Source organism: Alteromonas sp. ABH4_457, assembly GCF_056160625.1.
In genome coordinates, this window is record NZ_JBSWXN010000006.1 from 403,700 (window position 1) to 519,042 (window position 115,343).

Consider the following 115,343-nt stretch of genomic DNA (forward strand, 5'->3'; position numbering starts at 1 on the left):
CCACCACGAACACCGCCCTGAGAGCAGCTTTTTACCGCAGTCTGGAAGTACTTGTAGAAAGGAATACAACCTGTGTGGAAAGCTTCACCACCACGGATTGGACTACCCAGTGCACGAATGCGACCAGCATTTACACCAATACCGGCACGCTGACTCACGTATTTTACGATGGCGCTGGCGGTGGCGTTGATAGAATCCAGACTATCACCGGTTTCAATCAGTACGCATGAGCTGAACTGACGGGTAGGGGTGCGCACACCGGACATAATTGGTGTTGGCAGAGAAATCTTGAATGTCGATGTTGCATCGTAAAAACGGCGGACATAATCAAGACGGGTTTCTTTCGGGTAGTCAGCGAACAGGCAGGCGGCTACCAGAACATACAGGAACTGGGCACTTTCATAGATGTCGCCGGTAACACGGTTTTGTACCAGATACTTACCTTCAAGCTGCTTAACAGCAGCATAACTGAAGGTCATATCACGCCAGTGATCGATGAAATCATCCATCGCCTCAAATTCAGCTTGCGTGTAGTCAGACAACAGGTGCTCGTCATACTTACCCTGTTCAACCATCTTTTTAACATGATCAAACAATTTAGGCGGCTCAAACTGACCATATGCTTTTTTACGCAGGTGGAAGATAGCCAGACGGGCTGCAAGATACTGATAATCAGGCGCATCTGTTGAAATAAGATCGGCTGCAGACTTGATCAATGTCTCGTGGATTTCGCCGGTCTTGATACCATCGTAAAATTGGATCTGAGCTTTGATTTCTACCTGAGAAACAGAAACGTTATTTAACCCTTCTGCTGCCCACGTGATCACTTTATGGATCTTATCTAACTCAATGACTTCTTTTTCGCCATTGCGTTTAGTGACATACAAGTTGTTGTTCATTTGTACTGGCCGTTAGTTTGTTAGCGCATGAAGCAAGGGGTTGGCACCCTTTTCATCTTTATAAAATTGAATTTGCTAAGCCTTGAAAGCTTGATCCAGCAGAGATCCCTTACTGCCTGGCGGGATCCCGTGTTTTTGTACTACTTTATTGTTCTAAAACACCCGTCGGACAAGACACAAGATAGTGAGGTTTGCGTGGTTTTGCAACCCAATATCTGGTGGTTTATCCAGCGATCAAAACGGTGCCTGAAAAAGGTTAGTGGTAACTCACCTATGAGCGGCATGATTAAGCCAAATCAGACAGATGCAACCATTTTTTACTTTTTTTGATCGCCGGTTAAAAAGTTTTAATCGCTCAAAGCGGGTTGGTTACAAATACGACATATAGCGTAATATTTATTCTTAAATACTATATATAGTGTTTACTGTAGGGTTTTTTGCGTATGGACGATATAGTTCACATCGATGTTTTTGTCCGATAAGTAGAACTGGCGGCTTAGCGGATCCATATGCAGACCTGTGGTGTTTCTGGCAAACAGATCAACCTTATCGGTCATTGCCATTAATTCTGAAGGCTTAATGAAACGGGCATGCTGATGCGTGCCTTTTGGTACCAGCTTGAGGATATATTCGGCACCAACGATGCCCATCAGCCAGGATTTCACATTTCTGTTTAAAGTAGACAGAAATACATGACCACCGGGCTTAACCAGCCTGGCGCAGGCAGCGATGATCGATGCCGGATCGGGAACGTGCTCGAGCATTTCCATACACGTCACCACATCGAACTCTCCGGGTCTTTGTTCTGCAAAGTCTTCTGCAGAAACACACTGATAATCGACTTTTACACCGGATTCGAGACCATGAAGTTTAGCAACCTCTAAAGAAGCAGACGCCAAATCAATACCGGTAACATCAGCACCCAGTTTAGCCATGGATTCTGCAAGAATGCCGCCGCCACAACCAATATCCAGCACTTTCTTTTCAAACAGACCATCACAGTGCTGCTGCACAAAATCAAGTCTTAACGGGTTGATTAAGTGCAGGGGTTTGAATTCACTTTCGGTATCCCACCAACGGGAGGCCAGTTCACTGAATTTGGCAATTTCTTGTTCATCGACATTCGACATACTGGTGCTCGTATTATCAGATAGAGGAGATTGATTTTGATAAATACGATACATGATCAAAGCAGTAAAAGGGACGATTTGTGTATTAAAGTGGATTAATTGCGTGAAAAGTAATCGGTTGGTAATAACAGCCCCATTTGCGGGTATTAAGCGCTACATAAATCTGTCATCCGGTGATACACTCAATGATTACTTGTAAAACCCATAATAAGAAAGCGCTGTTCTTAGCTGCATTTAAAAGTGCGTGACATTGGATACGCTTGAACTTGAATCAAGGGACATAGCAGTTTATGACTGATAACGCTAAAGAAATTCTCCCCATAAATATCGAGGAAGAGCTTAAAAACTCCTACCTTGATTATGCGATGAGCGTTATTGTCGGGCGAGCATTGCCTGACGTAAGGGACGGCCTCAAGCCGGTTCACCGCCGCGTACTCTTCGCGATGAACGAACTCAAAAACGACTTCAATAAACCGTATAAGAAATCTGCCCGTGTGGTGGGTGATGTTATCGGTAAATATCACCCTCATGGTGACAGTGCGGTGTACGACACCATCGTACGTATGGCGCAGCCATTCTCTTTACGCTACATGCTGGTAGACGGGCAGGGGAACTTCGGTTCTGTAGACGGCGACTCTGCCGCGGCAATGCGTTATACCGAAGTACGTATGGCTAAAATTGCCCATGAGTTACTGGCGGATCTTGATAAAGAAACCGTAGATTTCGTACCTAACTATGACGGTACAGAGCAAATTCCTGAGGTTTTACCTACGAAGGTACCAAACCTGCTGGTAAACGGCTCCTCCGGTATTGCCGTTGGTATGGCAACAAACATTCCGCCCCACAACCTCACTGAAGTGGTCAACGGCTGTATCGCAATGATAGAGAATCCTGCCGTTACCATTGAAGAGCTGATGCAGCATATTCCGGGTCCGGATTTCCCTACTGCGGCGATGATCAGTGGTCGTAAGGGTATTGATGATGCTTACCGTACCGGTCGTGGCAAAATCTATCTGCGTGCCAAAGCAGAAATAGAAACCGACAGTAATGGTAAAGAAACCATCATTGTTAATGAGATCCCTTATCAGGTAAACAAAGCCCGCCTGATTGAAAAGATCGCTGAACTGGTAAAAGAAAAACGTATCGAAGGTATTTCTGCCCTGCGTGATGAGTCTGACAAAGACGGTATGCGCATTGTTATTGAAGTAAAACGCAACGAGTCGGCGGAAGTACTGCTTAACCACCTGTATGCCAATACCCAGTTACAAACAGTATTCGGTATTAATATGGTGGCTCTGGATAACGGTCAGCCTAAAGTATTTAATCTCAAGGAAATGCTAGAGGCGTTTATCCTTCACCGTCGTGAAGTGGTTACCCGCCGTACGGTATATGAACTACGTAAAGCGCGGGACCGTGCCCATATCCTTGAAGGTCTTGCCATCGCACTGACCAATATCGATCCTATAATTGAGCTTATCAAAGCTTCGCCGAGTCCGTCTGAAGCAAAGAAAGCTTTGGTTGCGCAGGGCTGGAACCTGGGTGATGTTGCTGACATGCTTGAGCGTGCCGGTGATGATGCAGCCCGTCCGGACTGGCTGACGCCGGAATTTGGTATCCGTGACGGCAAGTACTACCTGACAGAACAACAGGCACAGGCCATCCTTGATCTGCGTCTTCACAAACTGACTGGTCTTGAGCACGAAAAGATCCTTGATGAGTACAAAGAGTTACTCGCTATCATCGCTGAATTGCTGCACATTCTGCGTAGCCCTGAGCGTCTGATGGAAGTGATTCGCGAAGAGCTCGAAAAAGTTCGTGATGAGTTTGGTGATGAACGTCGCACAGAGATCACGGCTGCAAGTCATGACATTGATATTGAAGATTTGATTGAGCAGGAAGACGTTGTTGTGACGCTGTCCCGTGAAGGCTATGTGAAATATCAGAAACTGACTGAATATGAAGCACAGCGTCGTGGTGGTAAAGGTAAGTCAGCGACGAAGATGAAAGATGAAGATTTCATTGAGCGTCTGCTGGTTGCGAATACCCACGACCACATCCTGTGTTTCTCTACCCGTGGCCGTCTGTACTGGTTGAAGGTTTATCAGTTACCATTTGCCAGCCGGAACGCCCGTGGTAAACCGATTGTGAATATTCTGCCGCTGGAAAATGACGAGCGGATCACTGCCATTCTGCCTATCAAAGAATTTGAAGAAGGCAAGTTTGTACTCATGGCGACAGCCAACGGTACGGTGAAAAAGACTGATTTGAGTCTGTACTCCAGACCGCGCTCCAGTGGTATTATTGCCGTTAACCTTAATGAAGGCGATGAACTGATTGGCGTATCAATCACCCACGGTGATGACGACATCATGCTGTTCTCTGACGAAGGTAAAGTGGTTCGTTTTAACGAAAAACTGCGCGACTCAGAAACAGGTGAAGTAAAACGTGATCCGGAAACCGGTGAAGAGTTGCAGGCTCTGCGTCCTATGGGCAGAACAGCAACGGGTGTTCGCGGTATTAAACTGCAGGAAGGTCAGCGTGTGGTATCTCTGATTGTTCCCCGCGGTGACGGCGCCATCCTTACTGCAACTGAAAACGGTTATGGTAAACGTACGCCCCTTGAAGATTACCCGGCTAAGAGTCGTGCGACTCAGGGCGTGGTGTCTATCAAAGTGTCAGAACGTAACGGTAAAGTTGTCGGCGCTGTACAGGTTGATGAAACCGACGAAATCATGCTTATCAGCAACATGGGCACACTGGTACGTACCCGTGTCGGTGAAGTGTCTACGGTTGGCCGTAACACCCAGGGTGTACGTCTGATCAGAACTGCTGATGATGAGAAAGTAGTAGGTCTTCAACGTATCGAAGAAGTGATCGACGAAGAACTTGAACTGGAAGAAGGCGGGGAAAACACCGCTGAAGAAGCATCTGCTAACAATGATGCCGCTGTCTCAGACAGCGATAAGCCAACGACAGAAGAATAAGCCGGCGCGCTGTTAACTGCAGCGCGTTTTAACTCTTATTCAACAAGCGGCTTTTGCCGCTTGTTGTGTTTACAGGTGTTGAAATAATCTATGAGTAATGTATTTAACTTCAGTGCTGGACCCGCAATGTTACCTGCAGAGGTCATGCAGCAGGCACAGGCGGAATTTCTGAACTGGCGTGATTCAGGCTGTTCTGTCATGGAAGTCAGCCATCGAGGCAAAGATTTTATTGAAGTTGCCGCTACAGCAGAGCAGGACCTGCGCGACTTACTGGCCGTACCGGACAATTACAAAGTACTTTTTGCCCATGGTGGCGGCCGCGGACAGTTTGCCTCTGTGCCGCTGAACATCTCTCAAACCGGTGACACATCTTTGCACATGGTTACCGGCTCCTGGTCGAAAGGGGCCGTTGCTGAGGCATCTAAATACAACAATGCCAAAGTGATTGGTGAAACCATCGAGATTGACGGACTGAAATCAGTCGCAAGAGTCAATGCCGGCGATGTTGACCAGAATGCGGCTTACCTGCATTTTTGCCCCAATGAAACCGTTGATGGTATTGCTTTTGACTGGTTACCTGAGGCAGGTAAGGTACCGCTGGTATCTGATATGTCTTCTTGTATTTTGTCGCAACCACTGGATGTGGCTGCACACGGTATTATTTATGCCGGCGCACAAAAAAATATCGGTCCTTCCGGTTTATCGGTATTAATTGTTCGCGACGACCTTATCGGTAAAGCGCGTAAAGAAACCCCGTCCATTTTCGATTTTGAATTGATGGCTAATCACGATTCAATGTATAACACACCGCCCACTTTCTCATGGTATCTGGCGGGTCTCGTGTTCAAATGGTTGAAGAACAATGGTGGCCTGAGTGCCATGCAAAAACGCAACGATGAGAAAGCAGCGTTACTTTACAGTGCTATCGATAACAGTGATTTCTACTCAAACCCGGTGCATCCTGACAACCGTTCTAAAATGAATGTGCCTTTCCATCTGGCAGATGACGGCTTGAATCAGGCATTTTTAGAACAAGCTGAAGCTGCCGGACTGAAAGCGTTGAAAGGGCACCGCTCTGTGGGCGGGATGCGCGCCAGTATCTACAACGCAATGCCGGTTGAAGGTGTTGTGGCACTGGTTGAATTTATGCAGCAATTTGAAAAGCAAAACGGGTGAGTCAGTGGAGCAGTTAACATTACAACCAATTTCCCGTGTAGACGGAGAAGTCAACGTACCGGGGTCTAAGAGTTTATCTAACCGTGCTCTGTTACTTGCAGCGCTGGCAAAAGGTGAGACAACACTGACTAATTTGCTGGACAGTGATGATATCCGCCACATGCTGGTCGCCCTGGAAAAGCTGGGTGTGACTTACACACTGAGTGAAGATAAGACTGAATGTACGGTTACCGGTATTGGCGGAAAATTCAACGTTGCCGGTGAAACCGAATTATTTCTTGGCAATGCAGGAACGGCAATGCGCCCGTTGTGTGCTGTCCTTGCTGCCAGTGATGTGCTGGTTACACTGACCGGCGAACCACGTATGGAAGAGCGTCCAATCGGCGATCTGGTTGATGCCTTGCTGGAAGCCGGTGCTGATGTCACATATCTTAAAAATACCGGTTATCCGCCGCTTAAAATTGCCGGTAAACCGTTGTCGGCAAAAGAAGTTAGCGTGGATGGAAGCGTATCCAGTCAGTTCCTGACCGCAATATTAATGGCTGCGCCGTTATTCGTTTCTGATACGCTGATAAAAATTAAGGGTGAGCTGGTTTCTAAACCCTATATCGATATTACGCTGGATACCATGGCCAAATTCGGTATTGTCGTCACTAACAATGACTACACCTGCTTCGAGGTTAAGGGAAATCAAACTTACACTTCTCCGGGTCGTTTCATGGTTGAGGGTGATGCATCATCGGCCTCTTACTTCCTGGCTGCTGCTGCAATTAAAGGCGGTACGGTGAAAGTTACCGGCATTGGTCGTAAAAGTATCCAGGGTGACGTACGTTTTGCTGATGTACTTGAAGCGATGGGAGCGAAAGTTGAATGGGCGGATGAGTCAGTGACTGTCACCGGTGCACCGTTAAAAGGTGTGGATATGGATATGAATCATATTCCTGATGCAGCCATGACTATTGCTACCACAGCGCTGTTTGCTGAAGGGCCGACGTCTATCCGTAATATCTACAACTGGCGGGTTAAAGAAACGGATCGCCTGCATGCAATGGCTACTGAGTTACGTAAATTGGGCGCCGAAGTGGACGAAGGACACGATTACATTACCGTGCAACCTTTGAAATCATTGAAGCATGCTGAAATCGATACGTATAATGATCACCGTGTGGCAATGTGCTTCTCTCTTGTAGCACTTAGCGATACGCCGGTCACTATTAACGATCCGCGCTGTACAGCCAAAACCTTCCCAGACTACTTCACCCGATTCGCGACAATTTGTCACTAATTTGTCGCTAACTGTCAGGAAAATGACAGCTTTCTAAGTTAAAACAATGCTGCCTGTTCTTACAGGCAGCATTGCTTATCATGCCAAGGTGCGTATAATTGCGCGCGATTTAATAACCTTTTAACAAGTGGAGCAGGTATGCAACTGATCCCCGTCGTCACGGTTGACGGACCAAGTGGAGCTGGTAAAGGAACCCTGAGCAGTTTACTTGCAAAAGAACTTCAATGGCATTTTCTGGATAGTGGCGCAATATACCGCGTTCTGGCTGTTGCAGCATTACACCACGATTTACCCGTGGATGATGAAGCTTCTGTTGTGCCGCTGGCAACCGGTCTGGATGTCAGCTTTGAAACAAACGGCGAAGCTAACCGCATTATTCTGGAAGGCGAAGATGTGACTGATGACATCCGCACTGAACAGGTAGGCGCTGTAGCATCACAGGTAGCCGCGTTACCCAGGGTCCGTGAAGCATTATTGCGTCGCCAGCGTGCCTTTCAGCAGGCGCCCGGCCTGGTTGCTGACGGCCGTGACATGGGCACGGTGGTGTTTCCTGATGCGGTTGTAAAACTGTTTTTAACAGCCAGCGCTGAAGCCAGAGCTGAACGGCGATATGCCCAGTTGAAAGAGAAGGGCATGGATGTTAATATTGCGCGCCTTTTAACCGATATCAAAGCACGTGATGAACGTGATACGCAGCGGGCAGTTGCCCCTCTGGTACCGGCTGAAGATGCGGTAGTAATAGATTCTACTCACCTGGATATTACGCAGGTGTTTGAAAAAGCGATGGAAGTTGTGAGATCGAAGGTTCGCTGATTTAAGCGCAGCCTCTTTTTTTCGTTCCATTATTTTGATATGTCGACACAGGACGTGACGACTTTTGTTAGCAACCCCACGTTAGCCGGACTGTAATGTGGATGTCAACTTTTAAAATTTACTGAACTTATGACTGAAAATTTTGCACAACTTTTTGAAGAAAGCTTACAAGAACTGGAAACACGCCCTGGTTCAATTGTAAAAGGTACCGTTGTTTCTATCGACAAAGACATCGTTCTTGTTGATGCAGGCTTGAAATCAGAAAGTGCTATCCCAGCTGATCAATTCAAAAATGCTGAAGGCGAATTAGAAATCGCTGTTGGCGACTCTGTAGACGTAGCACTTGACGCTGTTGAAGATGGTTTCGGTGAAACTATCCTGTCACGTGAAAAAGCTAAGCGCCACGAAGCATGGGTTGAGCTGGAAAAAGCTTACGAAGATAAAGTCACTATCAAAGGCGTTATCAACGGTAAAGTTAAAGGCGGTTTCACTGTTGAAGTTAACAGTGTACGCGCGTTCCTGCCAGGTTCTCTGGTTGACGTACGTCCAGTACGCGACACTACTCACCTGGAAGGCAAAGAGCTTGAGTTTAAAGTAATCAAGCTGGATGCTAAGCGTAACAACGTTGTTGTTTCACGTCGTGCGGTTATCGAAGCAGAAAGCAGTGCAGAACGTGAAACTCTGCTGGCTAACCTGGAAGAAGGTCACGAAATCAAGGGTATCGTTAAGAACCTGACTGATTACGGTGCGTTCGTTGATCTGGGTGGCGTAGACGGTCTTCTGCACATCACTGATATGGCCTGGAAGCGCGTTAAGCACCCAAGCGAAATCGTTAATGTTGGTGACGAAATCAACGTTAAAGTTCTGAAGTTCGACAAAGACAAGCAGCGTGTTTCTCTGGGCATGAAGCAAATGGGCAACGATCCATGGCATGACATTTCCCAGCGTTACCCTGAAGGTACTAAGATCTCTGGTCAGGTAACTAACCTGACAGACTACGGTTGCTTCGTTGAAATCGAAGACGGCGTTGAAGGTCTGGTACACGTTTCTGAAATGGACTGGACTAACAAGAACATCCACCCATCTAAAGTTGTTAGCTTAGGTGACACTGTTGAAGTTATGGTTCTGGAAATCGACGAAGAACGTCGTCGTATTTCTCTGGGTCTGAAGCAGTGCATTGCTAATCCTTGGGAAGAGTTCGCGAAGTCACACGAAAAAGGCGACAAAGTATCAGGTAAGATCAAGTCAATCACTGACTTCGGTATCTTCATCGGCCTTGACGGTGGCATCGACGGTCTGGTTCACCTGTCTGACATCAGCTGGAACAAAACTGGCGAAGACGCAGTTCGTGACTACAAAAAAGGTGACGAAATCTCTGCCGTTGTTCTGCAAGTCGACCCAGAGCGTGAGCGTATCTCTCTTGGCGTTAAGCAAATCGAAGAAGATCCTTTCAACAAGTATCTGACAGATAACAAGAAAGGTGCTATCGTTAACGGTACAGTTACTGCTGTTGACGCAAAAGGCGTTACTGTTAACCTGGCTGAAGAAGTTGAAGGCTACATCCGCGTTGCTGACTTGTCACGTGACCGCGTAGAAGACGCTTCTGAAGTTGTTAACGTTGGCGAAAGCATCGAAGCGAAATTTATGGGCGTAGACCGTAAGAATCGCACTGTTAACCTGTCTGTTAAAGCGAAAGATCAGGCTGACGAAAAAGAAGCTATCGACAAAGTTAACCAGCAGGAAGACGCTGGCTTCGCTAACGCGATGGCAGAAGCATTTAAAGCTGCTAAAGGCGAATAATGCAAATACGGGTGTGCTAAACCCACACCCGCTCCGTAGTAGCTGTAAAATAACGTTTTTACGAGAGAGGTTTTAAATGACCAAGTCGGAACTAATTGAACGGCTCGCGGATCAGGCGCGACATATCCCGGCAAAAGATCTTGAGCTGGCGATAAAGGAAATCCTGGAACAGATGGCGCAAACCCTTCAAAAGGGCGAGCGTATTGAAATCCGGGGTTTTGGTAGCTTTTCTCTGCATTACCGTGCACCACGTGTCGGGCGTAATCCCAAGACAGGTGATACTGTGAAGCTGGACGGTAAATACGTCCCTCACTTTAAACCCGGTAAAGAATTACGGGAAAGGGTAGACAGCGCCGTAAACTAATCGTAAAAAGCCGCATCAGCGGCTTTTTTTCTGCCCGCATTTACTACCTTTTCATCCTCAAATTTGCACCCCGTAGACCATATTTCCTGAGAAGTCCAATCACTGAGATTAATTCTTGACCATCTTTACATATCCTATATATTAGTGAAGCGCTAACTAATACTATGTGCTGAGATCATGTCAGCCTCGACAGAACAACAAATAATAAAACAATATCAACCATTGATACGGGCTTTGATACCTTACGAGCAGGATAACCGCTTGCTTGAAGGGTTAAATAAGTTCACGGGCAGGGTGCCCGGCAATGTCAGGAAGATCATCAAGGACGAAGTCATGAGGCTTACGTGCATCACTGATGCGCCCGCTGATAACTCCGCCTTCGCAGAATTCCCTGTATTCAAATTTTCTCATTTCGGTGTTGAAATGCGTCTGGATAAAGTTGGCGCACGTATTCTGCAAACCGAATCCCAACTCTATCAGGACAGGTATACTGTTGGTGTATTTGAAACCATCACGAATTCTGATTTCTACCAGGCCCATTTAAAGAAAGAAAACTATAAAAAGATTGTTGATGCATTTACGGTAGAAACCCAGTCTCTTGACGATATTCATTTTGGTAATGATTTAGCTATCGCACCCAATTTCCCTGTATCGTCTCTGGAGTTCGAAAAGGGCAAAACCTGTACTATTTCTTCTTTGGGTTATAAGTCAATGTCGCTGGAAAGTAAGCGGCCCCCAAAAGTCTCAGCAAAAGAAGTGTTTAATTTTCAGTTTCCGGAAGTGCCCGGGCTACCCAAAGGCATGGCAATCAAATACGTTGTCAGCGGCATCAAATTTAACAAGCAAACTGAAAAATACGAAACACAATTCAGGCTCCATCCTTCTACCGATCCCCGTTTAGCGAAAATCCTGCAGAAATACATCGATATGGCATCTTTCCAGCAGCCTTTACAGCGGGAACTGGAAAGTGAAAGAGCCATGCAGGATCTTGAACGGGACAGGGTCCTTGATAACAGCCCCTGGGTACCTTTGTTTATTCAGAAGGTTGATAACGGCGTTAAACCACTTTCAGCTCTGTTCACCGCTGTAAATGAATCAAACTCAGGCGGTATTGCCAATATCCGTCAGTTGACCAGCATGAAGCTGTTTCCGCGCATATTAAAAGAATTGTTTAAATATAAAGAAACCTTTGTTGTTTCGGGCGTTATTGAAACGAAAAAGGGCGAGTTCAGAATTCTGGCCACGTTAAGAGAGCTTGAATCAGCCGATTTACTGGCACCGGTCATTCATTTGCTCAATAAAAACGAAAGTTTGCATTGTCTGCAATGCCGATTGTCAGAAGTCGTCCGCGATGACAGGCAAAAGGCCTATGCCATTCACGACCTCATCCAGACTGATTACGAAGAACTCGATGCCATTTCTCACATTCTTTTTTGTAAGAATGTGTCCGCCTCACTGCATGGTCTTGCCGTGACGGAAAGACGTCCGATGCCTGCAATTCCTGAAGAATTACTTGAAGATACTGCTCAATACCCCTTTAGTTTGGTATTTGATGAAGACATGAACCGCAGAAGCGAGGCACGGTATATTATCGACAAAGAAGGGGCGGTAAAAAGTGGCTTGCTGAGTTCAAGTCCCGTGCTGGTGAAAGATATTTCTTCCAGGGGGATGCGTATAGTTTTGTCTGAGCCATTCAGTAAGCCGGAAAAAGAAATTAAAGTTTCCGTCCCCGAGCTGAAGATTAAAAATCAGAAATATGACATCGTGGGATATTCTGCTGCGACCAGAGAGGTAAGACTGCGGTTGCCTTCAAAACGGGATGCGATTGCGGCGGGTATTTTGCAATTTGTGCATAAAAATTATGCCTGGTTCAAAAACAAAGACACCAACCTTTTACACCGTAATACCCACCGGTTCTTATGGGAACTCGCGGTGCGACATCATCCGTCAGCGAGTATTTTGTGTGTTACTAACCGTTATTTACTTAACCGGTTAAAGACAGTTTATCAGACCCCGGCCTGTGATGATCTTTACCCATTTTCAGCCATTGAAAATGTGGTCCCGATGCATGGGTTCTTTGCCGACAAAGATGCGCAAAAACCTAAGTCGAAATTGCTGGTTGATATGTTTCATGGTGCAGTTACCGGTGTATCGGTTGTCCATTGTGTGCGTAAGTCAGACAATAAACTGGTTTACCTTCCGGAAACGGATTTTTTATACGGATCAATGCGTAAGCACGTGCATAACCATATTCAGGAAGATAAAGTTGAGTTATGCGTAACCAAAATTGATGTTGTCCGCTGTCAGTCAGAGTCATCACCAATGACGAAAAAGCGTCTGGCACAACTATCGCGCATTGATAAACCCATGTATGACCGTTTTAATGTCATGCAATCATCGTATTCTCATGTGTTATATCTCACCAGTGAGTCTGTCCTGCAACAGGCAGTGCTGAGAGCCCGGCTCAGGCCGGTAAAACCACAAACAGCAAAGGCCAGCCAGGCCGAATCAGCCTGATAAGGCTTTTTTGCTGATTCTGATGTCATGTTTTCACACAATTTGCTATCCTCTCAGAGAGTTAAAGAACAAAGGTCTTTGTGTTGAAAGGAATAGTTACCTTACTTGTTATTGTGTTTCTCCTCGTACTGGCATTTGCTATCGGGTCGCAGAATGATGCATCAGTGACAGTAAATTACCTGATTGCACAGGCAGAAATACGCATGTCTACGCTGATTGCTGTTACGCTCTGTATCGGTATTATCATCGGATTGCTCATCATGTTGTTGAGCTGGTTAAGTCTGCGCGTGCAGCTGGTTGCAACCCGCAGTCGTTTACGCAAAGCCATCAAAGAATAATTTATGCTCGAACTGTTGTTTCTACTTTTGCCTGTCGCAGCCGGGTACGGCTGGATAATGGGCCGTAACAGTGTGCGTCAGGCACAGCGGAAACAATCGAGTATTCTGTCCAGGCACTATTATCGTGGCCTTAACTTCCTGTTAAGCGATCAACCTGATAAAGCCGTTGATACACTGATTAAGATGATTAATCTGAACAGTGATACGGTGGAAACCCATATTGCCATGGGGAATTTTTTCCGCCACCGGGGAGAAATTGACCGCGCTATCAAGATTCACCAAAACCTGGTATCCAGAGAGGAAATTCAATCTAACCAGCAGGAAAACGCTTTAAAGGAACTCGGGCGCGATTATATGCAGGCAGGGTTTCTGGAGCGGGCTGAAGGTGCCTATTTGCAATTGATGAACAGTGACAGGCATTATCTCGTTGCCCAGCAACAGTTGTTCAGCATCTATCAAACTACGAAAGAGTGGGAACGGGCCATCGAACTGGCTGAAAAGATGGTTGAATGTCATGGTGACAGTGATGATGTTAGCGAGCGTCTGGCCCATTTTTATTGTGAACAGGCACAACTGGAACAGGATAACGGACAGCAGGGTGAAGCACTTATTCTGTTGCAGAAAGCGGTTAATGCAGATGAGCATGCTGTCCGCCCGTGGTTAATGCTTGGACATATTGCTTTTGACCAGAAGCGCTTCGGTGATGCGAAAGCGTATTTTGTACAGGTGGCAGAGCACGACCTCAACTGGTTCAGTGAAGCGGTCCCCGCACTTGAAGCAATTGCACAGGAAACCGGAGACTGGGACGGCTTTGAAGAAGCGTTGTCTTCTCACTGGCAGGAGTGCGCCACATCGTATCTCGCCATGGTAGATATAAAAATTCATCAGGGAAAGACCTCGGAAGCTGCCGATTACCTGCTCGATCAGTTACGCAAACGCCCGACCATGAAAGGCTTTAAAACGCTCATGGGCTTGTACATTGACCAGCTTAACGATGAAGCATCTGCAAACAGTCTGCGGTTACTGAAAGGACTTGTTGAAGAGCAAATGAAGCAGCGTCCGAAATACCGTTGTACCAGTTGCGGGTTTTCCGGAAGAAAACTGTACTGGCTATGTCCATCCTGTAAAAAATGGAATGTTGTTAAACCCATTAAAGGCTTAGACGGAGAATAAATTCCTCATGCAAGATCCTAAAGTCATTGTTGCCCTGGATTATGATAACAAAGACACCGCCCTGGCGTTTGTTTCGCAGTTAGACCCTGCAATATGCCGCCTGAAAGTCGGAAAAGAAATGTTCACCCTGTTCGGGCCTGAGTTCGTTAAGACACTGGTTAATATGGGGTTTGATATTTTTCTCGACCTCAAGTTTCACGATATACCCAATACCGTAGCGAAAGCCTGTAAAGCTGCTGCTGAGCTGGGTGTGTGGATGGTGAACGTTCATGCTTCCGGCGGCGCAGAAATGATGAAAGCAGCGAAACTGGCTATTGAGTCCAGTTCACATCCCGAAACAAAGCTGATTGCCGTCACCGTGCTGACCAGTATGGACGAAGCTCAGTTACAACGGGTTGTTCCCGGTGTGACGCCGGCACAACAGGTAGAGAAGCTCGCTGCACTGACTTTTGAAGCTGGTCTGGACGGTATTGTGTGTTCAGCGCAGGAAGCGGTATTGCTTCGTAAAACTATGAAGGCGCCATTCTTGCTGGTAACGCCTGGTATTCGTCCGGCAGGCAGTGACGTTGGCGATCAGAAGCGTGTGATGACACCGGTTGATGCGATGAACGCCGGCGTCAGCTACCTGGTAATGGGGCGCCCCATTACGCAGGCTGCTGATCCGCTCAGCGTCCTCAAAGAAGTGAATGCCTCTCTGTGAGGTAAGTTATACAAAAAAGCCCCGTCCTGTATGAACAGAACGGGGCTTTTTAATATCTTTACTGATTACTTCAGCGCTTCTTCAGCCGGTGTATACGTCAGACCCAGTTTTTCACCAAGTGCATCGACTACCGCTTTATACGTTACTTTTCCTTCGTGAACGTTAAGACCGTTCAGCAGGTGTTTGTCATCAAGCATAGCCTGTTTCGGGCCTTTATTAGCCAGCGCCAGACCAAATGGTAATGTCGCATTGTTCAGTGCCATGGTAGAGGTGCGTGCAACACCGCCCGGCATATTGGCAACGCAGTAGTGAACCACGTCGTCAATAATATAAACAGGATCCTGGTGTGTTGTCGCTTTTGAAGTAGCAAAACAACCGCCCTGGTCAATGGCCACATCCACCACAACTGAACCCGGCTTCATCGCTTTAATATGGTCTTCGTTCAACAGTTTCGGCGCTGCCGCACCTGGAATAAGGACTGCACCGACAACCAGATCTGCTTTTGATGAATATTGTTCAATGGCATCTACCGTTGAGAATACTGTTTTAACCTGACCGTTGAAGATATCATCAATCTGACGGAGTCGTGGCAGAGAGCGATCCAGAATGGTTACATCAGCACCCATACCAACAGCCATTTTTGCCGCGTTGATACCTACAACACCGCCACCAATTACCAGTACTTTACCCGGTGCTACACCCGGTACGCCACCAAGCAGAGTACCGCTGCCGCCGTGGGCTTTTTCAAGGTAGTGTGCGCCGGCCTGAACTGACATGCGTCCGGCAACTTCGCTCATCGGTGCCAGCAGGGGTAATCCACCACGGTCGTCTGTTACTGTTTCATAGGCAATACAAGTGGCGCCGGATGCGATAAGTAATTCAGTCTGAACAGGGTCCGGAGCAAGGTGCAGATACGTGTACAGTGTCTGACCCTTTCTCAGCATTTTGCATTCATTGGGCTGAGGCTCTTTTACTTTAACAATCATGTCCGCTTCAGCAAAAATCTGCTCAGCCGTCTGTGAGATGCGGGCTCCTGCAGACACATACATGTCGTCAGTGAAGCCAATGGCAGTACCTGCATGAGTTTCCACAACCACATCGTGACCATGGGTAACAAATTCTTTAACTGCTGCAGGCGTCAGACCAACGCGGTATTCATGGTTTTTAATCTCTTTTGGTACACCAACTAACATAGAACCCTCAAAAATTGTTGTTTTTTGTTTGTTTCAGATGGCGGCAGTATACGTGAGAAAAAAACGAAGTATGTGCTGAAGATTTTCAGGATGCCGTGCTATATTTTGTAAAACAAAGTAAGTGCAGAATTTAATATGCTGGTAAAAACACCAAAACACCTTGACCGGATAGACAGAAATATCCTTACACAGCTACAAAAAGACGGGCGGATATCGAATGTTGAATTGGCTAAAGCAGTGGGGCTGAGTCCCAGTCCCTGTCTTGAAAGAGTTAAGCGCCTTGAGGCTCAGGGTTATGTTACCGGATATCATGCTACACTTGACCCCGAGAAACTGGGCGCTGCCATGCTGGTTTTCGTTGAAATCACTTTAACGAAAACATCGGTGGATATCTTCGCAGAATTTTCTGCTGCAGTGCAGGATCAGGAAGATATTCAGGAATGTCACCTTGTGTCCGGAGATTTCGATTTTCTGCTGAAGGCAAGGGTAGCGGATATGTCCAGTTACCGGAAATTACTGGGAGATACCTTACTTCGTTTACCCGGTGTGAGTGAATCGAGAACCTACGTGGTGATGGAAGAAGTAAAAAGTACCACTGCAGTACGCATCAATATGAAATGACGGTTAAAAGTGGCGTGGTTGCCAGTGCTGCAGAAGGGTGGAAACGGTTAAAACCACTGTATATTAAACTAGGTATCCTTTTTCCCTTTGTGATAGTCTGTAATATTACAGTTACTGTAGTTTCAGTCGCTGTTCAGCCAGTATTCATCACGGCTGAAGAAATATTAAAATAATAAAAGTGTGTTAAAACAAGTCACCGTTGTTTTCTGTGTGCATGGAAAGGCTTCTGCACTTACGGTGACGGATAAAGATGATTAAGGGTTTATGGCGCGTTTAACAGGTATCCAGCGATTACTTGAAGCAGGCATGATGGTCGCCTGCGTTTTCGCATTCTTTATTTTACTGGCACTGGCTTCTTTTCATCCCGGCGATCCGGGATGGAGTCAGGCAGGCTTACAACTTGATGTGCATAACTGGGTGGGGGCAACAGGCGCCTGGGTCGCAGACTTATTACTTTTCAGTTTCGGCTGGCTGGCATATCTTTTACCGTTTTGCTTTGCCTTTATTGGCTGGTTCTTATTTCAGCACGTCAAAGATCTCGATGAATTTGATTATCTGACTATCGGCCTGAGAATCATTGGCGGATTACTGATTGCGCTGGGTGTTACCGGCATCGCAAGTATCAATTTTAACGATTTGTATAACTTTTCGGCTGGCGGTTTTGTCGGTGATGTAATCAGTTCTGCACTCATTCCTTATTTTAATACTGCCGGCACAATTCTGTTGTTGCTCTGTTTTTCCTGCACCGGTTTTACATTACTTACCGGTATCAGCTGGCTGGATATTATCGACAGTATGGGCAGTGCAACCATCTGGTTCGGCCGAAAGACCATTTCGGTCCCGCAACAGCTTATCGGTCTTGATATGCCAAAGCTGGCTTTATCTTCAGAAAAATCTGCAGGGCAGGGGAGTGGCGATACTGTCGAGGTAACAACACTGAGAGCTGCGCCACTACCTGAGGATGCACCGCGCAAGAGTGATAAAACAACGTCTTCTCCCTGGTCAGGGAGTCAGCGGGACGAGCCTTCATTTGGTATTCCTGATGAAGTATTCGCCAATGACGATGATGAACCACCTTTTGAAGTTGATGAACCGGTAACCATCGAAGCGGACAAGAAGTCCGGGTTCTCTTTCAGTAGTTTTAAAGAAAAAGTGATGCCGTCTAAAGACAAAGATACGGCTCCGGCTGAAAAATCTGAACCGGTGTTCAGTACGGATGATGCATCAGATGTTTCGGATGACAAACCACAAAACATTGAAACTTCAACGGTTACAGAACAGCCTGTGGCTGCGAAGCCGCTATCACAACCCGCTGCAAAACCAAAAACGCCGACAACTCTGGCTGAAGCGGTGGCTGCAAAAGAGGCTGAGAAGGCCGAAATTGCAGCATTAGGCCCAATGCCGTCCTTTGACTTGCTGGAACGCCCCGACCGTAAAGAAAACCCCATCACTCAGGAAGAGATGGATATGGTGTCCCGCCTGGTGGAAGACAAACTGGCAGATTTTAACATTGAGGCCAGTGTGGTAGGCGTCTATCCCGGTCCTGTTATCACCCGTTTCGAGCTTGATCTGGCGCCCGGTGTGAAGGTAAGCAAAATTACCGGTCTGTCAAAAGATTTAGCCCGTGCTATGTCTGCTATGTCAGTGCGTGTTGTGGAAGTTATTCCCGGAAAGTCTGTGATAGGTCTTGAGCTGCCTAACAAAAAACGTGAAATGGTTCGTCTGAGTGAAGTGATCACCTGTGACGCCTTCCAGAGCAATAAGTCTGCTCTGACCATGGTGTTAGGAGCGGATATCAGCGGTAAACCGGTTGTGGTCGATCTTGCCAAAATGCCTCACTTACTGGTGGCCGGTACAACCGGTGCCGGTAAATCCGTCGGGGTGAATGTCATGATTTTGAGCTTGCTGTATAAGTCCAAGCCGGAAGATGTCCGCATGATCATGATCGATCCGAAAATGCTGGAACTTTCAGTATATGAAGGGATCCCTCATTTGCTGGCAGAAGTGGTCACCGATATGAAGGAAGCCGCTAACGCGTTGCGTTGGTGTGTAGGTGAAATGGAACGCCGCTATAAATTAATGTCTGCTCTCGGGGTCAGAAACCTGAAAGGCTATAATGCCAAGGTGTTACAGGCCATCCAAGACGGCGAGCCGATTAAAGATCCGTTGTGGCGCACTGAAGACAGCATGGAAGAAGAAGCGCCGGACTTACAAAAATTACCGGCCATCGTTGTGGTTGTTGACGAATTTGCCGACATGATGATGATTGTGGGTAAGAAAGTAGAAGAATTGATAGCACGGATCGCGCAAAAGGCCCGTGCCGCCGGTATCCATCTTATTCTGGCCACGCAGCGCCCGTCTGTAGATGTTATCACCGGTCTGATCAAAGCCAACATACCCACCCGTATCGCTTTCCAGGTATCCAGTAAAATCGATTCCAGAACAATATTGGATCAACAGGGTGCAGAAGCGCTGCTTGGTATGGGTGACATGCTGTATTTACCGCCCGGCAGCCCGGTACCAACGCGTGTACACGGTGCCTTTGTGGATGACCATGAAGTGCATGCGGTAGTCAGTGACTGGCAGAAACGGGGCAAGCCTGATTACATTGATGAAATTCTTAACGGTGAAGCCACTGCGGAAGTCTTACTGCCGGGAGAAGCAGCAGAAAACGGTGACGAGGAATATGATGCCTTCTTCGATGAGGCTGTAGCATTTGTAACTGAAACGCGGCGGGCCAGTGTGTCTTCCGTGCAGCGTAAATTCAGAATTGGTTACAATCGTGCGGCCAGACTGGTAGAACAAATGGAAGCAAACGGTGTCGTATCTTCACCAGGTCATAACGGTAACAGGGAAGTGCTTGCGCCCCCTGTACCCAAGGAGTAGTACATTGAACCGTTTTATTTACACCATCGTTTTATCCGGTATTTTCGCATTTTCCGCGCAGGCGGATGACGCCGCCGGTGCAAAGTTAAAATCTTTGTTGTCCGGTATTAATCAGTTCAAAGCGCAGTATGCGCAGGTTATTACTGATAGCGGTAATAATATCGTTCATGAAACCAAAGGCGAAGTGGTGTTGGCACGTCCGGACAAGCTGCGCTGGGAAACTTACGCACCGGATGACAACGTGCTTATTGCTGATGGCGAAACGGTCTGGAATATCGACCCCTTTGCCATGCAGGTTACCGTGATGGATCAGAAAGGTCAGGTAAAAGATAATCCGTTCATGTTACTAACCTCTGATGATGATACTGTCTGGTCGAAATTCGTTATCCGTGCTGCTGACGACAATGCATCTGAATATATCGTTACCCCTAAAAACGGTGAAGGTCAGATCCGTGAACTGACCCTGTTGTTTGATGGCAACAGCCTTACAGGTTTGTCTACACTGGATGCACAGGAACAAACCAGCACCATTCTGTTCTCTCAAAGCAGTACCCGCTTTCCTATGGCTGCTGATACATTTCAGGCAGATATTTCTGATCAATTTATGGTAGACGATCAGCGGTGAGTTTGTTTTCGCAGGACGACTACGCCCCGCTGGCTGCCCGTATGCGGCCGGCCGGCATCGATGATTATGCCGGTCAGACTCATTTACTGGGCGAAGGGAAACCCTTAAGAAAAATGCTGGAAGCCGGTCATTGCCATTCAATGATTTTGTGGGGACCTCCCGGTACAGGCAAAACCACACTGGCAGAAATGATTGCTGCGTATACACAGGCAAAGGTAGTGCGTCTGTCAGCAGTCACCGCCGGTGTAAAAGACGTCCGGGCTGCGATGGAGCAGGCTGAAATAGATCAGCGTCATGGTCAGCGTACATTATTGTTTGTTGATGAGGTTCACCGGTTTAATAAAAGTCAGCAGGATGCATTCTTGCCCTTTGTGGAATCCGGTACGGTTACCTTTATCGGTGCCACCACAGAAAACCCCTCTTTTGAGCTGAATAATGCATTGCTGTCACGGGTCAGGGTTTATGTGTTGCAGTCGCTGGACGACAATGCGCTTAACGGGGTGCTGAACAGGGCGTTATCAGATAAAGATAAAGGGCTCGGCAAACGGGGATTTGAGCTGAAAGATGATGCCAGAAAGGCGCTTCTTGGCCTGTGTGCCGGTGATGCCCGCAGATTACTGACTTATCTTGAACTGGCCGGGGATTTCGCTGAGGGCGATGTCATCACACTCAGCGATGTTGAGCAGGCAACCGGCGAAAAAGTGGCTGCTTATGACAAACGTGGCGATACGTTTTACGATTTAATTTCCGCTTTTCACAAGTCAGTACGTGGCTCAGATCCTGACGCGGCGCTTTATTGGTATGCGAGAATACTGAACGGCGGTGGTGATGCGCTGTACGTAGCCAGACGTCTGCTGGCCATCGCGTCTGAAGACATTGGCAATGCAGATCCCAGAGCCATGCAACTGAGTGTGAACGCCTGGGATTGTTATCATCGTGTCGGACCGGCAGAAGGGGAAAGGGCCATTGCCCAAGCGGCTGTATATTGTGCACTTGCGCCAAAAAGTAATGCCGTTTATATGGCCTTCAGTCAGGCAAAACAGATGGCAGCTAAAGCGCCGGATTATCCCGTTCCGGTGCATTTAAGGAACGCCCCGACGGCACTGCTTAAAGAGCTCGGGCACGGCGATGAATACCGTTATGCGCATAACGAGCCCCATGCTTTTGCAGCGGGCGAGGTCTATCTGCCGCCAGAGATTGCCGGTACCCGTTTCTATGAGCCCACAGAACGCGGACTGGAGCAGAAACTCAAAGCAAAACGGGATTTTCTCGACACACTGAATCAACAGGCTACGGATAAAAAGGGATAGTCATGCCAACAGGAATTGTCTTGTACTGTTATATCGCAGCAGGCGGCGCAATAGGCGCGTGTCTGCGCTTTTTTGTCACATCTAATATCGATTCCTGGTTTGGAAAAGCGCTGCCCTTTGGTACACTGACGGTGAACGTATTAGGCTCGTTCAGCCTTGCACTGTTATACGGATTCATAGAGCGGCATGAACTGATGGATTCTCCCTATCGTGCTCTGATAGGTGTCGGCCTTTTAGGGGCTTTTACCACCTTTTCCACGTTCTCTATCGAAACACTGACATTACTGGAAAATGGCCTGATAATGAAAGCCATAGCCAATGTGTTATTAAATGTGTGCCTGTGCCTGCTGGCAGGATGGGCAGCAATAGCAATGATGAAAGGATAAAAAGAATTACATGTTAGATCCAAAGTTACTTCGGGCAGACATTGAGAACACTGCTAAACGCCTTGCCGACCGGGGCTTTACACTGGATGCAGACGCTTTTAATGCGCTGGAAGAAAAGCGCAAATCCCTGCAGACAAAAACGCAGGAATTACAGAATGAACGTAATGTCCGTAGTAAGTCCATTGGTAAAGCAAAAGCGCAGGGCCAGGACATTGCGCCATTACTGGCCGAGGTTGGCCAGCTGGGCGACGATCTTGACACAGCAAAAAATGAACTTGATGCATTGCTGGCTGAAATCACTGCACTGACTCAGGGGATCCCGAATCTTCCCCACGAATCTGTGCCGGTGGGTGAAGACGAAAACCAGAATGTGGAAATCAGTAAGTGGGGCACACCTGCTGAATTTGATTTCGAAGTAAAAGATCACGTAGATGTAGCTGAAGCTTTAAATAAAGGGCTGGATTTCGCTGCTGCGACGAAGTTAACCGGTAGTCGTTTCGTTGTAATGCGCGGCCACATTGCCCGCATGCACCGTGCACTCGCTCAGTTCATGCTGGATGTGCATACTGCAGAACACGGTTACCAGGAAATGTACGTACCCTATCTGGTCAATCATGACAGCCTGTATGGTACCGGTCAGTTGCCTAAGTTCGGTGAAGATCTGTTCCATACTCAGCCTGCCACCGAAGAAGGTCAGGGGTTATCGCTGATCCCAACTGCTGAAGTTCCGCTGACCAACCTGGCACGTGACGAGATTTTTGATGCCAAATCCCTGCCGGTGAAGATGACTGCCCATACACCTTGCTTCCGGAGTGAAGCGGGTTCTTACGGTCGTGATACACGAGGTCTTATCCGTCAGCATCAGTTTGATAAAGTTGAGCTGGTTCAGCTGGTTAAACCCGAAGATTCCTTTGATGCGCTGGAAGCACTGACTGGTCATGCGGAAGTGATTTTACAGAAGCTGAACTTGCCTTACCGCAAAATGTTGCTGTGTACCGGTGATATGGGTTTTGGTTCCTGTAAAACGTACGATTTGGAAGTCTGGTTACCGGCGCAAAATACTTACCGGGAAATTTCTTCATGTTCTAACATGCTTGATTTCCAGGCGCGCCGGATGCAGGCCCGTTACCGTAACCCGGAAACGAATAAGCCTGAATTATTACACACGCTGAATGGCTCAGGTCTGGCTGTAGGCCGTACTTTAGTGGCTATTCTTGAAAATTATCAGCAGGCTGATGGCAGCGTAAAAGTGCCGGAAGCACTGGTAAGTTACATGGGTGGTGTGACTGAAATTAAACCGGCTTAATCACACCGGTAAACACTAAAATGGCGTCTTCATAAGACGCCATTTTTGTATTACAGACACTTGGCGGGTTTAGGCAAGCCCGCCAGTTTTGTTGCCTGTTTGGCCGGCCCTTTTTTAAATAACCGCTGAAGATAACGGCTGTTACCTTTTTCCGGACCGTATTCGGCCGCCATTGCTTTCACCAGTGCGCGTACCGCAGGACTAGTTTCAAATTCCAGATAAAAATTCCGGACAAAACGAACCACTTCCCAATGTTCTTCTGTCAGCGAAATGTTTTCCTGCTCCGCCAGTACAGGCACCATGCTCTCGTCCCACTGCGTGTAATCCAGCAGGTAACCGTTCTTATCAGTTTCTATCTTTTTGCCTTGCCATTCAAAGCTTGTATTACCGGCCATTATAGTACTATCCACTTGCCATATTGTTGTGTGAAACGAATAACGTCGCTGTGTGAGATAAGGTCACTCTCTTCACAGTTCACGCCGCGGCATACAGCATCGTCAGCGAGTAGGTAAAGCGGAAAGTCACCACTCTGCAGTTCACTATATTGATAGACGCCGTTTCCCCGAAGAATAACAGGTATGTTCAAGGTTTCAGCATTCCGGAGATAACGTTGCTGCACATCATTACTCTTTGAGCCAGTAATAAATATTATCATCAGAACGTCACCACATGATCAACCCGTTCAATCAGCGCCGGCACCTCATCATCAGTTAACGCCTTAACAGTTTTTAATATATCCCGCCCTCTAATTCTTCTGGTAGCATAATCGGACTGCACGTAGTAACAGTCTTCAATGTCAAAGAATGGCAGCGCTTTAAGCCTTTTAAAGTGATTTTTCACCCCTTGCTGTTGCGGGGCCTGCTCTGTTAACTGGTAGATGCCGTCACCTTCAAACAGTATTGATACTTCGTGGCCGTAGTTCGTTGCTGCCATGGCAAAGTCCAGCCCGTCGGATGCCTGACTGACAGAGTAGGGGGCGGTAGTAAAACGAATAAGTAAATGTGCCATCAGAATTGTACCAGGTGTTCACACTGATGAAGCGAAGTGAAAAAATCACTGAGGCCGGTATGTTCGAAAACCTCTTCTTCGCCGGTGTCGTTTACACCCCGCTTGTCTCCCGCGGTCATGCAAACCCGTAATGAAGTTTGTGCTTTTAATTTCAAATCACACCATGCCTGATAGACATTCATTTCGTCATTAGGCGGGTTCATTTGTGGCAGCGCATTGTAAATGCCAGCCTGATAGAAAAATATCTGTTCAATTTCCTGACCGTCAGCAACTAACTGATGGCAGAAGGCCAGAGCGCGTGAGGCTCCGTCGTTGTCGTAGGGTGATGATGTGACAAGTACAGAATAACGGGACATAGAAATAAAAAAACACCCCTTACGGGGTGTTTTCCTCAGGCAGTAAGCCTTTTAATTAATCATCACCACCAAACGCACCCAGTAAGTGCAGGATAGAAGTGAACAGGTTATAGATGTTCAGGTACATTGAAACGGTTGCACGGATGTAGTTTGTCTCACCACCGTTAACAATACGGCTGGTATCAAACAGGATGAAACCTGACATGATGAACACGATGGCAGCACTGATTGCCAGTGATACCGCAGGTACCATGAAGAAGATATTCGCGATACCGGCGACTACAGCAACTACCAGACCTACCAGCAGGAATCCTCCAAGGAAAGAGAAATCTTTCTTAGTGGTAAGTGCATAACCTGACAATGCAAAGAATACCAGGGCTGTCGCACCTAATGCCTGCATAATAAGGCCGGGACCAGCTACACCTAAATAAAAGTTAAGGGTATAACCCAGTGATGCACCCATCAAACCGGTGAATGCAAACACCCAGTAGATACCGGATGCAGATTCAGCCTTACGCTGAACCACGAATAAGGTAATAAACGCACCGATGGTCATGACTAACGACATCATAGGAGAGATGCCAACCGCCATAGCGATACCGGCACACACTGCACTAAATGCCAGTGTCATAGCCAGCAACATATAAGTATTGCGCAATACCTTATTTGTTTGCAGTACTGACTGTTGAGATGCACCTGCATACATCGAACGTTGATCCATTGTTTCCTCCAATAGGACTATAAACACCAGAAAAGCCTGGTAACATTATCTTAGGTCATTTGTATGGGTTTTGGTTCCATTTTTCAAGTGCTATCAAACCCAAACTGTAAATAGACATGTCACTGTGCTGCATTAATCATCAACTGCCTGTTATTTATTAATACGTTGATTAAAAGCTAACCGGTTAAAGGCTTTTTTAAAATTAACGCTTTACAGGCAAAAAAATATCATTAAGATACGCATCACTTCTCGGAGAGATGGCAGAGTCCGGCTGAATGCACCTGACTTGAAATCAGGCGAAGGGTCAAACCTTCCGGGGGTTCGAATCCCTCTCTCTCCGCCACATTCCAAAAAGGCCCGCTTATTTTAAGCGGGCCTTTTTACTTTTCGCACCGTGTAAACGGTTGAAACTTTCCGGTCACACAATTCCATTACATTTAATTCATTGATCTCAGTGGTGCTCTTTCCGTATTCCCACGGTAAGGTCTGGAATTCTGCTACTGTTTTCTGTACAAAAGATCAGATGGCTCCCGCCAGTGTTGTCAGGTACCGGCCTCGATTCGTAACAAAGATATCCATAACAGAGAAACACCTAATAAAAATTCACCATCCGGGGTTTTCATGAACGCTCTTCACACACCACATCTGAAACAGGGAACTGTTGAAGAAAAAAGAAAAGAAATCTTGGCTTATTTTCAACAGTCTTTTGACCGTTACGAAAGTCTTTTCTCGTTATTAAAATCAGATGACGGTTACTATCAGCGGCCGGAAAAATTACGTCATCCGCTTATTTTTTATTACGGTCACACTGCCACTTTTTTTATTAATAAACTGGTACTGGCGAAACTTATTAATGACCGTATCAATCCTGATTTTGAATCTTTGTTTGCCATCGGTGTAGATGAGATGAGTTGGGATGACCTCAATGACGCTCACTATGACTGGCCTGCCGTTGAAGAAGTCACTGCCTACCGTGCTCAGGTAAGACGCCTGGTCAGCGACTTGATTCTGACAATGGATTTTTCATTACCCATAGACTGGGAAAGCCCTATGTGGCCTGTTCTGATGGGCATTGAGCATGAAGGCATTCACCTTGAAACGTCTTCTGTTCTCATCCGCCAGTTACCTCTGCGATTTGTACAACCCCAACCAGAATGGGCACCGTATCCGGAGTCCGGTGAAGCCCCTGAGAATACTTTGCTTCCCGTGCCCGGCGGAAAAGTCTCAGCAGGTAAACCATTTAACGCAGACTACTATGGCTGGGACAACGAATACGGTGAGCACAGTGCAGAAGTAAAATCTTTTTCTGCGTCACAGTACCTGGTCAGTAACGGTGAGTTTCTGGCGTTTGTGAAAGATGGTGGTTACGCTCAGCCTCGTTTGTGGGAGGAAGAGGGCAGACAATGGTTGTCCTATACCGGCGCCAGGCACCCTGTTTTCTGGCGGGAGCAGGGAAATAGCTATGTTTACCGCACGCTGGCAACAGAAATTCCGCTGCCGGAAGACTGGCCTGTGGACGTCAATTACCATGAAGCAAAGGCCTTTTGTAACTGGCTGTCAAAGCGCAGTGGCAAGCATATTCAGTTACCGGTAGAAGATGAGTGGTTGCGTTTGTGTGAACACGCAGGGATGAAAGAGTCACTATGGCGCGAAGAGTGGAACACGGGTCTGCATCATGGTGCATCATCAGCACCGGTGAACCTGTTCTCAATGGGGGGCTTTTACGATGTGGCGGGTAATGTGTGGCAGTGGACAGAAACGCCCATCTATCCCTTCGACGGTTTCAAGGTGCATCCTCTGTATGATGATTTCACCACGCCGACTTTTGACAATAAGCACAATTTATTTAAAGGTGGTTCATGGATTTCGACGGGAAATGAAGCCATGGCGCACAGTCGTTATGCCTTCCGTCGTCATTTTTTCCAGCATGCGGGTTTCCGTTATGTTGAATCTACCGAGGTAATTAAAGTGAACGATCTCGATTACGAGAGTGACACGCAGGTATCACAGTACAGTGAATTCCACTATGGCAGTACATATTACGGTGTGCCAAATTTTGGTGCCGCATCTGTAGCTTTTGCCATGCAGTTTACCGGTGCTAAACCCAAAGCCAGGGCGTTAGATTTGGGCTGTGCAACAGGCCGCGCTTCATTTGAGCTGGCTAAATACTTCGATCACGTTGACGGCATTGATTTTTCTGCACGCTTTATTAAGACCGCTTTTGCCATGCAGGAACACGGTGAGATCCGTTACAACCTGATTGAAGAAGGGGAGCTGACCGAATTTAAAGTGGCAAAACTGGCAGATCTTGGCCTGAGCGAAAATAAAGACAGAGTGCATTTTGCCCAGGGCGATGCCTGTAACCTGAAGCCCCAGTTTACTGGTTATGATCTTATCCTTATGAGCAATCTGATTGACCGTGTTTACGAACCCGCCCGGTTACTCGAAAGCATTCGTGAACGGTTAAATCCGGGAGGATTGCTGATCATTGCATCGCCGTTTACCTGGTTAGAAGAATATACTGCCAGAGAAAACTGGCTCGGTGGCTATAAAGACGCGAATGGTGAAACACTCACGTCGACGATGGCACTGGAGCAAGCCTTAGGTGATGATTTCCGTCGTGTGGCTGCCCCACAGGATATTCCCTTTGTGATAAGAGAAACGAAGAGAAAATTCCAGCATTCACTATCTGAATTTAATGTCTTTGAACGGATAAAATAGTGCAGGAATTTCAGCAGCGTTTTAACAGTGGTTCACTTAAATTTGATGATGTGACAAACCGTTATGGCGCATCCGAAAAACCGGTATTTCCCATGTGGGTGGCGGATACGGATTTTCCGCCACCGGAAATGGTCAATCATGGTCTTTCCCGCTTCCTGTCTTCTCATTTTGGTTATCAGCAACTGGCTGTTACTGCCGCTGTCAGTCAGTGGCATTGGCGGAGAGGGGAATATATAGATGAATCTTCCATTGTAGATTGCTGCAGTATTATCGCTGCAATGGGCATTGCCCTGGAAAGTCTGACGCGGCCCGGCGATAAGGTGGGGATATTCATACCTTCTTACGGGCCGTTTTTCGCCGTGACAGAAAAAACACGACGCAAAGTTTGCCCGCTGACGTTGGATATCAGCGATGGCAATGTTCACATAGATTTATCGTCACTGCCGGATGACTTATCTGCGGTATTGCTCTGTAATCCTCATAATCCAACCGGCCGGCTCTGGCAACGGGACGAACTGGAGGCGCTGGCTGAGTGGTGTACTCGGAGAAACATTCCGTTAATTTGTGACGAAGTTCACCGCGGTTTTATTGCTGAGGGAAACGAATTTGTTTCTCTGGTCAGTATCGGGGAAGCATATCAAAGCAATATCATTGTGCTGCAATCGCCATCTAAATCTTACAATCTCACCCATGTTCCGGCGGCAGCCTACGCCATCATTTTTAATCAGCAATGGCGGGATGCAGTCCGCGCAGCGATCACGCGTTCCCACTTGTTTGCAGGCGCACTGGCAAGACAGGCATTAATTCTGGCATACGACGAGCTTAACGATTTATGGCTGCAGACTATGGGGGAAAAGATCAGTGAAAACCGTGCTCTTCTCACCGGACTACTGCACAACTCATCGTTACTCGCCTGTATACCTCAGTCGACCTTTTTTCTCTGGCTGGATCTTCGCGATTATCTGAATCATGTTGCTCCGGGCGTTGCCGCTGACTACCTGTTCAAATGTACCGGCATTGCTGCCAATGACGGAGCCGACTTTCGTTCTCCCGGTTTTGTCCGGCTTAATTTTGCCACCTCAAGCGAGGTGATAAAGCATGTTGGCGAATTGCTGCTCACTATTAGTTCTAATAAATAGAACATTTCGTTGTAGATAATGGAGTATTAATCCCGGTTAACAGGACTACACTAGGCCTGTCCAATTTTTCCGGAGTATTAGTATGCGTTACATTCGCAGAGCAGATGCCAGAGGCAAAGCTGATTTTGGCTGGCTGCAATCAAAACATACCTTTTCCTTTGGCCGTTACTATGATGCTGAGCACATGGGAATTTCGGTACTCAGAGTCATAAATGACGATAACGTCGCGCCGGGACGTGGTTTCGATACGCATGGTCACCGCGATATGGAAATTATTTCTTATGTAACCCGTGGTGCGCTGGCACATAAAGACAGCACAGGGAACAGTGATACGATTCCGGCCGGAGACATTCAACGCATGTCTGCAGGTACAGGGATACGGCATTCCGAATACAATACGTCGCAAACTGACCCGGTACACTTTTTACAAATTTGGGTGCTGCCTGCAGAAACAGGTATCGCGCCGGGTTATGAACAGAAAACCATCGCTCAGGTAGGGGCGCTCACAGCTCTGGTGACACCGGACGGTGCTGACGGTACAGTAAAGGTACATCAGGACATGTCGTTACACCGCTTAATATTAAAAGAAGGTGAGGGCATTACATTGTCAACAGGCAGCCGGCTTGGCTATCTGCATCTGATTAAAGGTGACCTGACACTGGAAGGTGATGAATTTTTAGCCGGTGACGGCATCGGCGTCTATCAGGATGACATGCTTAAACTCACTGCCGGGACTGACACAGAAGCATTGTGGTTTGATTTACCACAGCTTTGATCGCCTTTCTGACGGCAGCATGTTCACAGCCGCAGATATCATGTTATTATGCCCGTGGTGGTAAACAGACCGCTAATCAAATCAATAATAACGATGATTCAGTGAGCAAAAAACGTGATTAAGATTATCCTGGCAGATGACCATGAACTGGTCAGAACAGGGATTCGACGTATTCTGGACGATGTATCCGACTTCAAAGTCGTAGCCGAGTCGAAAAACGGGGAAGACGCTGTTAAACATTGCAGAACTGATGCGCCCGACATTGTCCTGATGGACGTCAATATGCCCGGCATGGGCGGACTGGAAGCCACTAAAAAAATTGTACGAATGTCTGAGAATACGCGGGTGATTTGTTTGTCTATGCATACAGAACACCCCATTCCCACGCAGGTTATGCAACTTGGTGCATTCGGATTTTTAACCAAAGACGCTGATCCGGAAGAGATGATCCGGGCTATCTACAAGGTACATTCCGGTCAGAAGTATCTGCCTGCGGACATCGCTGAAAGTATTGCTATGCGGCGTATTACTCCGGAAAGCGACAATCCTTTCGATTCGCTTTCTACCCGTGAGCTGAATATTGCTATGCGTCTGACCAAAGGTCAGAAGGTACCTGAAATCGCCAGCGAACTTTGTATTAACCCAAAAACTGTTAACAGTTACCGCTACCGGATGTTTGAAAAGCTGGGGGTATCCACTGATGTGGAACTGACTCACCTGGCGCTACGACACAAACTCATCGATTCTAATTTGCTTTAATTTCAATGCCGGCATTTGATCACAACGCGTTTCTTAAAAACCTGACCAGTCAGCCCGGTGTCTACCGGATGTACAACGAGCAGGGCGATGTGATTTATGTCGGTAAAGCAAAGAACCTTAAAAACCGCGTATCCAGTTATTTCCGCATAAACGTAGATAACGCTAAAACCCGTTCTCTGGTGGCAAACATTGCCTCAATGGACGTCACTGTGGTGAACAGTGAAACCGAAGCGTTTCTGCTGGAAAATAACTTCATTAAGAAGTACAAACCCCGTTATAACGTGGTCATGCGGGATGATAAGTCTTACCCGTTTATTTTCCTCTCTGCCCACGAGCATCCCAGGTTGTCTTTTCACCGGGGCCCGCAAAAAAAGAAAGGTGAATATTTCGGCCCTTATCCCAGTGCATGGGCTGTACGCGAAAGCCTGCGTACCATGCAAAAGATTTTCCCGGTAAGACAGTGCGAAGACAGTTATTACCGTGCCCGCAGCCGTCCCTGCCTGCAATATCAAATGAAGCGTTGCAGCGCCCCTTGTGTGGAAGGCTATGTCAGTGATGAGGAATATCAGGAGCAGGTCCAGCTTGCGCGCTTATTTCTGAACGGGAAAAATCAGCAGGTCATCGGCACGTTGGTTGATAAAATGGAAAAGGCCAGTGAGCAACTGAATTTCGAAGCTGCTGCACGTTACCGTGACCAGATAAATGTACTGCGTAAAGTGCAGGAACAGCAATGGGTGTCCGGTACACAGGATGAAATGGATGTTTTCGGCTTCGCAGTGCGGGGGAATATGGCGTGCATTCAGGTTATGTTTATCCGCGACAGTCAGTTGCTGGGCTCGAAAGCCTATTTCCCTAAAGTGCCTGCATCTGCCAGTGAAGATGAAATCTTTGAGTCCTTCTTTCTGCAGTTTTATCTTTCAGGCAATAAAATTATTCCGAAACAAATTGTGTTGCCACGCGCATTAACCGAAGAAGACAGTATTCTTGATGTGTTATGCGAAGAAGCAAAACGCAAAGTTAAGATATTTAAAGGTGCACGGGAAGAAAAGCGCCGGTATCTGAAGCTGGCTCAAACCAATGCAGAAAACGCACTGGATGCCCAGTACAGTCAGCAGAAGTCTGTGCATGCCAGATACCTCGATCTGGAAGATATTCTTGAACTTGATACGCCGGTACAGCGTATGGAATGTTTCGACATCAGTCATACATCCGGTCAGCAAACCGTGGCGTCCTGTGTGGTGTTTAACCGTGAAGGGCCCCATAAAAGCGACTATCGCCGGTACAATATCGAAGGTATAACGCCGGGTGACGACTACGCCGCGATGGCTCAGGCGCTGAGACGCCGCTATAAGAACGTTAAAGAAGTCAGTAAAATTCCTGACATCCTTTTTATTGATGGCGGTAAAGGGCAACTGGCACAGGCTGAGTCATTTTTTGAAGACTGGCCGGAAGATAAAAAGCCCATGCTTATCGGTGTGGCGAAAGGCACGACCCGGAAACCCGGACTGGAGACGCTTATCCTGGCCGGTTCTCATGAAACCATTCCTATGGAAAGTCACTCACCTGCGCTGCATCTTATACAGCATATCAGGGATGAGTCTCACCGGTTTGCCATTACCGGGCACAGAAACCGCCGGCAAAAAGTTAAAACGACCTCCAGTCTTGAATCGATTCCCGGTATCGGAGCAAGGCGCAGACAAAGCCTGCTTAAATACATGGGCGGTTTGCAGGGTTTGAAAAAAGCCAGCAAAGACGAGATTGCAAACGTCCCCGGGATCAGTGCTGAGCTGGCGGAAACCATTTACGATCATCTGCATCTTTAAGCAGGTGAATAATCAGGGACGTGTTACCATGCTTACCTGTGTGATGTCATTGATGAAAATTGAGAAGTAATAATATGTGGACGGTACCAAATATCATCACGCTTTTTCGTGTTGTGCTTATTCCTGTATTCGTGGTGGTGTATTTTCTTGACTGGCGCTGGGCAAAAGAAGCCGGTGCATTTGTATTCTGGCTCGCAGCCATAACTGACTGGTTTGACGGTTATCTGGCAAGGAAGCTGAAACAGTCAACACCGTTCGGTGCTTTCCTTGACCCTGTGGCAGATAAGCTCATTGTTGCAACGGCATTGATCATGATTACCCATACCTATGGTTCTTTGTGGATCACGTTGCCGGCTATCGCTTTGATGGTGCGCGAAATTTATATTTCTGCATTACGTGAATGGATGGCACAGCGGGGTTACAGCGATACGGTAAAAGTCAGCTTTATCGGTAAAGCGAAAACCATGGCGCAGATGCTGGCATTAATCGGATTGTTATCAGGCCTGGAAACGTTTATGGGCTTCCCCATTTATTGGGTAACGCTGGGGCATATTCTGCTTTATATAGCGGCAGTTTTGTCAGTCTGGTCCATGCTTGTGTATACCGGCGCGGCCTGGAAGCATCTCTCCGGACGTCATAAGCCATAAGGGTTGGCTGGTTGTTGTGCAATACGAATAAAAAAAAGGCAAACAGACAGCAAATTAGGTATTTAGGTGTATTTTGATGGTTTTTGCTGTTGACAGTTTTGTCCGTGCAGGTAGAATGCACCCCACGTTTCAGAGAGCAGCAGCGAACTGAAACGGTAGCAAAAATGCGGGAATAGCTCAGTTGGTAGAGCACGACCTTGCCAAGGTCGGGGTCGCGAGTTCGAATCTCGTTTCCCGCTCCAAATTGGCGGAATGGCAGAATGGCTATGCAGCGGATTGCAAATCCGTGGATCTCGGTTCGACTCCGGGTTCCGCCTCCATCATCGCAACAGCGATAACAGGTTCCAACCTGTACCAGTCGAAAGACAACCCAAGCCCGGGTGGTGAAATTGGTAGACACAAGGGATTTAAAATCCCTCGCTGGTAACAGCGTGCCGGTTCAAGTCCGGCCCCGGGCACCATTTCTTAATGACTTCATATTCTTAGCATCCTTAGTTTAAATCCGTAAATTTTCAAATTTGTGACGATAATTGGCTGTATTTTTAGGATGAATCTTCGTATAGTGATTGAATCGTGCAGTTTTATTTACAGCCGTTCTAAGCAGGGACGTAATGAATCGATTCTTAATCTCAGCCGGTACACTTCGGCAAACTCTTGATGAAAATGCCATTTGCGTACTCCGTGCCATTATGTCGGATCCTGTAAACGGTACTGCTGATATTACCGGTTCACAAATTATACCCGGCGCCCTTGATATTAATCTTGATGAAGAAGGCAGTGACCATTCAGGAGATTTGCCGCATACAAATCTCTCTCCTGATGCGCTGGCGGTATTACTGGGAAGCTTAGGCATTACCGAAAATAGTGATGTTGTGATTTATGATAATCGTGGCATGTTTACGGCACCAAGGCTTTGGTGGATGCTAAAAGCAGCAGGCCATGATAAAGTAGCTGTATTAGACGGCGGCTGGCCAGCCTGGCAAGCGGCGGGCTATCCTGATTCCGGAGCGGTCCCGCAAAGCGGGAATGCACTTTACAATCCGTCTTCGCCTGCCCGCAAATGGTTTGTTAATGCTGAAGAAGTCAGCAACGCACTTTCACAAGATATCCAGATTATCGACGCCAGAAGCGAAGCCCGCTTTTATGGCGAAGTAGAAGAGCCCAGACAAGGACTACGTCGGGGTCACATGCCCGGCGCGTTTAATTTGCCTTTTCAATGTGTCTTAGACAACGGATGTTTTAAATCACCGGAAGCACTCAAACAGATTTTTGCAGACAAAGGGATAGACCTTGATAAACCAATCATCTGCAGTTGTGGCTCCGGTGTTACAGCATGTATTACCGGCATGGCCGCTCTGTTATGTGGTGCCACAGACGTATCCGTTTATGATGGCGCATGGGCAGAGTGGGGAGCTAATTCACACTTTCCTGTGGAGGTTAAATGATGAGCAATAAACCACGTGTCGTCGTGTTAACCGGGGCAGGTATTTCAGCGGAATCCGGCTTGAAGACATTCCGCGACAGCAATGGCTTATGGGAAAACCATAAAGTTGAGGATGTTGCGACACCTGAGGCGTTTGCCACAAATCCTGAACTGGTTTACCGCTTTTATAATGCACGGCGGGCACAATTACAGGAACCCGGTGTGTTACCTAATGCTGCACACAGTGCACTGGCCAGACTTGAAAAGCAGCTTGGTAAAGACTTTCTGCTTGTAACCCAGAACGTGGACGACCTTCACGAACGAGCCGGCAGTCAGCGCATGATTCACATGCACGGAAAGTTACTCTCAGCCCGTTGTACTGGTTCCGGCCAGTCTCACTCATGGGATGAGTCTTTTGATGATCAAACCCCTTGCCCGTGTTGCACACCTTCTGCAGGTCTTCGTCCTGACATTGTGTGGTTTGGTGAGATGCCGCTGCAAATGGACGATATAATCCTGGCTTTGACTAAAGCGGATTTGTTTATCTCAGTGGGGACATCAGGTCAGGTTTATCCGGCAGCCGGCTTTGTGCAGGTTGCGAAGGACAGCGGAGCCAGAACTGTGGAGCTGAATCTTCAACCCAGTGATCGCTGCGACATGTTCGATGAGTCATACCACGGCCCGGCGTCTAAAGTTGTTCCTAACTTTGTCGACAGTCTGCTTGAAGAGTTATCATTGACCGCCACGTTGTAAATGTCGCCGTATCTCGATGAATTTATTACTATCGCTCTGGTACACCTTCTGGCAGTAGCCAGCCCGGGGCCTGATTTTGCTGTAGTAGTGCGTAACAGTGTTGCTTATGGTCGCAGGACAGCCATGTTCACCAGTGTGGGTATTGGCCTGGCAATTCTGGTCCATGTGGCTTATTCACTCGTCGGAATTAGCGTACTACTTAAAACCACACCCTGGCTTTATACTGCGTTTACCTATATTGCAGCTGCCTACCTGTTATATCTCGCTTCGGGAGCGTTGAGAAGCGGCCCTGCACAGGCAAACAATGAAGCAGGTGCTGAAATCGCCGCTAAACAGCCGGCTATCAGTGCTAAAAAAGCGTTCATTCAGGGATTTCTTACCAATGGCCTTAACCCTAAGGCCACTTTATTTTTCCTGTCACTGTTCACTGTCATCATTGACTCACAAACGCCTTCAGATATCCGGTTAATGTACGGGCTTTATCTGTCGTTCGCGACGGGGGCGTGGTTTTGTCTGCTTTCCTATTTGCTCAGCACCAGTCGTGTTGCAGGTGCTATCCGGTCAAAAGGCTACTGGCTCGACCGGGCCATGGGCGTTTTACTCATCGGGCTGGCTGTGAAGTTAGTCTTAGCGTAGTAGGCAATCTGGCCCATTGGGGTATAATCGCCACAACTTATTGAATTAAAGAAGTATCTGAGTGCCTGATATGCAACCTGACAACAAAAAAGCCTTGTACAATGACCGTTTTAACCTGTTGAACGGCAAAGGGTTATTTGATTTCAGAAAACTGGCCTCCACATCAGTAAACCTGCTGAAAAGTAACTTCTGGCCGATTTTTCAGGCGTGCGCGCTTATCATACTGGTCGTGTTTGCGTTTGCCATGGTGATCTCCGGTATTTATCCCATAGAGCAACTTACTGCAATGCCCGCTGAACAACAGGGTATTCTTGATATCGCGATGATCCTGATTGTTGCGCCGTTGTCAGCCGGGTTGTCACTGATGGGAGTTAATATCGCCAGGGGTAACAGAATTAAAACCAGTGATGTATTTCGTTATTTGTCCTGGGTTTTACCGCTGGCTCTGGCACAACTGCTGGTTACAATTCTGGTACAAATAGGGCTGACTGTGCTCATCCTGCCCGGTTTATACCTCTTCGTAGCCACCACCTTTACCTTACCTCTGATTGCAGATAAGAAGCTGGGGGTATTGCAGGCCATCATCACATCCTGCAAAGCAGTGAATCAATTTATACTATCGTTTATTGTTCTTTTTGTTATTTTTCTCGTACTGTTCCTGTTAAGTATTTTTACATTCGGGTTAGCCTTTTTAGTGATTATGCCGCTATATTTTGTGGTGACTGGTATGCTGTATACCACACTGTTTGATACTGCGGAAAATCATCAGGTTAACGAATCAGCGGGACAGGAGTCGACGTTCGATGCATAAAAGAGAAACGATGAAAATTGTACTGATCACAGTTGCCGTATTACTGGTAATTGTTATCAATGCCTGGATCATGTCCTCAAGGGAGCCGGATATTCTGGATATTCCGGTGACAGAACAGGCAAGAAAGCCGGTACCGGACTTCAAAGAGATTGAAAATGTGCAGGAGAAAAAGGAAGCTTTCTTCTCGTATCTCAAGCCTGAAGTCGAGAAACAAAACGAATATCTCCTGTCTCTGCGTCATTATATTCAAACATTGCAGCGACAGTTATCGTTAGGTGAAACGTTAAGTGAAGACGACACCAACCGCATAGCGTGGCTGGTCAATGAGTACAAAGTGGACGAAGGCGCAGATTTAACAGATCAACTTCAGGTACTGATGCGCCGTGTAGATATTTTACCGGTATCACTGGTTCTTGCTCAGGCAGCAAATGAATCTGCATGGGGAACCAGCCGCTTTGCAACTGAAGGATATAACTTCTTCGGACTATGGTGTTTCAGAAAAGGATGCGGTTTTGTCCCGTCACGGCGAAGTGACGGACTCGATCATGAAGTGGCCAGGTTCCCGAATCTGTCGAAAGCCACTTATACCTATATGCGAAACATAAACCGCCACTATGCCTACAAAGAACTGCGCGATATTCGAAATACACTGCGCAGCAATCAGCTTCCTGTTACCGGCGTTGCGCTGGCTGAAGGACTGATGAATTACTCGGAACGCGGGGTAGCTTATGTTGAGGAATTACAGGCGATGATCCGTTATAACAAGGATTATATGTAGTGAAAAAGGCTTTACTGGCAGCAAGCTTTCTTTGTCTGAACATGTTTCAGGTGTCGGCTGAAACCATTCAGGTTGAGTACAGCCGTTTCTATAGTCATGTTAAAAAGCTCGATGGTGAAGATACTCAAGCTCTGCAGTTTGCATTTGGTTTTGTACGTGTAGGGGAAGGGTATCTGTGTGGTATTAACGATGCGAAAATCATCACAGAAAAACAGGTGATGCCACTCACTGTTTCGCCGGAAAACCGGTTCACCGTCCCTGATGACAAGATCCTGAAAATGGCAGAAGCAGTGGTTGAAATTGATTTGGCGGAAGCGGCGAACCTGTGTGATATGTCCGTTCAGCTCGAGACAAAGCCGGCTTATCTTTCCAAAACCTACACGAAAGAAGAACTGGTATTTCTGCTCGGGCAATACAAATCATTCTTCAATGCTATGGGCAGCTTTTTGTCATTCATGATGCCTACTGTCGACGGGCTGAATATACAGTTTGCCGATGATAACATCAGTATGCCTCTTAAAGATGCGCCTTCTATCAATATGGGCATCGTGACGTTACCTGCTGACTGGATAGAACAAAGTAAAGGCCTGACTTTGCCGGATGTGCCGATGAGGATAACGGCAAAAGCCGTGCGCTGAGCCGGTAAGCAGAAAAAGTAAAGGAACCGCTTCCTATGAAGCGGTGCCGATTGTCGTATTTTCTTCGATATTATCTTCAATGACTAACTGATATTTAATTTCTTCCGCCAGCCGGTTTACTGTTTTTTCCCCTTCCAGACATAATTCACCAGCACGGTGAAACTCCATCAGTCCTACATCTGAAAGATGAGGCTCTATCAGTACGTCAGGCGGATCTCCGGCCAGTCTGGAGCGGGTCACGCGGGCTTGCAGTATTTCAAGAGAACTGCTCATGACACTCAGGATCCCCGGCGGTTCCGGTTTATCTGACCTGGATTCCGGTGAAAACCACTGCCTGACAATATTTGAACCTTTAGAGAAAAAGTCATCGGTTTTTTTCTGGATTTTTTCATGTTCTGCGGCTGGTCTTTCCAGGCGCTGAGGCTTGAAATCAGCGTTGAGATTCACCGCAATCACAAAATCTGCGCCCAGTTGACGGCAAAGGTTTACAGGTACAGGATTGACGACAGCACCATCCACCAGCCACCGGCCATTATATTCAACCGGACTGAACAAGGCAGGAATTGCGCAGGATGCCTGAATACAATTATCAACGGGCCCCTGGTTGAACATGACTTCGCGGCCGGAGTATAAATCCGTGGCAACCACAGCAAAGGGTTTATTCATCTCTTCAAAAGACGGGGCGCAAAATTCTTCCGCCAGTTTGGTAAACACTTTTTGTCCGCTGGCAATGCCACCTTTGCGGATGCCAACACCCATTAAAGACAGGATTTGCCATTCTGTTAACGAGCAAGCCCACTCTTTGAGGTGCTCAAGCTTACCACTTGCATAGGCTGCGCCCACATAAGCACCTATCGAGCAACCCGCAACCACATCTATCTTAACGCCCAGCCGTTCAAGTGCTTCAATGATGCCAATATGTGTCCAGCCCCTTGCAGCGCCGGCACCGAGTGCGAGTCCGATTTTCATGGTTTATTCCGTCAGATTAACAATTTGAACAGGGGATTGTGCATCATCACTGACCGCACTGGTAAAATCCGGCTTGTCGAAGGCTGTATCACCGTCTTCTACCGGTGCGCCTGTGGCCTTGATCCCTTTAAAATCATACAAATTGCCATCAGCGAGGTGTGATGGGGCAACGTTCTGAATTGCACGGAACATAGACTCAATGCGACCCGGAAAACGCTTATTCCAGTCCTGCAGCATCATTTTAATATTCTGTCTTTGCAGATTCTCCTGAGAACCGCAAAGATTACAGGGGATGATCGGGAACTCAGTGGCGTCAGCGTATTTCTGAATGTCTTTCTCACTGCAATAAGCCAGCGGGCGAATAACAATGTGTTCACCGTTGTCACTTACCAGTTTGGGCGGCATAGCTTTTAGTTTTCCGCCATGGAACATGTTCAGAAACAATGTTTCCAGCATATCATCACGATGATGACCGAGGGCTATTTTGGTTGCGCCGAGTTCCTTTGCCGTACGGTACAGGATCCCGCGTCTTAATCTGGAACACAGTGAACAGGTGGTTTTCCCTTCAGGGATTTTATCTTTAACGATGGAATAGGTATCTTCTTCCACAATTTTGTAGTCAATACCCTGAGAATTCAGGTATTCAGGCAACACATGCTCTGGAAAGCCTGGCTGCTTCTGATCGAGGTTAACCGCGACGATATCGAAATTGACCGGTGCAATTTTACGTAAAAATAGCAGGATATCCAGCAAGGTATAGCTGTCTTTTCCGCCGGATAAGCACACCATGACCTTGTCGCCGTCTTCAATCATATTGAAGTCTTCGATGGCTTTGCCAACATGTCTGCGCAGTCTTTTCTGCAACTTGTTAAAGTTGTATTTTTGTTTACTTTGCGCACTGTGACTGGCGTTGTCAGATGGCGTAGATGTTACTTGATTCATGGCACTTCAGAATTGGCTGGAAAAATAAAAGTACCATTATACAAAAGCAGACGGAATGCTGCTACACAAGCAGCATTCCGTTATCGCGCATTTACTTAACCGGAGACGTAAATCCGTCAGGTTTAACCGCCAGTACATCGCAATTCAGGTTATCAATAACATGCTCTGCAGTATTGCCCAAAAAGGCGGCTGATATGCCTGTACGTCCCACGGTACCGATGACGACGAGTTCTGCATCCAGCTGTTCAGTCACTTTCGGGATGGCTATATCGGGTAATCCCTCGACAACATGGCAATTTGCTACGCCGATCCCAAATTTAGCGCTGTGGTTTTCCATTTCCTGAACATGATGATTGCGCACAGCGTTATGATACGTCTCAGGATTGAAATCGGGGATCTCAATGGCGATATTCAGTGGGGCAGAAGGATAGGCATTAACCAGATGTACCTGACCGCTCAGTAACTCTGCATAATCCTTTGCGATACCGGTCAACTTGTCATTCAGTTGTGCATGTTCTTTGTCTTCTGTACCCACATTGACTGCTGCAACAATATTACCGTGTTCAGGCCAGGCATGGGCTTTGACAAGTAAAACCGGAGCCGGACATTTTCTCAGTAAGTGCCAGTCTGTTGGTGTAAAGAGCACTGATGCAAAATCATCGTGTTTGCGGGTAGCTTTAACGACCAGGTCAACCTGACGGTTAATGGTGTAGCGGGTAATGGCTTCGTAACGTTTATCACTCCACTCAACAGCAACCTTTACATCATAATCATCGTAGCGGGTCAGGTTTTTTTCTGCCCAGACAATGCGGTCTTTGGTTACTGCATCACGCATGGCTTCACGCTCACTGCGGGTGAGCATAGTTGTCATGTCATAAGAAAAGTCGTATACAACAAGCAGTGCGTGTACTTCTGCACCGGTTTTACGGGCAATTTCGATGGCTCTTGAAAGGGCAGGTTGTTCAGGGTTGTCGGCCTGAACGACGGCGAGAATACGTTTGCAAGTGATCATGGCGTCTCTCCTTATTGATGCAGACAATAAATACTGCCTTCATCTTTAGTATAAGACTTACAGCAGGAGAGACCTTGTTTCAGATCAATATTTCAACGGGATATTAATCCACGCAAAGAGTAGGAATGTCCATAGAGTGCAGCTTTTTATCCATAGCCGCAAAATCCAGAACAGTAATGAGCTTCCCGTCTACTTTGATAATGCCTTCTTTCTGGAAGCGGGTCAGCAAGCGGCTGATCGTTTCTACCGTTAATCCGAGATAATTACCGATTTCGTTGCGGGTCATACTCAGATTGAACTGACGGTGAGAAAAACCCCGTTCTTCGAAGCGACCGGACAGATGGGCGATAAAATAAATCAGACGTTCTTCTGCCGTCCGTTTATTCAGCAGCATCATCATTTCGTGATCCTGCTTAATTTCAGCACTCATAAAACGCATGATCTGATGGCGCAATTTCGGGAATTGCTCAGACATTTTTTCAAGGGTGGAATAGGGAAGTTCACACACCATGGCAGTTTCCAGCGCTTGCGTATAGCTTTGGTGTGTGTCGTCACGTAAACCGTCAAAACCGATAATATCGCCCGGGAAGTGGAAACTGATAATTTGCTCTTCACCTTCTTTATCGGTGACAAAAGATTTAAATGAACCTGCTCGCACAGCGTACAGAGAGGTAAATTTATCGCCGGCTTCTACCAGGGTGTCGTGTTTATGCAAAGGCTTTTTGCGTTCAATAATGTCATCCAGTGACTCAATCTCAGTTTTATTGAGGGCCACGGGCAGACACAAATGACTGAAACTGCAATTCTGGCAGTGTATAGAAAAATCCGAACGTTTTTGCATGCTCACTTTCCGCTGTTTGCGATAATTCTAATGTATAGTACTTAAAGCCCGCCACAACAGCAATAATGCGTACAACAGCAAACTCAAAGCAATGATTTGACGAACTACGGGTTGTCTGAAACCTGAGGAAAGCCAGTCTGCACCAGCCCGGACAGCCAGCAACGCCGGTAGCGTTCCTAAACCAAAACCGGCCATGATTACAGCACCGGATATTGCCGTCCCTGAAGCCAGTGCCCATGTCAGGGTGGAATAAACCAGTCCACAGGGCAACCATCCCCAAATCATACCATAGGGAAAGGCGCTGGTAGGAGACCTGAAAGGTAAAAACCGTTTCGACAGCGGCTGAATTCTCTGCCAGAGTTTACTGCCGAGGGCTTCAACAGCGGTCAGGCCACGCCACCAGTTACCCAGATAGCAGGCCATGGCAATCAGCATAATGCCACTGATGACGGCGAGTACAGGGCCGGTCACCGGTACAGCTTCTTTTGCTATCTGCCCGATGCCGCCGGTAACAGCGCCGGCAAGTATGTAGCTGAATATACGACCAAAGTTGTAGCTAAGCGCATAGGGTAAAGGCGATGAGTCTGCCGGCGTGGCGGCAGACAGTGCCAGCGATACGCCGCCGCACATTCCCACACAATGAACGCCTCCGCCCAGCCCGACCAGCAAGGCAGAAAAAAACGACAGATCACTCATTGAGTTTTTTTCGTTCTTCGGCCAGCTTTTTTTCTTCAGGAGATAAATCATCATCGAAAAGAATACTGTAGCCCTGGCGATCCAGGTCTTCAAACTGGTTAGATTTTACTGCCCAAAAAAATACGCCGATGGCAATGGCCACAATGATCACAGCAAGGGGAATAAGGACGTAAATTATACTCATAGCGTTACTTTAACAGTCTCGTCGAATTTGTTACTACCAGAATACTACTCAGACTCATACCAATCACCGCCATCCACGGCGTCAGGATGCCGGACACTGCAAACGGCAGGATAACCAGATTGTAGCCTACGGCCCATCCCATATTCTGCCTGACTGTCGCTTTTACTCTTCTGGCCATCAGAGTAAGGTGTCCGAGTACAGCCAGCTTATCATTTAATAAAATCACATCCGCGGCACTTTTTGCGATATCCGTGGCATTACCCACTGCAATGCCAACATCAGCCGCTGCCATCACCGGCGCGTCGTTAATACCATCCCCCAGCATCATGACATGACGGCCCTGCCGCTGAAGGGCTGTCACGGCGTTTAATTTATCTTCAGGGCTGTTCCCGCCTGTGGCTTTGTCTACAGGTAAATTCGCTGCAATGTCGTCAACATTTTGCTGAATATCGCCACTCAGAATTATCCGCTCCAGTTGCGCCAATTTGCTCAGGCTGTCTGCGGCATCCGCTTTAATTTTATCTGCTACACGAAAGGCGGCAACGGGCACACCGTTTTCGGTAAGAAACACGTTAGCGGGAAAGGGCGACAGGCCGGCATCAACACCGGTGAAAGAAGCCGAACCGGCTTTATAACTGCGGCCATTGCATTGCGCGCTGATGCCCATTCCGGCCACAACGTCAACTTGGCTCAGAATTAATCCCTGATTGTTATCAGAAACAAAGGCAGCGGCAACCGGATGTTCTGAACGGGACTCTATTGCTCCCATCAAAGCACGGATTTCATTTTCCCGTGCCGGTTCAGCAAACCAGCTGTTTATCTGAGCAAACTTTCCTTCGGTCAGCGTTCCGGTTTTATCCAGCACCAGGGTATCTACGTGGTTGATTTGCTCCAGTGCATCGGCTCTTTTCAATAAAATGCCATGCCGGTTAAGGTTTGCCATTGCGCAGGTGAGGGCAGATGGCGTAGCCAGCCCCAGCGCACAGGGGCAGGTTGCTACCAGTACCGCGATGCTGATCCAAAAGGCATTATCATTACCCTGCCAGTGCCAGTAAGCCCATGAAGATGCAGCCGTAATCAGTACTACGGCGACAAAATAACTGGAAAAGCGGTCAGCCATAAGAGCGACCCGGGGCTTCGCAGCCATAGCGGTGGATTGCAGACGGATGATCTGATTTACCAGCGCAAATTTTAACGCCCTGGTTACCGTTACCGTTATTACGCCGGTACGGTTTACCGTACCCCCGAACACCGTATCGCCGGTTTGTTTACGCACCGGATTAAACTCGCCGGTAAGCATCGATTCATCGGTTTCACTGGCACCGTCAGTCACAATACCGTCTACGGGAATGGTCTCTCCGGCTTTGACCACAACAACATCGCCGGTTTTGAGCGATTTCGCCAGTACCTGTGTTACGGTGTTATCCGCAGCCACCTGATTAGCGGTTACCGGAATATACTGCAACATATTCGCTGAGATCTGCGCGGCGCGGTGCCTGCTCCGGTGTTCCAGAAAACGACTCAGTAAAAGCAGGAAAATAAACATGCAAACTGATTCAAAATACACTTCGCCGCGACCGGTAACCGTTGCAAACAGACCGGACAGCCAGGTACCCAACACTGCAATACTCACCGGTACATCCATATTCACGGTCCGGGCCGACAAAGCCTTAAGCGCGCCAACGTAAAACGTACTGCCGGAATACAGCACCACCGGTGTGGTCAGAACCAACGCTATCCAGTGAAAATAAGACCGTGTCTGTGCATCCATTGCATCGAATAAATCAAAATACAGGGCCGCCGCCAGCATCATTACCTGCATGGTCATCAGACCTGCGAGGCCGAGTTTTTTCAAAAAGCGCTTATCTTCCGCTTTGTATGAAGCTTCATGCTGGTCCGGTTGAAACGGCAGCGCCGGGTAACCAATACGCCGTAGCGTAGCCATGATGCTGCTGAGCGATACTGCCTCAGGTTGCCATATAACCACTGCGCGTCGCTGTGCTACATTCACCGCAATCTGGCTGACACCGGTGATACGCGACAATTGCTTTTCAATCAGCCAGCCGCAGGCCGCACAGGTTATGCCTTCAAGAGTTAGCTCAATATGCTTGTTATTACCGTTATCAACGACGAACTCTTCCTGTAAGGCAGGCTCGTCATAGACAGACAGTTTATCCAGTGTTTCGCTTAATGCTGCATCACCTTTAGAGGCCGGTTCAGTGCGGAAGCGGTAATAGTCTTCCAGTCCGTTCCCGGTGATGGCCTGAGCCACGGCCTGACAGCCCGGACAGCAAAAATGACGTTCCTGCCCGAGTACAAATGCAGTATACGGCTTACCGGGTATATTAGGCTCGCCACAGTGGTAACAAGAAGAGTCGTCGCTCACGGGTTAAACTTAATGATACCGGAGGCCGGTAATTGGAGTGTATTCTGGATTTTCCATTCTTCATCCAGCGGTGTGAGTGAAACGCGCCATTTACCCGACAAAACGGTATCCGTTGTGCCGCGGTACACGCCACCGGCATCACGGGTAAGTAATAATTCGGTATCCAGTGATTCCAGGGTTACGTGGAAAAAGGTCAGTTTCAGTGCGGCACCGGATTGGGGAATACCGGAATGAAACTTCAGCGCGACGCGGCTTCCTTCAATGGTGAGATCGGTGGTGATATTCAGCTTTTTCGCCCGTTCGACTTTGTCCAGACGCACATTGATGGCTTTTCCTTCTTTGTAATAGTCGTCAATGACCAGACTGTCTTCACCGGAAGTGGCAAAATGGATGAGAAAACCGCTCATAATGACTGTCAGCACAGGTACCGTGATCAGGAACCAGGGCCAGAATTGTTTATACCAGGGCGTCTGCATATCACCACTTATTTAACTGCGCACATCTGAAGGTGCAAGATTACAGGAAATAAAACTTACTATGATGATTTCCATCAAGTTCTGTTTGTATTTTCACACAAAAAAGCCCTGAAAACAGGGCTTTTTGAATGACAGCAGTGTAATTAACCAGGGTCAGTTAGACAGGCTGTACACGTAGGCGGCGACAACGTGAATTTTGTCATCACCAAGGGTTTTCTTGAATGAAGGCATCACGCCATTACGGCCGTAAGTCAGCGTTTCAGTGACCGATTGTTCAGAAGAACCGTACAGCCAGATATTGTCCGTCAGATTCGGCGCACCGAGTAACTGGTTACCTTTACCGTCCATGCCGTGACAGGCAGCACACACCATAAAGCGGGCTTTTCCGTCATCAATCAGCGCAGTCATTTCAGGCTCCTGTTCCCGGCCACTCAAACTGAGTACATAGGCAACCGTCTCTTTGATACCTTGCTCACCCATGGAAGCAATCCATGCAGGCATAGCGGCCTGACGACCCAGTGTAAGGGTTTCAACAATTTTTGCGCCACTGCCTCCGTAAAGCCAGTCGTCGTCGGTGAGGTTAGGGAAGCCCACATTGGCGCCTCTTGCATCAGAACCGTGACACTGTGAACAGTTTTGTAAAAACAGACGCTGTCCTACTTTTACTGCTTCAGGATCATTGGCCAGTTCTTCAACCGGTACTGCCGCGTATTTTTCGAAAATCGGGTCATACAATTCCGCAGCCTGATCCAGCTCGCGGTCGTATTTAACCAGTAATCCGTTCTCTTTCGCATCAGCACGGGCCTGAGCAGATTCTTCCAGTGACTGGATGTTCTGGTTCGAACTTTTCCAGCCAAGGAAACCCTGCCATGCACCTAACCCCGGGAACAAAGCGAGATACACAAAGCCCCAGACGATACAAACGTAAAATAAAATAGTCCACCAGCGGGGTAACTGGTTATTAATTTCTTCGATACCATCGAAGACGTGCCCCATGCCTTCACCTTCTGCTACACCGGTTTTATTAGCCAGTGCCCAGCGTAACAGGATGAAGCAGCCGATAATGGTACCCAGTGTGATCACTGAGATCCAAATTGTCCAAAACGTGCTCATGAGTTCAAGACTCCTGCTTATTCTTTTGAGATTTCTCTTTCACTTCGTCGGCAAAGGGCAGGTTAGCCGCTTCATCGAACCGCTTTTTATTGCGACCGCTGAACGCCCACCAGACCACACCAATGAAGCAAACAAACACTACGACAGTAAAAATGCTGCCCGCTATTCCCTGATCCATATCAGTTCAGATATGTGCCGAGGGATTGAAGGTAAGCAATCAGGGCCTGCATTTCTGTTTTACCCTTTACTGCCGCCTGTGCACCGGCGATATCATCATCGGTGTAAGGCACACCAAAGCCGCGGAACACTTCCATTTTCTTCGCGGTATCTTCACCGCTGAGCGTATTCTCTGCCAGCCACGGGAAACCGGGCATGTTAGACTCCGGTACCACGTTGCGGGGATTAATCAGGTGAACACGGTGCCATTCGTCACTGTAGCGGCCACCAACACGCGCCAGGTCAGGACCGGTGCGTTTTGAACCCCACAGGAAGGGATGCTCCCATACCGACTCACCGGCTACTGAATAGTGGCCGTAACGTTCTGTTTCAGCACGGAACGGACGAATCATCTGGCTGTGACAGCCAACACATCCTTCACGGATGTAGATATCGCGGCCTTCCAGTTGCAGTGCTGTATAAGGTTTTAATCCTTTTACCGGCTCAAGTACCTGCTGCTGGAACATCAACGGCAAAATTTGAACCAGGGCTCCCAGGCTGATGGCAATCAAAATGAGCACAGTCATCAGGCCAATGTTTTTCTCAATTATTTCATGTGGATTCTTCACAACAACGACTCCTTATGCTGCCTGTGCGGCGGGTTCAGCTGCAATGCTGCCCTTGGGCGCACGTACAGTTTTCCAGGTGTTGTAGGCCATCACCAGCATGCCGGCAACCACAAACACACCACCGATAAAGCGCACCACATAGAAGGGTTTGGAGGCTTCCAGTGACTCAACGAAGCTGTAGGTCAGCGTTCCGTCGGCGTTCACTGCACGCCACATGAGACCTTGCAGTACACCGGACATCCACATGGCAACGATGTAAAGCACCACACCAATAGTAGCCAGCCAGAAGTGCACGTTCACCAGTTTGGTGGAGTACATTGCACGTTGTCCGAACAATACAGGAATGAGGTGATATACAGAGCCGATGGACACCATGGCTACCCAGCCCAGTGCGCCTGAGTGAACGTGACCGATAGTCCAGTCGGTGTAGTGAGACAGCGCATTGACGGTTTTGATGGCCATCATCGGACCTTCAAAGGTCGACATGCCGTAGAAAGACAATGAAACAATCAGGAAGCGCAACACCGGGTCGGTACGCAGTTTGTGCCATGCACCTGACAATGTCATGATCCCGTTGATCATGCCGCCCCAAGAGGGAACAAAGAGGATAACCGACATCACCATACCCAGGGACTGCGTCCAGTCTGGCAGCGCTGTAAAGTGAAGGTGGTGAGGACCGGCCCAGATGTATAGCGAAATCAGAGCCCAGAAGTGAATAATGGATAAGCGGTAAGAGTATACCGGGCGTCCCGCCTGTTTAGGCACGAAGTAGTACATCATGCCAAGGAAACCCGCTGTCAGGAAAAAGCCAACCGCATTGTGTCCATACCACCACTGCATCATGGCATCCACCGCACCTGCATACAGTGAATAAGATTTCGTGAAAGAGACCGGAATCGCCATACTGTTACCGATGTGCAGCACTGCTACGGTAAGCATAAACGCGCCGAGGAACCAGTTTGCTACATAAATGTGCGATACCTTACGAATGATGATGGTACCGAAGAAGTTTATGATGTAAGCAATCCAGACCAGCGCGATAAGGATATCGATAGGCCATTCAAGTTCAGCGTACTCTTTACTGGCGGTAATGCCAAAGGGCAAAGTTGCAACAGCAAGAACGATAACGGCCTGCCAGCCCCAAAAGGTAAAGGCAGCAAGTTTGTCGCTGAATAAACGTACCTGACTGGTACGCTGAACAATATAATAAGACGTTGCAAACAGTGCGCATCCGCCGAAAGCGAAAATGACTGCGTTGGTGTGTAACGGTCTTAATCGGGAAAACGTCAGCCAGGGTGTATCGAAGTTAAGTGCAGGAGCAAACAATTGCGCAGCAATAAATACTCCCAGCCCCATGCCGATAATACCCCAGACAATTGTCATGATGGTAAATTGCCTGACTACTTTATAGTTGTAATCAGGTTGTGCTTGGCTTATTTCACTCATTTGATTGATATTCCACTTCAATGGTAAATGGGTTTCCAACTGCCGGATTCCGGTTTTGCGCAAGTTGCAGGCTTAACGCTTGACCTTTTTAATTCTGTTGTAATTATAGACAGGTCAGCTGGTACGCGGATAATAAGATTTTTATTTACAAAAAGATACCATAAACTAGTCGGGGTTGATCTCCGTCAAAGGTAGTAATAAACCGTCGCTATTTACAGTATAATTTTCACATGAAAACAACAAAAAAAGCGCAAAAATTCATCATCCCCACACTCATTCTGATCCTGGCGCTGGGTGTGTATCTTTCAAAGCAACAGGTAACAACAACTGACACAGATAACGGTTTAGGCAATCCGTGTACATTTGTCAATTTGACCTGTGAAATTGGCCATGAACAAAATAAGGTTTCTGCCACATTTGAAAGTATACCGGAGGCAGAAGAATCGATAACAGTTAACTTTTCTTTACCCTTTTCTCAACAAATTGAGAGTGTTTGGATTGAAGGGGTAAACATGTATATGGGCAAGGTGCCGGTGCTGGCTGAACGGATAAAAGAAGGTAGCTGGTCCGGATGGTTTATGCTGGGTAGTTGTTCTGAGCCACAGATGCGCTGGAAAATGTTGATCCATGTAAAAGATAAACCGGACCCCTACGTGATGTTCTTCGAAACAAAAATGCCCTGAACAGGTCAGGGCATTTATCGAAACAATCCGGCTTACATCTGCGAGTGCATGTAAAGCTGCAGACCCAGGCGCTTAATCAGGCCCAGTTGCTGTTCCAGCCAGTGAGCGTGATCTACTTCCGTGTCGTCAAGTAATTCAACCAGGATATCACGGGTAACGTAGTCATTTTCCTGTTCACACAAAGCGATAACTTCTTTCAATTTCGCATCGACTTCGTATTCAACGCGTAAGTCACTTTCCAGCATTGATGGTACGTCGTGACCAACCCTATAGCCGGTACGGGTAACCATGTCAGGCGTGCCTTCTAAAAACAGCATGCGTTCAATCAGTTTCGTGGCATGGCCTTTTTCGTCATCAAACTCATGGTTGATGCGCTCGTAAAGCTTGTTCAGGCCCCAGTCCAGATACATCTGAGAGTGAATGAAATACTGATCCATTGCTGCCAGTTCATAAGACAACAGCTCATTCAGCGCGTCATTAATTTTCGCGTTACCTTTCATTAGTCATCTCCCTCAATCTGTTTTAGCAGGTACGTTTCAAGACCCATTGCATCAATCTGATATTCCTGGGTTTCAATCCAGTCGAGATGCTCTTCTTCGTACTCCAGAATATCTTCGAGCAGGTCACGGCTTACGTAATCCTGCTTTTCTTCACAAAGCTTGATGGCATCTTTCAGCAGGGGAATTTGTTCCAGCTGAAAACGACTGTCGCACTTAAGCATCTCTACGGTATCTTCACCGATATACAGCTTGCCCAGTGCCTGCAGGTTCGGAAGTCCTTCTAAAAACAGTACGCGCTCAATGATAGCATCAGCCTGTTTCATGTCTTTGATGGACTTCTTGTAATTCTTTTCGTTGAGCTCGCCGAAGCCCCAGTTTTTAAACATCCGTGCATGCAGAAAATACTGATTAATGGACGTCAGTTCACTGGTCAATACTTCGTTGAGTTTCGCGATGACTTGTTTATCGCCTTTCATAACGGTATTCCTTAAATTAACTACACACAGTATATGGCAATCTTTGCGTTAAATCAAAAAAATCTTTATAAATCAATAATATGCAAATGATAACAATTTCCATGTCGTCCTGTGTTCTTATTAGTCCTCTATTTACCAGATGAATCATTAACATAAGCCAATGATTCTTCGGCAAAACCCAGGCCTGCCTCGGTAAAAAAGTTAAATACCTTGTCTACACCTTTACTTAATAAGGTTTCCACCTCATCTTCATAGCGGGCGATGGCAGCGATTTTACCGGTGTATCCCGAGAACTGAAGCTGTCGGGTAATATTCACCGCGTCCTCAATAGAAGGTAAAGCAAGCAGGATCAGTTTTACATTGGAGGTATCAAGGTTTTCCCACAAGTCCACGTCTTCACCGTCTCCGCAGATAACATTGAGTCCTTCCTGTTGCAGGCGGTTAATTTTAACTCTGTCGGCATCCATTCCCCATACAGCAGAGTCGGCCAGTTTATGCAGAGAGTTAAATGCACCCAGACCTACACGGCCCATACCGATAACAAGGAACTCGGCATTGGTGACCACCGGATAAATGTCTTCTTTGAGGCGGACAGGACTTTCGAATTTCTGAATGCCGTTTTTGATACGCAGATACCGGCTGTGACTGTTCCGGTACATGATACTGGTGATTACAAATGAAATAGAAACGGCCAGCGCAATAATGACCAGCCAGCTTTCGCTCAACATTCCCAGACTTACTGCTAATGCGGCGACTATGAGGCCGAATTCACTGTAATTCCCCAGCACCAGTGAAGTGAGATAGCTGGTTCTCGCCCGTAAGCGCAGCCAGGTGAATAAACCAAAGAAAAGCGCGGCTTTAACGGCAAGGAATACACACAAAATAAGTGCAGCCATGATCATATTGAAATCCGGCAGGGCCGTGAGGCCGATAGACAGAAAGAAGCCGATGAGAAACAAATCCTTAAAAGCCAGCAATGATTTGGACAACTCTGTGGCTTTGGGGTTTTTAGCCAGAATGATTCCGGTGAGCAGGGCGCCGAGATCCCCTTTAATATTCACCAGGTCAAACAGGTGGTATCCTCCCAGCGCAAGCACAAACCCGGTAAGTGGCAGTAACTCGCCGTGACCTGATTTATCGATAATACGGTTAAGCAGCGGCATCAGCGGAAATACAGCCAGTAAGCCCAGCGCATAAACAGACGGCAGTTTACCCGTTGCAGCGACAAGGAACACCACAGCAAACACATCCTGCATAACCAGTATGCCGATGGCCAGTTTTCCGTGGCGGGTTTTGCTCTCTCCGCTTTCTTCCAGGACTTTTATAACACAAACGGTACTGCTGAAACTTAACGCAAAGGCAATCAGTAGAGCTGATTCAAAAGATATGTCACCAAACCAGAAAGCAGCAACAGCAGCCAGTATGTAGAGCGCTCCGGCAACGATACCAACCCAGATAAGTGTATGGGCGATACTGCCGGCCCAGACTTCACGTTTGCTGAGATCGCGGACATTAAGCTTCAGGCCGATGGTAAACAACATGATGGTGATCCCGAGATCTGCAATATGTTGCAGCTCGCCGGTCATTTGTTGTCCCGCTGCATTCAGCGCGAAACCGGCAACCAGATATCCTACCAGAGGTGGTATGCCTATCATTTTCACTGAGAGTCCACATACGAAAGCAAAGAGAAGAAATGTATATTCCATGAAACCCGCTGATCTATTCCGGTTTAAAAAAGCCTGATAAAAGGATGCGATAACAGCATCATTTTGTAAATCTTTGATTGTGCTTATTTATCTGATCTGCCTCAACGATATCGATGGTTCTTTACGGTAAGATGGCGGCATAAAATAAATACCCTGTGAGCGAAAAAATGCCTTTCTTTTCATGATCTTTGTTATGGTCTTGCGCTTAAAAGCGTAATACGGCGCAGTTATTACCGGAACAGGCACTATGCACAAACGAATTATTGTAAGTTTAACCCTTATCTTTTTGATTAATGCCGCTCTGGCAGTGATCTGGCATTATCTCTTGTGGTTGCTTCCTCTCACCGGACTTTGTCTTCTCATTGCACTTTATGATCTGACGCAGAATCACCATTCAATTTTGCGGAATTTTCCTTTTATCGGCAGAGGCCGCTGGCTGGTAGAAGGCTTACGTCCTTTCATCCAGCAATATCTGCTTGAGTCTGAAACTGACGGTAAGCCCATCAGTCGCATGCACCGCTCAATTGTGTATCAGCGCGCAAAAAATGCTACAGACAGTTCACCATTCGGTACTCAGCTGGACACCTATGAAAATGGGTATGAATGGATTGGACATTCTCTTTCAGCAATGGAAATTGATGAAATGGAAGAGGATCCCAGAGTAGTAATCGGCTCTTCAGCCTGTAAACAGCCCTATGCATCCAGTGTGCTGAATATTTCAGCCATGAGTTTTGGCGCACTCAGTGCTAACGCTGTACAGGCGCTGAATAAAGGTGCAGCCAAAGGTGGTTTCAGCCACAATACAGGTGAGGGCGGTCTGACACCGTACCATCTGGAAAATGGTGGCGATGTGGTATGGCAAATCGGTACAGGATATTTTGGTTGCCGTAATGATGACGGTACCTTTAATGCGAAATTATTTGAAGAGAAAGCCCGTCACCCGAATGTGAAAATGATAGAAATAAAACTGTCTCAGGGGGCTAAGCCGGGCCACGGCGGTATTTTGCCTGCACATAAGAACACACCGGAAATTGCCCGAGTCAGAGGTGTTGAACCCGGCACTCAGGTGGACTCGCCGCCAAGACATACCGCATTCTCAACGCCTCTTGAAATGATGCATTTTATCCGCGATTTACGGGATATGTCAGAGGGGAAGCCGGTGGGTTTTAAACTGTCACTGGGACGAAAGAGCGAGTTTATCGCCATTTGTAAGGCTATGGTGGAAACCGGTATATGTCCGGATTTTATCACCGTAGACGGCGGTGAAGGCGGAACGGGTGCAGCGCCGCTGGAATATGCCAACTCTATCGGCTTTCCGCTGCGTGAAGCTCTGGCATTTGTGGATGACTGTCTCACCGGATTTGATTTAAGGCGGGAAATTAAACTCATTGCCTCAGGGAAAATAATTACTGCATTTGATTTGGTCAAAAACCTGAGCCTGGGAGCAGACTTATGTAACAGTGCCCGGGGAATGATGTTGTCTCTAGGTTGTGTGCAAAGTTTGTCCTGTAATACAAATAAGTGTCCTACCGGCGTAGCAACCCAGGATCCGAAACTGGCAAGAGGGCTGGTTGTTGAAGACAAATACGAGCGCGTGTACCGATTTCATAAAAAGACGGTTACTGCTTTTATGGATATTCTGTCTTCCACCGGCCATCAGTCTCATTCGTCGTTGAACCGCACGCATATTTTCCGCAGGGTTAACCAGACACAGGTAATGCGCTACGACGAGATTTTTCCGCTGGTAAAACGGGGCAGTTTTTTAACGGATAAAATTGCTGATGCATTCAAACTGCATGTGGCAGAAGCCAGCCCTATGAGTTTTATGCCTGTGAGTCATCTGGCAAAAATAGAAGAAGACACCAAAGCGGTTTAAATTTGATGCGTATCAAGATTGTTGTCTGACTTTGCTCTATAGTGAAAGAAAAACCGGAGACATTTATGGCTGCTTACGACTCAATACTAGTTGCTATCGATATTTATTCTGATTATGAAGGCGTGGTTCACCGGGCTATGCAACTGGCGGGTAACAACGTGAAGCTGAATCTGCTTTATGTTGTCTATCCCCAAACCAGTATCGAGCCTTACGGGCTGTTTCTCGAAAGTGATTTTTCTGATGAGATCTGCCAGCAGGCAAAAGAGAAACTTGAAGGGATCGCGCACCGGCATAACATTCCGGTTTCTCACACTCATGTGGTTGTGGGCGCTGCAGCCGATGAAATCCATGCCGCAGCGGAAAAACTGGGAAGTGACTTAATTGTCATCGGTACACACGGTCGCAGTGGCATGCGGTTACTGTTGGGATCCACAGCGAATGCGGTGTTGCACGGTGTGAAAACAGACGTGCTGGCCGTGAAAGTTTAACGTCAGGACACCCGGGCGGTGTCACATTGACGCCGCCTTCTTTCCTTCTTCCAACTGGCTGTTAACCAGTTCTGTAACTGTGCTTTCAATAAGCTTAAGATGGGAGTGATGCACTTTCGCCTGCTTTTTGTTTTCATTAGACACGGTCTCAAACAACACATCATCTTCTTCACTCGACACTTTCACCAGTACGTCATTATCGTCACCGTTCACCGGCACTACAACGTAGAGCGGTTCATTATGGGATTCAATGTACGTGAATACCTCTTCAGCAGAATGGAAGGGTGACTTTTTCTCAGGTTGAAGCTTCCAGTGTGACGACTGGGTAAGGACTTCAGCAAGCAACTTAGCGTGTTTTTCTTTGATTTCCGATGACATAGTAATAGCTCCTGTTTGCAGTTACTTTTGCTACGGCATGATAACGAAAACAGATTGATTTCTTGCTGCATTTGCTATTCTTTTTGAATAATTACGTTATAAATAATGCCGGACATACGGAATAAAAAAATACTTGCGTACTTCCCATTTATACAGATATTCATTTCATTCTAAAGTCTATAACCTCAGGTTATGATTCATGACCGGCTTAATTCATTACTTAAAACGCTGTTTAACACTTAAACAGCCTAAAATGATGTGTTGGCTATGGATATGCCGGCGGCTTCTGTTTTTTCTTGCCCTTCGTTTCAGATCTGACATTTGAATTATTGTGATAAATTATTACTGCATAATAAATATTTTTGAACAAAGTATTCTTGACTGGGCGCAATCCTGTCTGTTAAATGTTCAGTCATAATAAAAACGTAACGTTCCGGTAATAATAATTCACACATTACAACAGGTGTCACTATGAAAAAGGAAAAAGCACGTTTCGCGGCACGCTATCTCACCAGACAAATCCGGCAAACATGGAAGACCGCATCTTTCGCCGCGCCTTTATGTCTTGCTGTAGCCGCCGTATCTTCACCCGCTTTAGCGCAACAACAAACAGGTAGTATTAAGGGGCAGGTGACCGCCGGCGACGGCAGTACCAGCGTCGCGGGTATTCAGGTAGTAGCCAGCAGTCCCGTCATGCCAAAAGACCGCTCTGCCACAACGCGGGAAGACGGTACATTCACGATGCCATTTCTTGTACCGGGAGAGTACGAGGTCACATTTACGCTTCCCAATGGCGATACCCGGCAGTTCAGCACCAGAGTGTTGCTAGAGCAGGCTTCAGCAATCAACTTCGTTTATTCGCCGGACAACACAGAGGTGATCACCATTACCGGCAGTCCCTTTGTGACTACCGGCGATTCATCTCTCACCAACTCCTTCGGTGCAGAAGTCATTCAATCTCTGCCGACCGGTCAGACATACCGTGACATGCTGAAAATTCTGCCCGGCGTAGAGTATTCTGAAAACGGTACTCTCGGTCCGTCTGCAGGTGGCTCCGGTGTTGATAACAGTTACGGCTTTGATGGTGTCGACCTTTCAATGCCCATGTTCGGGAACTTGTCCTCAGAACCTTCAACCCATGATATTGCCAGCGTTTCGGTAGATCGCGGGGGCGCAAAAGCTGTTGGCTTTAACCGTTCAGGCGGTTTCGCAGTTAACTCGGTATCCAAATCAGGGACTAACGAATTTCATGGCAGCGTGGAATACCGTATTCAGCCTTCTTCGTTTTCTGCAACGCCCAAAGACGGTGTTATTGAAGATACAGACAGCAGCTGGATTGTTGCTTCTGTGAGCGGACCGCTGATTGAAGATGAATTGTATTTCTACGGGTCTTTTTACCGCCCGGTTGTCGACGGCAGCAGCAAAGAAACAGCCTACGGCGCCACAAAAGATTATAAAAGTGAACGGAATGAATATTTTGGTAAGCTCACCTGGGCACCTACCGCTGATGTGCTGTTAAATGCCAGTATCCGTGATTCTGAAAGGAACGTGTCCGGCTCGTCAATTGGTGAATTCGAAGCAGACAGTGTATCAGTGGGTTCAGACTCTAACCTGAGTATCTACTCGCTGGACGGCTCCTGGCTGATTGGTGATTCCAGCATTTCCTTCAAATACGGTAAATATAAAGAAGACTTCATCGACACGCCGGACACAGAACTAACCGGAGTTACACCGGTTATCGGCGACTCAATTGATATTGATGCACTGGACGAGATAGGATATTTCAGTGTGCCCAGTATCCGGACTGGCGACCTGACTGCTGATGATATTCAGTTTAATGCTGGTGCGTTACCACTGGTGCAACAATACGGCTACGTGGGCGACGACGGTGAAATGACAGGTGGCGGTGGTGTCGGTGCTTATTCACAGTATAACCGGCAGTCTTTCGAACGTGAAAGTTTTGAGCTTGCTTTGGATACTGAGTCCATGTTCGGAAACACTTATCACACCATTCATGCCGGCTTTAAATGGGAGGAAATTTCCGAAGATCTGGCAAGGCTATCTAACGGCTGGGGTTTCATAGAGTACGTTGGTGGTATAGATGCCGAGTATCCCGGTGCCTACTACGTTGCGCAGGTTCAGCAGATGAGTCTTGCGGTAGACGGATCGGTTACACCGTCCATTGTGTCTTCGGCAGAGTCCTTCAATTTTGAAATCAACGATACCATTGAACACGGTGATTTTACGTATAACGTGGGCTTACTGGTTTCAAAAGATGTACTGTACGGGCAGGGCCTTGCTGAAAACAGTGAGAATATTTCCGGATATCAAGTTGCGCCGGGAAACCCTTATAAAATGTACACTGTAGACTGGAAAGACATGGTGCAGCCCCGGTTAGGCGTAACCTGGGAATACGAAGATGAGAGCACTGTTTTCGCCAACTATGCCAGTTATAACCCCAGTGCCAGCTCCCTGGCCCGTGCCGCGTCCTGGGACAGAAATTCCCGTGCAACGGTTGAGGTTCAGTTTGATGAAAATGGCGATTATCTGGCATCAGGTAACAAAGCCGGCTCATCAGGTAAGTTCTTTGCCGATAACATGCGTCCCCGCAGAATTGATGAGTACACTGTAGGAACGACCCGTGCTGTGAGCAATAATCTGATGTTGCGTTCACACGTACGTTTCCGTTACGGCAGCCATTTCTGGGAAGATATGCCAAACAACGCCCGCCTGTTTGGTGAATATGAAGGTGGCGCAGTACCTGAAGATATCGCCGCGAAAGGGCTATATATCGACAATCTGGATGAGTTACGTGCAGAAGTAGGCGGCTCTTCCTATGTGGTCGCAGAAGTAGACGGTGGCCAGACCAAATACTGGGAATGGAGCACTGAAGCAGAATGGTATGGTGAACGTACTTACCTGAATGCGTCTTATACCTGGAGTCATTACTATGGTAACTTCGACCAGGACAGCACCACCACGACTAACGATGCGAACAACTTCATCGGTTCTTCGTACTACGGTGACGGTGTAGGCCGTATGCCCTGGGACAACCGCTACGGTAAGCTGATAGGCGACAAACCCCATAAAGTGAAAGTGTTCGGTTATTACACCACTGACTGGGAAGCCAATATCGGTGCTTACTTTATCTTCCAGTCCGGTGAAGCCTGGACAGCATGGGATGGCACACCTTACGGTTATACATCAGGGGTCAGCCGATATGCAGAACCTGCGGGAAGCCGCCGTGGTGCAAGCCACTGGCAGCTGGATATGAATTATACGCAAAACTGGGATGTGAGCGACTATACCGTGAAGTTCCGTGCAGATCTGTTCAACGTGTTTAATAAGCAAACCGGTTACAACTATAACCCGTACGTTGTTTCTGAAGAGTTCGGTCAGCCAAGAGATTATTACAATCCGCGCAGACTGCAACTGTCAGTCACCGTACAATTCTGATCTCCCGGAAGCAAGGACAGAAAGTAAGACCGCCGGAAGGCGGTCTTTTTTTTATCTGTTAATCCTGCGTCAACGGCGTTGTGAACATTTGATACAGGGTTTCAGTACCGCTGAAGAAGTTGCCCAGCCTGAGGTTTTCATTCGGTGCATGCTGGTTGTTGTCTGCATTCACAAGGGGAAGCAGAATGACCGGTTTTTGCAAACCGGATACCAGCGGTGAGGTAGGTACAGTGCCTCCCATCATGGGAATAATAACCGGTTTAGAATCACTGACATGAGACAAGGCTGTTAATGCCCATTGTCCCAATGGTTCATCCAAGGGCGTTTGCAATGCAGCCGTTCCGGTATGCGAGATAAAGCGGGCAATACGGGGATATTCCGCCCGTTCTTTCGCTGTCGGCGCATCTTCAACCAGATGATAGCCCTGTGCGATGACAAAATCTCTAACCAGTTTTATCTGACGTTCTGCAGTCGATGTTTTTGTTGTACGGATATCCATTGTCACCGTTGCTGTAGCGGGAATAATGGTACGGGTCGCTTCCGTGCTGGCAGCAGAAAGCCCGTTTATATTTAAAGACGGGTAGTTAATTGCCCGCTGGTAGTTTCCGGCCACTTTCTCTGTTGTTGCAATGCCCAGCCGCTTCATTAAAGCCGCTTCATCTGCGGGAACGGCATCCAGTGCGGTGGCATAATCATCATCAAATTTAACTGCATCATAGTAGCCGGGAATCGTCACCCGGCCATCATCATCTTTCATCTTGCCAAGCAAATCAGCCAGCAGGAAAGCCGGATTGGCAGCGTAGTTACCATAATGGCCGCTATGGCTGTCGGATGCCGGACCAAATACAGTCAGTCTCACCATAGAAGCACCACGGTGACCAAAAACCAGTGTAGGTTTGTTTGACGGATGCATTGGTCCGTCCAGCATAACGACTCCATCGGCCTGAAGCTGGTTTTTATTACGGTTAATCACATCGATTAGGGTAGGAGGCCCGCCTTCTTCATGTGAATCAAGGAGCACTTTGATATTCACAGCCGGCTTTTTGTTTTCCGCTTTCAATGTATCAATAGCAGCCAGCAACATCATAATGGGTGCTTTATCATCAGAGGCTGAACGGGCAAATATGCGCAACTCAGGATCCGTTGTGAAGGTGAGGGCAGTCACAGGTTTACTTTGCCAGCTGTCACCTTCGAGGGTTTTAAGCACTGGCCGCCACGGACTTTCCTGATCCCACTGTTCCGGATTTACCGGCTGTCCGTCCATATGTGCATAGAACAGTACGACCGGCGCATCTTCACCTGCTTCCATGTATTCGGCATATACCATAGGTGTCTGACCATCAGGAAGAAGCTTGGCATTCAGCCCGTGTTTCCGGTAAGTACCGCGGGTCCATTCAGCCACCGCTTTAATATCAGACGGCGATTCTTTCGCTACGTTGGGTAATGTCAGGTATTTAAGATATTCAGGAAGAATGTGTTTTACAGCATCTTCGGTGCCGGCAGATACCGGCGCTGAGAAAATACTGACAATCGCCGCACTGAGCAGCGACTTACGCAGAAAAGAAAAAGGTCTGTCCATGATGAAATTCCGGGTTGAATGCGTGTGTGAAATACCATTCTGAACAGAATTACACCATGTTAAAAGGTATCCTAACCGGATTATCTGTGTTTTTGGCTATAAAAAGGATATTTATCCTAACCTTACGACTTTGATCATCCGTAACAACGCTCTGTAATATGGGTATAGATTTGCGTTTCAAATTCCCGCACTATTTTATAGAACGCATTGGGTTCGTCTCCCTTGTGCATGCCATTTATTGTCATGGCATAGCCGGAAATTTTGCCGCCAAGCGTTTTATTCAGCATACGGGTTTCGTAGCCATCAATATTAAAATGGAACACATCATCAGTGGCTTTAAACCCGGATACAAAAGGTTCACTTTGAATCGTTTCCGCCACACAGGAAAGTGTAACCGGGGTAACATAAACGCGGTCTAAACCGGCCATATTATTTTCAGGCTGGCAGGCAAATAAAAAAACAGGCGTTAACAGAGGAAGAAATTTTTTCATAGCAACATCAATGGACAATCAGGCGGCTATAATGCGAAGAAGTCAGCGGGGAGTCAATGCGGAATAAGACAAAAGGCCGCGCCTCTGAAGCAAACGGCCTGTTAATGGAACAATTAAGGATTATTTTTCCTGTTTAACAGGTGCCTCCGCTACCGCGGGGTATTTTTCGAACCAGGCCAGTACATGTTTTACTTTACTGATCATCTGACTCGGACGGTTTGAAATGAAGTGATAAGCCCCCGGCATTTCAACCAGCGCGGTATCAATCTTCCGTAAAATCAGAGCGCTGTATAACTGTTTAGCTTCAGACAACGGTGTACGCATATCCGCATCACCAACCATTACCAGCGTAGGTGTCTGAATATTTCCGACCAGAGAAACCGGCGAGAACTTCCAGTAGGTTTCTGGATTTTCCCACACCTGACCCGGATAGCGGTAATCAGCATAACCATAATAATTATCTGCCGTGAGCAATTTGCTGATCCAGTTCATCACCGGCTTCACGACTGCAGCAGCTTCGAAGCGGTTATTCTTACCAATCATCCAGGCTGACATAATGCCACCGGCACTGCCTCCGGTAACGTACAACTGATCTTCACTGGTATAACCGCGTTTAATCATTTCATCAACGCCGTCCATGACATCCTGATAATCTTCACCGGGATAGTTATTAAACAGCAGGTTTCCGAACTCTTCACCATAGCTGGTGCTGCCACGGGGATTCGGATAAAACACGACGTAGCCTGCTGACGCATAGAGCTGAATTTCCGGAGAAAAACGATCGCCGTAATTTGAGATAGGACCACCGTGATTTTCAACAATCAACGGATAGGTTTTACCTTCTTCATAGTCAGGCGGAAACGTCACCCATCCCTGAATGTCACGGCCATCGGCAGTAGACTTATACCATACGGTTTCAGTGCGGCCCAGGTTACGGTAGGCCAGAATATCCTCATTTAACCCGGTCACCAGTTCAGGCTTCGCATCTTTCTTAGCAAGCATGGCAACATCAGCAGGGCGGTAAGGGGTAGTGTGGGTATAGGCAATGACACCCTTGCTATTTACGCTGAAACTGCCGCCGCCGTAAGGTCTCGCCACCGTAGTACCACCCACATTGTCAGCCAGTTTTTTAACTTTGCCGTTTAGTCCGGTAACAGCAATTTTCGTGTTGCCATGGTCATCATACTGAAAATAGATCCCTTGCTTATTCCAGACCGGATTGCTGACCGAGCGATCCAGTTTTAAGTCAATTTCTTTCTTATCAGAACCGTCGACATTCATTACGTATAATCGGGTTGTCTGATAAGCCATCAATTTATCGGGGTAGCCAAGCCAGGCGATTTTTTTGCCGTCAGGGGAAAGGACAGGGTGGTGATCAGGCCCGGTTTGGGTGGTGAGTTGCTTTACAGCGCTGCTATTTATATCTACAGAATAGATATCGGTATTGCGGAAATTATGCTCTGCATCCGGTTGTCTGTTTGCTGAGAAAACCAGATTATGACCATCAGGCGTCCATTGAGGCTGACCACGATGCTGAAAATCGCCGGAGGTGATTTGTCTTGGAGTGCCACCATCAGCCGGCACCACAAATAAATGCGAAAATCCGGGCTCAATGTAACCCCGACCGTCCTGTTCGTACTTCAGACGGTCAGTAATACGCGGATTAGCAGCCCATTTGGCACCTTCAGGTTTGGCCGGCATTTTAACCATTACCGGCGGTGCAGACGGCACCAGCATCGAAAACGCAATCGTTTTACCGTCCGGAGACCAGCTTAAACCCGATGGAGCACGCTCAAGTTCGGTTAATCTTGCAACTTTGCCATCCCTGACGCGATAAACAAAAATCTCAGCGCCGTTTTGACCCTTTCTGGTGTACGCAATCCGTGAGCCATCAGGCGACCATACGGCATTGCCTTCACTGATATCATCAGTTGTCAGCTTCATGTGCTCAGAGCCGTCAGCATTCATCATCCACAGATTACCGGTACGTGCATCGGACATGATATCCATTCCGTTACGGCGGTAAACGATATGCTTTCCGTCAGGCGATATCTCAGGCGCAGAAGCCCATTCAAGCTCAAAAACATCCATATCCGAAAATACAGGTTTGGCAGGCTCAGTGGTTCCGGCTGCTAATGCGCTGCAACTGAATAAACTGATAAGAGAACAGAGGTGGCGAAGTTTCATTGTTATTGTGTGCCTTTTATTATTTGTTAGCTGTATCGCTTTTTGTATCGTAAAGCAGCAAAGGCATCAGCGGCTTTACGATCATCACCGGTTAAACAGGATAAATGGCAGCGAAATCTATGACCATGAGATGGTCGCTACTGGCGAATGCCACTTAATTTGAGAATCTCTGCCAGCGACAACTTCAACGAATCAATGAGTTATAAATTCTCTGGAAATTCACTGTCACTTAAAACGAGATTAATTTTTCACAGCCTGTTGTTCCGGCTATAGGATTTGCTTCAAGATACTTCTGATAGAACAAGTCGCAGTAAGAATCCTTATTAAGGTGACTATGTTTAAAAAACACAAGTAAGTCATGTGGTAGTCACACAAAAATCTCGTGCTGGCAGAAAATCTCATTTTATGTGGCAGTATTCACAAGGGTTTGATTAACAATAGTATTTCTACTCTTAATTTAACATAATATACATTATGCGTAATTAAGTGTTAATGCGGATTGGGGCGGCACAGTGTCGCTTCCGGCTGTTGAGATATTGGCTAATACACAGCCGTGCAGCTTTGTGCTCGTTGGCCTTTCGTTGCGGTTCACATATCTGCCGGAATCATGCGCACTTATAGAAAGCATTCGAAATGAATTCTCAAATGTTCCTTTAGCTTGTATTAGCGACTTACAGTGGCTTAGTTCCATTACCATTGCCGTTACCGTTGTCTACGATAAATGAAACTTCTGACACCAGACTTCAGCGTTCTTTTGATTCCCTGAAAGCCTTCTATTACTCAGCATGCAGCTTATCTAAATTGATATTCTCCGCATGTGCGGATTTTGGTTAACAAAGTGCCTGATTGTTACGCGGCGCTACGTAAAATCTGAGAAAAATTGCGACCACAAACCTTGCAGATTTCACGTAGCGCACGATTCGTTTTCAGGCGTTAAACATGACTTTTGAAGTATGAATTTCCAACAGCTTGTCAGAATCTGCGCTGCCGGATTTTAAGAGTTGTACCGAGTTTAATGCCGATAAGAGCTTTCCGGACATTACCAGACTCATACACGGCAAACGCCGTATAAGTAAATCTGATCCATACGATAAACTGTGGATGTGCCAATATATCGGCAAAATGGCGTTATGTGGAAATTACTGTAAATCTGATGTTTTGCGTGTGATGGCTTGATTTGAATTGTTTCCGAAGTTCTTTATTGAATCATTCACCAGGCACTTGAACGTTTGTACGAAGCCTGAAATTAGAGATATTCAAATATTTTCGCGACACTGGATAGATACACAGACTTCTTGCAAACAGATACTTTTCATCTATGAATTCATCACGCATGATAATTCCAGTTATCATGCGTGATGTGTATAATTATTTATTTTAATCATGTACTTAAGTGATTTTTAGAACAAGTTCAGCTTATCCGCAGATAAACGAAAGCCCGCTTTAGCGGGCTTAAAATTTTTAGCTGGAGCCTAGAAAACTACTTACAAACGCTCTCAATCTACTCGTTTGTTAATTCGCAGAAGGCTTCAGCACAAAACTGTACTGATAATCACGCCATGGCAGCGTGTAGCGATACAGCGGCGACTCTCCCCAGGAGTTAGTGCCGCCTACGCCGCGCTGGCGGTAGTCGATATACAGGAACGTATTTTCAGACTCAGGGATCTGATAGCCGTGAAGCCCCTGCTTTTCGAACTGGTCATAATCAAACAGGTTGTCTTTCGCCAGGTTAAAGCCAAATGTTGGTTCACCGAATACGCTGAAACCTTCCGCATCACCACCGCTGAAGTCTGCCTGATACACAAAGGCACGATGACCATTCTCCTGCGGTCGGGCATAGTCGTGACCTAACTGTTCAACAGAGCGTGAGTAGCGACCAAACACAGCCGAGTGGTTCCGGTCCCGGTAATTTTCGTGGGGCCCTTTACCAAACCAGCTAACCTCGTCGTACTCTCCAATTAACTCCAGACGATAGCCAATGCGCGGCAACTCAGGGTATTTCTTGTGCGCGGCCGCATAGAAATTCACGCTGACTTCCATTGTACCGTCGCCGGCAATGGCATAGCGGGTGAAGTAACGGCTTTCTATTGCTTGTAGTGCATGTTCAGTGTTGATAACAATCCGGTTTCCCTCTTTTCCGGAGGAAATCGAAGTCAGTGTCGCGTCTTCATAAAGCTTCTGATATACCTTTGCTTTTTCTGGATACTTCTCACCAAAATCGTTATCTGTAGGTGCCCGCCAGAACCACGGCACCATAGGGGATGCCAACTGTTTATCACCGTCTGCTTTCCACTGACTCAGCCAGCCGGTTTGCTTATCAAACGTAAAGGCTTGCTTTCCGGCTGTAACAGTAATGGCATCAGACGCCGCGTTCACGGCTGGTAATTTACCTTCGCCGAGAGACGGAGCGGCCGCCATAGCATTGATCGCCAATGGAAGCTGTTCAGTCGCTATCGCAACATCGCTGGCATAAAGCTCGCTGTTCTGCTTTGGATAGAATCGGAACGTCAGATAGTAGCGCTTCCCTTCCCGGGTTTTGCTGGTAAATGCAGGAAGCGTAAACGTGCCTGACTGTTGCGGAGCGATATCTAAATTATCAATGTCGCCCTGAGCCACTGTTTTGCCGTCCTCCTCCAGCGTCCAGTTTAATGAAAGATCATTCAGCGAGGTAAAGTAACGGCGGTTGAACACCCTGACCTGACGCTCGCTGCTACCAGCAAACGATACTTCCACATCCTGATAGACATATTTCACTTCTTCAGCGTGGGGATGCGGTTCGCGATTCGCATTCATTACACCGTTCGCACTGAAGTTTTCATCGTGGTAAACGCCTTCAGGTTCGAAGTCACCGCCGTACCCCAGATAGGTGTTGCCATTCTTATCAGTTGTTTCGATAGTCTGATCAACCCAGTCCCAGATAAAGCCGCCCTGAAGCGCCGGGTATTTACGAATAACCTGCCAGTAATCATAAAGTTCGCCCACCGAGTTGCCCATTGCGTGTTCATACTCACAAAGGATCATCGGACGGGTTGGATCTGACAGCGCATAATTTTCCAGCAGCGGAATAGACGCATACATTTTGGCGTACATGTCGGTGTGAGATTTGGTGCGCGCCTGATCTGACATAACCGGACGATCGGTGCGGGTTTTCAGCCAGTGATAAAGTTGTTCGGTGTTCGGGCCATCACCGGTTTCATTGCCAACAGACAAAATTACCACCGAAGCATGGTTTTTACTGGCTTCATACATGTTGCGAACGCGGTCAAGAAAGGCGTCTTTCCATGCAGGGTTGTTCACGATGTGTTTTTCAGGATCGTAATTACTATCAGTGGCACCGAACGCGTGAGCTTCCTGATTCGCTTCGTCAACCAGGTATAGTCCGAGCTCATCAGCCAGTTCATACCAGGCAGGATTATTCGGATAATGTGAATTCCTGGCGGCATTAATATTGTGTTGCTTCATCAATAATATGTCGCGGCGCATCGATTCACGGGTGATTACGTGACCGGTGCGAGGATCATGCTCATGACGGTTTACGCCTTTAATAAGAACAGGCTCACCATTAATCAACACATTGCCGTTTTTCAGCTCACTGCGTCGGAAGCCGATGCGTTGCCAGGCATATTGTGCTGTTTCACCTTCGCCGGCGATAATTTGCAGATCATACAAATTCGGTGTTTCAGCCGTCCACTTCTGCACATTGGCAAGAGTGGCTGACGCCGAACAGTCAGCACCTTCCCCGTCGCCCTGCCAGACCAGCTTGTCATCGTCCAGCAGACGGTAGCTGACATTACACTGTGACAACGTGACGTCAGAATCGGTTTCTATATCGGTGCTCAGAGAAAGTACACCTTGCTGGTAACTGTCATCCAGTGTGGACACGACTTCAATATCGCGGATATGTTGTTCTTTCGGCGTGCGATACAGATACACATCCCGTTCAATTCCGGATAACCGCCACATGTCCTGCAGTTCCAGATACGTGCCGTCAGACCAACGATGCACTTTCAGCGCAATGAGGTTATCGCCGCTTTTTAATTTGTCAGTAATATCAAATTCGGCGGCGGTTTTTGAATCCTGGGAATAACCCACGTACTCGCCGTTTACCCAGATTGAAAAAGAAGATTTAACTGCGCCGAAATAAGCGACAACACGATCACCGGTCCAGTCATCCGGCAAGGTAACGTGCTTGCGATATAAACCGGTGGAGTTATTTTCGGAAGGGATTTGGCCAGAAGGCGTTTCCGGACCATAATCGAGGCGGATATTCACGTAATTCGGATATCCATAGCCGTTTAGTTCCCAGTTTCCCGGTACAGGGATCTCGCCCCAGCCTTTTTCAGCGTAGTCAGGGCGCATGAAATCATCCGGCGCGGCCTGCGGATTTTCCGCCATTTTAAATTGCCACGTGCCATTAAGAGACAGGTAATCATTGCTATCCCAGGGCGTTGATACAAATTTCCCGGGATCTTTTGAGAATGCGAAAAAATGCGCCCGTGGCGCGAGACGGTTCTTTTGTAAAACCTGCGGATTTTGCCAGTCAGGGAGGTCAGCGTTTCCGGACTGAGCCAGAACTGCTGCCGATGGCGTCAACACAGTACAAAGTATAAGGAATCTTTTAAACATAGCTATCCTGTCAGAAATGCAGCATGGAGAAAAACTAAAAAAGGCAAGCGCATTGCTGTGCCTGCCTTTGTCGAGCTGAGAACTTAGAAGCTGGTGCGTACACCCACGGTATAACGTGCTCCGTTATCAATCATCTGAATGAACTGTTCGCTGTAACGACCGTGACGACGTAACTCTTCACCAGTTACATTTATACCTTCAACAAAAACCGTGAAGTTTTCGTTGATATCGTAACTGGCACTGACATCGAACTGACCGTAGGTTTCAGTGAAGCGCGGTTCTGTGCCACCCAGCGGGCTAACCAGATCCTGCATAAAACCTTCTCGGTTGTTGTAAGCCACACGAGCCTGCATTGGACCCTGTTCATAGAACAGGATGATGTTTTGTGAATCACCCAGACCTTCCAGCGCGAACACCTGGCTGTTGTCTTCGCTATCCAGTGATGCATCGCTGTTTACGATAGTGGCGTTAGCCTGAATACCAAAACCGCTGTCGAAGGTGTGCAGCCACGCGATTTCCAGACCATTCACGTCAGCTGTTTCGCCGTTGTCAGGTAGACGAACGGTGAAATCGTAAGCACCACTTGCCAGATTCAGGGTGCGGGTTTCGAACGACGCCACAATGAAGTCTTCCACTTCTTTCTTGAACGCCGCTACAGAAAGGTAGCTGGTATCGGCATAGTACCATTCCAGTGAAAGGTCGAAGTTAGTCGACAGGAAGGGCTTCAGATCAGCGTTACCGGAATCTGCCTGCAGGTTATTCGGACGGGTCACCGAGACATTGAACACCGGCACCAGATCGCTCATGGTTGGACGGGTCAGCGTTTCAGAGAAGCCAACGCGCAGCATCAAATCATCGGTGAGATCCATTTTCGCATTAATGTTAGGCAGCAGATTAGAATAGCTGTTGGACTCTGCAATCGGCACACCTTCGTTGGTGGCATACACATCGCTGTAGTCAGACGGGTCGTTTGGCACAGGCACCACGTCCAGCAGTTCACGACCGTAACCGGTTGTGGTGGTGTCAGTCTCGCTATAGCGCAGGCCGAAGTTAATATCCACTGGCATGTCAGAAATCAACAGGCTGAAATACATCTGTGCGTACAGGCTGATGACTTCTTCATTCACTGAGAATGAATTGCCGGCAAGCGACGGGCTGTTCAGGCCCTCAGCATCAACGATGGCACGTACTTCATCAAAAGTCTGGCCGGTGTTATCCGCTACCTGCTGAATTGCCTCGTCTGACACGGCATAGTCAAAATACGCTTCAGGATCGTAAGCAATCCACTGCTGACTGGCGTTTGAGAAATAGTTTTGTGGTGAGTAGATGTACAGCAAGTCATCCGGAATATCAGTTTGATAACCACAGTACACGTTACACAGGCTGGACGTCAGACTGTTGTTGTCTTTGTTCCGATCCTGATAGTACGCACCGAATTCCATTTTCGAAAACGCATTACCGGAATCAGGTAACCAGGTGAAATCCGCACGATATTCATCGATAGTGTCTTCAATATCGTAACCTTCACGGTTGGTGACGTGCATACGACCGGCCGGAATGTTGGTCAGCGCGTCTGTACCGCCTTCGATATCAATCGTGGGCGTTTCACCGGAAAAGTCCAGGCTGTAAGAGTTGTTATAGCCCACTACAGTAAAGTAGTTATTACCACCGCTATTGTTTTTCGCCGTCGACGTTGAGATATCGAAGGTTGCTGTGAAGTAGTCATTTACCAGCCATTCATAGTTGATACCGTACGCCTGGATCTCCACGTCACGGGAGTCGCTGCTCTGAATGAAGTCGGTTGCACCACCCACGCCATCTACTAATGTGCTGTCCAGAGAGGTAACGGTGCCGTTTTCATTCACTTCAAGATTATCAAGGTTGCTGTCCGACAGCCAGTGACCAACGGTGTTACGACGGGAGCCTACTTCAAATTTAGAGTAGAGCGCGTCGACTTTGATCATCATGTTGTCTTGCGGCGCATATTGCACCACTACGTTCCCGCTAGTGCGCTGACGATCCGCCAGATCTACAATCTGGTCAAAGTTTTGCGGAACGTATACGCCGTTGAACTGCTCAGAATCTGCATACTGAGGGTCATCAGTTTGAGAACGATTGGTCAGGCTGACATTCGAGCGCCAGTCGCGTACCTGAAGAATATTGGTCTGCGCTTTACGTTTTTGCAGGGAACCGGCTACCAGCACCCCGAGCTTGTCATCCATGAACCGGTTAGTGATCAAACCGGAAATCTGAGGCGAGGTTTCTTCCGAAATCTCTTCATACATGCCCTTCACACTGGCTGCACCGGCAAACCCGTCAAAATCGAATGGATTGGCTGTAGTTACATTAACCGTGGAGCCGATACCACCTGCCTGCAGCGAAGAAACCGGGCTTTTATATACATTAGCGCCGCTAATAAGTTCTGCCGGTAAGGTATCAAAACTGAATTCTCGCCCCTGGTTTTCCGTGGCGATCTGGCGACCGTTGATCAGAACGGTGTTAAACTGCGGACCAAATCCTCGAACAGTAATAAACTGGCCTTCACCACCACTACGGTCGATGGCTACACCGGTAATGCGCTGTAGCGATTCCGCGACGTTCTGATCGGGAAACTTACCCAGGTCTTCTGCCGAAATACCGTCAGATACCACATCTGACGCTTTCTTGTTGAGCATAGACTCTTTCAGCGAGTTTCTGAATCCACGCACTTCAATGACTTCAGTGTTTCCGGCATTCGCTTCTGCTTCATCACTTTGCGCCATAGCCAGAGGCGTGCCCAGAGAAGAAAGTATTGCCAAATATAAAGAACTTTTCAGAAAAACTCTTTTTTTATTATTCTTATTGAATTTTGTATTTGCAGTCATGTATGTCTCCTTCAGAGGGCAAACGTCTGCCCCGCTTCCTCAATGTGTCAAAAATATGTGCAGAATCACTCGAATGCATCACCGCATTTAAATAGGACTCAAGGTTATACGTTTACCCTTGCAAATTAAATTTTTCATTTTTATATATAAAAATGGATTTCATGTCCGGCGTCTGACCTGTCCCGCGAACCGCTTGAATAAATTAGCGGAAACTGGTTTGTATTCTGCAACAATTTATTGATCCCAGTTTGAATTGAGCACTCGAATCTGGGAGCAAAACTAAGGTAAAACGTTAACCCTAGACAAAGGTATAATATGTGAATGAATGGCTAATGTAAACGAAATGTTCAATTTTAAAATATATGCACACAATTGAAGAACAAGCCAAGGTCGGACTTAACATGATTGCAACACCAAAAACGACCATATACACTTCCAGTGAGTTTTAGTTCTTTAAATCCATAAAGTTCTCAGCACCCGTTTGAACATACACATACACATACACCTTCAATTCAAAGAAATTAGAAAATAAACAAAAGTAAAACATGATACTATTCAACAGATTAAAAGGTCATTGAGTAGATAAACGTCTATCTCCCGCCGCTAAAATACAGGATAAAGGAGCTATCTTCTTGCAGCATCTCGTCATTCAATTTATGCGTTCACCCATAGTGTTAATGTGCGCCTCTATTCTTTTGTGGATGCTTTATCCGCCGGTGGTTAACTACCTGATAGACCGCTCCAGCCCAATCTTTGTCGCTGCTACTTCGCATACGCTGGCTGCTATTTCTACGCTTGTGGTCGTCATGGTCATGTTTGCAAAGCGGCAACAAGGCTTTTTCTCTGATATTGCAGTCCATTTCAAAACACCGGCGCTGCTTGTACCCACGCTGTTTTCCGGTGCCCTTATCTGTGCAAACCATCTGCTTTTATATGCGGCACTGAACATGTCGCAGGAATTTGATGTTATTGCCATTCTCATATTCGAAGCCTGGCCAATTGTATTTTTTTACATAGACAGCACGTTGCGTAAAAAGCACAGAACAACCACGGCGAACGATTATATTTTCTCTGCAGCAGCGTTTGCCGGTTTCATCGTTCTGATGAGCCCGAATCTGGATATTGCAGACTGGCTGCTGCTGGAAAGTCCGATGATAAATACCATTTTACTGGCGGCATCAGGCGGGCTTGCTATGGCAATTAACTGCTATATGCGCATGAAATGCATGGATGCCTGGTCTGCTATCTCAGATAAAAATGCTCTCAACCTCAGTTCATTGAATAAAGCTTTACTGACGGAATCAGGTGTTCGTTGTGTAGCTGCCCCCGGTATGCTCTCCATCCTGTTTTTGTTTGGCGATACGGCAAATCAGTTTGATTATATGGATTATGCGTTGGTGGCCTTTGCCGGTATCGCTATTCTGGCACTGGGAAGTTTGCTCTACGACTTATCCGTGTTTTCAGCGACGAATGCGTCTGTCAGCGTGTTCTGGTATTTCATGCCTGTTGGCGCGGTAGTGATCCTTGCTCTGTTACAGGGCCGATTACTCAATCAATATGAAGCGGTTGCATCCGTTCTTATTGTGTCGGCCAATATTTTTCTCGGGCTGCGCTTTCCTCTGCGTTCATCGCTGCTCATTCTTTTCAGTACCGTATGCATGGTGGGGATATGGGTGTTATTCGCGCCAACTTATCCCATTGACTCGTATTACGATTTACTCGCTGTATCCACGGTCTTTTTTGTTCTGTTGGGTACCTTTGCTCTTGAGCGGACAACATCCCTTAACCGGGAACGGGAACGTTTGCTGGTAGAGTTTAATGATTCGGTGATGCAACTCCCCTCCTCTTCACCGTCCGGCGGCGTATCTGCTGAGAAGTACAAAGCACTGATAAATAATTATATCGTTAAACATTTATACGTGTTCTTACGGGCTTTTAACGGCGCAAAGGATATGCGCAATGCTCAGCTGGAAATTCAGGACATTAAGAAAGTACTGATTGCCGGTACTGAAAATACTCCGATATATCGAGAGCGTTTGCTGGATAATTTCCAGGTGGGTCAGAAACTGATGACCATGGAAAGTGACAGAATTCCACCGGAAGAACTGGTCATTCTCATCTTGCTTGGCGCAACGAACGTCTTCTTCTCACTCATATTTCGTCCTGAAAGTTTCTCCACGGCATTGTTTGCGCTCATTCTGGCTACTTCGGTTATATTTCTCATTCTGGTTATTAATGAACGGAATCAGTATATCCAGATACGCCACGATCACGCGCTGGTGTGCCGTGACTTACTGGAATATGCAGACGAATTTAAGCAGAAATCAGACGCCCCGGAGTTTGACGTGCAGCATGAAGCTGTAGAGCGTACTTTGAGCCTGAAAACGGTCGGTCCCGAAACCGTGAGTCACAGTTACTGGATTTTCAGTATTTTTGTGTTTTTGTTTTGTGGATTCGGCTACGGCTTTTTATATGAAACGCTGGATGATGTGAAACGGGATGAGTCAGCGCCCATTCTGTCGAAGCGCGATTTAAATAACGCAGAACTGAATATTGCCTTACTGGACTGGCCGACCGCTCAAGTTAAAGCTCATATTCTTGCCACGATTATTAATGAACACACAGAGTCGCGGGCACAGCTCATCAACGTTACTCATGAGCAAGCCTTTAAACAGATGGGCCAACACGACGGCGACATTGATGTGCATCCGGATATCTGGCTGGCTAACAATGCCGACCTGATCCGCCGGTATGTGCGGGCGTTCGAAACGGTTAAATTGGGTGAAAGCGCCGGCATGGGAAAACAAGGCCTCTGCTATACCGATTTTACAGCGCCGGCAACGTTAGCAGTAAACGATCTGGTTACTCCGGAAAACGCTTCACGTTTTGACTTGTCCGGTAATGGACGTGGTGATATTTGGGTGGGAGCCAAAGGCTGGGCATCAGTGGCAATTGAGAAGCGACGTCTCAACGCCTATGGTCTGGATGCGTATTATGACTATCACGTGTTTGACCTGGACTTACTGGAGCAGCTGATTAACCGCAACAATCAGAATGAACAGCCAGGCTTATTCTTCTGCTATTACCCTGATGCATTGTTTGGAAACCGCCATGTACATTTCGTTGAAGAGCCTGCACATGACGCCGCAATATGGCAAGCCATTTTCAAAGCTCAGGGACTCAATAAACTCAGCACAGGTACCTCCTGGCCGCAAAGTGAAATCAAACTGGGTTTTCGTTCACAACTGGAAGAGCGTTCCCCCGAGCTGCTGAAGCTGTTAAACCGGTTTGTGATTGATGACGCGGAACTGGTGACAATGCTCTCCGCTGTAGAAAATGGTGAGGATATTGAAACCGTGTCTCAACAATGGGCTGACAATCATAAAGATTTGATCCTTGAATGGCTGACGGGTTTTACTTTACGGGATAGCGCTGAATAGGCTTTCCCTGCCCGAAACACACAAGAGCTGTATTTATATACAGCAAATATCAATTTAGATATACTACCGGCATCGTACTCCCACGTATGCCGGCTTTTATCCTTCATGCGTGCCATCCGTTTAAATACCTGTATATTTTAAGGAGCTGACATGAAGTTGCCGGCATCTCAGCAGTTACAGTTTACAGACTGTTACCGCGATGCTGTGAATCAGTACTTCAATGATATTTTCTCACGGTTACCCCGTAATACGCAGCGTGCTTACATCAGCGATTTCAACGAGTTTGTTATATTCTGTGAGCAATCCGGATTGAGCGGATTCAATGCTTCATTTGAAAATAACGAACTCTGTGTCAAACGTTATGTAGAGATGTTATGTCAGTCACCACTGGCTTACCGCACCATCAAACGCAGGCTCAGTGCGTTGAGTAAATTTCTGGGTATTGCCAAATTACCGAACCCCATTGTGCAGTCTGTCTATCTTAAAGACTTCATCCGGCTGTCGCTGGCTGAAAATGAGAAATACCAGTTCAGTCACCATCAGGCGGTACCGCTGACACTGGATTTGCTGGAAAAAATTAATGATCGGGTGATCCCGGACACACTGCTGGAAATGCGCGATCTGGCCATGATTAATCTGATGTTCGACGCGCTGCTCAGGGCCGATGAAGTCGTTCGCGTTTGTATATCTGACATTAATAAGCGTACTAACGCCCTGCTCGTCTTAACATCAAAAAGTGACCAGACCGGCAAAGGCCAGTACAGGTACATTTCTCCCAATACGCTGGATATGATTGACGAGTATGTTGCTGAAGCGAATTATGACGCTCAGCAAAAAGTTGAGCGAAGTGAAGATGATCCGCGAAGGATAAACAAAGGCGTGTTGTTCCGCCGCGTCTCAAACAGAGGCCACGCTCTGTTGCCTTATGATGAAAGTGAGAATTTCAAACAGGCCCCGAAGCTGGATTACTCGAGCATTTATCGCACCTGGAAACGCATTGCTGCACTTGCTGGTATTCAGGAAAATATCACCCCTCACAGCGGTCGTGTGGGAGCGGCGGTTTCACTGGCAGAAAATGGCGCCACGCTACCTGAAATGCAGCTTGCCGGAGGCTGGCGCTCTCCGGAAATGCCCGGTCACTATGGCCAGCAGGCGGCTGTTAAACAAGGCGGCATGGCCAGACTAACCAAGGGACAAAAGCGCCGGGGTTAGATAAACAGGCGCTTTATTTTTCCGCTAAGGGAAACGTATCAAACTGCAAACCGTCGAATCCTGAGACCATGAAATTGCGAATATTTGCGTGGTCGGTACCTTCAGGATGCTTAAGCACATCATCACGGTAGTAACTGCCAAAAAGTGCGAGTGTCTGCGCCTGTGTTAACCCTAATAGCTGGCCAAGGGCCAACAGTTTACAGGACCCGTTATTTTGATTCGTTTCATTGTTTACTGTGCCATTACTAAAAGCCGAAGGCGTGAAAATGTAGTTATCGTCAACAAACGAAATCACATCGCTGAATACAATTTCATCCGGTGCGCTGGCCAGTTGAGAGGTTAACGCTTCAACACTCCTGAAAGACATAAGAACTCCGCTATTTAAAAAACAGCCGGCATTGTGCCCTATTCTCTTATTAAGAACCACGTTCAGATAGCCAGACCTCATCAATGACAATACCGTTTTGATTCACTGAAAGGGTCACATTGTGAGCACCCTTACTCAGCCTTCCCAGATTGACACTATTGTGAATGCGGTTGTTCAATACGCCCTGCTTCCACTGCTCGCTTCGTCCTATGGTGTTCAGCGTGAATATCGTCACTGGTTTTTGTGCCAGAGATATTGCAATCTCATGAGAAAAATCATTGGAATGCACAGGTAACGTGGCAACGTTTAACGTTACATCCTGTGCAATATCAAGGTTGAACTGGTAAGTAACAGCGGCCTTTTCTGAGAAGTATTGTTGCTTCAGCGGATAAAGTGTTAATGCTTTGCCGGAATAGCCCAGATCTCTCACTTCCTGCCAGCTGTAACCCTCAGGTGAAATGAACTTTACTGATGCCGGTTTGATTTGCTTACTTTGGGATCCGTTGTTGACTCTTTCTCGCTTTTGTTTTTCGTCATCCGTCAACGTAATCAGTTCCGGCTTGCTAAAAACCGGCAGTTTGCGCGGTGCAGCATCCATCATGCCGGCCCATTTGCCGTCAGACAATCTGTTATATTGCTGAGTTAGCCCGTCGATAGTGTTATGTGCATCCAGTGCTTTTTCCATCAGCTTATCAGCTACAGATTGTGAGACTGTAAAAGCAGCTTTGTGTCTGAACAGCCACTTTTTATTCATTTCTGATGCCGCCTGCACCGGATAGCTCATAAGTTGAAACCAGGCTGATTGCTCTTCTGGCTGAATGCCTTTGCCCAGTTCAAAAATGGATGTCTCAAGCTTTTGGTATTGCTGAAGACGATTTTCAATGGTTTTGCCGTCCCAGCCGGATAATTGGGTTTGTGTCGTGGGTTCGGTTTGACTCCATCCCATGAATTCCGGGCGACGGATAAAGGCCAGATGGTAATAGTCAAATAATAGCTCTGCGGCATATCGGGGTTCAGAAATCGCAAAGTCTCTGCCCAACTGATAAGAAGCGAACATCTTTGCGTCAGACACTTTATCCGGCCCGTACCACCCGAGATGTAAGAACCATTCCATATTGTATTCAAGGGGTTTGATGTCACCCACATTGGCTATCCAGATACGGTCAGCACCATTTTCAAATGCACGTTGCATTTCAAACTGTATTAACGCGGGGTGGGTACTGCTCAGCCATAAATAATCATGGGGTCTGCCCCAATAGCTTAAATGGTAGTACACCCCTGCTCCGCCTGACCGTGTTTGTTCAGCATGGTTGCTGTGCCGGCGGATATAACCGTAGTTATCATCAGGCCACACCAGTGTGACATCGTCAGGCACAGATAATCCCATTTCGTACAGTGAGAGTACTTCTTTGTAAGGCGTAAACATTTGCGTAAGCGTTTCAGCGGGCTTTCCAAAAACCGCTTCAAGTTGTGCACGCTGGGTATTGATAGCCTGCTGTAAAGTGTCTTTGGCTTGCTGCTGTGAATTGGTACCTTCCATTCCGCTGTCATGAATGCCACGCATACCCAGGGTAAACATCGCCAGATCAGACATATCACTGACTTGCACAACACGGCTTCGCCAGTATTCATTGACCCTTGCCGCATTATTGGTGTAATTGAAATCACCTGATTGCTGCTTGTCCCATTCATCCACATTGTTTCTTAACATGGGTTCGGCATGAGAACTGCCCACATGAATGTGGTAGCGCTGCGCCATCTCCTTGTTGCCCGGCACAGTGAAGAAGGCACGGGTACCCGGATGCATGGCAGGCCAGATGGTATTGGCTTTTAATCTGAGCAGTAACTGAAAAATTTTTTCATAAGTCCGGGGCCCTATATTGGCAGTATCCGGCTCGAATGTACGAGACGCCCATGGAAGTAAGCCCCAGTCTTCATCGTTAATGAAAATACCGCGGTACTTCACAGCAGGACCTTCAACAACCGGTAACTTGTCCAGCGTTAGCGGCACGTTGGCTTTTTTCACCGGCACATCCGCCCACCATTGCCACGGTGAAATACCCATTTTTTCGGCTAACGTAAACAGACCGTATACCGTGCCCCTAACATCAGCACCGGTGATCACCAGAGTGTCCTGGTTTGTGTGAATGGCAAATGCTTCATGATTACCATGAGGAAATGCACTGGCATTGAGTAGCGGTAATGAGCCATCAACGTTTATGCGAATAAATGGTGTTGAAGCTGTCTCGTCATCGCTTTTGACCACAACAAAAGTCGAACCGGTGCGGGCAGATAAATCATCCGCCACATCTTTGGCGGCCCATTCAATGAGCGGATCACGGCTTTGTACAACAATAAAACGCACAGACGGTTCATCGACCGAAATAGTGAACCGCTCTCCCGAAGAAAATACGGCATGTGACGCAGACAACAGAGCCGCGAAGAGAAAGCAACGTATGAACATAGTGAGCCTGGCCTGAATAAAGTGTTGCGGGGTAAGGATAGGGTCATAAGAACTTATGACCCCGTAACGTAAAGCTGCCTAGTTGTGATATCGCACGCCAAGGAAGAACTGTCTTCCCGTGTTGTTATATTCCCGCACCATGTCCAGCGAACCGTCGCCGGTGACGAACAGCCGTGAATACTCATCCGTCAGGTTGATGACTTCAAAGGAGAACGTCAGCTTTTCAGACCAGTTATAGAACGAGGAAAAGTCGATATTTGTGGGACCCGTTACCCCATTTTCAGCATTGCCGGTGATGCCGGGTACTTCGATAAAGTAGTCATCCCTGCTGTTTGCCGACAGGCGGGCACCATACTTCTCTGTTTCGTAGTACAAGGTGAAATTGTAAGAATTCTCGGAAACACCTACGATTTCACCGGAACTGACACGGGTATAGTTCGCCACTGTCCCAAAATTATCGAAGGGCGCGGGCAGGAAGTTAAATGGCTGCTGGTAGCTGATTTCAAAGCCGTTTATGGTTGTACCGTCGCCATTGTCATAGGAATAATGGGTATAAGGTTCGCTGAACGGATTAACCGTTATCGCGGGATCATAAACCGGATCGTTATTGATTGCCGTGTAATAAATACTGTCGACCAGTTTTTCTTCCTGTGTGCTGCGAATATAGGTTTCTATGTCTTTATAAAACAGTGTGGCAGACAATAACGATTCTTCGTCAAAATACCACTCTACGCCAAAGTCCACATTGTTAGACACGTAAGGGTCAAGGTACGGATTACCCACCGTCACGAAACCTTCAATGTAGCGAAAAGCAGGATTGCCCGGGTTCAGCGTATTTAAGCTGGGGCGTGTCATTGACCGCGTCAGTCCTAAGCGCACGATGAGATCATCTGCAGGCTCCAGTGCCAGATTCAGAGCCGGTAAAAAGTTCTTATAGTCATGTTCAGCGACGATGGTTTCTACAGAATTTTCCAGCCGGATATATCCCGTTGACGTGGCGGTGGTATCGACATATCGCATACCAAAGTTGGTACGCAAAATCATATCAGCGATATCGAAGTCTGTATTAAACTCCAGATAAACGGCCATGGTCTCTTCTTCTACCTGCGTGTTTTTCTGATCCTGAGATTGCCAGTTGAGGGGGCCGATAGCGTCTTTTACTGCATCAAAATCAGCCACTACAAAATGAAACAAATTTCCGTCAAAGCCGTCGCCAAAATTACTGATGGGCAGCATTTCTGTTAAGCCTTCTGCAGATCCCGTAGAAAAAGTTGGCAGACCGAAATATTGGCGGGAGACTTTGCGGTTGTTGTAGGCCACACCGGCCTTAACTTCGACCATATCCGCCACATATTTTCCATCAAATTTAGCGGTCAGGTTTTCTTTATCAGTCTGATCCTGAAAATCATAAGAGGACAAGTTGTACAAGGCAGGATCATTATAATCGAACTGGAAGTCGAGCAGCGCAGCATTGGGGTTACCCGTAAAATCGAAACCGAAACTATGCGGCTCAGTGCTGTCCATAATGTGACGAAATTCATCACGGGAAAAATCAATTTCTGCATACCCCACCATAGCATCCACAATGAGACGATCTGTTAAGCCAAACTCTCCCGATAACACATACTGATTAAATGCTGTATCACTGGTGGTCTCACGGCTCTCAACCCGGTTAGTTATGCCATCAAATTCGCCGGCAATAATTTGCTGGCCATTGGGCGCTACGGTAACCGATGTTGGCGTGATTTGATTAAAGTAATTTCTGAACATTGCGTACATGTGATAGTACGAGCGCTCATTTTCCAGTTGTGAATGTAAGTAGTCGAAGGTAAGTAACACATTATCAGACGGTGCATACTGAAATGAAGAAGTAATACCCAGGCGGGTCTGTTCGTTACCGAAATAATCCGGCCGCGGGATCCGGGGGGCATATAAACAATTGATGGCGTCCACATCCGCACCATTTAACTGACAATCACCACCCGACGGCGACCCGGTAACGTTTGTACTGCTGGTGTCCGCGTAAGTCATATTATTGTTAACGGGCGTTTGCCAGCCTACGGTTCCGAAGCCTTGCTGGTTAACGTTCCGGGTCGAATAAGCCAGTGAGAAAAGGACACCAAACTTATCATCGTCAAAGGTATTGCTCACCATTACCGCCGTGCGGGGGGTGGTCTCTTCGGAGACATCGTTGTAGTTCGCCTGCGCTGAACCGGCATAATGAAATCCGGGATTATCAAAAGGCTTGGCGGTATACAGATTTACAGAACCCGCGATACCACCTTCTTCCATTGATGCAGTGGGAGATTTTTGCACGTCCACGCGATTAAATAATTCAGACGCAAATACGTTGAAGTCAAATGCACGCCCGCCGCTCAGAGCAGAAATTGACGAGTCCAGCTGATCGGTTTCCGCCGGTATTTCCATACCGTTCAGTGTTGCACGGGTAAAGTCCGGGCCGAGGCCCCGCAGTGTGATACGTCTGCCCTCGCCGCCTTCGCGGCTGATTGAGACACCTGAAATGCGTTGCAGCGATTCGGCTAAGTTTAGATCAGGGAACTTACCAATATCTTCGGCGGATATGGACTCCATGGAATTCACGTTAGCGCGTTTTGTAAGCAGGGATTTGTTCAGTGAGCTTCGAAAGCCTTTTACTTCGATAACTTCTAACTGATCGCCGGTAGCGCTCTCCTGTGTGTTGTCCTGAGCGAGCGCATTTGTAGTTAAGCCGGCATGCAATACGGTAATAATGGAGAGTGACAGTTTCTTCAATTTCATAACGGATCCTTTGAAGAGTGAAACGTCACACATTCAAGCCGCATGACCTTTCACTATTTATTTACAATAAATTCACGTTAAATTTGAAGATATTCAGGGTCAATCAAAAACAATTATATGACGTCATTTTGTGTCACCGGGTTTCAATTATGAATAATTTCCCGCTGACAAAACTATTTTACAACGCAGGAAACGCTTCAGGCAGTGACCGGTGAGAGTGAGCTTTGAATAGGCTGACCATTCACAGTATTTTTAAGTAAATATTCTTAAAATCAATGGGCTGCCCTTCACTTTGAAATGCAATATAACCTGACTTCAGGTTTTTCATCTGTTCCCATGTCGCCGGGTTTTCACCGGTGACCAGATCGTCCTTTTTAGCGAGAGCTAAATCATATTCAAGAACCACATCTTCATTGATAAGTTGAGTAACGTGCCCGTCTTTAACGATCAATTCGCCTCTCACCCATTCACCGGCGGGGAACGTGGGCGATGACGAGTTAAGGCAGTGTTCAGGATAAATGTCGCCCTGATAATAAATTTCTGTACCGGGCGAACACATATTTCCTGTAGGTCTTACTACACCGGCTTCACGCTCAGCCAACAGCTGCATTTCCACCGAAACCGGCCAGTTTTGATCCGTGAGGATGGAATCAGCAGACTGACTGGCAAACATTACACCACTGTTTAATCGTGCGTAGCCCGGGGCGCTTTCGAGAAAGTCTCCGGTAAAGCGGTACTCAAATTTGAGATGAAAGCTGGTTAATTCAGCTTCATAGAAAAGATGGCCGAATTGTTCGTTGAAGTCATCATAGCTATCATAACGTACAAGCAGCATATCTCCTGAAAACCGGAATGTGTTGGCAAAATTTACCCCTGAAGGATGATGATTAATTTTTGCAGTCCAGTTTTTCTGTTCTGCCGGCGACAGTAAATTTTGCCAGTCATCATTGTTGTTTTGAGTCGTTGAGCAGGCAGAAAGTGTCAGCAAGCTACTAAGCAGAATAGCAGAATTAGAAACAGGTAATTTTGTGATCATAGGGATACCAGTGATGTCGGTTGAACTGACTTGTCTATCACTGTCCCGGTACACAGCCAATGTAAACCGTAGTTTTTCTGTAATAAGTTTCAATTGTAAAACTCAAAAAAAGCAAAACTTAATCACAGGAACTTGCCATCAATCTATACAGAGCATTGCATTTTGTCCGGTTTCATCGCACTATTTCATGACTATTTATCAAGCCGCCTTTCTAACCGACTGAAAATAGTATGGAAAAATAACTTTAAAAAAGGATAAATAAAATGAGCGAAATTCCCGCGAACACGAATGCATCAGGCAGCACTGCCAAAATTGTCTATATCCTGTATCTGGTAGGCATTTTATTTGGTATCACCGGCCTTGTGGGTGTTGTGATGGCCTACATAAATAAATCAGATGCACCGGAATGGCTGCAAAGCCACTACCGTTTCCAAATCCGTACTTTCTGGATAGGTTTCCTCTATCTGGTGATCGGCTCGGTTCTGTCTGTTGTGCTGATAGGCTGGCTGGTTATTCTTTTCTGGGTTGTCTGGCTGATTGTTCGTTGTGTGAAAGGCATGAAATATCTTGATAACAATCAGGCCCATCCGGATCCTGCGGGCTGGATGTTCTGATATCAACCGTCGTGCCGGCTTTGTTTATTGCCGGCACATCTTTTAGAGCAATATTTTACCGCTTCCCAGTTCCGTTCCCACTTTTTGCGCCATGTAAATGGCCGCTGGCAAACCGGACACATCTTCTGCGGTAAATCAGACTTCTTCATTTTTACTCAGTTTTGTCAGAAAGCGTTGACCGTCATCCCGCATTGCCGCTATTTTCTCTTCCGCCATTCTGTCGTAGCTTTTATAGACAAGCGCCATTCTCGGGTTCTTCCGTAACTTGTCCTGATGGGCATCGAGAAAGCGCCAGTACAGGTAGTTGAACGGACAGGCTCCTTCCCCGGTCTTTTTCGATACACTGTAACCACAATGTTTGCAGTAATCAGACATCTTATTAATGTAGCTGCCACTTGCTACATAAGGTTTGCTTGCGAGATTGCCGCCATCGGCGAATAAAATCATGCCGGACACATTAGGTAACTCTACCCACTCGTAGGCATCTGCGTACACCAGCAGATACCATTCCTGTACTTCAGCGGGTGATAACTCACACAATAATGAAAAATTACCTAACACCATCAAACGCTGAATATGGTGTGCGTAGGCATGTTTTTTAGTGTCAGTAATACACTGACGCAGACAATTCATATTGGTGTAGCCGTCCCAGAAAAAGTCGGGCAAGGTTCTTTTTGCATTGAAATAATTATCTGACTGTAACCCCGGCATGAAATGCCAGTAAAACCCCCGCACAAATTCACGCCAGCCAATGATCTGCCTTATGAAGCCTTCTACAGAATTCAGTGGTGCTTCACCGGCATGCCAGGCGGCTTCTGCCTGCTGAACCACCTCCCGGGGACTCAGCAAACCGCAATTGATGTAAAAGGACAGATGGGAGTGAAACAACCAGGGCATGTTGTGACGCATGGCGTCCTGATAGCGACCAAAGTCCGGTAGCCGTTCGTCAATAAAGCGGTTTAATACCTCAAGTGCGCCGGCACGATCGGTGGCATAATGAAAATCATCTAATTCACCGAAGTGATCACCGAACTCTTTTTCAACCAGACTGATCACGTCCCGTGTAATCACATCGGGTTCAAATTTTACCGGTGGTGGCGGAGTGACACTGGCGGGCATGGACTCACGGTTTTTCGCATCGTAGTTCCAGTCTCCCCCCGCCGGCGCACCATTTTCCATAAGAATGCCGGTTTCTTTGCGCATTTCCCGGTACCAGAATTCCATACGAAGGGTTTTCCGTCCTTCAGCCCATTCAGCAAACCTGGCTTTACTGGCGTAGAACCGTTCGTCGGGTAACAGCTCCACAGGCACACCGAGCTGACTTTCCCACTGCTGCATACTCTTCAGTAAACGGTATTCACCCGGTTCAGTTACAACGATATTATCAACATCGTATTTGCTCACCAGCGCTTTTACTTCATTCAGCAAGCTCCCCTGATTGTCAGGGTCATCGTACTTCCTGTAGTGCACCTTAAAGCCGTCATCTTTCAGTTCTTCTGCGAAATGCCGCATAGCTGAAAATAAAAATGCAATCTTCTTTTTATGGTGCTTCACATAAGTGGCTTCTTCTTTCACCTCTGCCATCAACAAAATATCGCGGGTTTTCACCGCGTCAGTGATCACCGGTAAAGTGGCGGTGAGCTGGTCGCCAAGTATCAATCGCAGAGTACAGCCCATGGTTACCCCTTAATTTCATTAAAGGCGTCCAGTGCCCGTTGTCGTGACGCTTTTAAATCTACCAGAGGTTCTGGATATTGCTCTCCGAGCACGATACCAGCCTGTTTGAGCGTTGCCTTGTCCGCTTCCCAAGGCTTATGAATATATTTGTTGGGCAATTTTTTCAGTTCGGGACACCAGGTACGTACGTATTCGCCCTGCTTGTCGAATTTCTCCCCCTGCAACACCGGATTAAACACCCGAAAATAGGGCGCAGCGTCGGCACCCGACCCTGCCACCCACTGCCATCCGGCGGTGTTATTCGCACCGTCAGCGTCAGCCAGACAATCCCAGAACCAGGCTTCTCCCTCACGCCAGTCGGTAAGTAAGTTCTTCACCAGAAATGAACCGGTAATCATCCGTACGCGGTTGTGCATATAGCCGGTGTGCCATAATTCCCGCATGCCTGCATCGACAACAGGGATACCTGTGCGGCCCTTCTGCCACGCTTCCAGATCATTCTGACTCCGGCGCCATGGAAACTTATCGAACTTCTCATTGAAGTTCTTATCGGGGAAGTCAGGAAAATGATAAATAAGGTGGTGGGCAAATTCCCGCCATCCCAGTTCACTCAGATAGGTATCGATATTCTTATCATCACTGTTGCCAAAGGCATCCTTAATGGCATACCAGATTTGATTAGGAGATATTTCTCCGGCATGAAGATGAGGGCTGAGCAACGATGTGCCCTGCACTGCCGGAATATCCCGGTCGGTTTTATAATTCGCTGCGGCTTCGTCTATGAAGGTAGCAAGCCGGTCGGCTGCACCGTCTTCTCCCGGTGTCCACATTTTTTCAATGCCATCGTACCACTGAATATCAGGCATCAACCCGAGTTCATCAATTAACGTGCCTGCATTGTCCACGTCCGCGTAAGTGATTCTGGCTACCGGCGCCTGGGGAAAACGTGGCTCAGCGGCCTGTAAGCATCCTTTACGGTAAAACGGCGTAAATACCTTATAGGGTGATCCTGATTTATTCTCAATGTCCCAGGGCTCCCACAACAACGAACCATTGAAACTCTTCACCGTTATGCCGTCATCTTTCAGAGCCTGCTTCAATTTTTTGTCTCTGGCCACATGCCAGGGCTCATACAACCGGTTCCAGAAGATATGCTGCACATCGAACCGTGTCATGAGTTCAGGAATGAGTTCTGCCGGATCGCCGCTGAATACCTGCAGATGACCGTTAAGACGATCATTAAGGGAGTTTAATGATTGATGTAACCACCATTTAGTTACACTACCGGGAAGTCGTTTTTCCGGTACAGACGTATCTGCAATATATACTGGGATAATTTTTCCAAGGTCGCAGGCGGCGTTAAGCGCGGGATTATCTTTCACGCGCAAGTCCTGGCGGAACCACATAATGCTGACGGGTACCGGCACGTTGTTATCCTTTTTATTCAGAATGATGCAATAGATACGGCATTGTAATAAATCTGATTACAAACGGGTGAAAATTAAGGTTTTGTAATGAAAACATCGCACTATACAAAAAGCAGTTATCCGGCCCGTGTGAAGGGCATTTTCTGGTTCCGTCAGGATTTACGGCTTGACGATATGCCGGCACTGGAAGAGATGTGTCAGAACGTCACGGAGTTGCTGCTGGTGTATGTCAGAGATAGCCGGCTGTCAGAAACAACACCTTTCGGCACACAACGCACCGGCGCAATCAGGGAACAGTTTATCGCTGAATGTCTGGATGAACTGGATGATGCCCTGGTACCTCTTGGCCAGAGGTTACTTATCCTTGAAGGTAACCCGGCTGTTATCATTGCAGAACTGATAAAAAAATACGATGTAAGCTGGCTTGGCGCACATGTGAATCCGGGTTTTTACGAATTGCAGGACTGGCAACATGTGGTTGATGCTTGTGACGGTATTAATACGGTGTGTAAAGATGCCGGATCCCTGTTTAATCAGTCTTCGCTCCCCTTTTCTCTTAACGAAATGCCCGGGCAATTTACACAATTCCGCAAGCAAACAGAGAGGAACACAATACCGGAGTTACCATTAGATCCTCCGGTATCATACCCACCGCCCTTCGCCACCGAAGTGCAATCTGTGACGGCTGTACATGAGAAAAGCAAAACACCTCCTCTTTTTCGTGGCGGAGAAAATGCTGCGCTGGAACGGCTGAATGTGTATTTATTCAAACAACGGCATGTGCTGCGTTATAAAGAAACCAGAAATGCGCTGGATGACGAAACGGCCAGTACACGTTTCTCGCCATGGCTTGCGGCAGGCGCTTTGTCTCCCCGCCGGGTATATTTTGAGCTCAGGCGTTTTGAAGATGAAGTGGAAGCCAATGAGTCCACATACTGGGTTTATTTTGAATTATTGTGGCGGGAGTTTTTTCATTTTGCCCAGCTTAAGCCCGGCAAAGACTGGTATCTGCAAGCAGGACTGCGGGATGAAAAACGTCCCTGTCACTACGATGCGGACAAAATAATCCGTTGGCAACATGGAAGAACCGGCTACCCGATTGTTGATGCCTGCATGCGGCAACTGACGCAAACCGGTTTCATGTCTAACCGCGGCAGACAACTGGTTGCCAGTTGTCTGGTCCATGAGCTGGGACAAAACTGGCAATACGGGGCGGCCTGGTTTGAACAATGTCTGGTAGATTACGACCCCGGCAGTAACTGGGGTAACTGGCTCTACCTTGGAGGAGTGGGTCATGATCCCCGTGGTCACCGCCAGTTTGACCTTGAAAAGCAGACGAATATGTATGATCCGGACCGGACATTTATCAACAAATGGCTGAGCTGAAGCCCGATATTGCGGTGGGATGGCTCAAACGGGATTTGCGTCTGCGCGATCATGCCCCCCTGAAAGAAGCCGTCCGGAGCGGTTTGCCGGTGCTGTTAGTATTCTGTTATGAGCCGGAACTCATGCAGGATCCGCACATGAGTGACAGACACTGGCGCTTCATCTGTCAGAGTATCACCGATATCAACGACCAGCTGACGGGATCTGCCGCAGATTCAGATGCAGGCCAGTATTACCGGTATACACATCGTCAGGTTATATAATCCTGCAACCCAGTCGGCCAGGCTCGATCCTGAAGCTGTGCTTATAAAAAAATGGGTCCCGGAACTAAAAAATCTGCCGGCAGCGCTGTGTCATAATCCGGCAGATATTCCGCCGCTGGAAGCAGCGATGCTGGATTTTGATATACAACGGGATTACATGCTGCCGGTGATTGATATCAGACAGCACAATAAACAAACCGCAGAGCGGCTGTGGTCTTACAGGGAAAGAGAAGAGGTGCTCAGAGAGTCAGCCCGGATCGTCAGCCCGGATCGTCAGAAAGCACACGACATCCGCGAGTCCTTCCCGGCGCTGGTTAAAATCCGGGGCTAGCGCTTCTGATCTTTAAGCCACTGATTCAAAAGACGGATTTGACCACACTTGTAGGCTGCATAGGTTATGCGTAACGCGTTGGACAGTACTTCACTGTCACTCCATCCGGTTTTATCGCTGATTTCTTTATAGCACTGCATGGCTTCGGGGCTGACATAGCCACGAACCATTTTTTTTCCTGCTGCTTTTTGTCTTTCGCGGAAACGACGCTGTTTTTCAGCATTGGCGGAAGGATTGGCTTTTTTCTTTTCAGTCATACCGTTGTCATCTCGTGGTTACGTGCACAGTGTAACATGTAAATTTTCACAATAAATGACTGTTCAGAGTTGTTTAGCGTACAAGTGTTCGCTAAATTACCACGCTGAAAATCTAACAACAAAGGGATATCATGTCCGACAAACAAAATAGTTTTAACCGTGAAGACTTGCTGGCCTGTAGCCGCGGTGAAATGTTCGGGCCGGGTAATAGTCAATTACCGGCTCCTAATATGCTGATGATGGACCGTATCAGTCATATCAGTGAAGAAGGCGGTGAGTACGATAAAGGCGAAATCATTGCCGAACTGGATATCACGCCTGATCTGTGGTTCTTTGATTGTCACTTCCCGGGTGACCCTGTAATGCCTGGCTGTCTGGGTCTGGATGCCATGTGGCAGCTGGTGGGTTTCTTCCTTGGCTGGAGCGGTGGCCCCGGTAAAGGTCGTGCTCTTGGCGTAGGTGAAGTGAAATTTACCGGTCAAATTCTGCCTACGGCTAAAAAGGTAACCTACCGCATCAACATGAAGCGTGTAGTTAAACGTAAACTGTTTATGGGTCTGGCTGATGGTCAGGTTGAAGTAGACGGCCGTGTTATTTATACCGCAAAAGATTTGAAAGTCGGTCTGTTCCAGGACACGTCTAAATTCTGATTTTTTTCAGGTATAAAAAAGCCCCGTTAAATCGGGGCTTACCTATACTGAAAGAGATGCTTAACGCACGTTGAATCCTAATTGTCTGTCTTCAACGGCTTCCCTCCAGCCTCCGAGCCATTGTGACCTGGCGTCAAAAGCCTGAAATGGACAGTTCTCCTTTGAACGACCGCTGATACCAGCTTGATACCCTTTTGCGTGTGCACGCGTCAATTTATCTCTTTTTTGTCGTTTCATTGATAAGCCTCTTTTGATTATTTAACTGTGCCGTGATTGACTATCGGGCTCTCCTGTCAGTATGGGTTGATGGTGCCTTCAAGTTTTTTCACGCACATATATGTGATAGTGCAGAGGCAGGCTTGGTTCAACTTAATTAAATTTTTTTTGGTATTGACAAATAGTAAGTTAATGAAAATTTGTCTAATTTAATGTTACATTTTTTTGTCATAAATATTACGTTTTTTAAAACGTCAAACTATATGTACAAAAAAACCGCACATTGGTGCGGTTTTTGATAGGCTCGCTGTACATATTTAGCACAGTTTACGTGCTATGCAGCGGCTAAACAGTGCTCATTTCACATTACTGTTTACGTCGTCTGAACGCGAGTAAGCCGCCTGTTAATAACAGCCACCATGGAGAAATTGCCGCACCTTTACGCTCGTAAGCCACATCGTCAATTTCATCTTCAGGAATGTCACAGGTCTCTACTTCACCGTTTTCCAGCGGCGTGAGTTTCACTGCAATAATGGTATCGTCGATGGGCGTTTCGCCTTCATCGTCAATCACTTCCACACCCGTTACATAACGTTCACCGGTACGGTAGCGGGCATTTGCAATAATCTCATTGCTGTCATTGATACCAATGGCGTCGACAATGGTGTATACACTGTCACAAGGTAACAGATCGTTCAGATCCGTCATTTCTTTCGCTTCAATGTCGTACATGAAGCCGTGGGTTTCACGGTTTGTATCAACAGTGGAGTCGTATTCTGACGAGCCAACCACAATGTTGTTATTGTTGATGCCTTTACCTTCTGCGCCGGCATTGGTAAAGAAGCCTTCCGGATAAAGAGCTTCACCTGTGTCCAGGTTGTAGACGAACACACGGTTACGGGCAGTATCATTAGGGGCACGTAGTACGTAACCTGTTACCCAGTTGTCATTGTTAATGGCAACTGCTTCAGACATGATATTTTCGTCACGGGGTAACATTTCGGTTGTTTCGCCTTCTGCATAACTCACTGCAACATTCAGGCGCTCATAGCTATAACCTGAAGGACGGCGGATGTAAGCAATTTCGTCAAGAGATGACGCACCTACAGCGATACCCTGATCATTAATATCCTGCGCCAGCGACCAGTATGCAGACTCATCATCGGCATCAGGTTCAAACACAAGCGGATACGTATCTGTAGTAATCGTGTTGCCGTTAGCATCTAACTGCCAGACAGTGGCACGGATGTGCACACCCGGCGTTGAACGGTCGCCCACGGCCGGTAAACGGAAGCCGTAGGTAGATGTATCTGAAGATGCGTCTACACGGATACTGCGGTAGCAATATTCCACAGGAATGTCACCACGGGTTTCTTCTTCTTCACAGGCTTCAATGGCGTCATCAATGCCTTCAATGTGGTCAACCATGCTGTTGCCCACAACCTGAAGATTGTTGTTAATGGCAAACGCCTGACTGAGGCCGTTTAACGTATCATCTTCAGAAGCCAGCAGTTTGGTTTCACCGTTTACACTGACAAAGGCCGTAGACTTGATGTCGTTAAGTACATAAGTGGTATCGTTGCCGTCTTCATCTTCATAATCCAGCTCGTAATACGGGCCTTCAGTTGAGCCGGTAACATAATCACCGTTCAGACTGTCACGTGCATAGGTTGTAACCGCATGGGCGTAATCATCAAACAGTTCCGACCACGCATCCAGACCGGGGATGAGATCGGCATCTGTCGTATCTGTGATATACGAGCGGTAAGGCGTCAGGTGCTGGTAAACAAAAGCATTCCGGGCAGTCGTGCTGTGAGACAGTAAACCGGTAACAATCGTGGTGTAATCCACATCTGAGAAAATGCCCTGTCTGACGTCGTCTTCACTTTCGAAAGTCGATGCATTGTTGTCGATAAATCCGGATTCTTCCAGAAAATCGAGGTCGATGGGTGGATTAAATTCTGCTGATGTCATCGTCACCGTGAAGCCGGACTCGTCGATAGACTGGGCAAAATTGTTAATACTGATATCCCTGACTGGTACAGGTGTGACTGTATAGGTGGCGGCCAGGGCAGAAGCTGACGCAGTGGTCATTGCCATGGCAGCGGCAAGCTGTGTTAATTTCATTTATAATCCTAATTACTGCTGAGTGTCTTCCAGCATGCTTTCCAGTTCATCCCAGCGCGCATATTTCCGGGATAGGGTTTCTTCTGTTTCTGATAACGTGGCCAGAGTTGCGGCTGTGCTGTCGGCAGTTTGTTTAAAAAACTCAGGATCATTCACTTGTTCCTGTAATTCTGCTAACGCGGTTTCCAGCGTTTCTATCTCTGCAGGCAGAGAATCCAGTTCACGTTGATCTTTATATGATAACTTTTTCGTCTTGCGTACTGAAGACTTTGGCTTAGGACTGTCAGAAACCGGTTTAGTTTCATCTTTTACCTTTGCCTCTGCAGTTTTCTGTGCTGCATTTTGCTTATACCAGCTCTCCACATCTGTGAAGCCGCCGATAAATTCTTTGAGCTCACCTTCGCCTTCAAACACCAGGCAACTGTTAGCGACGTTATCCACAAACTCACGGTCGTGGCTGACAAGTAATACCGTGCCTTCATATTCATTCAGCAGGGTTTCCAGCATTTCCAGCGTCTCAACGTCCAGGTCGTTGGTCGGTTCGTCGAGCACCAGTAAGTTACTGGGTTTCAGCATCAGCTTTGCCAGCATCAGACGGTTTTTCTCACCACCTGACAGAGATTTTACCGGGGCATTCACCCGCTCCGGGGTAAATAAATAGTCCTGCAGATAACTGATCACATGTCTGGGGTGGCCATTTACCATCAAATCACGCTTTCCGTCACCGACAGCGTCAATGACTGACTTCTCAAGTTCCAGGCCGTGGCGATGCTGATCAAAATACGCGACTTCCAGATTAACGCCCTGGCGGACGTTTCCGGATTGCGGAGCCAGTTCACCCAGCAACAACTTGATAAGAGTAGATTTGCCACTACCGTTCGGGCCGATGAGCGCTAATTTATCACCCCTTAACAGGTTTAGGGTAAGGTTTTTAACAATGGCTTTCTCGCCGTAGCTGTAACTGGCGTCAGTTACCTCGAACACCATTTTACCTGAGCGGGAACCGGCATGTTGTGCTACAACGGCATTGCCCTGGGTCTCGCGACGGGCTTTACGGGTTTCACGAAGCTTTTTAAGTGCCCTTACTCTGCCCTCATTACGGGTCCTGCGGGCTTTAATGCCCTGACGGATCCACACTTCTTCCTGAGCGAGTTTCTTATCAAACTCTGCATTCTGAGCAGCCTCGATATCCAGATCCTGCTGTTTCTTTTCCAGGTAGGTGGCATAGTTACCGGGGTAACTGGTCAGCGAACCGCGGTCGAGATCCACAATACGGGTTGCCATGTTGCGAATGAATGCACGATCGTGACTGATAAAAACGATTGCACCGCGGAACGCCGTTAAGCTTTGTTCCAGCCAGCGAATCATTTCAATATCAAGGTGATTAGTCGGCTCATCAAGAAGTAATAAGTCGGGCTGACGCACCAGCGCTCTGGCCAGTGCCGCTTTTCTTCTCCAGCCACCGGACAGCGTGGACAAAGACATGTCCGCATCCAGTTTCAGCATGGTAAGGGTTTGTTCTATTTGCTGCTCGAATTGCCAGGCATCACGGCTTTCGAGCGCTTCCTGCAGGTGTTGCAGTTTATTCAAGTTAGCTTCGGAAGGATCATCCGACACCTTACGGGTCTGATGAAAATACTGCTTAAGAATATCGCCCACATCGGCAAGCCCTTCGGCCACATAGTCAAACAGTGAGATATCAACAGTTTGCGGAGGATCCTGTTCGAGTCTCGCAACAATGGTTTTACTGTCGATAATACGCTGCCCGTCGTCAGCGATAATGTCTCCGGCCAGAACTTTCATAAGCGTGGATTTTCCACTGCCATTTCGTCCGACCAGGCACACCCGTTCTCCGGGTTGAACCACTAATTCAACGCCATCCAGTAATGGCGGATTACCGTAGATAACGGTGATGTTTTTTAACTGAATTACACTCATGATAAAAAGGATTCTGCCTGTTCTACGTCAAAAGGCCAGCCAAGTTCGGCACCGGTATCCATGCGTTTGATCACAGGAATACGGACTGCATACAGATGATACAGGTTTGCGTCGTCGCGGATGTTACATTTTGTAATGTCCAGCAAAGGCGCCTGGTGAGTTTGTGCCAGCACATCACTGGCAAGATCACATAAATGACAACCCGGTCCTGTATAAAACGCTAATTTCACTTCTTCAACGTCCAGCATTGGTGAATATTTGCATGACGGGCGAAATCTTCCGGAATAGTCTTTGCGGTAATATCTTCAATGTCTTTATATCCGGCTCCGGCTAACGCATCAGTATCAAGTTTGAAGCCCCGGCGGTTATTCGAAAACATCACTTCACCGCCATCATTCAAACAACGGAACGCATCTTTCAGCAAAGCAACGTGGTCGCGCTGAACATCAAAGGTATCCTGCATACGTTTTGAATTTGAAAACGAAGGCGGATCGATAAAAATAAAATCGTATTTGCCGGGGTGTGTTTTGAGCCACGTCGTACAATCTGCCTGAATAAAGGCATTGGCGCCTTTCACTTTATTCAGTGTCATATTGTCTTTCGCCCAGTCCAGATAGGTTTTCGACATATCGACAGTAGTCACAGAACGGGCACCACCCAATGCAGCATGCACAGAGACACTGCCAGTATATGAAAACAGGTTCAGAACATCTTTATTTTTCACCCGTTGTGACACCAGTTTACGGGTGTCACGGTGATCCAGAAATAATCCTGTATCAAGATAATCTGTCAGGTTAACCAGCAGTTTCGCACCGTTTTCATAAACAGTCAGCCGATCACCTTTCTGATCCATTTTTTCGTACTGGTTTTTACCCTTCTGCTGACTGCGCACTTTTAACGCAATTTGCTTCGGGTTTGTGCCAGTTACTGCCGGCAAATGCAACAGCACTTCCTGTAAGCGGCGACGTGCTTTGTCTTCAGAAATTGTTTTCGGTGGCGCATATTCCTGCACAACAAGCCAGTCACCATACACATCAATAGCCACATTGTAATCAGGCAAATCGGCGTCATAAATACGGTAACAGTTGGTGTCCTGTTGCTTTACCCAACTTTTCAGCTTTTTAAGATTCTTTTTCAGCCGGTTAGCGAATTCGTGATTCACCCCGTCTGACCCAAATTGCCGGCAGTTGTCTTCATCCATGACATAATTAACCAGCCGGCATTCCAGCTTACCGTTATTCATGCCGTAGTCTTTTGACGAGCGCAGTTTCATCATTCGCAATAAATCGCGGTTGCTGCTGAGCAGGGACACATGCCAGCCTGACCAGGCCGCTTTCAACTGCTTACCCAGTTCTGAAAAGGTCGGGATAAGGTCTGTGAGTTCGCCGAGCCGTTCGCCATAAGGCGGGTTACTCACCAGATAACCGGCTTCTTTAACCCGAGGTTCAGCTTTCAGTGCATCGCAGCTATCAAAATGAATGTCTTTAAATACACCGGCCTGATCGGCATTCGTGCGGGCAATATTGATGAGTTTACGGTCAATATCTGTAGCAGTAATACGAATATCACAGGGCTTTTGTGCTGCCAGAGCATCATCGTTAATCTTGTCCCACAGAGGCTGGTTATGTTGCAACCAGCGACTGAAGCCCCAGTAACTGCGTTTGATGCCGGGAGCAATATTTCTGACAATGTAAGCTGCTTCAATAGCGATGGTGCCCGAACCACAGAACAGATCCGTGAGCGGTTTATCTGTGTTTGCTGTCCAGCCTGAGCGGATCAGCATGGCGCATGCCACGTGTTCTTTTAACGGTGCCTCACCGGTTTTCGAACGGTAAGCTCTCTGGTGAAGACTGTTTCCGGACATATCCAGGCCGATGACCACATTGTCCCGGTGTACGCGGGCCCAGATAGGAAAATCTGAAAATTTCTTTTCTACAGACGGCCGTTGATCTAACTCTTCCATAAACTGATCAACAATGGCGTCTTTTATTCGCACAGCACCGAACTGAGAATTTTTAATGGCATGGTTGGTGCCGTTGAACTGTACACTCAGCGTGTCACTGGCCCGCAGGTGTTGCTGCCAGTCAACGGATGAAGCGGTATCGTATAAAGATTCTGCTGAGTCACACTTTCCTTCGGCCAGCACCCAGATAACACGGTTCGCCAGCCTGGACCATAAACAAACGGTATAGGCCTGTTCAAGGGTGCCGGTAAACGTTACTGTGCCGGGCGATAAGCGACAAGCAGTATCAGGACAAAGCGCTTCAATTTCAGCTTTTAACAGCTCATCCAGACCACGGCTGGTTGTAACAATAATTTGATTCATAACACTCATAGAAACTGCACACGTTCTGCACCCGCGCAGTGATTAAAAATAATCGAAGTAAAAGGGCTTTTACAGCGCCTTTACGATGTTTTTCACTAGTGACGGCCCCTGATAGATAAACGCCGAATAAACCTGTACCAGCGAAGCGCCGGCGGCGAGCCGGTCTTTTGCAGTCTGCGCGTCATGAATACCGCCCACGCCGATGATAGGAATTGCGCGGTCCAGTGCAGCAGACAATTTGCGTGTCACATCCAGACTCATTTCCGTCAGAACATCACCACTTAAACCGCCAGCTTCATCAGCGTGTTTCAGTCCCTGAACACTGTCACGGCTTAGCGTGGTATTTGTAGCAATCACTCCGTCCATTTTACTGTTGATCAGTGAACGGGCGATGCTTTCAATTTCATTATCCGCCAGATCCGGCGCGATTTTGATGAACAGGGGCACATATTTACCATGTGACTGACAAAGCTTTTCCTGTGCATCCTTCAGACCGTTAAGCAGTTTATCCAGTGCTTCGCCATACTGAAGATTACGCAGTCCAGGCGTATTGGGAGATGAAATATTCACTGTCACGTAGCTGGCGTAAGGATACACTTTGTTCAGACAAATGAGGTAATCATCAATGGCATTAGCTTCTTCGGTATCTTTGTTTTTACCGATGTTAATTCCCACCGGCCCTTCGAAACGGGACGCTTTTACCTGACTGACCAGATGATCCACACCGTGGTTATTAAAACCCATGCGGTTAATGATAGCGTGCTTTTCAGGCAGACGGAAAATACGGGGCTTGGGGTTACCCGGTTGGGGACGGGGGGTTACTGTACCGACTTCTACGAATCCGAAGCCCATGCTGCCAAAGGCATCAATACATTCGCCGTTTTTATCCAGACCGGCAGCCAGACCTACCGCATTTGGAAATGTGATCCCGGCAACTTTTACCGGCTTACTGATAGTTTCATTACTGTACAGTAATTTCAGCGGCGTATGCTGGGTTCTGTGCAGCCACTTGATGGCAAAATCGTGGCTTTTTTCGGGCTCGCACTGGAGCAAAATTTTCTGGGCGATGGATTGCATGGTCTTTCTCTAAGAAAAAGCCCTGTCAAAACAGGGCTTCGTCGTTTCTGAATAGGCGTATTCTAATGGCTAGACTTGGCGCTTAAAAGCATCAATTCACGTAAAGCCACAGAAAATTTCGCAAATTCATGTGTAGAGCTGGTTTTGAACTCTGACATCATGTGATACCAGCGTTTCAGCAGAGCCTGATTATTGTCCATCCAGCTTTGCAGAATTTCGTCGGCATCTTTGCTGTCAGGACGCGACTGTAACAAGTTCAGCGTAATGGAGCGCTGTTGCCAGTCAAGCTCTTCACGGTAGGATGCTCTTGCCAGGGCCTGCCAGTGGTTACTGACGTTCTGGTTGGTAATTTGCGCCAGGAACCAGTGCAGTTCAAGTTTCGCGCCCAACTGGAAGTACAGCTTGGCAATGACAGACGTATCATGGCTGTCTGTTTCATCAATTTGCGCCAGGTCGAGACTGGAGAACAGATTCGAGAAACTGGACACTTGTGTGGCAATATCTTCCGGTACACCTTTATCAACCAGTTTCGCCGCCTCTTTCTGCAAGGAAGCATATTCATCAGCGACCAGATAATTTTGCATGTTACTGGCAAGGTTATCAAAGGTACCGCGGTAAGCTTCAATCGCAGAATGAATACCCAGAGATTTATTGCCGTGACGGATATACCAGCGCGCAGTGCGGCGCATAATACGACGGGCACTCTCCAGAATTCTCAGTTGCAGATCAGCGTCGATGACATTGTCCAGCGCTTCAACTTTGCGCCAGAGCGGATCGATATTGAAAATACCTTTCACCACCGCGTAAGCATCAGCAATTTCATCCACCGTTGCACCGGTCTCTTCCTGCATACGGAACACGAAATTCAGGCCCATATCGTTGACAATGTTATTGGTCAACTTAGTCGCGATAATTTCGCCACGTAGCGGATGCTGCTCCATCTGCTCAGGATACTTGTCACGCAGTACCGGCGGGAAAGCATTGACCAGCAGTTTACCATGATACGGATTCTCCGTGATCTCCGGAATATTAAACGCGTCTTTGAGTACCATTTTGCCGTAAGCAATCAGCACACTCAGTTCCGGACGGGTAAGTCCCCGGTCTTTCGCCACGCGGTCTGAAATTTCATCATCGGTAGGAATAAATTCCAGTTCGCGGTTAAGACGTCCTTCACGCTCCAGACCATGGATGAACCGCAGCTGCTCTTTAAGTTGCGACACGCCTGCCCGTTCTGTAATGGAAATCGACTGGGTCTGACGATAGCAATCTTCCAGCACGATTTTGGCCACATCATCGGTCATGTCGTAAAGCAGTTTGTTTCGCTGTTTAACGGTTAAATCACCATTACTCACCAGACTGTTAAGCAAAATTTTAATGTTAACTTCATTGTCTGAGCAGTCCACACCGCCAACGTTATCAATAAAGTCGGTATTCACGCGGCCGCCGTTTGCGGCATATTCCACACGGCCAAGCTGCGTCAAACCCAGGTTACCGCCCTCGCCTACAATTTTCGCCTTAACGTCTTTACCGTTAACACGTAAATCATCATTGGCACGGTCGCCCACTTCAGCATGAGACTCTTTAGTACTCTTAATATAAGTACCGATACCACCGTTCCAGATCAAATCGACGGGCATTTTGAGGATATTATGAATAAGCTCGTTCGGCGTCATCGTCACCTGACGGGTGCCCAGCCATTTTTTCATTTCCGGTGTAAGCTTTATGGACTTACTCGCACGGCTGAAGATACCACCGCCTTTCGAAATCAGCTTACTGTCATAGTCTTCCCAGCTTAATCCCGGGTTTTCAAACAGGCGCTTACGCTCTTCCCAGGTGGAAGCTGCATCCGGATCAGGATCGAAGAAAATGTGCAGGTGGTTAAACGCAGCAATTAACCGGGTGTGTTTTGACAGCAACATACCGTTACCGAATACATCACCGGCCATGTCACCTACACCCACCGCAGTAAAATCTGTCGTCTGACAATCGATACCCACTTCACGGAAATGGCGTTTAACCGATTCCCATGCACCACGGGCCGTAATCCCCATTTTCTTATGGTCGTAGCCCACACTGCCGCCGGAAGCAAAAGCGTCACCCAGCCAGAAGTTATATTCTTCAGAAATGCCGTTTGCGATATCTGAGAACGTGGCCGTGCCTTTATCAGCGGCAACAACCAGATACGGGTCGTCTTCGTCGAGGCGTACCACATCTTTTGGTGGCACAACTTCGCCGTTTACAATGTTATCTGTGATGTCCAGCAGGCTGCGGATAAAAGTACGGTAGCACGCCTGACCTTCTGCCTGGAATGCCGCTCTTCCGCCTGTTGTTGGCAGTTTTTTGCAGACAAAACCACCTTTTGCGCCCACAGGCACAATAACGGTATTTTTAACTTGCTGGGCCTTCACCAAACCAAGGATCTCAGTACGGAAATCTTCCTGACGGTCAGACCAACGCAGACCACCCCGCGCCACTTTGCCGCCCCGTAAATGCACACCTTCCACACGGGGACTGTACACAAAGATTTCAAATTTAGGCAGTGGCAGCGGCATTTCCGGAATCATTTCCGGCATCAGCTTGAACGATACATACGGCTTTTCGTTGCCGGCATCGTCGCTCTGGTAGAAGTTAGTGCGGAGTGTCGCCAGCATCATATCCAGATAACGACGGATGATCCGGTCGTCGTCCAGGTTGCTGACGTTATCCAGCGCTACTTTGATTGAATCAAGCAGCGCTTCTTCTTTTTTCTTACTGCGCTTTTTAAACGGGTCGAAACGTATGTCAAAAAACTCCACCAGTTTCTTAGCAATGTCAGGATAGGCAGACAGCGTATTGGCAATGTAATCGCGGCTGAAAGAGCTGCCTGTCTGACGCATATATTTTGCGTAGGCACGGAGAATGGTCACTTTACGACCGGTCATGCCGGCACCCAGGATCAGGCGGTTAAAGGCATCATCTTCCAGTGTGTTTGCCCACACCTTGGCAAACGCATCCTGAAACAACGCCTGCGCCTGCTCCATGTCCAGGTCTTTACCGGACTTATGAAGCATGGTGAAGTCCATTACCCAGTTCAGCGACGAATCGGCGCAATTGACTTTGTACGGACTTTCATCGATAACGCGCAAGCCGAAATTTTCCAGCATAGGTAACACGTCAGACAGGTGAATAGGCTCTGCTCGGTGGAACAGTTTCAGTTTCACAACCTGACTGTCAGCACTTTCTTCCTGCGGACGGTAAAACAACATATCCAGTGTATGGTCATCACTCAGTAATTCGAGTTTTTCCATATCAATCAGGGCAGCGCTGGGCAGGTTCTGTTCCATATAACTGCGGGAAAAAGCATTGGTATACTTGCGTTCCAGTGCTTTACCTGATGCTTCACCATGGGCTGCCCTTATGGCAGATGCCAGACGGTCATTCCAGGTTTTGGTGAGCTCAATGATGTTTTGCTCGATTTCCTTCACATCGTATTCCACATTGTTGTTTTTGACGCGGGCGATATAGTGCGTTCTGGCGTACACAGATTCAGAGAAGAACGTCGTAAATTCGATTTCTTCGTCAGTGCCAAATGAGCGCTGCAGCAAGTTCTGGGTATCTTTACGCAACTGGGTGTTGTAGCGCTCTCTGGGCACAAACACCATACAGGAAATAAAGCGGCCAAATACATCCTTGCGAACGAACAACCGGGTAATGCCCCGCTCCTGCATCTGGAAGATACCCATAATGATTTGGGCCATTTCCGCAGCAGGTGTTTGCAACAACTCATCCCGTGGATAAGTTTCAATAATGTTCACGAACGCTTTGTATGCGTGGGTACCCGGCTCATAGCCGGATAACGTACAGATTTCTTTAATTTTTGACGCCAGCACCGGCACTTCAGTGGCACTTGAGTTATAGAAAGAAGCACTGAACAGACCGAGGAAACGGTGTTCACCGACAACAGCACCTTCGCTGTTAAAAACCTTCACACCCACATAATCCATATAGGCAGGACGATGTACCCGTGAGCGTGAATTGGTTTTAGTCAGCATCAGCGGATTCTGACTCAAGGCTTCAGCCCGCGCAGACGACGGTAAATTAGAAATCAGACGCTCACGATCGCTGACAGACTTTTTCATCAGCCCCAGGCTGCTGTCATTATCAGGGATCCAGCGGTAATCACCTTCAATGGCACGGGCGTCATAATAACGGTAGCCCATCATGGTGAAATTATGATCAGCCAGCCAGCTTAAAAACTGCAGAGTCTGGGCTTTCTTATCGGCATCTACCGGCCAGTTGTGTTTGTCAGCATCTTTAATAACGGTTGCCAGCTTGCCCGACATTGACTGCCAGTCTTCAACCGCAAGGGAGACTTCATCAACCACTGAACGAAGTTCTTTGGTAAGTTTATCAATGTCTTTTTTCGCGGTCTGTCTGTCGATTTCAATCAGCAGCACGGTTTCTTTAACTGCCGCTTTGGTTTTCTTGCCACTTTCGTAAAAAGCTTCCACCTGCCCTTTATCGCCACGTTTCAGCCAGATGGGGCTGTGCAACATGAGATGAGAAGTAATATTCAGGCGGTTCAGCGACATGCGCACGGAATCAACCAGAAACGGCATGTCCCGCACGATAATTTCAACGATAGTATGGCTTGAATGCCATCCATGTTTGGCGATTTCAGGATTGAAAACCCGGATATACGGTGACGACGGATCGAACGAGGAAAACTCGTTCCACAAACTTAATGTAGCCCCGTAGAGGTCGCTGTCGTTGCGATCTTCCAGGTCATCATTAGAAATTGTCTGGAAAAGATGTTGGCCGAATTGTTTAACCAGCGCATTTTGCTGCGCATCGACTTTCTTTTCGATGAGTGAGAAAACATTATCAAGCAGCACCGACTGCCGCTGTGAGGTGACTGTCATGGTTTAACCTTTATTAGTCGTAAGTGCACAGAATCCTTACCTATTTTCGCTAATCTCCGTCCTTATTGAAAGAGGAGTTTTAACGCTTTATTAACAGCATAGATAACTATGCAGAAAACGCATAAAAAAAAGGGCCAAACGGCCCTTTTTTGTAGTTACTTATGCAAAAATATTTTATGCATCAGGGGCGTTTTTACTTAACCAGAGGAATCTGGACAGTGCCGGCAGCACAATAATCGCGCCCAGCATGTTCACAAGGAACATAAATGTCAGCAAAATACCCATATCCATCTGGAATTTCAGTGAGGAAAACACCCAGGTGCTCACACCAACTGCCAGTGTGATCCCCGTGAAGAGTACTGCACTTCCCCGCTCTTTCAGTGCATCCAGGTAAGCCTGTTGCACTGTCTCACCGGATTTGAGTTTATGACTCATGGTAGAAAGTATGTAGATACCATAATCCACACCAATGCCAACACCCAGTGCGATTACTGGTAGTGTAGACACGGTCAGCCCGATTTGCAGGAAAGTCATCAGTGCCTGTGCCAGCACCGACACCACATAAAGTGGCAGTACGACAGACAAAGTCGCTCTGACAGAACGGAAGCTTATCAGGCAAAGTACAATAACCGCACCAAACACGTATACCATCATCGGGCCCTGAGCCGCTTCCACGGCTTCATTAGTCGCCGCCATTACGCCTACAGGTCCGGAGGCCAGTTTGAACTTCATGTCGTCGGTTTCATATTCTTTACGGAATGCTTTCACAGCATCAACCACGTGAGAAATAGTTTCAGCTTTGTGATCTTCCATAAACAAAATGACCGGCATTACCGAACAGTCTCCGTTTAATAAACCGGACGAAGTAGGTACCAGCGAAATATCCTGCGCCAGAGTCTGCTGATTCCGGGGCAATACCTGCCATTTGATATTGCCTTCGTTGTAACCGGCATTGACGCCTTTTGCCACTGACGCCAGCGAGACAGCCGATTGCACACCTTTAACGTTAGTCATCTTCCACTGAAAGTCGTCCATTGCACGCATAACACCGTACGATGTGCAGGCTTCCGGCGTGGTTTCTACTACCACCGACAGATAATCAACGGTCACCGAGTATTTGTCGGTGATCAGGAAAGTATCCTGGTTATAGCGGGAACTCTCCTGTAAAGACGGCGCACCGGCATGTAAGTCACCTATCTTCATTTGCTGAGATTGTATCAAGCCGAAAATGAATAAGGCAGTCGTCACAGCCATGATGATAATGGCCGGTTTTCTACGGGTGCAGGCTGCAATCGCATTCCAGAAAGCAGTGTTCCGTTGTTCCTTTTTATTGAACTGCTGAACATATTTGTCATCCAGATTCAGGAAGCTCATCAGTACCGGCAGCAAAATAAGGTTGGTCAGAATAATGACGGCGACCCCCATGCTGGCAGTAATGGCCAGTTCCCGGATAATGCCGATATCAATAACCAGTAAAGTCATGAAACCTACTGTATCGGAAAGCAGAGCAATACCGCCGGGTACAAGTAAAGCGCGGAATGCACTCATGGCTGCATGTTGCGCGCCCATGCCTGCAACCACCTTTTTCTCCACAGCGTTAATCATCTGCACGCCGTGACTCACACCAATGGCAAATACCAGGAAAGGCACCAGTATTGACATAGGATCAAGACCGAATCCCAGCACAGTCAGTAAGCCCAACTGCCAGACAACAGCTACCACAGAGCAAACTAAGGGCAACAGCGTCATCATGATACTGCGGGAGAAGAAGTAAACCATTACAGCAGTGATAGCAAGGGCTATGGCGAAGAAAAGCACCACGTCTTTTGCGCCATTTGCCACATCACCAATCATTTTGGAAAAGCCGATGATATGGATGCTGACCTTATCCGATTCAAACTGGCCTCTGACCTGTTGTTCCAGGTCATCTGCGACTTTGAGCATATCCAGCGGAGCGCCGGTTTTCGGGTCCAAATCAAGTAACTGCGCAGTCACCATGGCACAACTGTAATCGTTGGATACCTGGCGGCCAACAATTTTAGCCTTTTCCACATTGGTAGCGACCTGCTCCAGTGCTGCCGGCCGTGATGAATCGAAATCCGCAGGGATAACCGGCCCGCCGGAAAAACCCCCTTCCACAATTTCAGTAAAACGGGTAGACGGGGCAAACAGGCTGACAACCAGCGAACGGTCCACACCGTTGATAAAAAACAACGCATCATGGACTTGTTGCAATGTGTCCATAAAGTGCTGGTTATAAATATTCCCGCTGGTATCACACACAGAAACCAGTACGCTGTTAGCACCACCGAAATCACTGCGGTGAGCCATGTAGGTTTTCATGTATTCATGATTAAGCGGCACATTTTTTTCGAAACCGGCGTCCAGATGCATCATCGACGCCTGATAGCCAAGATACACTGTGGCCAGCAGAAAGAGCCCGACTACAACTTTCCGGTATCCGAAAATTAGTCTTTCTAAAAGCGAGGTAAAACTTGCCATGTCAGTGTTTTAATCCATATCCAGTTGTTTGATACCATTCGCCGTGACAGCGATAAGATGACCGTTAAATCGTGCAACGCTGACGATGCTGGCTTTGTCCTTAAGTTGTTCGCGGCTGAGACCGTCAACCGGCTCACAACTGTCTGCTGGCCCCCAGGGATCGAACTCTCTTGTTTCCAGCGATGCCGGTACTGAAATCATTATCCCGTTATTGCCGAACAGGCGTACACGCTCACCGGCCGGTAAAATCTTATTCAGCGAACCTGCCAGGCAGGTCGGTACGTTTTCCCACTCACCTGCCCCGCGACGGACAAAGGTGTGTCCCCGCAGGCCGGCGATGACGATTGTGTCATCTGCTGTCTCAGCAACGTCCAGAAAAGACCCTTCATAGGTGGTATCCATACGGGTCCATGTTTCTCCCATATTGTCACTCATGGCGACCAGGCCTGCTTCACCGACAAGGTAAAGGGTTTCTCCGACCTGCTCCAGTTTATTCAGGTGAGGCAAAATAGCGCGGAGTTCCTCTTCGTAGTATTCCGGTGTATCCCGCTTTACTTCATCAAGATATTCCTGATCGTAGGGATTGAGTAACGTAGCGTGCAGCTCCCTGTTCCAGGTTTTACCGCCATCACGGGTGCGGAAGAATAAACCGTAAGCCCCCGCAGCGACACCATGCTGATGATCAAAAAAAAGTATATCGAGAAAGGGCTTTTCCAGCTCAGGGGCAGACATTTGCACTGTCCACGTAGTGCCACGGTCGGATGAATGCAATATGGTTGCATCATGCCCGGCCACCCATACATCGTCGCCAACAATATCCACCGCTGTCAGGGTAGCAGTGACAGGTACAGCCTGCTGAACGAAGTTTTCGCCGTCTGATGACGTCAGAATATGGCCTCTTTCCCCGGCCACAACAACGTAGTCTGCGGTATCGATATCGAGCAGTACTGATTTCGTTACCAGCGGAGCCTGATAAGCTTCCTGAGCCTGGACAGAAAACAGTGCCGACAACGCGATAATCGCCGCCAGAGTGCTTTTCATAAGTCTTATTATCCTAATAGCGCAGAACAATACAAAAACGGTTGGCACTGCCAACCGTTTGATTCTGTAGAATTAACGGCCTTCCCGTCTGAGAGCCTGAGATGTGAATTCGGCTTCACGTGGCTGGATAGTGAAATCATACATTTTTTCTTCGTTATCCAGACCAATTGCCAGGTAACGACGGGAATTCAAATCATGATACACATCCAGTGTAGACCATTGGGTCGGCACATCATAGTAGTTCACACCGTACGTCATCGCGACGCGGTACAACTCACCATTCTTGTCGTACATGTCTGCTTCCTGAATCTGCCAGCTGTCTTCATCAAGGAAGAAAACACGTTTCTGGTAAATGTGACGCAAGCCCTCTTTTAAGGTTGCCTCAACCACCCATACACGGTGCTTTTCCCAGCGGGTCAGATCCGGATTGATGTGGTTAGGTTGCAGAATGTCTTCATACTTCACCTGATCGCTGTGCAACTTGTAGTTGTTGTAGGCAACGTACATTTCTTTCTTGCCCTTCAGCTCCCAGTTGTAACGGTCAGGAGAACCATTGTACATATCGAAGTCGTCTGTAGTACGCAGACCATCGGCCTCGGTTCCGGGTGTGTCATAAGCAATTTGCGGAACACGGTTCAGACGTTTACGACCCGTATTATACTTCCACGCTTCACGGGGCTCTTTCACCTGGTCTACGGTTTCCTTAACCAGAAGAATATCGCCGGCAAGGCGGGCTGGCTCAGTGATTTTCTGTTTGAAGAAGAACAGAATATTATCTTCTTCAAGTTCTTCCGGCTTCGCATTTTCATTGGAATATTTGATCAGCAGTTTCTCGTCAAAACCAATGAGATTGTAATCACCGGATGATGTTACAGCAGCCTGACCGCCAAAACGCTGAACAGCCTGACCGCGATAACGCAGAATGTGATTCCAGATTGCTTCCAGACCATTTTGCGGTACAGGGAACGGAATGCCCGTTGCCGCACCTTTGATACCGTTTCCGGATTCAATCAGTGATGCACGGGTTGCGTTTGCTTTGGTCGCATCATAAACAAACTGAGGGTTAGACGCTGAGCGGCGGCTTTCATAAACCGGCATACGGTATGTATCCGGATAGGTTTCGAACAGCTTTTTCTGACCGTCAGACAGAAAATCCGCATACTCTTTATAATTTTGACCTGTGATCTCAAACAATACCTGATCACCCGGATAAGGGTCCGGATGATGGTCACCTGCAGAGTAACCGGCCGGTGCGGCTGTTATCCCGCCGGTATAAGCCGGAATGCTGCCATCAGCATTGGCAGCAGCCTCACCACCCAGTGGTGTCAGGCTGTTACCCAATTTATCGGCTTCTGCCTGAGACACTGCCGCCATGGCTGTAGATGACAGCGCTACCGATAACGCAGCAGCAATAAGACCTGCTTTTCTTAACATACGATACCCCTTAAATCGAATACTTGATGTTGAAAGATACAAAATCACGATCTGACAGCTGGTTTGTTGTACCCACACCACCCCAGAATGCACTGTAAGATGCAGTGGCTGACCAGCTGCTCAGATAATTAAAGGTAAATGCCAGACTGGCTGATTTTGAATCTTCGAGGAAAACATACAACGGATCGGGTGTTGTCCCTTTCACATCATGTGAGAACGTTGCACGGGTTTGCATATTTACGCCTGAGAACACGTTGTTGAAATCAGCAACGGCCAGTAAACGGTAGCCCCAGGCATCATCTGTAGCAAACGGGTTTGTTTCAGGTCCGTTTGATAAACCTGTGTGTAAACCAACACGTGGATTGCCGTCTGCTGTAGGTTCAAGTGACGGCGTTCTGCCTGTACCGGGTGCGTTCAGACGCAATACTGAAGGGTCCGGAAAATCGACGATATTTACATAGCCAACTTCACCCAGAACAATCAGGTTATCTGTACCCAGTGCCGGACCAAATACCTGAGACAAGGTAAACTGAGCCTGCCAGGTATCTGAAAATACAAAACCTTCAGCTGTTTCACCCGGTCCCACTGCCCGGCCGATGTTGTTTAACTGAGAAATACCGGATAAGTCAGGACGGTAGCCTGTGTTAGCAAGCTGTTCCGGCATACCCATGTAGAGCAATTCTACATCGTCGATTTGTAACGGTTCATCAACACGGTAAGCAAATTCACCGGCCAGAGCCCAGCTCTCAATGTTGGTGTTGAAGCTGAAACCGTACAGTTGAATGTCTTCGGGATAATAGAACTTCGCTTCAGTGAACGCTTCCAGCTGAGTAATGTTATCTTTAGTGATTTCTGTGGTCGCCAGCATAGCCAGATCTGACGCAATACCTTCCTGCGAGAAATCAGACGTAATACCGGAAATCAGCGGACGCTGACTGTGATAATTAATGTGGTAGAAACTGAGTTCACTGTCGTTCAGCAGTTCTGAGAACCAGGTCAGACGAATACCGTATTGGCCCTGATCATCTGCATCTTCATGAGCAGCGTCTGAATAACCGCGAACCGCCACTTTTGTGGGATAAGCCAGATATGCCTGCCCGATTGTGGATGCATCAGCACCTGCACGCAAAGCAGAACCCAGCCCATTTAATGAGCTTAACAGGAAATCCAGGTCTATATCCGGGTTACCGGTAAAGCCGAGCTGAATATTGTTTGCCTGACCACCCTCACCGGCAAAATCGTTTGTCGCGAAATAGCTGCCGGCAACCGGTAACCAGCTGCGCTCCCAGCGATACTGGTAATAGGCCGACAAACTGACCGTGTCAGTCAGACCCAGAGACGCATACACCATACCCACAGGAATAAACACTTCTTTTAATTCAGCACCCGGAGCACGGGCGCGGTTCACATCCACGGGGTTAGTGGTATTGATACCGTGCTGGATAAACGTACTCTCACCCCAGCTGATCACCTGATCACCTACACGGATAGAGAATGGTTTATCATCAATCCAGAAATCACCGTAGAAATACGCATCCAGGATACGGAAATCTTTACAGAGTAAATCATCAGCTTCCGGGGCTGCACATAAATCGGGTGTTCTGCCGGTGATGGGGTTCGCGGCGACGTTGTCGTTATCGTTCTGAACAAAATCATAGAACCAGAAGGCGCGGGTAAAGAAACCCCAGTCACCCATGTTAATGTCTAAATCGTGGTTACCGGAAATCTGGGTAGAAAAGGCTTTACCCGGATCCCAGGACAAATCTCCCTGGTCATTATTTGATGAATAATCACCGTTCGCCTGCGCCCAGACATCAGCAGGCTGATAAATCACATTCGTTGCAGCGTTATAACCGGACCAGTCAAACTGGGGATGGTTGCTGTTACCGATTAATTTATAGTCTCTGTCTTCAGCACGGATACTGGTCGCCAGCGTAAACGTGGAATCCAGTGATACTGAAACATCTCCAAATTGCCAGTTTGCGGCTAAAGCCGGAGAGGCGGCACCAAGTAAGGCAATGATACCAGCGGCAACTGGTGTCTTTTTAAATGTGCTATGCCTAATTGTCATAGTTTTTATTCTCCTGATCCAGCGCATACGATAACAGGTAGCGACGCGCAGACGTGTGACCAACCAAGGTAGTTAACAAAATGATTACATCATTTTCCCTGTTTCGCAAGAACTAATCGTACCAGTTAACACTAGTAATAACATTTTTCCTTTCAACTAGTTATTGAACAAAAGTGGCAAAATCGCCAGTTTTTAGCTGAAATTATCTTAATCGCTCGAAGGATTTTATTTTATTTTCGGGGCTGACGAGGAGCCGGAACCGGCCGGTAAGACCGCGGCTGTCGACGAAGGGACGAAGCCGGCTTACAGGTATTTGTACCCTTTTGCCGGATTCTGAAGTGAGTACAGCAGAGGCGCCGGCGCTTTCATAAAACGCCTGACACCGGCTGTAGGATAAGGAGAGAGTAAAAAAATAGGTAGTATCAGTCACGTTTTTCGTAGGCCAGACTCTTACTGACTTTTTCAAACACGTCTTTACTTAAACCTTCATGGTTCAGCAACCGTTGCAACTGGGCTTTCATGAGTTGCTGGTGCACCGGCGCATAATTTTGCCACTGTGTAAGTGGTGTAACGATGCGTGAAGCCACCTGAGGGTTCTGTTTATCAAGTTCAATCAGATAATTGGTTACGTATTCATAACCGCTGCCGTCTTCAGAGTGAAAACCGGTGGAATTGTAAAAAGCAAAACTACCGATAAGTGAGCGGACCCGGTTCGGATTACCGATACTGAACTGAGGGTGCGACTTAAGCATGGTGATGTGTGCCAGAATATCTTCCCGCTCAGTGGTAGCGTGCAAAGCGAACCATTTGTCCAGCACCAGAGGTTCTTTCTCCCAGCGCTGACCGAACCGGGTCATTAAGTCACTGAAGAGTTCCCCGTCACAGATTTGCGCAGCCTTTAACGATGCCAGAGCATCAGTCATATTGTCGGCACTGTCGTATTGTGCCCGTATCAGCGATGCGCCATGAGATGTTCGGGCAAGATGGCCGAGTACCACATTCTTGCAACGGCGGGCATTCACATTACGCTGATCGTAGACGTAGTCCGTGGTTTCGATAGCCTGCCACACAGCAATCAGTCCGTCATGTAACGCGTCAGCAAACTGCTGGCAGAATGCTTCTCTGGCTGCACACAGTGCCTTAACGTTTATCTGGCTGCGGCTCTGACACAAGGTTTCAAAACTGGGCACCGATAAACACTCGCCAAGCAGCTCATGATTAGCCTTTTCATCATGTAACACTTCACGCAGATAATCCCAAACCGTATCGGGGATGGCTGCGCCCTGCTCTATTTCACCGATACACCAGTCGTAAAGCGACTGCATGGCATCCCAGCGATTAAACGGATCATCAGCAAAACGGAAAATCTGCAGTAATTCTCTGGCAGATAAAGGGTTATCTACCCGCACTGGCGCAGAGAAATTCCCCAGCACAACGGGTAAACAGGACTCAGGAACATCCGAAAAAGTCAGAGACACTGATGGCTTGTCCACGATCACCAGTCCATTCTGTACCAGGCTTTCATCATCGCTGTACTGATGACCATTGTCGTCAATACATTCAAACGCCACAGGAATATACAGGGGCTGTTTTTCTGCCTGATCTGCCGTCGGCGGTGTGTGCTGTGACAGCGTAATGTGCAAAGTACGCTTCTGTTTGTCATAAACCCGTTCAACGGCCAGGACCGGTGTACCGGACTGACTGTACCAGCGTGCGAAATGACTGAGATCTTTTTCTGTTGCAGTCTGCATAGCTGCAACAAAATCGTCGCAGGTAACTGCCTGACCATCGTGACGCCGGAAATACTCATCCATGCCCTTTCGGAAGCCCTCAGGGCCGAGAAGCGTATGGAACATGCGGATCACTTCAGCGCCTTTATCGTATACCGTCACTGTGTAGAAGTTATTCATTTCAATCACTTCATCAGGACGGATAGGATGGCTCATCGCACTGGCATCTTCAGCAAACTGATGTTCCCGCATCACACGTACATGCTTTATCCGGTTGCTTAGCGCTGAAGTCATGTCGGCGCTGAATTGCTGATCACGGAAAACAGTGAGACCTTCTTTCAGGCTCAGCTGGAACCAGTCACGGCAGGTGACGCGGTTGCCGGTCCAGTTGTGGAAATATTCGTGGGCGATGACAGATTCTACGTTGAAAAAGTCGTCGTCAGTGGCACTGTCCTGATCCGCCAGTACAAATTTGCTGTTGAAGATATTCAGGCCTTTGTTTTCCATGGCGCCCATATTGAAGAAATCCACGGCGACAATCATGTAGATATCGAGATCGTATTCCAGACCAAAAGTGTCTTCGTCCCACTTCATCGCCCGTTTCAGAGATTCCAGAGCAAAATGACCCCGTTCACGCTTACCTTTATCCACATACAGCTCAAGCTTAACGTCGCGGCCGCTGGTGGTCCGGTAAGTGTCTTCAAGTAAATCAAAATCACCGGCCACTAACGCAAACAGATAGCTGGGTTTAGGATGAGGATCTTCCCAGGTAACCCAGTGAGTCCCGTCGGCTTCTTCCCCTGAATCCACAGGATTACCATTTGCCAGTAACGTGGGATATTGCTTTTTATCGCCGCTGACAGTGACGGTATATTTCGCCAGTACATCGGGGCGGTCAGTGAAATAAGTAATGCGGCGGAAGCCTTCTGCCTCGCACTGTGTACAAAATACGCCATCAGAAAGATACAGGCCATCCAGTGCCTGATTGTTTTGCGGGTCTGTTTCTGTCTCGATGACCAGTTCAAAACTGTCAGGTACATCTTTCAGTAGTAATCCGGCATCCTGTAAATCATAGGCAGTATAAGGCTGCCCGTTAACGCTTACAGAATGTAAAGTGAGTTTTTCGCCATCAAGGAACAGAGGTTCATTGTGATTCCCTGCTCTTTCTACTGTGGATTTCGTTGTAATACGTGTGGCGACAGGATGCAGTTTTACATCCATGATTACCCGTGAAATGGTAAAAAGCGGCGGCTGGTAGTCCAGCCGGCGTTTTGCATTGACGCTCATAAGTACTCCTTAAAAAAGAAAGTTATGCGCGCTCCCCGTCGTCCTCTTTGCGCTCGAAGGGAGGGTCCAGGCGAAGAATTTTGATGCCCAGATACGCATAAATAATCGCGAGGACAGGATTAATTACGTTAAAGAAAGTATAGAAGATGTATTCAAACGGATGCACCATTAATACGCCCTGCATGTAAGCACCACAGGTGTTCCAGGGAATTAACGGTGATGTCAGTGTGCCGCCGTCTTCAAGGCTGCGGGACAGGTTAAGCTGGTTCAGTCCGCGCTTTTCAAATTCCTGTTTGTACATACGGCCGGGCATAACAATCGACATATACTGATCAGCCGTTACCAGATTTGTACCCAGGCAGGTAAGAATCGTCCGGCTGATCATGTCACCGGCAGACTTCGCACCATGAAGAATTGCACTCACTGCCCGCTTAAGCAGGCCAACCCGCTCAAGTACGGCACCAAATGACATCGCGCAGATAATCAGCCAGATAGTATTCAGCATTGATGACATACCACCACGGCTTAGCAGCGCATTTAAGTTTTCATCCGGCGTGGAAAAACTGACACCGTCGAACAATGCAGTCCACACCACTTTCAGCGTACCGATGGCCGGAGAATCCTGCGCGTCCGCCATGCCGGCGACCACATCGCCCTGAAACACCACGGCCCAGATACCACCAAGCAGCGCACCGATGGATACCGCCGGAAATGCCGGCATTTTCTTCACCGCCAGCGTCAGTAACACGACCAGCGGAATGAGCAGATACCAGCCCAGAGAAAATGATTCACCCAATAATGTCTGCATTTGCTCGATGCGCTCAAGAGAAGCTGCATCGGACTCACTGAAGCCAAGGATAACAAACAGGATTAAAGCAATAATAAAGCTGGGGATCGTTGTCCAGAGCATGTAGCGGATATGTTCAAATAAATCCGTTCCCGCCACTGCCGGTGCCAGATTCGTTGTTTCTGAAAGAGGTGAAATTTTATCGCCAAAATACGCGCCGGAAACAACAGCGCCTGCTGTAATTGCTGCCGACATATCCATTCCGGATGCCACCCCCATCAGGGCAACACCGACAGTGGCCGCTGTGGTCCACGAACTGCCGATACTCATTGCCACTACAGCACAAATCAGACAGCTTGCAGCATAGAAGAAAGACGGGTTAAGTAGCTCAAGCCCGTAATAAATGAGTGTGGGAACGGTACCGGCCAGCATCCAGGTGCCGATCAGTGAGCCTACTGCCAGCAAAATCAGGCAGGCGCCCAGTGACATGGAGATCCCTTTAACGATGCCGGCTTCGATTTCCTTCCAGCTATGGCCATTTTTCATGCCGATGATAGCAGCGAGGCCGGTACCCAGTAACAGAGCAATCTGGTTAGGACCAAAAGATGAATTGTCGGAGAACAGATAAACCGCACTGCCCATCATGATGACCAGTGCAACAATAGGAATAAGCGCATCCGTCAGTGACGGGTCTTTAATCGTTTTATTCATTGTAGTTATTACTCTTATAAGACAGAACGGACGAACATAAGCAGGATGACTACCGGACAAACAAATTTCACATACCAGGGCCAGATTTTCCAGAACAGACTGTGTTCTGCATCAGCAAAACCTTCTTTCAGTTCCGTCAGAATAGCATCTCTGCGCCAGACCCATCCGGCAAACAGACACAATGCAAATCCGAGCAGAGGCTGACTGTACTGGGTAGTCGCAGCAATGACCAGGCCAAACAGACTTTCAAAATTAAGAATGATGATACAACTGGCAGCAAAAATCAGTGCAGCCATGATCCATACAGCACGGCTTCGGGGCTGTTTGCGGTTCTCAACCAGATAAGCAACAGGCACTTCCAGCATAGAAATTGAAGACGTTACAGAAGCAATAACCATCAGGGCAAAGAACGCCACGGACACCAGTACACCGACAGGGCCGATAGACTCAAACAGGGCCGGCAATACATTGAATATCAATTGGTCCCCGTCCATTAACGCGCCGGTTTCAGTAAAAATTTCTACACCATTATTCAGCGCCACATACATAGCAGGAATGATGAGCATACCGGCAATAATTGCTACACCGATATCAACCAGTGCAACCCATGCACCTATTGAGGGCAGATTTTCCTGCTTAGACAGATAAGAACCGTAAACCAGCATAGTACCGACCCCTAAAGACATAGAGAAAAAGGCCTGCCCCATGGCGCTGATTAATAAGTCCGGATCGAGAATGCGTGAGAAATCAGGTAAGAGATAGGCTGCCCAGCCTTCACCGGCCCCGGGTTGAAAGCTTACATAGACAATCAATGCCAGGATGATCACAACCAATGTCGGCATTAAACGCACTGACCATTTTTCAATGCCTGACTTTACCCCGCCCAATACGATAGAAGCAGTCAGTAACATAAACAGGCCGCAAAAAATCATATTGCGGCTGTCAGAGAACCCCATCAGCCAGACTGAAGTCTCTTCAAGACCAGCGGTTTGCACAATGCCGTCAGCGAAATAAGCCAGCATCCAGCCACCGACTATGCCGTAGAACGCCAGAATCATGGATACAGTGACACAGCCCCACAGGCCGGTAAGCGTACCGGAAACATTACCTGAGATATTCGTCAGCGCGTCCACCATGTTCGCACGGTTGGAACGGCCAATAATGAGTTCAGCCATCAATACCGGATAAGCCAGTACGAACGCTAAAAGAAGATAAACAAGTACAAATGCTGCGCCGCCGTTAGTGGCGACTTGCGTGGGAAAGCCCCAGATATTTCCGAGACCGACGGCGGAACCGGCAGCAGCCAGTATGAATCCGATCCGTGATGAAAATTCACCTCGCATTGCCATGGATGTATTCCCTTTATTATTGTTTTAATCGTTTGTTGTCGTGTGATTTTTATTATAGGTACAAAAAAGGGGCTGGCCCGGCACCAGCCCCTGTAGTATGTATTTTATTGTTGATGTATTGCGTATTTACCGGTGTCTAACATGTCGAAAGTGATGTTAGCCGCTTCATCCAGGAAAGGATCCAGCTCTTCAAGCTCATCCGGTAAATCGTCCAGCGATTCAACCGGCTCCTTGCCAATACGTGCCAGGCGCTCATTGGCCCGTTTCAGATCATTCTCACGGGATTCTTCTTTCTTTGATTCCCGTTCTGATTTCACCAGTGACACATATTTTTTGTCTTTATTCTTTTTGTATTCGTCAATATCTTCGGCGAGATACATAAACTCAGGATCTTTCAATACCCGGGCATTGTGCTTGGCTGCCAGTACATCCAGTGCACTCTGGCTGTCGCCAAAAGTGGTATAGTTTGCGCGGTCAATGCTGTCCCAGGGTAATGCATTTTCTTCCTGGCTTTCACCCCAGTCTGCCGGATCAATGGGCGACGGATACTTAATGTCCGGTACGACACCTTTGTGCTGGGTGCTGCCACCGTCGATACGATAGAATTTCGCAATGGTAAACTGCACACTGCCCAGCGGGTTGTCATACAGGTCGTAAATCCGGCCAAGTCCGCGGTGCTGTTGAACGGTACCTTTACCAAAGGTTTGCTCACCCACAATCAAAGCACGGCTGTAATCCTGCATCGCAGCCGCAAAGATTTCAGATGCAGACGCACTGTAACGGTCAACCAGTACTGTTAACGGACCATCGTACGTTACTACGCCGTCAGTATCACGGTTAACACTCACCTTACCTTCGCCATAGCGAATTTGTACTACCGGTCCTTTTTCAATAAACAGTCCGGTGAGTAACGTCGCTTCTGTCAGCGAACCACCGCCGTTACCACGTAAATCGACAATGATGCCTTTGACGTCCTGAGCTTTCAGTGAATCCAGTTCTTTTTTCACGTCAGCATGCAGGTTGTTATAGAAACTGGGAATTGTGATAACGCCTAACTTCTCACCGGCATACGGGCCGGTTTCCGGCTCATAAACCTCAGATTTCGCGGCGCGGTCTTCCAGCTTGATTTTGTCACGGGTCAGACTGACCACAGACATGGCTTTGGTATCTGACGTGCCTTTTTGTACCTGCAAACGTACGGTACTGCCTTTGGGTCCTTTAATGAGATCAACAACCTCATCCAGACGCCAGCCTACAACATCCACGAACTCTTCGTCGTCCTGCGCCACA

General features: G+C 47.6%; 92 protein-coding genes and 4 tRNA genes (2 of these 96 running past the window's edge). 43 read left to right on the forward strand and 53 right to left on the reverse strand.

Annotated features, from left to right (window positions below; all coding sequences use genetic code 11):
* Nucleotides 1–899, reverse strand: the start of a protein-coding gene (gene nrdA, locus ACXAGR_RS17155) for a class 1a ribonucleoside-diphosphate reductase subunit alpha (RefSeq protein ID WP_303574716.1). Its footprint begins 1,429 nt before the window's first position; 899 of the gene's 2,328 nt are visible here — the first part of the coding sequence; it begins with the start codon at nucleotides 897–899; its stop codon lies beyond the left edge, outside the window.
* A gap of 422 nt (nucleotides 900–1,321) precedes the next feature.
* On the reverse strand, nucleotides 1,322–2,029 hold the full coding sequence (gene ubiG / locus ACXAGR_RS17160) for a bifunctional 2-polyprenyl-6-hydroxyphenol methylase/3-demethylubiquinol 3-O-methyltransferase UbiG (protein WP_474851503.1): 708 nt from the start codon (nucleotides 2,027–2,029) through the stop codon (nucleotides 1,322–1,324).
* A 290-nt stretch (nucleotides 2,030–2,319) separates the two neighbouring features.
* On the opposite strand from ubiG, the gene gyrA reads away from it, so the two are divergent.
* The 10 genes from gyrA to pyrF all read left to right on the forward strand — a co-directional run bounded on the left by gyrA (nucleotide 2,320) and on the right by pyrF (nucleotide 15,179).
* Nucleotides 2,320–5,013 (forward strand): DNA topoisomerase (ATP-hydrolyzing) subunit A, encoded by a 2,694-nt coding sequence (gene gyrA / locus ACXAGR_RS17165; protein WP_474851505.1) that lies wholly within the window; start codon nucleotides 2,320–2,322, stop codon nucleotides 5,011–5,013.
* A gap of 90 nt (nucleotides 5,014–5,103) precedes the next feature.
* A complete protein-coding gene (serC, locus tag ACXAGR_RS17170) occupies nucleotides 5,104–6,189 on the forward strand; it encodes a 3-phosphoserine/phosphohydroxythreonine transaminase (protein ID WP_474844244.1) in 1,086 nt (361 codons plus the stop codon).
* Nucleotides 6,190–6,193: 4 nt separating this feature from the next.
* Nucleotides 6,194–7,474: a 3-phosphoshikimate 1-carboxyvinyltransferase gene (aroA, locus tag ACXAGR_RS17175; protein ID WP_474844243.1), complete on the forward strand. Its 1,281-nt coding sequence runs from the start codon at nucleotides 6,194–6,196 to the stop codon at nucleotides 7,472–7,474.
* Nucleotides 7,475–7,612: 138 nt separating this feature from the next.
* Entirely contained in the window at nucleotides 7,613–8,287 is a 675-nt protein-coding gene (gene cmk / locus ACXAGR_RS17180; protein ID WP_119501431.1) for a (d)CMP kinase, read from the forward strand.
* A gap of 129 nt (nucleotides 8,288–8,416) precedes the next feature.
* Entirely contained in the window at nucleotides 8,417–10,087 is a 1,671-nt protein-coding gene (gene rpsA, locus ACXAGR_RS17185) for a 30S ribosomal protein S1 (RefSeq protein WP_119501430.1), read from the forward strand.
* Nucleotides 10,088–10,163: 76 nt separating this feature from the next.
* The gene (gene ihfB, locus ACXAGR_RS17190; protein WP_119501429.1) at nucleotides 10,164–10,451 is read left to right on the forward strand and encodes an integration host factor subunit beta; all 288 of its coding nucleotides are present in this window, start codon (nucleotides 10,164–10,166) and stop codon (nucleotides 10,449–10,451) included.
* 333 nt (nucleotides 10,452–10,784) lie between these two features.
* Nucleotides 10,785–12,968 carry a PilZ domain-containing protein gene (locus tag ACXAGR_RS17195; RefSeq protein ID WP_474851507.1) on the forward strand — a complete coding sequence of 728 codons (2,184 nt, stop codon included), beginning with the start codon at nucleotides 10,785–10,787 and terminating at the stop codon, nucleotides 12,966–12,968.
* 80 nt (nucleotides 12,969–13,048) lie between these two features.
* Entirely contained in the window at nucleotides 13,049–13,306 is a 258-nt protein-coding gene (locus ACXAGR_RS17200) for a lipopolysaccharide assembly protein LapA domain-containing protein (protein WP_232373348.1), read from the forward strand.
* Between the two features lie 3 nt (nucleotides 13,307–13,309).
* A complete protein-coding gene (lapB, locus tag ACXAGR_RS17205) occupies nucleotides 13,310–14,479 on the forward strand; it encodes a lipopolysaccharide assembly protein LapB (RefSeq protein ID WP_474844240.1) in 1,170 nt (389 codons plus the stop codon).
* A 7-nt stretch (nucleotides 14,480–14,486) separates the two neighbouring features.
* Nucleotides 14,487–15,179 (forward strand): orotidine-5'-phosphate decarboxylase, encoded by a 693-nt coding sequence (gene pyrF, locus ACXAGR_RS17210; RefSeq protein WP_474844239.1) that lies wholly within the window; start codon nucleotides 14,487–14,489, stop codon nucleotides 15,177–15,179.
* Nucleotides 15,180–15,244: 65 nt separating this feature from the next.
* Here pyrF and ald read toward each other — a convergent pair whose 3' ends face one another.
* Nucleotides 15,245–16,372: an alanine dehydrogenase gene (gene ald, locus ACXAGR_RS17215; protein WP_119501424.1), complete on the reverse strand. Its 1,128-nt coding sequence runs from the start codon at nucleotides 16,370–16,372 to the stop codon at nucleotides 15,245–15,247.
* A 135-nt stretch (nucleotides 16,373–16,507) separates the two neighbouring features.
* Here ald and lrp point away from each other — a divergent pair, with 135 nt between their 5' ends.
* From lrp to serS, 6 genes are all read left to right on the forward strand, one after another.
* Nucleotides 16,508–16,993: a leucine-responsive transcriptional regulator Lrp gene (gene lrp / locus ACXAGR_RS17220; protein ID WP_119501423.1), complete on the forward strand. Its 486-nt coding sequence runs from the start codon at nucleotides 16,508–16,510 to the stop codon at nucleotides 16,991–16,993.
* A gap of 264 nt (nucleotides 16,994–17,257) precedes the next feature.
* Nucleotides 17,258–19,879, forward strand: a complete 2,622-nt coding sequence (locus ACXAGR_RS17225; protein WP_474851510.1) for a DNA translocase FtsK — start codon at nucleotides 17,258–17,260, stop codon at nucleotides 19,877–19,879.
* Between the two features lie 4 nt (nucleotides 19,880–19,883).
* Nucleotides 19,884–20,504, forward strand: a complete 621-nt coding sequence (gene lolA / locus ACXAGR_RS17230) for an outer membrane lipoprotein periplasmic chaperone LolA (protein WP_474851512.1) — start codon at nucleotides 19,884–19,886, stop codon at nucleotides 20,502–20,504.
* Between the two features lie 41 nt (nucleotides 20,505–20,545).
* A complete protein-coding gene (locus ACXAGR_RS17235; RefSeq protein WP_349587631.1) occupies nucleotides 20,546–21,814 on the forward strand; it encodes a replication-associated recombination protein A in 1,269 nt (422 codons plus the stop codon).
* 2 nt (nucleotides 21,815–21,816) lie between these two features.
* Nucleotides 21,817–22,200, forward strand: a complete 384-nt coding sequence (gene crcB / locus ACXAGR_RS17240) for a fluoride efflux transporter CrcB (protein WP_119501420.1) — start codon at nucleotides 21,817–21,819, stop codon at nucleotides 22,198–22,200.
* A 10-nt stretch (nucleotides 22,201–22,210) separates the two neighbouring features.
* Complete coding sequence (gene serS, locus ACXAGR_RS17245) at nucleotides 22,211–23,506, forward strand: serine--tRNA ligase (protein WP_474851514.1); 1,296 nt, start codon at nucleotides 22,211–22,213, stop codon at nucleotides 23,504–23,506.
* A gap of 50 nt (nucleotides 23,507–23,556) precedes the next feature.
* Here the strand turns inward: serS and ACXAGR_RS17250 are convergent, their stop codons facing one another.
* Genes ACXAGR_RS17250 through ACXAGR_RS17270 form a run of 5 tightly spaced genes read right to left on the reverse strand, consistent with a single transcriptional unit; the run spans nucleotide 23,557 to nucleotide 25,591 of the window.
* Nucleotides 23,557–23,901, reverse strand: coding sequence for a TusE/DsrC/DsvC family sulfur relay protein (locus ACXAGR_RS17250; RefSeq protein WP_474844234.1), 345 nt, complete (start codon nucleotides 23,899–23,901; stop codon nucleotides 23,557–23,559).
* Nucleotides 23,901–24,161 (reverse strand): hypothetical protein, encoded by a 261-nt coding sequence (locus ACXAGR_RS17255; protein WP_474851516.1) that lies wholly within the window; start codon nucleotides 24,159–24,161, stop codon nucleotides 23,901–23,903. The genes ACXAGR_RS17250 and ACXAGR_RS17255 overlap by 1 nt, the downstream gene beginning before the upstream one ends.
* Nucleotides 24,161–24,514: a DsrE family protein gene (locus ACXAGR_RS17260; RefSeq protein ID WP_474844233.1), complete on the reverse strand. Its 354-nt coding sequence runs from the start codon at nucleotides 24,512–24,514 to the stop codon at nucleotides 24,161–24,163. Before ACXAGR_RS17260 ends, ACXAGR_RS17255 begins: the two co-directional genes overlap by 1 nt.
* Nucleotides 24,514–24,870 carry a sulfurtransferase complex subunit TusD gene (gene tusD, locus ACXAGR_RS17265; protein ID WP_474844232.1) on the reverse strand — a complete coding sequence of 119 codons (357 nt, stop codon included), beginning with the start codon at nucleotides 24,868–24,870 and terminating at the stop codon, nucleotides 24,514–24,516. Before tusD ends, ACXAGR_RS17260 begins: the two co-directional genes overlap by 1 nt.
* Before the next feature lie 55 nt (nucleotides 24,871–24,925).
* The gene (locus ACXAGR_RS17270; RefSeq protein WP_303574701.1) at nucleotides 24,926–25,591 is read right to left on the reverse strand and encodes a Bax inhibitor-1/YccA family protein; all 666 of its coding nucleotides are present in this window, start codon (nucleotides 25,589–25,591) and stop codon (nucleotides 24,926–24,928) included.
* Between the two features lie 251 nt (nucleotides 25,592–25,842).
* Between ACXAGR_RS17270 and ACXAGR_RS17275 the strand changes: the two genes are divergently transcribed.
* From ACXAGR_RS17275 to ACXAGR_RS17350, 16 genes are all read left to right on the forward strand, one after another.
* Nucleotides 25,843–25,934, forward strand: a tRNA-Ser gene (locus ACXAGR_RS17275).
* Between the two features lie 278 nt (nucleotides 25,935–26,212).
* The gene (gene ovoA / locus ACXAGR_RS17280) at nucleotides 26,213–28,312 is read left to right on the forward strand and encodes a 5-histidylcysteine sulfoxide synthase (protein WP_474851518.1); all 2,100 of its coding nucleotides are present in this window, start codon (nucleotides 26,213–26,215) and stop codon (nucleotides 28,310–28,312) included.
* Complete coding sequence (locus tag ACXAGR_RS17285; RefSeq protein WP_474851520.1) at nucleotides 28,312–29,451, forward strand: aminotransferase class I/II-fold pyridoxal phosphate-dependent enzyme; 1,140 nt, start codon at nucleotides 28,312–28,314, stop codon at nucleotides 29,449–29,451. Before ovoA ends, ACXAGR_RS17285 begins: the two co-directional genes overlap by 1 nt.
* Before the next feature lie 82 nt (nucleotides 29,452–29,533).
* Nucleotides 29,534–30,226 carry a pirin family protein gene (locus tag ACXAGR_RS17290; RefSeq protein WP_474851522.1) on the forward strand — a complete coding sequence of 231 codons (693 nt, stop codon included), beginning with the start codon at nucleotides 29,534–29,536 and terminating at the stop codon, nucleotides 30,224–30,226.
* Between the two features lie 114 nt (nucleotides 30,227–30,340).
* A complete protein-coding gene (uvrY, locus tag ACXAGR_RS17295; protein WP_119501410.1) occupies nucleotides 30,341–30,985 on the forward strand; it encodes a UvrY/SirA/GacA family response regulator transcription factor in 645 nt (214 codons plus the stop codon).
* 5 nt (nucleotides 30,986–30,990) lie between these two features.
* Entirely contained in the window at nucleotides 30,991–32,808 is a 1,818-nt protein-coding gene (gene uvrC / locus ACXAGR_RS17300) for an excinuclease ABC subunit UvrC (RefSeq protein WP_474851524.1), read from the forward strand.
* Between the two features lie 74 nt (nucleotides 32,809–32,882).
* Nucleotides 32,883–33,455 carry a CDP-diacylglycerol--glycerol-3-phosphate 3-phosphatidyltransferase gene (pgsA, locus tag ACXAGR_RS17305; protein ID WP_119501408.1) on the forward strand — a complete coding sequence of 191 codons (573 nt, stop codon included), beginning with the start codon at nucleotides 32,883–32,885 and terminating at the stop codon, nucleotides 33,453–33,455.
* 166 nt (nucleotides 33,456–33,621) lie between these two features.
* Nucleotides 33,622–33,697 (forward strand) — tRNA-Gly (locus ACXAGR_RS17310).
* A gap of 4 nt (nucleotides 33,698–33,701) precedes the next feature.
* A tRNA-Cys gene (locus ACXAGR_RS17315) sits at nucleotides 33,702–33,775 on the forward strand.
* A gap of 54 nt (nucleotides 33,776–33,829) precedes the next feature.
* Nucleotides 33,830–33,916, forward strand: a tRNA-Leu gene (locus tag ACXAGR_RS17320).
* A gap of 150 nt (nucleotides 33,917–34,066) precedes the next feature.
* Nucleotides 34,067–34,900, forward strand: coding sequence for a sulfurtransferase (locus tag ACXAGR_RS17325; protein WP_474851526.1), 834 nt, complete (start codon nucleotides 34,067–34,069; stop codon nucleotides 34,898–34,900).
* Nucleotides 34,897–35,631 carry a Sir2 family NAD+-dependent deacetylase gene (cobB, locus tag ACXAGR_RS17330; protein WP_474844226.1) on the forward strand — a complete coding sequence of 245 codons (735 nt, stop codon included), beginning with the start codon at nucleotides 34,897–34,899 and terminating at the stop codon, nucleotides 35,629–35,631. Before ACXAGR_RS17325 ends, cobB begins: the two co-directional genes overlap by 4 nt.
* Nucleotides 35,632–36,267: a LysE family translocator gene (locus tag ACXAGR_RS17335; protein WP_474844225.1), complete on the forward strand. Its 636-nt coding sequence runs from the start codon at nucleotides 35,632–35,634 to the stop codon at nucleotides 36,265–36,267.
* A gap of 61 nt (nucleotides 36,268–36,328) precedes the next feature.
* Nucleotides 36,329–37,078 carry a hypothetical protein gene (locus ACXAGR_RS17340; RefSeq protein ID WP_474844224.1) on the forward strand — a complete coding sequence of 250 codons (750 nt, stop codon included), beginning with the start codon at nucleotides 36,329–36,331 and terminating at the stop codon, nucleotides 37,076–37,078.
* Nucleotides 37,071–37,856, forward strand: coding sequence for a glucosaminidase domain-containing protein (locus ACXAGR_RS17345; protein WP_119501403.1), 786 nt, complete (start codon nucleotides 37,071–37,073; stop codon nucleotides 37,854–37,856). The genes ACXAGR_RS17340 and ACXAGR_RS17345 overlap by 8 nt, the downstream gene beginning before the upstream one ends.
* Complete coding sequence (locus ACXAGR_RS17350) at nucleotides 37,856–38,494, forward strand: DUF2987 domain-containing protein (protein ID WP_474851528.1); 639 nt, start codon at nucleotides 37,856–37,858, stop codon at nucleotides 38,492–38,494. Before ACXAGR_RS17345 ends, ACXAGR_RS17350 begins: the two co-directional genes overlap by 1 nt.
* Nucleotides 38,495–38,527: 33 nt before the next feature.
* On the opposite strand, the gene rssA is transcribed toward ACXAGR_RS17350, so the two are convergent.
* The 12 genes from rssA to ccoN all read right to left on the reverse strand — a co-directional run bounded on the left by rssA (nucleotide 38,528) and on the right by ccoN (nucleotide 49,344).
* Complete coding sequence (gene rssA / locus ACXAGR_RS17355) at nucleotides 38,528–39,463, reverse strand: patatin-like phospholipase RssA (RefSeq protein ID WP_474844221.1); 936 nt, start codon at nucleotides 39,461–39,463, stop codon at nucleotides 38,528–38,530.
* A 3-nt stretch (nucleotides 39,464–39,466) separates the two neighbouring features.
* Complete coding sequence (ttcA, locus tag ACXAGR_RS17360) at nucleotides 39,467–40,405, reverse strand: tRNA 2-thiocytidine(32) synthetase TtcA (RefSeq protein WP_474851530.1); 939 nt, start codon at nucleotides 40,403–40,405, stop codon at nucleotides 39,467–39,469.
* Between the two features lie 91 nt (nucleotides 40,406–40,496).
* A complete protein-coding gene (gene uspE, locus ACXAGR_RS17365; protein ID WP_474851532.1) occupies nucleotides 40,497–41,417 on the reverse strand; it encodes a universal stress protein UspE in 921 nt (306 codons plus the stop codon).
* Between the two features lie 103 nt (nucleotides 41,418–41,520).
* A complete protein-coding gene (fnr, locus tag ACXAGR_RS17370) occupies nucleotides 41,521–42,264 on the reverse strand; it encodes a fumarate/nitrate reduction transcriptional regulator Fnr (RefSeq protein ID WP_303574686.1) in 744 nt (247 codons plus the stop codon).
* Between the two features lie 21 nt (nucleotides 42,265–42,285).
* Nucleotides 42,286–42,954 carry a sulfite exporter TauE/SafE family protein gene (locus ACXAGR_RS17375; RefSeq protein ID WP_474851534.1) on the reverse strand — a complete coding sequence of 223 codons (669 nt, stop codon included), beginning with the start codon at nucleotides 42,952–42,954 and terminating at the stop codon, nucleotides 42,286–42,288.
* Entirely contained in the window at nucleotides 42,947–43,138 is a 192-nt protein-coding gene (gene ccoS / locus ACXAGR_RS17380; protein ID WP_119501397.1) for a cbb3-type cytochrome oxidase assembly protein CcoS, read from the reverse strand. Before ccoS ends, ACXAGR_RS17375 begins: the two co-directional genes overlap by 8 nt.
* A 4-nt stretch (nucleotides 43,139–43,142) precedes the next feature.
* Complete coding sequence (locus tag ACXAGR_RS17385; protein ID WP_474844217.1) at nucleotides 43,143–45,524, reverse strand: heavy metal translocating P-type ATPase; 2,382 nt, start codon at nucleotides 45,522–45,524, stop codon at nucleotides 43,143–43,145.
* Nucleotides 45,521–46,000, reverse strand: coding sequence for a FixH family protein (locus ACXAGR_RS17390; protein WP_474844216.1), 480 nt, complete (start codon nucleotides 45,998–46,000; stop codon nucleotides 45,521–45,523). Before ACXAGR_RS17390 ends, ACXAGR_RS17385 begins: the two co-directional genes overlap by 4 nt.
* A gap of 153 nt (nucleotides 46,001–46,153) precedes the next feature.
* Complete coding sequence (ccoP, locus tag ACXAGR_RS17395) at nucleotides 46,154–47,113, reverse strand: cytochrome-c oxidase, cbb3-type subunit III (RefSeq protein WP_349586571.1); 960 nt, start codon at nucleotides 47,111–47,113, stop codon at nucleotides 46,154–46,156.
* Between the two features lie 4 nt (nucleotides 47,114–47,117).
* The gene (locus ACXAGR_RS17400; RefSeq protein ID WP_119501393.1) at nucleotides 47,118–47,291 is read right to left on the reverse strand and encodes a cbb3-type cytochrome oxidase subunit 3; all 174 of its coding nucleotides are present in this window, start codon (nucleotides 47,289–47,291) and stop codon (nucleotides 47,118–47,120) included.
* Between the two features lies 1 nt (nucleotide 47,292).
* Nucleotides 47,293–47,898, reverse strand: coding sequence for a cytochrome-c oxidase, cbb3-type subunit II (gene ccoO, locus ACXAGR_RS17405; protein WP_303574681.1), 606 nt, complete (start codon nucleotides 47,896–47,898; stop codon nucleotides 47,293–47,295).
* Between the two features lie 12 nt (nucleotides 47,899–47,910).
* On the reverse strand, nucleotides 47,911–49,344 hold the full coding sequence (ccoN, locus tag ACXAGR_RS17410; protein WP_349586566.1) for a cytochrome-c oxidase, cbb3-type subunit I: 1,434 nt from the start codon (nucleotides 49,342–49,344) through the stop codon (nucleotides 47,911–47,913).
* 230 nt (nucleotides 49,345–49,574) lie between these two features.
* Between ccoN and ACXAGR_RS17415 the strand changes: the two genes are divergently transcribed.
* Nucleotides 49,575–50,027 carry a hypothetical protein gene (locus ACXAGR_RS17415; RefSeq protein ID WP_474844214.1) on the forward strand — a complete coding sequence of 151 codons (453 nt, stop codon included), beginning with the start codon at nucleotides 49,575–49,577 and terminating at the stop codon, nucleotides 50,025–50,027.
* 32 nt (nucleotides 50,028–50,059) lie between these two features.
* On the opposite strand, the gene bfr (ACXAGR_RS17420) is transcribed toward ACXAGR_RS17415, so the two are convergent.
* The 3 genes from bfr (ACXAGR_RS17420) to ACXAGR_RS17430 all read right to left on the reverse strand — a co-directional run bounded on the left by bfr (ACXAGR_RS17420) (nucleotide 50,060) and on the right by ACXAGR_RS17430 (nucleotide 52,709).
* Nucleotides 50,060–50,527, reverse strand: coding sequence for a bacterioferritin (gene bfr, locus ACXAGR_RS17420; protein WP_474851536.1), 468 nt, complete (start codon nucleotides 50,525–50,527; stop codon nucleotides 50,060–50,062).
* Nucleotides 50,527–51,003, reverse strand: coding sequence for a bacterioferritin (gene bfr / locus ACXAGR_RS17425; protein WP_119501389.1), 477 nt, complete (start codon nucleotides 51,001–51,003; stop codon nucleotides 50,527–50,529). The genes bfr (ACXAGR_RS17420) and bfr (ACXAGR_RS17425) overlap by 1 nt, the downstream gene beginning before the upstream one ends.
* A 128-nt stretch (nucleotides 51,004–51,131) precedes the next feature.
* The gene (locus ACXAGR_RS17430; RefSeq protein ID WP_474851538.1) at nucleotides 51,132–52,709 is read right to left on the reverse strand and encodes a cation:proton antiporter domain-containing protein; all 1,578 of its coding nucleotides are present in this window, start codon (nucleotides 52,707–52,709) and stop codon (nucleotides 51,132–51,134) included.
* A gap of 247 nt (nucleotides 52,710–52,956) precedes the next feature.
* Here ACXAGR_RS17430 and ACXAGR_RS17435 point away from each other — a divergent pair, with 247 nt between their 5' ends.
* Nucleotides 52,957–54,585 (forward strand): FMN-binding glutamate synthase family protein, encoded by a 1,629-nt coding sequence (locus ACXAGR_RS17435; RefSeq protein ID WP_474851540.1) that lies wholly within the window; start codon nucleotides 52,957–52,959, stop codon nucleotides 54,583–54,585.
* Nucleotides 54,586–54,650: 65 nt separating this feature from the next.
* Nucleotides 54,651–55,073, forward strand: a complete 423-nt coding sequence (locus ACXAGR_RS17440; protein ID WP_119501386.1) for a universal stress protein — start codon at nucleotides 54,651–54,653, stop codon at nucleotides 55,071–55,073.
* 21 nt (nucleotides 55,074–55,094) lie between these two features.
* Here the strand turns inward: ACXAGR_RS17440 and ACXAGR_RS17445 are convergent, their stop codons facing one another.
* Entirely contained in the window at nucleotides 55,095–55,451 is a 357-nt protein-coding gene (locus tag ACXAGR_RS17445) for a hypothetical protein (RefSeq protein WP_474851542.1), read from the reverse strand.
* Nucleotides 55,452–55,922: 471 nt separating this feature from the next.
* On the opposite strand from ACXAGR_RS17445, the gene ACXAGR_RS17450 reads away from it, so the two are divergent.
* Nucleotides 55,923–58,907 (forward strand): TonB-dependent receptor, encoded by a 2,985-nt coding sequence (locus tag ACXAGR_RS17450; protein ID WP_474851544.1) that lies wholly within the window; start codon nucleotides 55,923–55,925, stop codon nucleotides 58,905–58,907.
* A gap of 58 nt (nucleotides 58,908–58,965) precedes the next feature.
* Here ACXAGR_RS17450 and ACXAGR_RS17455 read toward each other — a convergent pair whose 3' ends face one another.
* The 5 genes from ACXAGR_RS17455 to ACXAGR_RS17475 all read right to left on the reverse strand — a co-directional run bounded on the left by ACXAGR_RS17455 (nucleotide 58,966) and on the right by ACXAGR_RS17475 (nucleotide 70,654).
* Nucleotides 58,966–60,486, reverse strand: coding sequence for a M20/M25/M40 family metallo-hydrolase (locus ACXAGR_RS17455; protein ID WP_474851546.1), 1,521 nt, complete (start codon nucleotides 60,484–60,486; stop codon nucleotides 58,966–58,968).
* Between the two features lie 134 nt (nucleotides 60,487–60,620).
* Nucleotides 60,621–60,977 carry a hypothetical protein gene (locus ACXAGR_RS17460; RefSeq protein WP_474851548.1) on the reverse strand — a complete coding sequence of 119 codons (357 nt, stop codon included), beginning with the start codon at nucleotides 60,975–60,977 and terminating at the stop codon, nucleotides 60,621–60,623.
* Between the two features lie 120 nt (nucleotides 60,978–61,097).
* Nucleotides 61,098–63,164 (reverse strand): S9 family peptidase, encoded by a 2,067-nt coding sequence (locus tag ACXAGR_RS17465; protein ID WP_474851550.1) that lies wholly within the window; start codon nucleotides 63,162–63,164, stop codon nucleotides 61,098–61,100.
* Between the two features lie 1,512 nt (nucleotides 63,165–64,676).
* Nucleotides 64,677–67,790: a glycoside hydrolase family 2 TIM barrel-domain containing protein gene (locus tag ACXAGR_RS17470; RefSeq protein WP_474851551.1), complete on the reverse strand. Its 3,114-nt coding sequence runs from the start codon at nucleotides 67,788–67,790 to the stop codon at nucleotides 64,677–64,679.
* An 83-nt stretch (nucleotides 67,791–67,873) separates the two neighbouring features.
* Nucleotides 67,874–70,654, reverse strand: a complete 2,781-nt coding sequence (locus tag ACXAGR_RS17475) for a TonB-dependent receptor (protein WP_474844205.1) — start codon at nucleotides 70,652–70,654, stop codon at nucleotides 67,874–67,876.
* Nucleotides 70,655–71,286: 632 nt separating this feature from the next.
* Between ACXAGR_RS17475 and ACXAGR_RS17480 the strand changes: the two genes are divergently transcribed.
* Both ACXAGR_RS17480 and ACXAGR_RS17485 read left to right on the forward strand, forming a co-directional pair.
* Nucleotides 71,287–74,094 (forward strand): glycine betaine ABC transporter substrate-binding protein, encoded by a 2,808-nt coding sequence (locus ACXAGR_RS17480; RefSeq protein WP_474851553.1) that lies wholly within the window; start codon nucleotides 71,287–71,289, stop codon nucleotides 74,092–74,094.
* Between the two features lie 150 nt (nucleotides 74,095–74,244).
* Entirely contained in the window at nucleotides 74,245–75,306 is a 1,062-nt protein-coding gene (locus tag ACXAGR_RS17485; RefSeq protein WP_474851555.1) for a tyrosine-type recombinase/integrase, read from the forward strand.
* Between the two features lie 13 nt (nucleotides 75,307–75,319).
* On the opposite strand, the gene ACXAGR_RS17490 is transcribed toward ACXAGR_RS17485, so the two are convergent.
* From ACXAGR_RS17490 to ACXAGR_RS17505, 4 genes are all read right to left on the reverse strand, one after another.
* Complete coding sequence (locus ACXAGR_RS17490) at nucleotides 75,320–75,673, reverse strand: HopJ type III effector protein (RefSeq protein WP_474851556.1); 354 nt, start codon at nucleotides 75,671–75,673, stop codon at nucleotides 75,320–75,322.
* 49 nt (nucleotides 75,674–75,722) lie between these two features.
* Nucleotides 75,723–78,137 carry a glycosyl hydrolase 115 family protein gene (locus ACXAGR_RS17495; protein WP_474851558.1) on the reverse strand — a complete coding sequence of 805 codons (2,415 nt, stop codon included), beginning with the start codon at nucleotides 78,135–78,137 and terminating at the stop codon, nucleotides 75,723–75,725.
* Nucleotides 78,138–78,215: 78 nt separating this feature from the next.
* Nucleotides 78,216–80,915, reverse strand: coding sequence for a TonB-dependent receptor (locus ACXAGR_RS17500; protein WP_474851560.1), 2,700 nt, complete (start codon nucleotides 80,913–80,915; stop codon nucleotides 78,216–78,218).
* Between the two features lie 241 nt (nucleotides 80,916–81,156).
* Nucleotides 81,157–81,951: a 3-keto-disaccharide hydrolase gene (locus ACXAGR_RS17505; protein WP_474851562.1), complete on the reverse strand. Its 795-nt coding sequence runs from the start codon at nucleotides 81,949–81,951 to the stop codon at nucleotides 81,157–81,159.
* A gap of 263 nt (nucleotides 81,952–82,214) precedes the next feature.
* Here ACXAGR_RS17505 and ACXAGR_RS17510 point away from each other — a divergent pair, with 263 nt between their 5' ends.
* The gene (locus tag ACXAGR_RS17510; protein WP_474844198.1) at nucleotides 82,215–82,565 is read left to right on the forward strand and encodes a DUF4870 family protein; all 351 of its coding nucleotides are present in this window, start codon (nucleotides 82,215–82,217) and stop codon (nucleotides 82,563–82,565) included.
* A 2-nt stretch (nucleotides 82,566–82,567) separates the two neighbouring features.
* On the opposite strand, the gene ACXAGR_RS17515 is transcribed toward ACXAGR_RS17510, so the two are convergent.
* The 3 genes from ACXAGR_RS17515 to ACXAGR_RS17525 are packed head-to-tail and all read right to left on the reverse strand — an operon-like array spanning nucleotide 82,568 to nucleotide 85,669.
* Nucleotides 82,568–82,714 (reverse strand): DUF2256 domain-containing protein, encoded by a 147-nt coding sequence (locus ACXAGR_RS17515; RefSeq protein ID WP_474851564.1) that lies wholly within the window; start codon nucleotides 82,712–82,714, stop codon nucleotides 82,568–82,570.
* Nucleotides 82,701–84,242, reverse strand: a complete 1,542-nt coding sequence (locus tag ACXAGR_RS17520; RefSeq protein ID WP_474844197.1) for a cryptochrome/photolyase family protein — start codon at nucleotides 84,240–84,242, stop codon at nucleotides 82,701–82,703. Before ACXAGR_RS17520 ends, ACXAGR_RS17515 begins: the two co-directional genes overlap by 14 nt.
* Before the next feature lie 2 nt (nucleotides 84,243–84,244).
* On the reverse strand, nucleotides 84,245–85,669 hold the full coding sequence (locus tag ACXAGR_RS17525; RefSeq protein WP_474851566.1) for a cryptochrome/photolyase family protein: 1,425 nt from the start codon (nucleotides 85,667–85,669) through the stop codon (nucleotides 84,245–84,247).
* An 87-nt stretch (nucleotides 85,670–85,756) separates the two neighbouring features.
* On the opposite strand from ACXAGR_RS17525, the gene ACXAGR_RS17530 reads away from it, so the two are divergent.
* Genes ACXAGR_RS17530 through ACXAGR_RS17540 form a run of 3 tightly spaced genes read left to right on the forward strand, consistent with a single transcriptional unit; the run spans nucleotide 85,757 to nucleotide 87,649 of the window.
* A complete protein-coding gene (locus tag ACXAGR_RS17530) occupies nucleotides 85,757–87,055 on the forward strand; it encodes a DASH family cryptochrome (RefSeq protein ID WP_474851568.1) in 1,299 nt (432 codons plus the stop codon).
* Nucleotides 87,043–87,318 carry a deoxyribodipyrimidine photo-lyase gene (locus ACXAGR_RS17535; RefSeq protein ID WP_474844194.1) on the forward strand — a complete coding sequence of 92 codons (276 nt, stop codon included), beginning with the start codon at nucleotides 87,043–87,045 and terminating at the stop codon, nucleotides 87,316–87,318. The genes ACXAGR_RS17530 and ACXAGR_RS17535 overlap by 13 nt, the downstream gene beginning before the upstream one ends.
* The gene (locus ACXAGR_RS17540) at nucleotides 87,275–87,649 is read left to right on the forward strand and encodes an FAD-binding domain-containing protein (protein WP_474851570.1); all 375 of its coding nucleotides are present in this window, start codon (nucleotides 87,275–87,277) and stop codon (nucleotides 87,647–87,649) included. The genes ACXAGR_RS17535 and ACXAGR_RS17540 overlap by 44 nt, the downstream gene beginning before the upstream one ends.
* On the opposite strand, the gene ACXAGR_RS17545 is transcribed toward ACXAGR_RS17540, so the two are convergent.
* A complete protein-coding gene (locus ACXAGR_RS17545) occupies nucleotides 87,646–87,906 on the reverse strand; it encodes a hypothetical protein (protein ID WP_119501366.1) in 261 nt (86 codons plus the stop codon). The genes ACXAGR_RS17540 and ACXAGR_RS17545 overlap by 4 nt on opposite strands.
* A gap of 131 nt (nucleotides 87,907–88,037) precedes the next feature.
* On the opposite strand from ACXAGR_RS17545, the gene fabA reads away from it, so the two are divergent.
* Complete coding sequence (fabA, locus tag ACXAGR_RS17550; RefSeq protein WP_119501365.1) at nucleotides 88,038–88,556, forward strand: 3-hydroxyacyl-[acyl-carrier-protein] dehydratase FabA; 519 nt, start codon at nucleotides 88,038–88,040, stop codon at nucleotides 88,554–88,556.
* Between the two features lie 60 nt (nucleotides 88,557–88,616).
* On the opposite strand, the gene rmf is transcribed toward fabA, so the two are convergent.
* From rmf to prc, 16 genes are all read right to left on the reverse strand, one after another.
* Nucleotides 88,617–88,793 carry a ribosome modulation factor gene (gene rmf, locus ACXAGR_RS17555; RefSeq protein WP_070124638.1) on the reverse strand — a complete coding sequence of 59 codons (177 nt, stop codon included), beginning with the start codon at nucleotides 88,791–88,793 and terminating at the stop codon, nucleotides 88,617–88,619.
* A 345-nt stretch (nucleotides 88,794–89,138) separates the two neighbouring features.
* Nucleotides 89,139–90,899, reverse strand: a complete 1,761-nt coding sequence (locus ACXAGR_RS17560) for a DUF3466 family protein (RefSeq protein WP_474844192.1) — start codon at nucleotides 90,897–90,899, stop codon at nucleotides 89,139–89,141.
* Nucleotides 90,900–90,911: 12 nt separating this feature from the next.
* Nucleotides 90,912–92,837 (reverse strand): ATP-binding cassette ATPase Uup, encoded by a 1,926-nt coding sequence (uup, locus tag ACXAGR_RS17565; RefSeq protein ID WP_474851572.1) that lies wholly within the window; start codon nucleotides 92,835–92,837, stop codon nucleotides 90,912–90,914.
* Nucleotides 92,834–93,067 carry a glutaredoxin family protein gene (locus ACXAGR_RS17570; protein ID WP_119503391.1) on the reverse strand — a complete coding sequence of 78 codons (234 nt, stop codon included), beginning with the start codon at nucleotides 93,065–93,067 and terminating at the stop codon, nucleotides 92,834–92,836. Before ACXAGR_RS17570 ends, uup begins: the two co-directional genes overlap by 4 nt.
* Nucleotides 93,064–95,163: a bifunctional 23S rRNA (guanine(2069)-N(7))-methyltransferase RlmK/23S rRNA (guanine(2445)-N(2))-methyltransferase RlmL gene (gene rlmKL, locus ACXAGR_RS17575; protein ID WP_474851574.1), complete on the reverse strand. Its 2,100-nt coding sequence runs from the start codon at nucleotides 95,161–95,163 to the stop codon at nucleotides 93,064–93,066. The genes ACXAGR_RS17570 and rlmKL overlap by 4 nt, the downstream gene beginning before the upstream one ends.
* A gap of 69 nt (nucleotides 95,164–95,232) precedes the next feature.
* Nucleotides 95,233–96,240 carry a quinone-dependent dihydroorotate dehydrogenase gene (pyrD, locus tag ACXAGR_RS17580; RefSeq protein ID WP_119501362.1) on the reverse strand — a complete coding sequence of 336 codons (1,008 nt, stop codon included), beginning with the start codon at nucleotides 96,238–96,240 and terminating at the stop codon, nucleotides 95,233–95,235.
* Nucleotides 96,241–96,302: 62 nt separating this feature from the next.
* Nucleotides 96,303–101,141: an NAD-glutamate dehydrogenase gene (locus ACXAGR_RS17585; protein WP_474851576.1), complete on the reverse strand. Its 4,839-nt coding sequence runs from the start codon at nucleotides 101,139–101,141 to the stop codon at nucleotides 96,303–96,305.
* A 174-nt stretch (nucleotides 101,142–101,315) separates the two neighbouring features.
* Nucleotides 101,316–103,643 (reverse strand): efflux RND transporter permease subunit, encoded by a 2,328-nt coding sequence (locus tag ACXAGR_RS17590; RefSeq protein ID WP_474844188.1) that lies wholly within the window; start codon nucleotides 103,641–103,643, stop codon nucleotides 101,316–101,318.
* A 9-nt stretch (nucleotides 103,644–103,652) separates the two neighbouring features.
* The gene (locus ACXAGR_RS17595; RefSeq protein ID WP_474851578.1) at nucleotides 103,653–104,684 is read right to left on the reverse strand and encodes a WD40/YVTN/BNR-like repeat-containing protein; all 1,032 of its coding nucleotides are present in this window, start codon (nucleotides 104,682–104,684) and stop codon (nucleotides 103,653–103,655) included.
* Between the two features lie 72 nt (nucleotides 104,685–104,756).
* Complete coding sequence (locus ACXAGR_RS17600; protein WP_474844186.1) at nucleotides 104,757–106,118, reverse strand: DUF1329 domain-containing protein; 1,362 nt, start codon at nucleotides 106,116–106,118, stop codon at nucleotides 104,757–104,759.
* Nucleotides 106,119–106,128: 10 nt separating this feature from the next.
* A complete protein-coding gene (locus ACXAGR_RS17605) occupies nucleotides 106,129–108,189 on the reverse strand; it encodes a DUF1302 domain-containing protein (protein ID WP_474844185.1) in 2,061 nt (686 codons plus the stop codon).
* A 202-nt stretch (nucleotides 108,190–108,391) separates the two neighbouring features.
* The gene (locus ACXAGR_RS17610) at nucleotides 108,392–108,619 is read right to left on the reverse strand and encodes a DUF2835 family protein (protein WP_474844184.1); all 228 of its coding nucleotides are present in this window, start codon (nucleotides 108,617–108,619) and stop codon (nucleotides 108,392–108,394) included.
* Complete coding sequence (gene pepN, locus ACXAGR_RS17615; RefSeq protein WP_474851580.1) at nucleotides 108,612–111,206, reverse strand: aminopeptidase N; 2,595 nt, start codon at nucleotides 111,204–111,206, stop codon at nucleotides 108,612–108,614. Before pepN ends, ACXAGR_RS17610 begins: the two co-directional genes overlap by 8 nt.
* Nucleotides 111,207–111,228: 22 nt before the next feature.
* On the reverse strand, nucleotides 111,229–112,704 hold the full coding sequence (gene nhaC, locus ACXAGR_RS17620; RefSeq protein WP_119501354.1) for a Na+/H+ antiporter NhaC: 1,476 nt from the start codon (nucleotides 112,702–112,704) through the stop codon (nucleotides 111,229–111,231).
* A gap of 14 nt (nucleotides 112,705–112,718) precedes the next feature.
* Nucleotides 112,719–114,053 carry a sodium-dependent transporter gene (locus ACXAGR_RS17625; protein WP_474851582.1) on the reverse strand — a complete coding sequence of 445 codons (1,335 nt, stop codon included), beginning with the start codon at nucleotides 114,051–114,053 and terminating at the stop codon, nucleotides 112,719–112,721.
* Nucleotides 114,054–114,157: 104 nt separating this feature from the next.
* Nucleotides 114,158–115,343, reverse strand: the 3' portion of a protein-coding gene (gene prc / locus ACXAGR_RS17630) for a carboxy terminal-processing peptidase (RefSeq protein ID WP_474851583.1). It continues 854 nt past the right edge of the window; only the last 1,186 of its 2,040 coding nucleotides appear in the window; its start codon lies off the right edge, out of view — the gene reads right to left on this strand; the stop codon is at nucleotides 114,158–114,160.

Bases quoted from the DNA above. Each gene is read 5' to 3' on its own strand.
- ACXAGR_RS17460 (WP_474851548.1), bottom strand. From the start codon at position 60,977: ATGAAAAAATTTCTTCCTCTGTTAACGCCTGTTTTTTTATTTGCCTGC.
- ACXAGR_RS17600 (WP_474844186.1), bottom strand. From the start codon at position 106,118: ATGTTAAGAAAAGCAGGTCTTATTGCTGCTGCGTTATCGGTAGCGCTG.
- ACXAGR_RS17260 (WP_474844233.1), bottom strand. From the start codon at position 24,514: ATGGCACATTTACTTATTCGTTTTACTACCGCCCCCTACTCTGTCAGT.
- ccoP (WP_349586571.1), bottom strand. From the start codon at position 47,113: ATGAGCACGTTTTGGACAATTTGGATCTCAGTGATCACACTGGGTACC.
- bfr (WP_119501389.1), bottom strand. From the start codon at position 51,003: ATGAAAGGCGATAAACAAGTCATCGCGAAACTCAACGAAGTATTGACC.
- lrp (WP_119501423.1), top strand. From the start codon at position 16,508: ATGCTGGTAAAAACACCAAAACACCTTGACCGGATAGACAGAAATATC.
- ACXAGR_RS17455 (WP_474851546.1), bottom strand. From the start codon at position 60,486: ATGGACAGACCTTTTTCTTTTCTGCGTAAGTCGCTGCTCAGTGCGGCG.
- pepN (WP_474851580.1), bottom strand. From the start codon at position 111,206: ATGAGCGTCAATGCAAAACGCCGGCTGGACTACCAGCCGCCGCTTTTT.
- uspE (WP_474851532.1), bottom strand. From the start codon at position 41,417: ATGATCACTTGCAAACGTATTCTCGCCGTCGTTCAGGCCGACAACCCT.
- ACXAGR_RS17475 (WP_474844205.1), bottom strand. From the start codon at position 70,654: ATGACTGCAAATACAAAATTCAATAAGAATAATAAAAAAAGAGTTTTT.
- crcB (WP_119501420.1), top strand. From the start codon at position 21,817: ATGCCAACAGGAATTGTCTTGTACTGTTATATCGCAGCAGGCGGCGCA.
- ACXAGR_RS17290 (WP_474851522.1), top strand. From the start codon at position 29,534: ATGCGTTACATTCGCAGAGCAGATGCCAGAGGCAAAGCTGATTTTGGC.
- ACXAGR_RS17195 (WP_474851507.1), top strand. From the start codon at position 10,785: ATGAGGCTTACGTGCATCACTGATGCGCCCGCTGATAACTCCGCCTTC.
- ACXAGR_RS17250 (WP_474844234.1), bottom strand. From the start codon at position 23,901: ATGGCCGGTAATACAAGCTTTGAATGGCAAGGCAAAAAGATAGAAACT.
- bfr (WP_474851536.1), bottom strand. From the start codon at position 50,527: ATGAAAGGTAACGCGAAAATTAATGACGCGCTGAATGAGCTGTTGTCT.
- pgsA (WP_119501408.1), top strand. From the start codon at position 32,883: ATGTGGACGGTACCAAATATCATCACGCTTTTTCGTGTTGTGCTTATT.
- ACXAGR_RS17325 (WP_474851526.1), top strand. From the start codon at position 34,067: ATGAATCGATTCTTAATCTCAGCCGGTACACTTCGGCAAACTCTTGAT.
- ACXAGR_RS17625 (WP_474851582.1), bottom strand. From the start codon at position 114,053: ATGGCAATGCGAGGTGAATTTTCATCACGGATCGGATTCATACTGGCT.
- ald (WP_119501424.1), bottom strand. From the start codon at position 16,372: ATGTTAGTTGGTGTACCAAAAGAGATTAAAAACCATGAATACCGCGTT.
- fabA (WP_119501365.1), top strand. From the start codon at position 88,038: ATGTCCGACAAACAAAATAGTTTTAACCGTGAAGACTTGCTGGCCTGT.
- ACXAGR_RS17255 (WP_474851516.1), bottom strand. From the start codon at position 24,161: ATGATAATATTTATTACTGGCTCAAAGAGTAATGATGTGCAGCAACGT.
- ACXAGR_RS17490 (WP_474851556.1), bottom strand. From the start codon at position 75,673: ATGTCTTTCAGGAGTGTTGAAGCGTTAACCTCTCAACTGGCCAGCGCA.
- ACXAGR_RS17495 (WP_474851558.1), bottom strand. From the start codon at position 78,137: ATGTTCATACGTTGCTTTCTCTTCGCGGCTCTGTTGTCTGCGTCACAT.
- ACXAGR_RS17450 (WP_474851544.1), top strand. From the start codon at position 55,923: ATGAAAAAGGAAAAAGCACGTTTCGCGGCACGCTATCTCACCAGACAA.
- ACXAGR_RS17540 (WP_474851570.1), top strand. From the start codon at position 87,275: ATGCAGGCCAGTATTACCGGTATACACATCGTCAGGTTATATAATCCT.
- ACXAGR_RS17505 (WP_474851562.1), bottom strand. From the start codon at position 81,951: ATGATCACAAAATTACCTGTTTCTAATTCTGCTATTCTGCTTAGTAGC.
- ACXAGR_RS17335 (WP_474844225.1), top strand. From the start codon at position 35,632: ATGTCGCCGTATCTCGATGAATTTATTACTATCGCTCTGGTACACCTT.
- rlmKL (WP_474851574.1), bottom strand. From the start codon at position 95,163: ATGAATCAAATTATTGTTACAACCAGCCGTGGTCTGGATGAGCTGTTA.
- rssA (WP_474844221.1), bottom strand. From the start codon at position 39,463: ATGAAAATCGGACTCGCACTCGGTGCCGGCGCTGCAAGGGGCTGGACA.
- ACXAGR_RS17400 (WP_119501393.1), bottom strand. From the start codon at position 47,291: ATGGATCAGGGAATAGCGGGCAGCATTTTTACTGTCGTAGTGTTTGTT.
- lapB (WP_474844240.1), top strand. From the start codon at position 13,310: ATGCTCGAACTGTTGTTTCTACTTTTGCCTGTCGCAGCCGGGTACGGC.
- ccoN (WP_349586566.1), bottom strand. From the start codon at position 49,344: ATGAGTGAAATAAGCCAAGCACAACCTGATTACAACTATAAAGTAGTC.
- gyrA (WP_474851505.1), top strand. From the start codon at position 2,320: ATGACTGATAACGCTAAAGAAATTCTCCCCATAAATATCGAGGAAGAG.
- ACXAGR_RS17605 (WP_474844185.1), bottom strand. From the start codon at position 108,189: ATGACAATTAGGCATAGCACATTTAAAAAGACACCAGTTGCCGCTGGT.
- cobB (WP_474844226.1), top strand. From the start codon at position 34,897: ATGATGAGCAATAAACCACGTGTCGTCGTGTTAACCGGGGCAGGTATT.
- rmf (WP_070124638.1), bottom strand. From the start codon at position 88,793: ATGAAACGACAAAAAAGAGATAAATTGACGCGTGCACACGCAAAAGGG.
- ACXAGR_RS17485 (WP_474851555.1), top strand. From the start codon at position 74,245: ATGAAGTTGCCGGCATCTCAGCAGTTACAGTTTACAGACTGTTACCGC.
- ACXAGR_RS17535 (WP_474844194.1), top strand. From the start codon at position 87,043: ATGGCTGAGCTGAAGCCCGATATTGCGGTGGGATGGCTCAAACGGGAT.
- serC (WP_474844244.1), top strand. From the start codon at position 5,104: ATGAGTAATGTATTTAACTTCAGTGCTGGACCCGCAATGTTACCTGCA.
- ovoA (WP_474851518.1), top strand. From the start codon at position 26,213: ATGAACGCTCTTCACACACCACATCTGAAACAGGGAACTGTTGAAGAA.
- cmk (WP_119501431.1), top strand. From the start codon at position 7,613: ATGCAACTGATCCCCGTCGTCACGGTTGACGGACCAAGTGGAGCTGGT.
- ttcA (WP_474851530.1), bottom strand. From the start codon at position 40,405: ATGAATCAAGTAACATCTACGCCATCTGACAACGCCAGTCACAGTGCG.
- ACXAGR_RS17530 (WP_474851568.1), top strand. From the start codon at position 85,757: ATGAAAACATCGCACTATACAAAAAGCAGTTATCCGGCCCGTGTGAAG.
- pyrD (WP_119501362.1), bottom strand. From the start codon at position 96,240: ATGCAATCCATCGCCCAGAAAATTTTGCTCCAGTGCGAGCCCGAAAAA.
- ACXAGR_RS17470 (WP_474851551.1), bottom strand. From the start codon at position 67,790: ATGTTTAAAAGATTCCTTATACTTTGTACTGTGTTGACGCCATCGGCA.
- ccoS (WP_119501397.1), bottom strand. From the start codon at position 43,138: ATGAGTATAATTTACGTCCTTATTCCCCTTGCTGTGATCATTGTGGCC.
- ACXAGR_RS17390 (WP_474844216.1), bottom strand. From the start codon at position 46,000: ATGCAGACGCCCTGGTATAAACAATTCTGGCCCTGGTTCCTGATCACG.
- ACXAGR_RS17545 (WP_119501366.1), bottom strand. From the start codon at position 87,906: ATGACTGAAAAGAAAAAAGCCAATCCTTCCGCCAATGCTGAAAAACAG.
- ACXAGR_RS17445 (WP_474851542.1), bottom strand. From the start codon at position 55,451: ATGTCATCGGAAATCAAAGAAAAACACGCTAAGTTGCTTGCTGAAGTC.
- ACXAGR_RS17235 (WP_349587631.1), top strand. From the start codon at position 20,546: ATGCGGCCGGCCGGCATCGATGATTATGCCGGTCAGACTCATTTACTG.
- ACXAGR_RS17585 (WP_474851576.1), bottom strand. From the start codon at position 101,141: ATGACAGTCACCTCACAGCGGCAGTCGGTGCTGCTTGATAATGTTTTC.
- ihfB (WP_119501429.1), top strand. From the start codon at position 10,164: ATGACCAAGTCGGAACTAATTGAACGGCTCGCGGATCAGGCGCGACAT.
- uvrC (WP_474851524.1), top strand. From the start codon at position 30,991: ATGCCGGCATTTGATCACAACGCGTTTCTTAAAAACCTGACCAGTCAG.
- nhaC (WP_119501354.1), bottom strand. From the start codon at position 112,704: ATGAATAAAACGATTAAAGACCCGTCACTGACGGATGCGCTTATTCCT.
- ACXAGR_RS17415 (WP_474844214.1), top strand. From the start codon at position 49,575: ATGAAAACAACAAAAAAAGCGCAAAAATTCATCATCCCCACACTCATT.
- ACXAGR_RS17375 (WP_474851534.1), bottom strand. From the start codon at position 42,954: ATGAGTGATCTGTCGTTTTTTTCTGCCTTGCTGGTCGGGCTGGGCGGA.
- ACXAGR_RS17225 (WP_474851510.1), top strand. From the start codon at position 17,258: ATGGCGCGTTTAACAGGTATCCAGCGATTACTTGAAGCAGGCATGATG.
- serS (WP_474851514.1), top strand. From the start codon at position 22,211: ATGTTAGATCCAAAGTTACTTCGGGCAGACATTGAGAACACTGCTAAA.
- tusD (WP_474844232.1), bottom strand. From the start codon at position 24,870: ATGTCCCGTTATTCTGTACTTGTCACATCATCACCCTACGACAACGAC.
- ubiG (WP_474851503.1), bottom strand. From the start codon at position 2,029: ATGTCGAATGTCGATGAACAAGAAATTGCCAAATTCAGTGAACTGGCC.
- ACXAGR_RS17595 (WP_474851578.1), bottom strand. From the start codon at position 104,684: ATGAAAAGCACTCTGGCGGCGATTATCGCGTTGTCGGCACTGTTTTCT.
- rpsA (WP_119501430.1), top strand. From the start codon at position 8,417: ATGACTGAAAATTTTGCACAACTTTTTGAAGAAAGCTTACAAGAACTG.
- ACXAGR_RS17590 (WP_474844188.1), bottom strand. From the start codon at position 103,643: ATGGCAAGTTTTACCTCGCTTTTAGAAAGACTAATTTTCGGATACCGG.
- ACXAGR_RS17515 (WP_474851564.1), bottom strand. From the start codon at position 82,714: ATGAAGAAGTCTGATTTACCGCAGAAGATGTGTCCGGTTTGCCAGCGG.
- ACXAGR_RS17435 (WP_474851540.1), top strand. From the start codon at position 52,957: ATGCACAAACGAATTATTGTAAGTTTAACCCTTATCTTTTTGATTAAT.
- ACXAGR_RS17440 (WP_119501386.1), top strand. From the start codon at position 54,651: ATGGCTGCTTACGACTCAATACTAGTTGCTATCGATATTTATTCTGAT.
- ACXAGR_RS17500 (WP_474851560.1), bottom strand. From the start codon at position 80,915: ATGAAATTGAAGAAACTGTCACTCTCCATTATTACCGTATTGCATGCC.
- pyrF (WP_474844239.1), top strand. From the start codon at position 14,487: ATGCAAGATCCTAAAGTCATTGTTGCCCTGGATTATGATAACAAAGAC.
- uup (WP_474851572.1), bottom strand. From the start codon at position 92,837: ATGAGTGTAATTCAGTTAAAAAACATCACCGTTATCTACGGTAATCCG.
- ACXAGR_RS17560 (WP_474844192.1), bottom strand. From the start codon at position 90,899: ATGAAATTAACACAGCTTGCCGCTGCCATGGCAATGACCACTGCGTCA.
- ACXAGR_RS17520 (WP_474844197.1), bottom strand. From the start codon at position 84,242: ATGGGCTGTACTCTGCGATTGATACTTGGCGACCAGCTCACCGCCACT.
- ACXAGR_RS17345 (WP_119501403.1), top strand. From the start codon at position 37,071: ATGCATAAAAGAGAAACGATGAAAATTGTACTGATCACAGTTGCCGTA.
- ACXAGR_RS17270 (WP_303574701.1), bottom strand. From the start codon at position 25,591: ATGGATCAACGTTCGATGTATGCAGGTGCATCTCAACAGTCAGTACTG.
- ACXAGR_RS17510 (WP_474844198.1), top strand. From the start codon at position 82,215: ATGAGCGAAATTCCCGCGAACACGAATGCATCAGGCAGCACTGCCAAA.
- ACXAGR_RS17465 (WP_474851550.1), bottom strand. From the start codon at position 63,164: ATGAAACTTCGCCACCTCTGTTCTCTTATCAGTTTATTCAGTTGCAGC.
- ACXAGR_RS17430 (WP_474851538.1), bottom strand. From the start codon at position 52,709: ATGGAATATACATTTCTTCTCTTTGCTTTCGTATGTGGACTCTCAGTG.